This is a genomic window from Brevibacillus sp. DP1.3A (genome assembly GCF_013284245.2).
Taxonomy (GTDB): Bacteria; Bacillota; Bacilli; order Brevibacillales; family Brevibacillaceae; genus Brevibacillus.
In genome coordinates this window covers 3,710,129-3,825,471 of record NZ_CP085876.1, presented here as the reverse complement: position 1 = coordinate 3,825,471, position 115,343 = coordinate 3,710,129, and the positions used below count along the sequence as shown (strand labels likewise).

Here is a 115,343-nt window from a genome sequence, read left to right as displayed (position 1 = left end):
TGCCAATCGCGGCGAAATCGCGGTCCGCATTATTCGCGCTTGTCAGGAACTAGGGATACGTACAGTCGCTGTCTTTTCTGAGGCGGACCGGGAAGCATTGCATGTAGAATTGGCGGATGAAGCGTATTGCATCGGACCTACGGCGTCCAAGGACAGTTATTTGAACATGGCACGGATTATGACAGTCGCTCTTTATACGAAGGCAGACGCTATCCATCCGGGCTATGGCTTCTTGGCGGAAAACGCTTCGTTCACCCAGCTTTGCCAAGATTGCTCGATTACCTTTATCGGTCCCGATCCTGAAGCGATCACAAAAATGGGTGACAAATCCGTAGCAAAAGCAACGATGAGTCAAGCGAATGTTCCCTTAGTTCCGGGCACAGACGGCTTGATTGATGACATCGATGAGGCATTGCAGGTGGCGGAGAAAATCGGCTATCCCGTCATCGTAAAAGCAACGGCTGGAGGCGGCGGCAGAGGCATGCGTGTCGCTTCTGACGCCGATGAGTTGTCTAAGGCGATTCGGCAAGCCCAGAAAGAAGCGGAGACGGCATTCGGAAACGCTGGCGTGTACTTGGAAAAATACGTGGAAGAGCCACGGCATGTGGAGATTCAAATCATGGGCGATAAGCACGGCAGCGCTGTGTACCTGGGAGAGCGGGATTGCTCCATCCAACGTCGTCATCAAAAGCTGGTAGAGGAGGCGCCATCTCCGGCGCTGCATCAAGCGCTACGCGAGCAAATGGGGCAAGCTGCGGTGGCGGCAGCCAAAGCGGTTTCGTACCACGGAGCGGGTACCGTTGAATTTTTGTTAGACAAGCATGGCCAATTTTACTTCATGGAAATGAATACACGGATTCAGGTAGAGCATCCCGTGACAGAGATGATTACAGGGATCGACTTGATTAAAGAACAAATATCTGTCGCAGCAGGAAATCCGTTATCCTTCTCACAAGAAGACGTGAAAATTAACGGATGGGCGATCGAATGCCGAATCAATGCGGAGAATCCTGCGAAAAACTTTATGCCATCACCTGGGAAGGTCATCAATTACTTGCCGCCTGGCGGTTACGGTGTGCGTGTGGACAGTGCAGTTTATCCTGGCTACGAAATCTCTCCTTTCTATGATTCGATGGTAGCCAAGCTGATCGTTTGGGGAACAGATCGAAACGAAGCATTGGCTCGTATGAAGCGGGCGCTAGGTGAGTTTGTCATCGAGGGCGTGCATACGACGGTTCCCTTCCATGAGAAGCTGATGGAGCACCCTGACTTTGTCGCAGGTAATTTCGCTACGAACTTCTTGGAGAAACATACGCTGGAATTGTAAAGAAAGAATAGATGGAACAAGCTGCGGGGTTATCGTGGCTTGTTTTTCTTTATAATAAAACGAGGAAAAACGCAAAAAGGAGCTATGTAAATGAGGGAGTATTCAACGATTGCACTAAACATGACCAGAAATTTTGATGTCCCACCTGAAAAAGTGTTTGATGCATGGCTGAATCAAGAGATGATGAAGAAATGGTTTTTTACATTGGAGCGAACCAATAAAGTGGCACAAAATAACCCCCAAGTTGGGGGAACATGGGAAATTGTTGATCACCGAGACGGGAAAGATTATCGCGCGATCGGAGAGTACATCGAAATGGATCGTCCAAACAAAATCGTCTTTACTTTTCAGATGCCGCAGTTTAGCGATTCTACCGATACCTTAATCGTGGAGCTAAAAGAAACGCAGCAAGGCAGTGAAATGACTTTTACGCAAAACATCGTCGTTCCGCATGAAGAAAATTGGACGCAGACGGATATTGAAAAAGCGTTGAGAGAATACCATGATGGCTCGGAACATGGTTGGAATCTCATGTTTAGGGGACTAAAAGAATTGGTGGAAACAGGAAAAATTAGTTATCAAGGCTAAACAAGGTCATGCTTTAGAAAGGGGGGATCAGAGATTTTCCAATATCTCTTCCCCCTTTTGCGCGTGCATTGGCTATTATTTCAACTCGTCAAGAAAGCTTCTTACAGCCTGATACACGCAGCAAAGCTTGCAAGCTTTGTGTTTGGTCTTTGGGTCACCATGCGTTCCGAAAAATAATCGACCACTCGAACGCCGACTTCTTCGAGAGATTTCCTTAGATCGTGTAAAGAAGGGGAGCGATGTGGGAGTTTTTCTGCAAAGGATAAGTCGGCCATCAATTCTACACTGATATCTTCCACAATGTCTGCGTTCACAAGCTCAGGATAATGAGCGGCAAATTGATAAGCGTTGACGCCTCCTAAAGAATGCCCGACGATCGTAACAGGAGCTCCATCCAACAAAAAGTACGAAGGTGTGCAGGCTTGCGAGGCTGAACTTTGGCTTGCATCCATGCTGCATGTGCGGCAGGATGGAAGTGGTTGGTTGGAAGGAAATGTAGCGAGAAGTGACTGTGCAGCATTCGACTGAACTATTGGACGGCATAAAAACTTATTTGGCAGAGCTGATATACATTTACTCGGAATGAGGAGGTAGCTATGGCATTACCCAAAAAAGGAACGCGGGGGATAACGGTAGGAGAGCAGCGATATCGTTGGGTGATTAGCCCAGCAGCGAAGGGGCTGCTTGCGTTGACGATCCAGCACAATGAAGGATTAGGTCAATTGATTCGCGTGTATGTAAAATCAGATGTAAATGACTTCTGGGCGGAGTTTCCACTTGTGCAGCATTTGGATATGAGAGTGATAAAGCCAGCTGAAGTCGCGGCTATCATTGAAGAGGCGATCAAGCTGGGGTGGCAGCCTGACAAAAAGGGGGCGCCTTTGAGTTTTGATTTCATCGGTAGTACGCTCGTCAAAAAAGGGGATACCTAGCAATACCGGGGAGGGGTTGATCATCATGTGTCGATATGGGATGTATGGTCCGTATAAACAAATATACGCCTGTTTCGCTTGCCAAAAAGTGTTCAAGCAAACCTCCAAGTATGAGTTGACGGAGGAAGAATGGACCAAGATCAAGCATAGCTGTCCGCAATGTGGTGAGGGAATGAAGGATATGGGGCATGATTTCAAGGCCCCGAAACAAACGGATGTGAAGCAATGGAAAAAGGTTGAAATTCTCTATCAGCATGGGTTTACCTATCATTCCTGTGGTTGTGGTGGCCCAGGCTACCGACCAGCCCAATTAAATGAAGTGAACGAATTTCTCGAAAAGAACAAGCGGTTCAAAACAGAGGGAGAGAAATTGCTAAATAGACTCACAGTAAGAAAGTAAAAACGAGCAGGGGGCGGGGGATAGTGGCAACATTCTTTTTGATCATGATTTACTTGTCGTTTATCAGCTTGGGCCTTCCTGATTCGTTACTGGGGGCAGCTTGGCCGGTCATGCAAGCAGAATATGGCGCGGCATTTGGTATGGCAGGTGTGATTAACATTGTGATTGCGTCTGGAACGATCGTATCTAGCTTGATGAGTGGTGCATTAATAAAACGATTGGGGACAGGACAGATCACGCTGATTAGCTGTTTGATGACGGCGGCGGCCTTGCTCGGATTTTCTTTTGCCCCTTCGATTATATGGTTGATGGTATTGGCATTGCCGCTGGGACTAGGAGCTGGCTCTGTGGATGCTGCTCTGAATCATTATGTTGCCACGCATTATCAAGCCCATCATATGAGCTGGCTGCATTGCTTCTGGGGTGTGGGTGCTACGCTTGGCCCCATTATTATGTCTGGCTTCATGCGCGATCATGATTTATGGCGGAATGGATACTTGACCATTTCTCTCATTCAATTTGCGTTAGTCGTACTTCTAGCGCTTACACTTCCTTTATGGAAACGAATGGAGAACGTGCAAAGTCATGCTGTCAAAGAGTCACAGGTTCAGCCGTCTCGTGGGCAGAGCGAACAACCGTTACGGACAAAAGGCGTCAAGCTGACTTTGCTAACCTTTCTCTTCTATTGTGGGGCTGAAGCCTCGGTGGGATTATGGGGGAGCAGCTTTTTGGTAAATGGGAAGGAGCTACCTGCGGCTGTAGCGGCGGTGTGGGTAGCCATGTATTACGGTGGCATTACTGTGGGGCGATTTATCACGGGCTTTGTTACCTTCAAAGTGAGCAACCGCGTCCTGATTCGCAGTGGGCTTCTCGTATCATTCGCTGGGGCAACGCTGTTGATGTTGCCATTACCGACCTTCAGTTCGCTAATCGGTTTTCTGTTGCTCGGGTTAGGCTTCGCTCCGATTTATCCCTGTATGCTGCATGATACCCCTGAACGCTTTGGGAAAGAGCAGACACAAAAGCTGATGGGCTATCAGATGGCGGTTGCGTACACGGGTGCCACACTTTTGCCTCCGTTGCTGGGGTGGCTTGCTGCACAGACGACCGTTTCTATTTTACCGTTTTTTACAGCCTTCTACATTGCGTTCATGCTATATGGTTCTGAGAGAGTCAATCGAATCATGAAGCAACGGGCTGCCCAATCAGAAACGTTCTAGCATGTGGCAATCGCTATTTTGATGATATCATGTTTTGCAAAGCTTTTCCGTATAAAGACTGGGGCACCTGGTCGCCGCTAATGTAATAAAAGATGCTCATGCCATTCTCTAGAGCAAGAATCGTCCATGCCATTTCATCAGCGGATAGAGTAAGGCCACTTTCTTTTGGCATCAAGGTCTGTATCGCCTTGGAAAGATGCTGTACCGACTCTATGATCATGTTCGACCATCGCTTTCGAACAGACTCTTCGCGCATGGCGTAAAGCAAAAATTCCAGGTTTAGCATGTTCCACGTACGATTTTGTTGCTGAACGGACATAAAATAGGCGTCCATGGCTTCTATAAAATGCGATAATGATGGCTGGTGATCAATTACGAGATGGATATTAGACACATGTAATTGCATCTGACCTTCCAAAATAGCGAGAAAGAGATCTTCTTTGGACTGGAAATGAGCATAAACTGCTCCTTTGGTAAATCCAGCATGGTCTGCGATTTTATCAACGGAAGCCCCGTGGAAGCCTAACTGAGCAAAGGTCTCAATGGCTGCGTCAATGAGCAATTGCCGTGTTTCCTGTTTACGCTCTGCTTGGGTTAATCTGCGTCTGTTCATTCGCCCGCCTCCTTCTCTTGACAATCATACCATATAGAATTAACATTCCATGTAGTATTTAAATCCTTATTGGTATGTAAGATACAAATGGCAGTTTTGTAGGATTTAACCGTCTACTATGTCATGCTATTTTGGAGTACGATAGATATAGATCATCTAGTAAGAGGGGACAGTGTACGAATGCAGAGGGAAGAAAGCGTTGCAACGCGGAATCGGCCTATGTCCAATATTTTGGCGCAAACGGTTAAGACGGGGATTATCAAATCGAATCTGATTACGATGTTTGCCGGATTAACATTGGCTTTATATACGTATCACTTCAGTCTATTAGATAAGCTGCCAGAAATCTTATTTGCTACAATCGGCTCTATTTTAATCATGGGCGCAGCGGGTGCTTTTAATAACGTGTATGATCGCGATATCGATTCTGTCATGGAGAGGACGAAGAACAGACCTACGGTGACAGGAGACATATCAACGAAGACAGTTTTATGGTTAGCATCCCTAATGACGATTATTGGCTTGGTGGCTCTCGTCTTGGCATCACCGTTGGCTGCTATTATGGGTTTTCTCGGACTGTTTTTTTATGTCGTGCCTTATACGATGTGGACCAAAAGAAGAACGGTTTACAATACGGAGGTAGGAAGTATTTCTGGCGCAATGCCGCCACTTATCGGTTGGGCTGCGATTCATCCAGATATCACGCATCCTGCGATCCTTGGTCTCTTTATCATCATGGTCATTTGGCAAATGCCTCACTTCTATGCGATTGCGATTCGCAAGCATGATGAGTACAAGGCGGCTGGGGTTCCTATGTTGCCCGTGGTCAAAGGTGCAAGACGTACCTACATTCAAACAAATGTTTATTTGGTTATATTAATTGCTAGCAGTTTTCTATTTTGGTCATTAAGTGCTGGTCTTACGTTTATGGCCCTGCTCCTGAATATTTTATGGCTGGTTCTGAGTGTTTTTGGATACCGGAAAATGGATTCACAGAAATGGTCGAAAACGATGTTTATTTATTCGCTGATTCATATGACGGTGCTGTTCTCGACGGTGATTATTTACTCACTCATGGGCATTATCTTCAAACTGTATCAGTGATCATCCAAGCTGCCTTCACTTTGAGGGCGGCTTCTTTTTTTGTCAGGGAACCTTGCAGCATAGCGAGTTTTTCTCATGTTCAACAAAAAATGGGCGCGTGATTATGGAACAAATACCCAACTTCGCTTCATAAGTTTAGAGTAGCTCCATGATGTGGCGGAGGTGAAAATGAATGGATGATTTCAAAAAAGAGCTAAAAAAACTAAAGGCATCTGAAATAAAATCGGATAAAGTACAGCGTTGGGACAAAGAAAAAATGAATGAAGCTACGCTCGTTCGCGGACGGTGTGGCGGATGTGGAAGATGCGGTGGCTGCAGTAGATGCAGTAGATGCAGTTGTAGTCGTTGTAGTCGTTGCAGTTGCTCTTGCTCCTGTTCTTGCGTCTGTAGCTGTTCATGCAGTTGCTCTTGCAGTTGCAGTTGCTCTTGCAGTTGCTCTTGCTTCTTTCCATGCTTTGTCATATTTGATAACGATTAATGATCGTACCCCGCATTATGCTCCTGCCAACAGTATTGTTTTGGCAGGAGCTTTGTTTTTTGCGAACAGGAATGTGAGACAAATAGTCCTACATAAAATGAGAGTGACATGTCTCGTCACAAATAGACGGATTTCGCAAAGGGAGGGGGCGGAGAATGGATAGGTTGAATCCTTCGATGCGTATAAAAGTGAAACGGGATACAGTTTATATACCCGATGCAGATGGTAGTGTATATTTTCGCAATAACATTGGGACCTTCCGCATGAAGGGCGACATGATCGAACGATGGGTAGACCAATTAATGCCCATGTTTAATGGTGAGCATACACTGGAACAATTGACCGATGATTTGCCTGATGAATACCAACAGCAAATATATGAGGTAGCAGGCACTCTTTTGCAAAATGGATTTCTCCAGGACGTGAGTCAGGATAAACCACATGATTTATCCCGAGAAACGATGTCCACGTATGCAGCGCAGATTGAATTTTTGGACCAGTTTGGCGGTTCGGGAGGGTATCGGTTTCAAAAATATCGAGCAGAAAACGTTTTGGTAATCGGAGCTGGCCCATTTCTCCTTTCTGTCATCCATGCATTGTTAGAATCGGGATGCGTTCAATTCCATTATGCAATGACGGGTGAGACTCCGACTGATCGTGAGCGGCTAGAGACGATCATCGAGAATTCGCGCAGGAAAGACCCGCATGTAAAGCTGGAAAAGCTAGAACCAGCGTCGTGGGGCAAGGTAGAGTGGTCGGAGGCAATCGAGCCATTCACTGCGGTTTTGTACACATCAGCACATACAAACAAGGATGAAACAAGTGTTATTCATTCTGTGTGTAGAGAGCAAGAGAAGGTGTTTATTCCAGCGCTTTTCGTACTCCAAAAAGGAATGGTTGGGCCGCTGGTTCATCCGCAATCGGAGGCTTGCTTTGAATCGGCTTGGCGTCGGTTGCATCGACAAGCTTTGAGTGAGGACCCCGATCATCATGCGTTTTCTATGACTGCAGCAGCCATGTTGGCCAACATTGCTGTTTTTGAATGGTTTAAATACGTTACAGGGGCCATAGAAACAGAGGTCGCCAACAAGGTTTATTTGCTAAATCTAGAGACATTAGAAGGAAGCTGGCAGTCATTTATGCGGCATCCGATGCTGAGTGAAGAGATGAGCATGGAGGTATTAGATGACCGTGATCTCCAATCGCGGCTATCAAAAGAGGCAGAACAAAAGGAAAGTCTATTGTCGCTGTTTCCATCATGGACCTCATCTGGTACCGGAATTTTTGACAGTTGGGATGAGGGTGAGCTAACGCAATTGCCGCTCACTCAGTGTATCGTTACGGCAGTCGATCCCGTCGCAGATGGTCCCTCAGAGCTTTTGCCATCCGTCGTATGCGCGGGTTATAACCATGACGAGGCGAGAAGAGAAGCTGGATTACTTGGGGCAGAGATGTATGTCGGAAGAATGGTGAACCATCTCGCTACCCAAAACAGGGCTTTACAAGTGGGGATAGATGGAAACATCGGAATTGGAGCAGGAGAAACGGCAGCAGAAGGGTTAAGTCGGGCGTTACTACATTGTTTAACACTCACGTATGTGTCAGAAATGAAAGGACGACAACCAACAGCTAGACCTGTTCACGCTGGAACGATTGCGGATGAGCAGTCTCAGTATTATATGCGGTCATTCGCTACATTGGGTGAAGAACCGAAGATTGCCAAGGGCCATGATGTGTGCGGTTTTCCGGTTATTTGGGTGGGAACGCGCTCCGGTTGGTTTGGGAGTGTTGGCTTACAGGAGCTAGACGCGTTGCAAAAAGCGTTAATGCATGCCTTACATCGTATCCAGAATCAATCAACACCATTATCTAAGTATGTACTTACAGCGCAATCTGTAGCAATGACGGGTGAAATAATGGAATTGGCATTCATCCCTAGCAAAGAAGAATCAGAACATGAAGTCTGGCAGCACGCTATCGAAGTTTTAGCACTTCATCACAAAAAACCTCTGATCATAAATGCGGCGATAGAGTCTTTCTTGGAGGAAGACCTTGGCGGGGTATTCGCTTTGCTGCTCTCTCGGGAGGTGCTTCAATGAGTGCTGACATTCTTGTAATCGGAGATGGCGTATTAGCAGAGCTGATTTCAGAACGTCTCATGACGGATTACCGCGTGTGGCGGAGTGAGAAAATGGAATCGGCGACAAGGGTAGCAGACTTGGCACTTCTGTTACACGATACCTATCATCCTACCTTGTATCTGCAAGCAGAAAAACATTTCCAACAAGCGAATATTCCATGGCTGCGCGGTTTTGTTTCATTCGGAGAAGCGATTGTAGGCCCGCTGGTACGACCAGGTCAAACAGGGTGCTCTCAGTGCGCAGATATGCGTCGTTTGATGGCGGGACGCGATCGGCAAGAGATGTGGAAGGTACAAAAAATGCTGAGCGAAAAAGGCGAAATACATCGGGATCCGTGGTCATCCCGCTCTGGCTTACTACAGGTGGCTCACCACGTAATCGCGGAAGTGTTACGTTTCGTAGAGGGCAGGCAAGCCCACTTATCGGAGCATATCCAATTCATTGATTTACAAACATTGACAAGTACCCGCCATTTCTTTTTACCAAATCCATTATGTTCAGTATGTAGTCGGTTGCCTGAGGATTCAGAGGATCGGGCAAGAATACGCTTGAAGCCCAACATAAAGCAAAGTCCTGATAGTTACCGCACAAAATCCATTGCTGAGTTGCAACAAGCACTTACCTCCGAGTATTTGGATTCCCGAACCGGATTTTTGAACGGGAAAGTCCGTGATCTCGTCTCTGTTTTTGCAGATGTAAGTGTCAATTTGCCTTTATTTTCGCATAATGAGGGTACAGCAGGCAGATCCGTTTCGTACGCGGATAGCGAGTTAACGGCGATTTTGGAGGGAATGGAAAGATATTGCGGGCTGATGCCGCGTGGCAAGAGGACGATGGTGCGTGACTGCTATGCAAACCTTGCGCCGCATGCCCTTGATCCGACAACGGCGGGGACCCATTCAGAAGAGCAGTATGCCCTACCAGATTTTCCTTTTCAGCCGTTTGATCCCAAGCGAGAGATGAACTGGGTATGGGGTTATTCCTTTAAAGAAGAGCGACCCATTCTTGTACCTGAGCTCATGGCCTACTACAGTATGGGATTCGGGGAGGGAGTTGTATTTGAGACCTCCAATGGCTGTGCGTTAGGCGGCAGTTTGGAGGAGGCGATTTTTTACGGAATCCTCGAAGTGGTTGAGCGAGATGCTTTCTTGTTGACCTGGTATGCCCAACTGCCATTACCACGTCTCGATCCCGCTACGGTCAATGACCAGGAATTGCTTCTTCTAATTGATCGGATGCAGACCGTTACCAATTACGATTTGTACTTGTTCGATGCGACAATGGAAAATGGAATTCCCGCTGTATGGACGATTGCGAAAAACCGCGGAGAAGAAGGCTTGCACCTCGTTTGTGCAGCAGGAGCGCATCCAGACCCCATCCGCGCTGTAAAAAGCTCCATTTACGAAACGGCTGCCATGCTCATGACTTTGACAGACAAGTACGAAGCGAACCGAGACAAATATTTACGCATGCTCCATGATTCGTCCCTAGTGAAAAAGATGGACGACCATGCGATGCTTTACAGCTTGCCGGAAGCAGCGGAGCGCTTATCCTTTCTTATGGATAATTCACGTTCGATGGTCTCTTTCGCTGAACAATTTCCTAGAAGAAACCAGCATCGTGATCTCACAGACGATTTGCGGGAGTTGCTCGGTGTGTTCCAAAAGTTAGATCTCGATGTCATTGTAGTAGATCAAACGACACCAGAGGTAGGGCGCCACGGCTTATCTTGCGTACGCGTATTGATTCCTGGCATGCTCCCGATGACTTTTGGCCAGCATCTCACGCGAGTAACGGGATTGAAAAGAGTATTGGAGGTCCCTGTGAAGCTGGGTTACACGAAACAACCACTGCGTGTAGACGAGTTGAATCCTTTTCCGCATCCGTTTCCATAACATGCATCTGGGAGTGAGCCGGATGAGTCTCGAAAATTTCTTGTACCGCCTTCATTTTGATACGGAAAACGCCAGGCCAAGTGATCTCGAAGTGGATTGGGGGGATGCGCCACTGACATACAAGCTGTACAGGGGGCTACCTGTTATTCCACTGCCAGAAGACGTCCCTCTATCGCTCGCAGATCTTACGGTTTCACAAGAGATGTCTCTTCCTCAATTGGGCGCTTGGTTATGGTATAGCTATGGCCTCATCCAAATCAGCCAATCGTTGTTAACCACAACTCCGGCAGATGTAGGATCTGAGTCGTTTGTGTCGCTTGTAACCAATCGAAGACCAGTTCCGTCTGGAGGGGCGCTCTATCCGAGTGAGCTGTACGTGTATATAAAGCTGTCTAGTATTCCTTCAGGTCTATACCACTACGATGTGGCCCATCACAGACTTGTACAATTGCGCGAAGGGAATTTTGATCACTTCCTAAGCCGAGCACTTGGCGGCAGTTGCCCGGTACATGCTTGCTTTGGAGTTGCGTTCGTATCCACCTATTTTTGGAAGAACTTTTTTAAGTATGATGAGTTTTCCTATCGATTGCAGGGCCTCGATGCTGGAGTACTGCTTGGACAATTGCAGGAAATGGCAAACCAGTTCGGTGTAACGACTGCGGTACACTACCAGTTTCTAGATAGAGCGATGAATACACTTCTAGGATTGTCTGCCGATCAAGAGAGTGTATACGCGGTAGTTCCCTTAGCGCTTCAAATAGATGGGGAGAGGCAGTCGCACTCAACCGCACATTGGGCAGAGCGAGGTGAGGAGACGGCAAGCGAGTTAATCCGAGAACTGCCTGAACAAAAGCATGTGCATATGATGCGCTCAAAAAGAATGAGAAAATATCCTGCGCTCCTGCAAATGAATCAAGCTGCCATGCAGGAATCTACCCATTCGATTACGCGTTATTCAGATCAGTTGGAAAGCAAGTGGCTTCGTCGTTCCGATGAGCGAATTCTTCTCCCGCGTTTGCAGAAACCAAACTATGATCTGGCGCAGTATTGCCGGGAGCGTTTTTCGCCGGAAATGGACTTTATCAGGAGAAAAACAGACCAGGATCAGGTAGCGCGTATCGTGGAAATGACGATGAGTGCTCTATCGTATGGCAATGATTTGGGGAAAAATCAAGAAGTAGCGTGGAGTAGGCTTTCTCTCTTTGTAAGCATTCATCAGGTAGAAGGGATACGAGATGGGGCATACGCTTACGAACCACTGGAGCACGCTCTTTATCCGATTGTCTATGGAGATTTACGAGCACGCCTTCAAGACGGAATGACCCTGGACAACGTGAATTTGTATCAAGTGCCGCTCTGCTTTCATGTGGCGGGTAAACGCGATCATTTGATCAATCAGCTAGGGCTTAGAGGGTATCGCATCCAGCATTTGGAGGCGGGAATCGTCGTGCATCACTTGCTATTAGCAGCGTTCACGTGTGGAATGGGCGGTCATCCGTTACTCGGATTTGACGTGGAAAATTGCGACGATCTATACAACCTAGAGACAGAAGAGAAAACCTGCTTGATCCAAATTCCGGTCGGGCATTATCGCCCCCGCGCCAGATTTCAGGGCGGGCTTCATGGATAAAAACGTGGAAGACCCGAGTCGCGTTGACCCGGGTCTTGTTTTATGCCCTTATAATGGCTTTGATACCTTGAATGAAACGGTTCATTTCCTCGTGGGTATTGTACGGTGCCAGCCCCGCTCGTATCCAGCCGCCACTTTCACTGATTCCCAAACAATTGGCGAGTGTTGTCGCATAGAAGTCCCCGTCCGCAACGAATATGCTATGCTCCTCGCACAATCGCTCACATATTTCTTGGGGAGTAAACCCTTCGATCCTAAAAGCGATCGTTGGTGTTTTCGGAACATCTTCACACGCTTGATAGATGGTGACACCATTCATTGCGCCTAGTTCTTTTCGCAGCTTTTCAGCCAACTGATTTTCATAGGCTTCGATCACCTCATAACCAGAGCAGATTTTTTCAGCGAAGCTATCACCGAAACCAAGCGAAGCTACAAATTCGATAGCGGGTCTGATTCCAGCGATTCCTTCATGATTTTGTGTTCCGGTCTCCAGTTTATCTGGATAAGAAGCGGGGGCAGGAACCAGTTTGTAAACATCGAGTGCTTCAAAAATTTCTTTGCAAATGACAGCGATTCCCACATGAGGGCCAAAAAACTTGTAAGCAGAACAGAGCAGGATATCGGCTCCAATTTCGTCACGATGGATGGGGAAGTGCGGGACTGCATGCACGGCGTCGACAGCAACAATAACTCCTTTTGCACGTGCTTTTTGGGATATGGCAGCGAGATCATGGATCGTTCCGACAGCATTGGAAGCAAGCCCGACTGCCACAAGTCTGGTCCTGGAAGTAAGTAGGGTATCGAGCTCATCTAGTTGTAACGTAAGTGTTTCTTTGTTCACCTTTAACCACCGAACGGTCATTCCGCGATCAGCGGCAACAGTCAGCCACGGATCTACATTGGCGCGGTGATCCATTTCGGAGACGATGATCTCATCCCCTTCTCTCCAATGTCGACCTAATGCACGTGCAATCGCAAAGGTCAGGGTGGTCATATTCGCCCCGAAGGCTACCTCCAGCGGCTTCACGTGGAAAAGGTCTGCTACGGCTTGCTTCGCATCTGCAAGGATGGCTTCTGTCTCCTTGCTTGTTGGAAAAGAGCCGTGTAAATTCGCTCCACCGTTCGCCATATAGCGATAGATCGCGTCCATGGAGGATTTTACGACTTGTGAGCCGCCTGGGCCATCGAGATAAACAACTGGTTTGCCCTTGTAAGTTCGTTGTAGCGCGGGGAATTGCTCCCGGACTTTTTCAATGGGGAAATGTCCTGATGCAACTTCTAATCGCCAATCATTGGAGCGCATAAAACTTCCTGGAGGGTATTCAAAGACGCATTCTGACTGCAGAGTGAAACCGAGCTTACGGCAAATGGCATTGGAAGCAGGATTATCCACGGAGGGATAGGCATGAATAAATTTGTGTTTTCGTTCTTGGTTGATGCTTGTGATGAGTGAGGCTAAAGCCACAGAAGCGATTCCTTTCCCTTGAAAGGGAGGCAGGACGCTCCAGCCTACTTCGTATACGTTTTCTCCTTGCCAGATGCGGTCCCAATAGCCGATGCTTCCGACGGGGGTGTGATCTGGCAGCAGTACGATGCTGAACATCTTGCTCGTTAGCTGTCCGTCCTTATTGACGTATCGTTCGTGCCGAGCAAGGAGCTGCTCTTCCGTCTCGGGGCCTCCAAGATGCTCCATCATGGCAGGCGCATTCAAAAGACGCAGCAAGGGAAGATCGTGATCCGCCCAGGGCTCAATGCGGACAAGCTCAGTGTTTAGCGTTGTGGACATGTTCTCACTCCTTACCAACTGGATTTCCGTGGTGTCCGTCATCATTCGTTATCTCTCATTATTCGGAAAAGATTCCAATTAATCAATCTTCAATTCGTTCTAAGAAAAAAGGGATGGAAAATCATGCTATAATGGTAGTGCCCGAGTGATTCTTCCTATCGGAGTAATGAAAGAGTAGCCGAGGTGTAGGAATAGACCCTTTCTGAAAAAACATTTGGAGTGTAAATCCAACGTAAATATCGTCACTGACAATGAAGGAAAAGGAAGGGGTACCTGTTCATGAATGAAAAAAGCATTCATACACAACGGCTCATATTGATTCCATTTACACATAGAATAGCGGCGAATATTTTGCAAGAAAATTACGAAGAGTTATTGGATATGGGGCTTACATTAGGAAAAGGCTGGCCTGATGAGGATGCGATGGAAACGATACCCAAAATCATCAAAGCACTCGAACTCACAGGGGAACCGACAGGATTTGAATCGAGGATGATCATTACAAAAGATGGCATGAAGATCATCGGGGATGCAGGGTTCAAGGGAGTACCGAATGCGGAGGGAGAAGTGGACATCGGCTATGGAATTATGGAAGCCGAACGAAAAAAAGGTTACGCGTACGAGGCAGCAGAAGGCCTAGCGAATTGGGCGTTGTTGCAGCCAGATGTGAAAAAGATTACAGCGAAGTGCTTGCTAGATAATATAGATTCCGCGAAAATATTAGTCAAAATGGGCTTTGCAGAAATGAAGAGGGACGACACATTGATTTACTGGTCTAAGCAGTAGGGAATAGCACGACAGAACAGAACCAGAGTGAAACACGAAAAAAAGGACGCACACATGGCAGTCCTTTTTTTCGTGGAGAACATTAGTTGCTGGAATTTTCTATGGGAATGTTGTAGATATGTTTCGTCCCATCTTTATACGTTAGCTCGAGTACACCTGATTGAAGGGATGGACCTTTTGCTTTTACTTTTTTCTTCGTGGTAAACTCTCCTGACTTCGAGTCGATTCGCAACGTAATGAGCGTATTAAAGACCTGAAGCGTTACGCGCTTGATTTCCTTATTAGAGACTTTTCCTGTCGCATTGATTTCGTAATACGATTTAGGAAGCTCACTCGCTTCAGCCTGGAGCTCAATCTCATCTGGATGGAGAGCTAGCCCTGCAAGAAATTGCGTCTGCATCTTTACGAGTTCCTCTTTGCGTTCCTTATCTTCCGGTCCAACGAGGATGCGCACAGAAGAATTCACTTGAAAATAGTCTGGCGTAAGATCATCCGGCAGTTCATCTGTTCGGAAATATTCATCTTGCTCGATCGTTCTCCCGGGCTTTAAGGTTCTCTCCTTGATGTCCGGGGTACAGGCAGGTTCGTCTTCAGGGTAGGGAAGCTCCCAAGAGTCTCCAGAGGCATACGCTTCTAGTCGTGTTGTCACACCATAGCAATGAGCAGTCGTGTACGTGATCGGTTTCCGCGAAATATTGGTGACAACCGTATTTACGTGGTACATTGGTGAGTCGTATTTTGGATTGTCGATTTCAGTAACGGTCGTTTGAAACCGAAGTCCTTCTTTCTTGAATGGTTTCTCAATGAATAGTGTGCCAGTTACTTTTGGTGCGGCAGCGTTTACATCAACGGCACCAGCGGTCATAAACAGTAACAGACATACAAAGGAATAGACAAACTTGCGAAACATGCCGTTTTCACCTCCTAAAGATATCAACTTTGAGTTATGTGATGTGGTTGGTACCACCTCAATATTCCACATATTCCCTTGAATTGCAATATTATTTAAAAAATAGTCTGCATGAAAATTTTCAATGGAAGGGTAACCCAAGACCTCCTTGTTTCGTATTGAAATAAAGGAAAAGATTATCGCTTTTCATTGAACTATGCAACGCGTGTCTCTATACTGGAGAGATAAGCATTGGTAGATAATTGTGAGGGATAGCATGCAGAACTGGATGACCCAAATTATTGAACAATATAGTTACTTCGGTATCTTACTGATGATGGCACTGGAAAACATCTTTCCACCCATACCTTCTGAGGTGATCTTGACCTTCGGTGGATTTATGACGACTCAATCATCCTTAACGGTTTTTGGCGTAATCTTGTCAGCTACAATCGGTTCGGTGATCGGGGCCATCATGCTCTATGGAATCGGTTATTACCTAGACGTCAAAAAAATAGAGAAGATCGTAGAGAGATGGGGGCATCTTCTACGCATTAAAACGGCAGATATCCATAAAGCGAATGAATGGTTCGACCGATACGGGTACTGGACGATCTTTTTTTGCCGCATGATCCCATTAATCAGAAGCCTGATTTCCATTCCAGCTGGTATGACCAAAATGAATTTCCCGTTGTTTTTGCTGTTTACAACACTCGGTACGCTTATTTGGAACATCGTCCTAGTGATGGCTGGTCACTTATTGGGGGAATCGTGGGAAGACATTCTGTACTATTTCGATCTCTATTCCAGTGTCGTTTATGCTGTACTCGCATTTGCGGGGATAGCGTTTCTCATTTTTTTCCTCCGCAAACGAAAAGCGGATGCCTAAAACCTCCAAACCATCTTTCCTTCAAGGGAAGGTGGTTTTTCCATTTGGAAGCAACAGGTAAACATATTATAAAAAGTTGTAATTTTCTTGCAAATACAAGTTGTCGAAATTGCAGTAAGGTGTAGGGAGGGGGAGTAGGTGACATAGGCACCGCCCTTATTCTTGAAGCTGGGGGAGATGCATCTTGATCGATTTGTTACTCGTAAACGGTGTAGTCATTACTATGGACAAAGACCGTCGGGTATTGCAGGACGGGGCTGTCGCTATTGATAAAGGGAGAATTTTGGAGGTAGGCGACTCTCAACTTCTAAAAGACAAGTATCCCGCGCAAAAGGTAGTCGACTGTGCGCATCATTGTATCATGCCAGGCTTCATTGACGCACATGGTCATGGCGGACATTCGTTGTTCAAAACGATTGCGACGGACAATATCAACGACTGGATGCCAATCATGACCAACACATACAAGCACTACGTGACAGATGACTTCTGGTACTACGAGGGAAAGCTGTCAGCACTGGAGCGGCTTAAAGCTGGGATTACAACAGGTGTTAGCGTCCTGGGCTCGATGCCGCGCTCAGATGATCCGATCTTTGCCTTGAATCACGCCAAAGCGTACAACGAGGTTGGCGTTCGCGAAATCGTAGCGACAGGTCCATGTAATCCACCGTGGCCGCATCCCTTCAGCCGCTGGGTCGATGGACAAAAAGTAACGAAGGAAGTCACCTATGAGCAGGTGCTCGCTGGAGCAGAAGCCGTGATCGAAGCCCTGAATCACGCGAATAACGATAAAACCAGAGCTTACATAACTCCATTTGTCATCGTGACCTCTGTCAATCCGTCCTATCCGACACCTGCTGACCAATTGTTTGGCTTAACCGATTTTGACCGGTACCAAGCTCGGAAAATCAGGGAGATTGCGAAAAAGTACGACACGCGCATCCATTCCGATGCTTTTGGCGGTATGATTCACCTCGCGATTCAAGACAAAGAGTACGCGCTGCTTGGTCCAGACATACACTTGCAGCATTGTCGGGGAATCTCTTTTGACGAGGCGAAAATTTTGGCCGAAACAGGAACGAATGTGAGTGCTTCTCCTGGTTTTGGTCAAATCAATGCACGCACCCCTATTACGGAATTACTGGAGATGGGAGCGACTGTTGCGATCACGACAGATGGCACCTCGCCGATGACTCCTTTTGACATGTTCCAGGCCATGCGCAGAATGCAGCTGCTGCAACAAGCGGCGCTGCGGGATTATTATTACCTCCCGCCGGGCAAGCTGCTGGAAATGGTTACGATTGATGCGGCACGCTGTGTCGGCTGGGATGACGAGCTGGGGTCGCTTGAGGCTGGTAAAAAAGCGGACGTCATTACTGTAAATATGCATCAGGCCCACTTGAATCCAGAGAACATGCATGTCCATCGTGTTGTCTATCAGGCAGTCGGTGGAGATGTGAACCATGTCATCGTTGACGGTGAGCTGATCATGGACGAGCGCCGTGTTTTGACAGTGGATGAAAAGCAAATCCTCAAAGAAGCGAATGAAGAGGCGAATCGCACAATCGAGCGGGCAGGTCTAGAAATCTACATGCAGCCAAGCAAGTATTTCTGGGGGCATGCGCGAGCTTATTTGGATGAGAGAAGATTCGATCCGACGAGGTTGTAGGTAAGTAGTTAAAGAAGACGACGAAGTGTAATGTTGCACATAAAGCTTTGATACCGCATTGAATAGGAGAAGGTGCCCGCCGCCTTCCCTTTTTTATTGGATTATAGTTGACAAAAACGATAGGATTAATCATTATTTATTCATAATCCCCATCGACTAAGTTGGAATAAAAAGAGGTGCAGTCATGTATCTGACTATTGATAATGTTACGAAACATTTCGTGAATGAGAAGAAACAAAAAGTAAAGGTGCTGGATGATATCAATCTTGAAGTGGAAAAGGGCAGCTTCGTTTCCATTGTCGGCCCCTCTGGCTGTGGAAAGTCGACGCTGCTCTACTTAATAGCTGGATTGGATCAACCGGATAGCGGTGACATACACGTTGCTGGCAACAAAGTGAATAAGCCCGGTCCCGACAGAGTCGTGGTTTTTCAAGAAGCGGGATTATTTCCATGGCTGACGGTTTTGGAAAATGTTACATACGGGCTCAAGTTGAAAAAAATGTCTGCTGCGAAAGCCAACGAGAAGGCGCTGGAAGTGCTCAAAATGGTCCATTTAAGCAAGTATGTTCATTCCTATCCCCATCAGCTCTCAGGCGGGATGAAGCAACGTGTAGCCATAGCTCGGGCGCTTGTCATGGAACCTGACATTTTGCTGATGGATGAACCATTCTCGGCGTTGGATGAACAGACGCGGATGGTTCTTCATAAGGAGTTGCTTGAGATTTGGCGAACGACCAAGGTCACGATTTTTTTCGTCACCCATAATATCCGGGAGGCCGTTCAGCTTGCGGAGAGGATTGTCGTTTTTGCCACACGCCCCGGAAAAATCAAGGAGATCATTGGGGTTCCTGCCATGCGCGATGGAGTCATGCCGGACAGTGTGACATTAAACACGGAGCAGAAGGTGCTTTCGATCCTGCAAGAAGAGATAGAAAAGGTGCTGAAGGAGGAAATGGGCAATGACTACAGCTTTAAGACGGGTCATCTTCATCGCTATGATAGCGGCGATATGGGAAGTCACATCTAGATTATCTGGGTTGCCATCGTTCATGTTTCCCAGCTTGACCCAGGTTTTCGAAACACTCGTAAATGGATTGATAAGCGGGCAAATTACCGCCGCGATTGGAAAAAGTTTGGGACGAATTCTGTTGGGCTTTTTCATTGCCATTATTCTCGGACTGATATTGGGTTACTTCATTTGGAGGTACAAACTCGTAGAAGATACGCTTGGCTTTGTGGTGACAGCGCTTCAGTCTATCCCGAGCATTGTCTGGTTCCCGCTTGCGATTATCTGGTTTGGCTTAAATGACTTCTCCATTTTGTTCATCGTGACGATCGGGGCGACCTGGACGATGACGGTCAACGCGACCAGCGGTTTCAAAAATGTCCCACCGCTATACCAGCGGGTAGCCAAGACGTATGGTTCGACTGGCTTTCACTTTGTACGAACAGTCATTCTACCTGCATCCGTACCGCAGATTATCTCCGGACTTCGAATCGCATGGGCATTTTCCTGGCGGGCACTCATGGCTGGTGAATTGCTCGGGGGTGGCGGTGGTCTCGGTCAATTGCTCGAGATGGGACGTTCACTTGGACAAATGGATTTGGTGATATCTGTCATGATCATTATTGCGATCATCGGTACCATCGTTGATAATGTTGTCTTTTCACGCATCGAACGCAACGTTCAGATGAAGTGGGGAGTCCATTCATAAAAGAAAAATGGCTAAGGAGTGTGTCGTCACATGCTTAAAAAAGTGTTTAGTACCGTTGTCGCATCCCTATTATTGATGGGGTTTGTGAGCGGGTGCTCTACTGGCGGAGCAGAATCCTCTGAGAAGGAAGTAAGGATTGGATATTTCCCAAACTTGACCCATAGCGCAACGATCATCGCGCTGGAAAAAGGCTATTTTAAGGAAGCATTCGGTGCTGATATGAAGATTCAAACAAAAACGGTCGCCAATGGCGGATTGTTTATGGAAGCAATGGCAACGAAGGCGATTGACGTAGGGACGGTGGGGCCAGGGCCTCTTTTGAACTTTTATGTCAAGCATCCCGGGTATCGTTTGATTTCAGGTGCGGTCAATGGCGGAGCTGTGCTCGTCATGAATGGTTCAACCAATATTAGTGAGCTAAAAGATTTAAAAGGCAAAAAAATCGCGATTCCGGTAATCGGCAGCACACAGGATGTCATGCTCAGAAAAGCACTAAATGAGGTTGGCCTCAAACCGACGACGAATGGTGGAGATGTGGAACTGTATGCGGCGGCGCCAGCAGATACGGCAGCATTATTCGTGCAAAAATCCGTTGATGGTGCAGCAACTCAGGAGCCGTGGGGATATGTACTTGAGAATCAGGCAGAAGGAAAATTGCTTCTGGACTGGGATCAATTCGCTTGGGGGAAAGAATCAACCAATACTGTGGTAGCAGCCAGCGATGAATTTTTGAAACGAGAAGGATTGGCAACCGCCTACCTGCAAGCACATAAAAAGGCCGTCAAATTCATTCAGGAAAATCCCGAAGAAAGCCAAGATCTGATCATCAAGCATTTGAAAAATCTGACTGGCAAAGAGTTGAGCAAAAAAGAAGTGCAGGCAGCCTTTTCCCGTCTGGAAGTAACAACGGAGGTCAATGAAAAAGTCATTCAGGAAATGGCAGATATTAGCCAGGAAGCCGGTTATATTTCCAGTAATAAAATCGATGGCTTAATCGATTTGAAATATTTAGAAGCCGCGAAATAAAATCGGGTGAGAAGGAGGGAGGTTCAGCAGGAGGAACGAGGGGTGGAAAGGAATTAGATGGGAAAGGAGGTCATGCCGCGATGAGACCACATGAACAAGGAAGTAATCAACCGAACGACACTTCATTGGAGACACAGGTTCATACTGATTTCCAAAAAGAAATGAGTTACGGCGATTACTTACAGCTCGATCAAATCTTGTCGAGTCAACACTGTCAATCTACCCATCATGATGAAATGCTGTTTATTATCATTCATCAGGTGAGTGAGCTATGGATGAAACAAATTTTGCACGAACTGTCAGCAGCAAATGAGTGCATCTGCAACCACGATCTGGAGCCTGCTTTCAAAATGTTCGCGCGAGTCTCACGTATCCAGCAGCAATTGATTAAATCGTGGGATGTCCTTTCTACATTGACGCCAGCTGACTACCTCCAGTTCCGTGACAAGCTGGGTCATTCGTCCGGTTTTCAATCCTATCAAAACAGATTCATCGAATTTACGCTAGGATATAAGAACCAGCATGTCCTAGCGGTGTATGCGCATCAACCAGAGCTGCACGCCCAAATGAGTGCGGCCTTGCAGCAGCCCAGCATTTACGATGCGGCGATCAGGGAGATGGCTGCTCGTGGCTTGCCGATTGATCCGGAATGTTTGAATCGCGACTGGTCACAGCCTTATCAACCAAATCAAAGTGTAGAGCAAGCCTGGCTGACCGTATATCGAAATGTGAACCAGTATTGGGATCTGTACGAGTTGGCAGAAAAGCTGGTGGATATCGCCAGCCAGCAACAACAATGGCGTTTTAACCATATGACGACAGTCGAACGCATTATAGGACAAAAGCCGGGAACAGGAGGGTCATCAGGCGTCATGTACTTACGCAGAGCACTCGATCACCGTTTTTTCCCGGAGCTTTGGAGCTTGCGGACGCTGTTATAAAAAAACTCTTCAAAAAAGCGAGAAAAGCGTCTTGGGGACCCAGGGCGCTTTTTCGTATGTAGTACTCAATTCACATCTTTTCACATATCTTTCCTAATATTGGGTACAAATACCCTTCTTTTCCTAACAAACATATGTTTTCATTTTTTATAGTATACCTTATTTTTCAAGTACAACCAGAAATGGAGTGGGCATTTGGATGGAAACAATGAAGCCACCTATGGAAGTGTTATATGCTAAACAGCTGAATGCGCTGCGATCCCATGATACAGGGACAAAACCTCCCAATTGGCTGATGTCGCCGAGAGCTGTGCGCGATTTTATTTTAGGAACGGATGAACCCCTCTCTTATGAGGGCGAAAGTATACCGATTACGAAGAAGTTCTATGGAGACGATGTGCTTATTGAGCGTGCAATCGTCACATTGGCAGGCAATCGTGGCTTGATGCTCGTCGGTGAACCTGGAACGGCAAAGACGATGCTGTCTGAGCTGCTGTCTGCGGCCATTTCCGGTACGAGCACAAATACGATCCAAGGCACCGCAGGAACGACAGAGGATATGATCAAATACTCTTGGAACTACGCGATGCTGCTGGACAAAGGTCCTTCTCTGCAAGCGCTGGTTCCTTCGCCGCTATACACCGGTATGAGCAAGGGGATTATTACGCGATTCGAAGAAATTACCCGTTGTCCGTTTGAGGTTCAAGATGTGCTGATTAGTATTTTGAGCGACAAGGTGATGAACATTCCCGAGCTGGCAGACGGCATCGTGTTTGCGAAGCCCGGTTTTAATATCATTGCAACAGCGAACTTGCGGGACAAGGGCGTTAATGAAATGAGCAGCGCGCTCAAACGACGTTTTAACTTCGAGACAATCGCGCCGATTAATCATGTGAAAATGGAAGCACAAATTATCGAATCCCAAGCAAAAGTGATTCTGGAGCAAAGTGGCGTAAACATCGAAATCGATCGGGATGTGGTTGAGATATTGGCGACGACCTTCATGGAGTTACGTATGGGCGAGACTAAAGAAGGATTCAAAATCGATTCTCCTCAATCCGTGATGAGTACAGCCGAAGCCGTATCCGTCTATGTCCAAAGTGCAATGACGTCCCATTACTATGATGGCAGGCCAATTTCCATGGATCGACTGGTACAGAACATGCTGGGAGCGGTCGTCAAGGAAAACCAAAAGGACGCAAATATCCTGAAAACCTACTTTACCAAAGTGGTCAAAGAACGGGCAAAGGAAGAGGGTCTATGGGGAACTTATTACAACGAGAAGAAATGGATCAAGTAAACGGTCAAGACCGCTTCATAAAGTCATTCGTCGAAGAAGAGGTCTACAACCTCAGCAAACAGGTCGTCTATTTCCCGGTTCGTCATCATAGTCCTGCCTGCGCATTTCATTTGAAAAAAACGATCGAAGAGTATCAACCGGAAATCATTCTGATTGAAGGCCCGGACCATAGCAATCATATCATTCCGATCTTGACGGATGAACGGACGAAGCCTCCTGTGAGCATTTATTACGCGTACGCCTCAGGAGAGCAAAAATACGTCTGTTACTTTCCGTTTCTTCTGTATTCGCCGGAATATGTTGCCTTGGTCGAAGCAAAACGTCGGCAGATACCTGCTGCTTTCATTGATCTAAGCTACGGAAGTCGCCTCGAAAGCTTGGAAGACGGTCATGATTTGAAAAAGAAGAATGAAAAGCTGTCCTATCACGATGAGCGCATGCTGGCAGGCTCGCAGTTTATTCAACGATTGTGCCAGACGATGAAATGCCGGAACTTCGATGAGCTGTGGGAAAAGGTTTTTGAGATTGATGGTATCCGCAAAAAGACGCAGGATTTCGTCAAGGATGTCTTTGCTTATTGCTACCTGTCTCGAAAATGCTATGATGACGCTGCTTTGGAAGCGGAAGGCGATTTGATTCGTGAGGCGCACATGCGTCAAAAAATTGCAGAGGCCAAGCAAAAGCATGCGAGAATTCTCGTGGTTACCGGGGGCTTTCATACATACGGACTCATCGAGGAACGTAAGACTTCCTATAAGATACAAAAGGTGCAGGAAGAAAAAATATATCCGATGGTGTACACGTACCAGGAAGCAGATCAGTTGAATGGATACGCAAGCGGGATGCCGTACGTTCACTACTACGAGAGTGTGTGGAAGGCTCTGGAGAAGAAGGAGCGTGCTCCTTTCTCGAAAAGCGCCTTGATGTACCTCCCGCAACTGCTCAAAAGGCTGCGTGACAAGGGAGAAACGACGTCGACTGCGGATGCGATCGAAGCGTACAGCCTCATGAGCGGCTTGGCAGTCATGCGGGAAAAGGCCGAGGGCGGTGCCTATGAGTTGATCGATTCCGTTCTCTCTGCTTTTACAAAAGGCGAACGCTCGATTGCAACATCACAGCCGATCGAGATATTGCGAGAGTTGTTGACAGGAGACGGAATCGGTGAGGTTGCCCCAAATTCACTGGATGTGCCCATCGTTCGCGATTGCAAAGACAGATGTAAATCGCTAAAGCTTGCGATCACGACAACAGGGCGCAATCAGAAGGTGTTAGAGCTGTATGCCAAGAAGTCGCATCGCGAAGCCAGCCAGTTCTTTCATTGCATGCAGTTCTTGGGTACAGAATTTTGCGCTAAAGAAGCCGGACCAGACTGGATGAATAACCGAAATGTCAATCTTGTCCGAGAAACATGGCGCTACAGCTATTCCTCGTTCGTAGAAGCCCGTCTGATCGAGAGCTCGGTCTACGGTGGGACGGTGAAGGAGGCAGCTGCGCATAAGCTAGCCGATATGGTAAAAGAATTGCCGCAGCACCAGAGCCATGAGCTGGCAAAATGGCTTTTGATGGCGGTCGTTATGGGTTTGGAAGAGTTGTCGGAACGACTCTTTGAATCTGTACAAGAGTCCGTTAAGCAGGATGGACATTTTCTCTCTCTTTGCAAAACATTGAAGACACTCACGATTCTTTTGGAGCAAAAACGGTTGTTCGGTCTTGTCGAGACAGAACGGCTGGAGAGCTTGGTGGAAGAAGTATATTACCAGGCTGTGACCAAAATCGTCGAGCAGGGAAACCCGAACCCCAACGAACTGGATGAGTTGGCTGATCAGCTCAAATTCCTCTACATGCTGAGTGAGAAGAGACAGGCGGATGATTCCCGAGAGATTTTCAGTGATCAACTTCTGGAATTGCTGCGTAACGACAAGCTCCCCGCGAAACTGGAGGGGGTAGTGGTCGCGATCTTGTGCAATCTCGAAGTGATCGAACGCGCAGAAATCTCCAGACGTGCGCGTGCCTATATGTTCGGGTCGCCTGAGCAAATGCTGCATACCGCTGCGTATTTACATGGCGTTTTTATCGTGGCTCGTGACTACCTCTTTCATCAAGAAGAAATCTTGCGTGATCTGCATCAGATGATTACATCCTTGGCGTACGACGACTTTTTGCAAGTGGTGCCTGAACTGCGATTGGCGTTTACATATTTTAGCCCAATGGAAATTAGTATGCTCTCGGAAAAAGTGGCAGCTCTCTTCCAAACGACGGTGGAACAAGTCACGAATCCAGTCATCGATGAGCGTACCTTGCGTGATGCCCGCATGCTCGATCAAGCGATCAAGGAGGAGTTTGCCAAATGGAACCTGATTTGAGCCGCGAAGCCTTGAACCGCTGGCGGTTGTTATTGGGCTCTCATGCCGAGGAATCATTGGAAGGCAGCGGGGTCTATCAATCATCCGAGTTTTCCTATCAGGAACTAGACTCGATTCTTGAATTTTTATACAACCGTGAATACGGAGAAGAGCAAGGCTATCGAAAAGAAGGTGGCAGGGGAGATTCGGCATTGACGGTTCCCTCCTGGCTGAATAAAATCCGCAAGCTGTTTCCCAAAAAAACGGTAGAAATCCTCGAGCGGCAAGCTCTGGACCGTTATAACATGACAGAGCTGTTGACAGATAAAAAAGTGTTGGAAAGCATGGAGCCCAACATGACCCTCTTGAAAAACATCCTCCAATTTAAAGGCAGGATGAAAGGAGAGGTCGTGAAAAGTGCAAAGGAAATTGTACGCAAGGTCGTAGACGATCTGCGGCGTCAGCTTGAAAATGAGGTGCAGACCAGCATTGTCGGCAAACGCAATCGCCACAAACGCGGCTATACGAAGTCGATGAAAAATCTGGATGTCCATAAAACGATTCGTAAAAATTTGAAAAACTATGATCGCAAAAATAGTCGTTTTATCATCGATGAGCTGTATTTCCACAGCAATATCCAGCATCACAACAAATGGAACATCGTCATTGTCGTGGACGAGAGCGGCAGTATGATGGACTCTGTGATTTACAGCTCCGTTATGGCAAGTATTTTTTACAAGCTCGCTGCCTTGAAGACGCATTTGGTTATTTTTGATACGAAGGTCGTTGATTTGAGCAGTAGACTGGATGATCCGGTCGATGTGCTGATGAGTGTGCAACTTGGTGGGGGGACTCATATTGCCCAGGCGCTCAAATACGGAAGAACACTGCTCGAAAATCCATCGAAGACGATATTTATCCTCGTCAGCGATTTGGAGGAAGGCTATCCGATCAAGGAAATGTATCGCCAAAGCAAGGAAATTATAGACGCGGGCTGCAAGTTTTTAGTGCTTACAGCTTTGGATTTCAATGGCAACTCTACGTACAACCAGCATGCTGCAAGGGTATTAAGCGATATGGGAGCAAATGTCGCCGCGATCACGCCCGATGAGCTCGCGCAATGGATTGGTAAGGTTATCAAATAGAGAGAAGGAGGAGTAAGGAATGGTTTTACGAAAGACAGATCTGAATCCAGTTACGAAGAAATTTGTGGAGGAGTTTATCAGTGCAAGTGATCGAAACAAGCATTTGTACGATCAAGTCGCTGATTACGTTGCAGGTGACACAGACGAATGCCCGGCAATCGCAGAGGACCCGCGGTTTTACAGCTATACGGTTCGATCCGAATTTGACAAGCTGAAAAAACGCGGCGAGGAGTTGGCCTTCTATCGAGCAGCTGTGCTGATCTACAAGGCTAGCAACCGTTTTTACGATAAGAAAAATGTGATGGATGAGTGCTTCCTAGATCAGATCGAACTTCAGGGGATGAAGGACATCGGTGATGCTGATATCCGAGCAAAAGATCAGAAAGCATTGGAGGCCATGAGAAAAACGATCGAGCATTTCGGACATGCGTTGTTTGCCGAATTTTTGTTAAAAGCCGCGGAGGATTATCGCGTAAGTATCAGCCGTGATTACTCCTCGACATTTGATCGGGCCGAATTTTTGCTATTCATTTCGTATGCGTACACGATTTCTCCGAGCTTATTGGAAGAAGCAAAAGAAAAGCTGATGCCGAGCTACTATTACCTGACTACAGGTGATACACGCGAATATATAAAAGAGCTGCATACCATTACAAAAGAAGTCGTGACCATGCAGTTTTCGAGCAACAATTTACTGACCAACGAGTCGTTGTACCCGTCATACGTCAAAGAGAAAAAGGCTGCGCTGCGGGAAAAGTATTATCCAGAAGAGCAAGTCAAGGAAGGCTCCCTTTTGAACCAGAAACATTTGAAGCGTTCTATGGAGCTGGTCATCAGCTTGCTGTATTTCCGCATTCACGTCAAAGGCGGGATCAGTGCATTCCTGAAGAAGGAAGAGGAGATAGATCGGGAGCTGCACGATACCTTGCAAATCATTTTTGACATGTTCCCGCTTGATATCTTGTCCGAAGATAAGAGACTCGCTGACCTCGTACACATGGATGAGCCTTACGCTCTACTGCTGGGCCTGCGTGAGCATTTGCTATCCCCACCGACCAATTGGGAACAAGTGAAGCAGCTGGTACTGGAAGACGTAACCAAATCGAGACGAGCGCTTGAGCTTGCTTCGATCCCGATGGTCAAGGGATTCTTACACAAAACGCTGGCGGCAGAAGGCGTGGATCTCTCTGATTTCCAGCCATCTTTGGAAGGGATTATTCAAGACGCGCTACGACGTGCGAAGGGCTCTACAAAGCTGGCGAACTACTTGGATGATAAAGCTGTCCTAGAGGATGTGCTCGAGCATGTGCATCTGGAGGACGTACAACTCGTAAGACAGCAGATGATCCTGCTGAGCTTCTTGCCTGTGGACCATCCGTTTATTGCACGACTGATTCCCTTCATGTGCCAATACAAAGACAAGTCCAATCGCAGAGTAGGTCATATGTGCTTCACTCATGCGTTCCAGGATCGATTGACCGCCTTCATCGATCATTACCGGAATGACAAAGCTGTAGATATTCAGACTCTTTTTAATCAGATTTTGTCAATCAAGGAGACACACTATTATTACACAGACGTCAATGAAGAGGTGTATCGTTCGTTGATCGTAGCGAATCCGGAAATGAGTCTGGCTCAATTTGACAAGCTGGAAACGGAGCTTCGCGTGTTTGTGACTCAAACCCTATTGGCGGCAAAGGAGACGCTGTCAGAGGAATTGCGCAACCAAGCGATTCTGCTCGGGGTGGCTGACAGCTCGAAGAAAGTGAGCGGCCTTGCTGGTGCAGCGTTTCTTCAGGCCAAAGACAAGGAACTATATTTGCACGTCTATCAAACGGAGAAAAAAGCAAAGGTCAAGGAAATGGCGCTGGATGCCATTCGCTCCCTGGACAATAACAAGGAGATTTTCCAGGAGCTACTGACAAATGAAAAAAGCAGCAAATTTAAAACGCTGCTACAAACATTTATCGACGCCGAGGAGCAAGGGCCAGATGCGAGTTTGACCCATCTGGGCAACCTGACCGACAAGCGCAAACTCACACGGATAAAATGGATGCCACTGGAGCGCATGCCAGTCCTTCGCGACCAAGACGGCAACGAGCTGGGGCAGGAAGTAATGGAGTATATGCTCACCGCTTCGATCGATTTCCCGACAGCGCCAAACCAGTTGGTACTTGACTTGAAACCGTCTCTGCAAGCGGCATCTGTTGCTGACTTTACTACAGAAGTTTTGCGCTCATGGCTCGATAATGGGGCAGTCGCAAAAGAAAAATGGGTCATGCCGCTCTGCGTCGCTTTCGGAGATCGACGTATAGTCGATACAATTGGTCAGTGGGTTAAGGAGTGGACAGATCACTCTCGCGGAGCTTTGGCTGCGGATGGCGTGCGTGCCCTGTCGTTCTCGAATGATTTGACTGCGCTGCGCCTAATCGACCAGATCAAGCGTACGATCAAAAACAGGCAAGTCAAATCAGCAGCAGAAGAGGCGCTTTCCATGGCGGCTGCGAATCAGAACATTTCCGCGATGGAGCTGGAAGACCGACTGGTCACCACGCTTGGCTTTGATGCGTCGGGCAAACAAGTGTTTGACTACGGCGACCGCACCTTCACGGTCAAAGTCAGCAATGAGCTGGAGTTGGAAGTCACGAACGACAGTACAGGAAAAGCGGTAAAAAATCTGCCTGCACCGTCCGCGAAAGACGATCAGGAGAAGGCAGAACAAGCGCGATTGACTTTTGCTCAATTGAAAAAAGACCTGAAAAATATGGTGAAAGTACAATCTCTTCGTCTGGAGGAGTCGCTGTCCAAATCGCGTTATTGGTCAACGGCAGCATGGAAACGTCTCTTTGTGGAGAACGTGTTGATGCAAAAATTCGCAATCGGGCTCATCTGGGGTGTATACGAGGACGGAAAGCTCGTAGATACGTTCCGCTATATGGACGATGGGACATTTAACACCGTGGACGAGGATGAGTATGAGTTGGCAGATGAGCAGCTCATTGGTTTGATTCACCCACTGGAGCTGGACGAAGAGTCGTTGAACGGCTGGCGTACCCAGCTAGAAGATTACGAAATTACCCAACCATTCGAGCAGTTGAATCGAGAAGCGTTCCTCCCAACGGAAGAAGAATTAAAAGCCAATGAATTGCTCCGACTGCCTGTTGAATCGTATTCACCTACCGCTTTTGCGAAAATGATGGAGAAATTCGGCTGGGTCAAAGGAACACCGCTTGATGCTGGTTATTATTATGAGTTTTACAAACTGTATGACGGAATGGTGGCTGAGCTGAAAATCAGCGGGGCGAGCATTTCGTATTGGGAGGGCATGGAGGATGTGAAGCTGGAAGCGTTGGCTTTCTATCCGAATAAAGATGCCGAATACAAGCATTTTTACTTCAAACCAGTGGATCGGCTGAAGCTCACCGATATTCCAACACGCATTTTCAGCGAAACCGTCTACGATGTCATGCGTGCAGCAGGAAAATAACGATGGCGGATTTTACATCGGAATTTCATCGGTTTATCGCGCTGTGCAACGAAGAGTATCTGATCAAATACGCGAATAAAGGAATTTACAATCGTTCGATCAAGGAAATGGAAAAAGGAATGACCGTTTCCTACGAGTTCGGGGATGATTACGTCGAGTGTGCGCTGTCAGATGACAGCGTATGCCGACTTCATGCAGATATTAATCGTTTTTCCTGCTCATGTCCCTCTGACAAGATATGCAAGCATGTCATCATCGCCATCGTCAACTATGCTCAAAACCATTTGCAAGCAGGAGCAGAGAACGAGGAAGAGCTGGAGACCTACAAGCCTGACTTTAGCTGGCTGTTGCAATTGCAGCCGTCTCACATCAGTAAGGCCTTTACCCCAGCGCAGATAGAGGAAGTGCTGTTTCGCCTCGACTATTTCGAGGAGATGGAGGTCGTTGAAACATCCTTTTTAACGATAACTTTGCGCACCCAAGATATATCCGTATCTTTTGACAGTGAATCGGAGATCGGGAAGAGTATGTGCACCTGCAAGGCGAAGGGCAATTGCTTGCACAAGCTAGAGGTCATTTTGCGCTATCGGGCCATGCATGAGCTACAGGATCGTGAGCAGTTACAAGCATCCGTAACCGATGTCAGCTACGAAACCGATGTCGTAGCTGAAGCCAAATCGCTGATCGCAGAGATTCTTGGCATCGGCTTGGCGAAGCTATCCCAGACGATTTGTACACGGCTGGAGCTGCTTGCTATTGCTGCACATAACGGCAATCTCCCCCGCGTGGAAAAGGACATTCGAGGCATTCATGGGGAGCTGAACTTATTTTTTCAGCGTCATGTCAAGTTTTCAACGGAAGCGCTGCTCGACCGACTTTCCCGGGTGTATCTTAGTTTGCTTGCTCTAGAGAAGACCGATCACACCGAAGCGAAAAAGCAGCTGCTCGGTAGCTTTAAGAGTAAGTACCATATGGTTCCACAGTTAAGTCTGTATGCTTTGGGAGCAAATCCGTGGGAGACGCGGTCGGGGTACAAGGGGATTACGTATTACTTTTATTCGCTTTCTGATCAACACATCTATACGTATACAGAAGCGCGCCCCGTGTATTATGAAGGCATATCCTTTTCCTTTAAGGACAGCTATAAAGGCAAGGTACCTTGGGGCGGGTTGATCTCCATGGAGGAGCTCTCCCATTCACAGGTCATCCTGACACAGGCGAAGACGAATCGGGAGCAGCGCTTGTCTTCCAGTGAAGAGACGCGGCTAACCATCGTTCCCAGAGACAATATCGAAGAGCTGGATCTCGGCAAGGTGTTCGTTCGCGACTGGTCAAGTGACTGGAAGGACGCGGCAGGCGATATGTTTGAAACTGCGTTGGACTCGGTTTTTCTATTGAAAGCGAACAAGTTCAACCAAGTCGATTTCGATCAGAAGACGCAGCAGTTGATTCTGACCATCGAAGACGAGAAATGTCATTCTCTCCAATTGAGCATTTCCTATCAGGGGGAATTCGCCCGCAATATACGTCATCTCGAACAAAACAAACGGCTGCTAGAGCTGCGCGATGTGTATTTGCTTGTGCAAAAAATAGGAGATGGACTTTATCCGATCAGCATCATGCAGGGTAAATCGCTGACGAGCTTTAAGTTAGATCTATAACGGTGAGGGAGTGGACGTAAAATCATGGAGGAGTTATATTCCTTTACCGAAAAGCTGATCGAGTGGCAGGAACGCTTGTTACTCAAAGGAATCCATAAACTTGACAAGCAAGATTTACAGGAGCTGAAAAAACTGCAAGAGCTTGCGACCGAATACGATATGAGCTTCCTCGGTTCATTGATAGAAGACCTACATGTGGAGGGCAATCGCTATTTGCAGGAAGTAAAAGCGGATGCGGAGTTGTTAACGCAGCAGTATTTGTATGTGGTGCAGTACCTCAATATGATGAAAAAGCCTTTGACTCGATCATCGTAATTCGGGTGTAGGATAAGGAAGAGAGATTCTTGAAGAGTCTCTCTTTTTTCTATGGTCTAAACGTATAATTTGACGGTGAGAATTATTATCAATAAAATGGTAGAAAAAGAGAGGGATGGGCAACCAGAAGGAAATGGAGGATAGATGGGATGAGGATAGAAGACTTCGCTCTATACTGGAATTATGCCACAATCAAAATCATAGATGTTCGAAAGCAGTATCAAAATGGAGGCGAAAAACTGGCATCGTATCGGTTACCGACGAGCGGGTTTCTCTATAGCACGAAGGGGAGCGCCCAAATTTATTTGGATGGTATGAATGTTGACGTCAAACCGTTTACGGTCTTGCATGCGGGCAAAGGTACTCGCTTGGACATTCACTTGACCGCCGAGGAGTTCACTTATTATCTCATTTTGTATAAGGCTGTCGTGTCTTTTCCTTGGCCATGGCGAAATGATCGTGTCATTCTACGGGAAGAAGCGAGCGCTTTTCATCGAATCTATGAGCTAAAGCCAGATCATCCATTGGAGATGTTTGACCTCGTGCATCAGATTTACGAGGAATGGCAGTGCTCCAGCCAATTGCAAAAGTTCCACGTTAAGGCGCTTTTTCACCTGTTTGTTCATCAGATCTTGCGACAATTGCAAGAGCAAGCAGGCCATACAGATAAGCCCGATGTGGTCGAGCTTGTCATTTCCCATATACATACTCACTACCAAGAGCCACTTACGCTTGATTCACTTGCGCAGCATTTTGGGTACAGTGCCAAGAATTTATCCAGGATCTTCAAAAAACAGACGGGTAACAGCTTAATTGACTTCGTGATCCAAGTGAGAATTCAAAAGGCCAAGGAGCTATTGCTTCATACAGAAGCACCGATCCAAGAAATTGCTGAAAAAATAGGCTATACGGACAGGCTATACTTCACGCGTATCTTTAAAAAGCTAACGGGAACTTCACCCGGACAATTCAGACAACGAGGTGCACGGGAGATAGATAAGGAAAATCGTCCATACAGATCGCGTGGATTGTCCATTGTTATGACGGGTGCTCGACGGTATAGTAATGACGATTATGAGAATCATTATCGTTATGATGGAGAGGAAGATTCATCCATGTACAGTCGTAAAGTGCCTATGGTGGCTACCTTGTTATTTTGCTTTGCGCTCGTATTGAGTGCATGCACCACGAGCTCAACTACAACCAGCACTACGGGAGTCAGACAAGCCGTTCAACAAACGGATGCAGTTGAAAACAACAACCTGACTCGAAAAGTTTCGACCATAAAAGGGGAAATCGAGATCCCAGCAGAACCGAAACGAATCATCGTGGATCTGTATTTGGGAAGCTTCATTGCCTTGAATGTAAAGCCAATTGGAACGCCAGAGCTGAATCTAAAAAATCCGTACTTCGCTGAGGCTTTGGCAGGTGTAGAGAATATCGGGGAATACGAAAACATATCGCTGGAAAAAATGCTCGAGCTCCAGCCAGACTTAATTGTAACGGGAAATGAAGCAGCCTATGAGCAGTATAAAAAAATCGCGCCTACAGTAGTTGTTCCCTTTGGAGAACTGAAAAACGTCCATGAAGAGATTACCTTTGTAGGAAACCTGCTGGGGAAAGAAAAAGAGGCAGCAGCTTGGTTGGCTGAATACGATCAGCGTATTGCCAGCGCCCGAGAAAGGGTTGCAAAGGTAGTCCCATCAGACGCTACGTTCTCGATCATGCAGGATTGGGGTAAAAACACAGGCGTGTTTGGGGATAATTTCGGAAGAGGCGGACAAGCCGTTTATTCAGCGCTTGGATACAAACCACCCGCAGCGGTAGCCAAAGAGGTTATGGAGCAACAGTCCGTTGAAGTGTCGAGTGAGGTGCTGCCTACTTTTGCCGGCGATTACATCATCCTGACATCCGATGAACGAAGCATGGCCGATTTGCAGGCAGACCCTATTTGGGGAACACTTGATGCAGTAAAAAATAATCGCGTGTACATTTGGAAGAAAGATAAATCTTGGTATTTCGATCCGATTGCAACCTTATCGCAAACAGAGGAGCTAGCAGATTGGCTTGTGACCACGCAGAAGAAATAGGGTAGAGCTAGAACCCGGATAGTCGATTGTATCAACTTGTGTTATCCTTTTTTTTGGAAAAGGGTTGATGCCTGTGAACGTGTGGGACGGGAAGAAAGTCAGACTACGCGCCGGCGTTCATTTGTCAGATAATCTTTGAAGCACTCTCTCGCTGCCAAAGGGGGGAGTTTTTTGTTTATATACAAAGTTGTAAAGAAACTGAAAATAAAGGTAAACAAAGTGAAAATATAATAACTGAATATTATCTAAAATAAAACATGTTTGAATGCTAAAACATTTGCAACAAGAATTGGGGGAACACAGATGAAAAAGAAGAGCTTTTATCACACGTTGATTGCCATGACAATCGCGGTATCTGCGGCTTTGGCTGGGTGTTCATCGGGGCAAGATGCGTCCACTAGCGCGGGACAAGCAGGGGGTACAGCGGAAGCAAGCAAAACAGGAGGAACCCTCGTCATCGCTCGTTTGTCCGATGCGAACAACCTCGATCCGCATTTCCTGTCCCAAATCCCTTCAGCAGCAATCGTTCATCACAAAGTATACGAAGGGCTTGTCCGCATGGATAAAGAAAGCAAATACGTCCCATCCCTGGCAAGTGAGTGGAAGCAGCTCGATGACTTGACGTGGGAGTTCAAGCTGCGTCAAGGCGTGACGTTCCATGATGGCGCACCTTTCAATGCGGAAGCGGTAAAGGCGACGATCGCTCGCGTTCAGGACCCTGCCGTTGGCTCCAGCCGGATTAATATGTTTGAAGCAATTAAAGAAGTGAAAGTAGTAGATGAGTACACGGTACAGTTTCTTCTGAATTACCCGTACGCACCGCTCTTGTCTGTTTTGGCGAGTGCAGAGGGAAGCATCATCAGCCCGAAAGCCATTGAACAATATGGAAAAGATTTGAGCAAGCATCCAACCGGTACAGGCCCGTACAAATTCGAAAAATGGACGCCAGGTCAAGAAGTGGTTCTCGTGAGAAACGATAGCTACTATGGCGGTAAACCAAATTTGGATAAAGTCGTTTTCAAAACCGTACCGGAAGACACAACTCGCCTTGCCATGGTTGAGACAGGAGAAGTTCAAGTGGCAGAAAACCTGCCTGTGACTGACATCGATCGCGTACAAAATTCTCCATCAATGCAATTGGGTCGATACCCTGGGTTCTCTGTCGATCACATCGGATTGAATACAAAGAAAAAGCCTTTTGATGATGTGCGTGTCCGCCAAGCCATTGCCCACGCAATCGACAAGAAGACCATTATTGAAGGTGTTTACAACAGCGTGGGAACGCCAGCTCACTCCTCGATTACACCAGCGATGGTTGGGTACAGCCCGAATGTAAAAGACATTCCGTATGACGTCGAGAAAGCGAAGCAATTGCTCGCCGAGGCTGGATATCCAAACGGCTTCAAAGCAAAAATCGCGTTGAATGATAACAAAGCACGGATTAGCGTAGCCGAGGTTTTGCAGCAACAGCTGAAGCCAATCGGTATTGACCTGCAACTGGATGTTATGGAATTCGGTGCGTATATTGAGGCAGCATCCAAAGGGGAGACTGACCTGTTCATGAGCGGATGGGGAAATGCTACGGGAGATGCCGACTACAACCAATCGAACCTGTATCACTCGAAAGCTCATGGCGCACCTGGTAATCATTCCTTCTACAACAATCCAGAAGTAGACAAGCTGATTGACGAAGGACGCAAAGAAACAGACGCAGAAAAACGGAAGCAACTCTATGAAAAAGCACAACAAATCGAAATGAACGAAGCACCGCTTATTCCGTTCCGATTCTCCGAGAACTTGGCGGCCATTCAAAAGAATGTACAGGGTGTATGGATTAGCCCGGCAGGCCATATCGAGATTAACGAAGTAACGATTCAATAATACGAGGCGCCGCTGACATGCTTGTGTCAGTGGCGTTTTTTGGTTGAAAAGTAGAACGCCATCCCCTAAGATAGATTATATTTTGTTGACCAGCGTGTAGCGGAGGTGGAATGGCGTGAAGCAAGGAAAAACGAATGCGATGCGGATATTGGATAAAGAAAAAATCGCATACACCATGCTGACATATGCAACGGATGATGGAAAAATCGACGGAATCGCTGTCGCCCAAAAGATCGGTCGCGAAGAGAACGTTGTCTATAAAACCTTGATTTCGCAAGGGACGAGCAAATCGTATTATGTATTTGTCATTCCCGTTGAAGCCGAGCTTGATCTCAAAAAAGCGGCCAAAGCAGTCGGCGAGAAGAAGATCGAGATGATTCCCGTGAAGGAGATCACCAACGTATCTGGCTATATTCGTGGTGGATGTTCGCCAGTGGGGATGAAGAAATTGTTTCCAACGGTCATCGATCAACGAGCACAATCGTTAGAGACGATCATCGTCAGTGGCGGAAACATTGGCGTCCAGATCGAAATGGAAGTAGAGGGCTTGTTACAAGCAACGAAAGGCTCCTTGGCAGATGTATCTACAATCTAAAGCAAAAAGGCCACGGCATTAGCTGTGGCCTTTTGTTGTTTAGGGAAAAAGTCCCTTCCAGACTTGAATAGGGGTGTCGCATGAGCAGCAGTTCAATTCACCAGCAAGATAAGGAAGGTGGGCAAGCAGCGTTTTATCCTCAATCACAAGCGCACGTTGGTATAATCCCTGAAGTCCGCTGTCGTTTGTCATGTCCGGTCTTTTGGAGATGATTAAAAATCGTTCCGTTGTACCGTGAGAAACGGGATCGTCTTCGTAAGCGAACAAAATCTCCTCTTCCTCATCTGGCCATAAGTAGATAGACTGATCGCACGTCGGACACACCGTTACATATTCGTCTCCCGCTGAAAAGGTGAGAAGCATGTTGGCAACGTCTTTGTCCCCACGTAATGCAGCGTCCGCAGCTAATATGTAGCGCTTGTCTGCATCATGCTCTCCCATCCGTGCTAGGTGAAGGATTGATTCTGTCTGCTCTGTCAGTGATAGAATGGCACGACGGTATTCACGATAGATCTCTCTGATGGTCTCTTGATCCAATAATGGTGTCTGATCACGTAAAAACTCCGAGGGCACATCCATTTGAGTCGCATTTTCGCTACTGGCTTCGAAAATGCCGCAGGTTATGAAGATGTCCAACAGAATATCGGGGCTCTCTGTTTTTAGAGCGATCTCTACTAAATAGGGAACTGCAGCATATGTACATGGATAAATTGTATTTTGATGATACAGAAGCTCCCAATACAACTCTTCTTTTTCCTCGGAAAAATAGTCGTGCTGAATATGTTGGATGAGCGCAGGGATACGATCAGAAAAACCATAAGGACCTTGTAGCTTATCCCATATAGAACTTGCGAAATCTAGCATAAGAACATCACCTCTCTTGCTGAAATGAGCTACTATTCCCATTATCATAGTAAAATTTGCCTCAATTCGCTATAATTTGAGAATGATTATCATATGCATTTTTCGCATTGGATGGGGTGAACAGCGTTGAGTTCGACAGATATTCAAGAAAACTTTCATCTTTTTTTTGACAGAATGAATCTGGAACCGCAAAATGTGGATCAGAAAACCAGTCTGACCCTTCATCCAGAGATGGGGGAGGGGTATGTTCGTCGGTTTCTTCCTCGGTATGATATGGAAGTTGTTGTATCCGACTATACATTTTACCGATCACAGAGCATCTCTCTATCTACGAAAAGTCCTATGGTAGAGCTTAATTTTTGTTTAAAAGGGGAAAGAGGCATATGCGTGCAAGGCAAAGAGCACCAGTTGCTGCCAGGACTTTGCTCACTTCAATTCATGTCAGAAGTGGAAGCGAGGTTTGAATATGTTGGAAATGAGCCGTTCTGCATGCTTGGCATCGGTATTCCTGTGTCGACCTTTCATCATTTTATGGAGGAGTCGAATGGAGGGCGTTCCATTGAATTCGGGCAAGTTCTTGGAAAACAATCGTTCCGTATCTTTCAGGAAAAGCTGTCTCCTGCCGCTTCCGTTGCACTCCAGCGTGTGATGCAGTACGTCGCCAAACCGGGAACGAAAAAGATCGAGATGGAAACAGGCGTTTTGGGACTGCTTTCGATGGCGTTTCAATCCTTTCTGCTTGATAGCAAAACGGAATCTGTTCCCTTATCGAAAAGAGACAAAGAAAAGATCGTGCAAGCAAGGGAGATCATGTTGGAATACATGGCAGACCCGCCTTCATTACTGGAGTTGTCCCGGATGATTGGTTTAAATGACTACAAGCTGAAGATAGGTTTTAAAGCAATGTTTGGTACGACCGTTTTTGGCTACTTGCGAGAAAAGAGGTTGGAAAAAGCCTTATTTTTACTTCAACAAGGGGAAATGAACGTGACGGAAACCTCGAGTGCCATCGGATATACGAATACAAGCTACTTTGCGGAAGCATTCCGGGAGAAATATGGTGTCAACCCAAGCGTATTCGTGAGACGTTCCTCTAACAGGTAGGCTCAGTATCCCGATAACCAGCAAACTATTCCGTCTACAGGTAGTATGGCTAACCGGCCAGTAGTATCATTTGGGGCGTTGATAACGAATCTCATTTGCATATTGGTTTATGTAAGAGAGCCTCAAAAAGGAGAGAAGACGGAGTATGCAGCGACAAGGTACAATTTTTATGGCCCTTGCTATCATTTTAGTCCTGATGATAACAGGATGCGGTGGAGGATCGAGCCAACAAACAAGTGCACCAACTACGAACAAACAAGCGGGACACCAAGACTCAACGCCTGTAAAGAGCGAAAGTACTTTTCCGCGTACGATCTCGCATCTATCAGGTGAAACGATCATTCAGGAAAAACCAGTGAAAATCGCGACGCCGTACATTGCTTTTGTTGACTACTTGGCCGTTTTGGATGAGTATCCGATTGCTGCCCAAGGTGTATCGACCATTTCGGCGAATTTTCCCAGTCTCAGTAAACGAGTGGCGGATAAAAATATCATCGATCTAGGGATGGAGGTTGATCTGGAGAAGCTGCTGGCTGTTCAGCCTGATGTCATCATTGCCGCAGATGACATGCGCGACCAATACGAAAAATTATCGCAAATTGCACCAACTGTCATCTTGCCACAGGCTGGGGATTGGCGTGAAACCTTGCAACAAATGGCTACCATTATTGGAAAAGAGGAGAAGGCTACGAATGTGCTGGCTGAGTTTGATCGAAAATCGGGGGCATACAAAGAGCAGCTCGCTTTTCGCAGTCAGGAGTCAGTCATGTTCGTCATGTACAGAGGGAAAGAGCAGTTCATTACTTGGAATGATGGACGTTTCGATCCATTTTATGATGGACTTGGCTTGAGACGAACAGAAGGGGCCAATGAAAATGGACAGCTTTCACTGGAGAGCCTCGCGCAATTAAATCCAGACCATCTGTTCGTCATCAATAATTGGCAAGCGCCGATCCAAGGTGGAGTGAAAGAGGCCTTGAAAGGAAGCAACGTCTGGAATAGCTTGAATGCCGTCAAAAACAGCCGGGTCTATGAATTGGCAGACCCTTCGTTACCAGGACCGATGGCTCTAGCGAAAATAGACGGGATTGAAGAGATCATGAAAGCGATGGGGAAGCAAAAATAACGGGTACGTTCGCCTTCATGCATACTTAATCATTATCGGAACGAATCGGTAAGCAACTAAAGGAGATTCATACGTAATGAAATCAGACCGAATAAAATTCCCGGCGGGATTTTGGGCGGGATTACAACGACTAGGGATTGCTCCCCATGACCTAGTTCGCAAAGCGCGCCTGCCGATCACCGTTCTTACCGAACCAGCCGTAGTCACCACTGCCCAATATTTCAAAATCTGGCAAGCTTACTCCGATCTAGTTGGTGACATTGCAACCGGAATCATCAAGCTTTCAACCACCTTTGAAACGGCACAATACCCACCGACTGTTTTAGCGACCTACCATGCTCGTGACTATCGCGACGCGCTTAATCGAATGGCCCGGTACAAACAACTGTGCCCTCCGGAAAGGTTGCGCATAACAGAGGAGGGCGAGCACTGTACAATCGAATTGGAGTGGATGCACAGCGAGCAGCCCGGACCACCAGTCCTGGTTGGAACCACGCTAGCCTTTCTCCTAGAACTTGGGCGACGGGGCACGGGCAAGCGTTTAACTGCACAGTCCGTGGAATTTTCTCACGCGATGGGGGATGTAACTGCCCTTGTGGCTTACTTCGGTTGCCCTATTCGGATTGGTGCCACCGTTAACCGATTAACACTCTATCGACGCGATCTGGACCGCCTCTTTCTTTCGTATAACAAAGAATTGCTGGAGATTTTGACACCTGTCTTGGACCGATCATTGGATGAAGAGAGCAGTCATTCAATTGCTGAGATGGTCAAGTGGATTTTGAAGCGAAGTCTAACTGGAGGCCGCCTTGATATTCGAGCTGTTGCGAGCGAACTGGGCATGAGCGATCGTACCTTGCAGCGCCGTCTTACGGATGAATGCACAACGTTCAAGCAACTGCTGACACAGGCTCGGCATGAACAGGCACGAGAATACTTGGCCGACCCCAAGCTAGATATAAAAGAAGTGGCTTTCTTAATTGGATATGAAGATCAGAACTCGTTTTACCGGGCCTTTCGCCTTTGGGAAGGCGATACACCCTCCAATTGGCGTTCCGAATATTTTCGGGTCAATCCCGCCGTCAAAGAATTTCCAAGCTGACCGATTTCAAGCAGGTCTACCATTTTCCAGGTTTCACTATTCGGCGGGTTCAGCAAGAAATTTGGCGTTGTACGCTAGTTACCGAACGATCCAGAAAAAGTACGATAATCTCTATCCGGAGCACAAGGATGTTCCAAGATGAACTTCTAGTCAGCTTACCGTGAATGACTACAAAGGAGACAAGTGTTATGGATATGGGATTAAGGAGCAAAACTGCTTTAGTAACTGGATCAACGAAAGGGATTGGGAAAGCAATTGCCATTGAGCTCGCCAGAGAAGGCGTCAATGTCCTCGTAAATGGACGGAATGATGAAGAGGTAGAACGAATCGTAAATGAATTGAAGTCGGAATTCCCGGCTACTTCTCCTCAGAATGCTACGGCCGATATTGTGGATAGGCAGCAAAGAGAAGCTTTATTTGAGAAATATCCCCACGTGGATATTCTCGTTAACAATGTGGGTATTTATGAAATCATGTCCTATGAAGACGTTGACGATGAAGTATGGGAAAAATACTTCCGAACAAATGTCCTTGCCGCGAATGCATTATCTAAATTTTACTTACCTACCATGTTGAAGAACAATGATGGACGAATCATCTTTATAGCAAGTGAAGAAGCGATTATGCCTTCAGGGCAAATGCCTCAGTATTGCATGACGAAATCTATGCTATTATCACTGTCAAAAAGTCTATCTAAGCTAACGATAGGAACAGAAGTCACATCCAATACAATCATGCCAGGTCCAACGCTTTCCGAAAATGTATATCAAATCATTGATAGTCTGTTTCCTGATGATATGGCATTTTCGGAAAAAGAGAATCAATTTATGGCTGCAAACCTGCCCCAATCCGAATTACAGCGGTTTATCAAGCCTTTTGAAATAGGTAGGCTGGTAGCGTTCGTATCCAGCCCTTATGCAACCGCATTTAAAGGTTCACCAATTCGTATGGACGGGGGCATGGTGCCAACTATTTTTTAACATGAATTCCATATTTGCGATCAGAATTGCCAATATTTTTATACATATGATACGAAGCACATTTACCTGTCAAAAATCTCTTGAGATCCATTGAGTTTTACAAACAGTTGGATTTGGAACTCGCCCATCAGACTCCTACAATTGCTTTCTTTTGGATTGAAAAAGGGCGCAGCTGGTTAGGATTATGGGAGACAGACCGGGTAGATACTCCTTACCACGTTTCGTTACGTCATATTGCCTTTCAAATTGATCGCAAAGATATGGATGAAGCGAAGAAGTGGTTGGAACAGAAGGGGATAGAGGTAACAACGAGCTTCGGTTTCCCACCAGAAAAACAGCCGCTTGTATTACCGAATAACCCCCAAGCTCACGCTGCTATTTACTTCGAAGATCCTGATGGCAACTTACTGGAATTCATCGCACCCTTACGAATTGATTTTGAGGAAGCCTTCAAAATGATGACGCTAGAGGATTGGAATAAAAGGGAAGGATAGGAAAGACTTTTCAAACGGGGAGACACTTGTGAAAAGCTACTGGCTGCGACTGTAAGGAAGATACTCAAAAGTCCTGATGCATCTGTTCATCAGGACTTTTTCTTTGCTTACTCTGTTTGGAACGAACCGAAAATCTCCAGGTAGTGTGCATTGTACATGATGCCGAGGACATTCCCAAAAGGATCAAGGACAGAAGCCGTTATGAATCCGTCACCACGCTGGATCAGGGGTTCGTACTCTCTTGCTCCCATAGATAAAAGCTTACCGAGTACGAATTCGATATCGTCGACGTGCCAGTACATCACAGCGCCACCCGGACCAGGTACCGCCGCAGCAGGTGCGAAACGGCGATCAATGAGGCCAAGTTCGTGCTTGTAGTCTCCAATGCGAAACTCGACATAGGCGAGCTGTCCATCCGGTCCAGACCGCTCGAAGTACGGCGCAATGCTCAGTAGTTCCGTGTACCACTTTTTTGCCGCCTGCACATCATCCGCCCAATAACTAATCGTAGCAAAGCCCCGCAAGGTTTGGGTGTGACTCATCATCGAAATTCCTCCTTCAAATGGATGGTACTTCCGATTATAAGGGCCGACTACTGACAACTGTCTGTCAGTAGTTTGAATTACTTTTCCTTAACTGTACTTACTCAGTACATCAAAAAACTCTTTCAGAAAATGATAAAAAAGCTTTTCAGAAGGGGGCAGCTCACGGTTGTTAGGAATGATAATGCCCACTGTTCGCGTCACCAATGGCTCACTTATCGGGATTTTCACGGTCTCACGGGGAACGTTATCTGTTAACGTTAGCTCCGGCAATAATGTGACGCCCAAGCCAGCCGCCACCAAACCTTTAATGGCATCGATATCTTCCCCTTCAAAAGCAACTTTAGGAGAAAAGCCCATTTGTGAGCAAGCATTGACTGCGATATTGCGGAGGATGAAACCGGGTGGAAACAACACAAATGTATCTTCCTGCAACTGACTGAGACGCAAGCTTGGCTGCTTGGACAGCGGGTGCTTTGCGGGCAACAACGCGACGATATTTTCAGCGAAGAAGATGTGGCTGCGCACATTTTTTTCCTGAGTGGGAACGGGTCCAAGAAAAGCCAAGTCGATTTCACCGTTGATGACCGAATCGATCAGTCCCTGATAAGAGCCTTGCTTTAATTGAAAGCCGATGTCCGGATACCTGGCGCGAAAACCAGAGATGACCGTCGGAAGGGGATTGGCAGCGAGGCTGCTCGTAAAGCCTACCCGAATCGTGCCGCGTGACGGGTCGAGGAACTCCTCAATCTTCTCCTTTGCCTTCTCGATTTCGTTCATCGCCATTTCGACGTGTTGCAAAAAGATTTTTCCAACTGCCGTTAGCTTGATATTGCGACCTTCACGAAGGAACAGCGACACACCGAGTTCTTCCTCCAGATTGGCGATTTGCCGACTGAGGGCAGATTGGGCGACGTGCAAATGATGTGAGGCTTCGGTGAAGTGCTCTCGTTTGGCAACCTCGATGAAGTATTGAATCTGTCGTAGCTCCATGAATACCCCCACCTTACCTATTGATCTCGATTTGAGATAGATTTTGCATAAATTATATATTGTTTGTATCGTTTCACTCAATCTAAAATTAACATACCAGAGAGAGCAAGGAGAGTGGAGATACATGACGACACAAGGAATGCCTGCTAAGCAAGGTCTGTACGATCCGATTTTCGAACATGACGCTTGCGGAATTGGTTTTATTGCCAATTTGAAATCGAAATCGACGCATGATATGGTCCGAAAGGGTCTGAAAATTCTGTGCAAACTGGAACACCGCGGCGGTCAAGGCAGTGATCCAGAAACGGGAGACGGTGCAGGGATTTTAACGCAAATTCCCCACGCCTTTTTCAAAAAGACCTGTAAAGAGCTGAATATCACGCTGCCGGCGCCAGGCAAATACGGTGTAGGTATGCTGTTTCTTCCGATGGATGAAACGAAACGGCAAAAGTATGAAGATCAGCTGGAGGCGATTGTCGAAGCAGAGGGACAAAAGCTGCTCGGCTGGAGAACAGTACCTGTCGATGCGACGAAAATCGGCAAAACGGCTGTAGCGAGTCAGCCTTATGTCCGCCAAGTATTCATCGGAGCCAGCTCGAATATACAGGACCAACTGGCTTTTGAACGGAAGCTATACGTTATTCGCAAGCAGGTGGAACAGGCAACAGGTGCTGATTTTTACGCCGCTTCCATGTCTTCGCGTACGATTGTCTATAAAGGATTGCTCACACCAGGACAGCTAGATGCTTTTTACCTTGATTTGCAAGATAATTCTTACACTTCTGTTTTCTCGGTCGTTCACTCGCGTTTCAGCACGAACACATTCCCTACATGGGAGAGGGCACACCCGAACCGTTATTTGATTCACAACGGGGAAATCAACACCTTGCAAGGAAACATTAACTGGATGATGGCTCGTGAAAAAATGTTCCAGTCCGATGCGTTTGGTGCTGATTTGGCAAAAGTGGTGCCAGTCATTGATATGGCGGGCAGTGATTCAGCGATTTTGGATAATTGTGTAGAGTTTTTCTCGCTGGCAGGCCGTTCCTTGCCGCATGTTGCGATGATGATGATTCCTGAACCGTGGGATCAGGATGAGCGAATCGACGAAAATAAGAAAGCTTTTTACGAGTATCATAGCTGCCTCATGGAGCCGTGGGACGGTCCAACAGCTATTTCTTTCACGGATGGCAGACATATCGGCGCGATTCTCGACCGAAACGGATTGCGACCAGCGAGATACTATGTGACATCAGATGATACGATTATTTTCTCATCAGAGGTTGGAGTTCTCGAAGTACCAGATGAAACGATTGTCCAGAAAGGACGGCTTAGCCCTGGACGAATGCTGCTTGTCGATCTCGAGGAAGGCAGAATCGTATCAGACGAGGAAATCAAGCAAAAAATCGCAAGCGAACAGCCATATCGGGAGTGGGTGAAAAACAACCTGCAGGCTATCGAGGATTTGCCGGTAGCAGGACGCACGGAGGAGTTGCATGGAGATAGCCTGCTTGCGCACCAAAAAGCATTTGGCTATACACAGGAGGAAGTCGACAAGGTACTTGCCCCGATGGTGGCTGAGCAGAAAGACCCCATTGGTTCGATGGGCGTAGACACACCCCTCGCGGTATTGTCTGATCGCGCACAGCTTTTGTACCACTATTTCAAACAGTCCTTCGCCCAAGTCACGAATCCGCCGATTGATGCACTACGGGAGGCCTGCGTAACATCGACCCATACTGTGCTTGGCGCGGAAGGAAACCTCTTGGCACCGGATGCGAGCAATTGCCGCAGAATTCGTTTGACCAATCCTTTGATCTCCAATCAAGACCTGGCGAGGCTTCGTGCGAACCCATACCAAGAGTTCAAGGCGAAAACCTTGTCGATGCTCTTCCCGGCACAAGGGGGAGAACAGGGGCTAGAGCTGGCACTTGATCAATTATTCGTTGCGGCGGATGAAGCGATTGCTGCTGGTTACTCCTTGTTGATTTTATCAGATCGCGGAATGAATCAAGAGTTGGCTGCGATCCCCGCCTTGCTGGCTGGAAGTGGACTTCACCACCATCTCGTCCGCACAGGGACACGTACCAAAGCGAGCATCATCATCGAATCCGGGGAACCGCGTGATGTACATCAGTTCGCCATGCTGATTGGTTACGGTGCCGACGCGATCAACCCATACGTCGCCATCTCAACTGTAAACAATCTGGTTGTATCGGCTAAGCTGAAGGATCTCACTAGCGACGAAGCAGTCGAAGTGTATCTGCAAACAGCTGTAGAAGGTGTCGTAAAAGTCATGTCCAAGATGGGCATCTCGACCATTCAGAGCTACCGCGGCGCACAAATTTTTGAAGCGGTGGGCATCCATTCTGCCGTCATTGATCGCTATTTTAGCCGTACGCCTTCTCAGATTTCGGGGATTGGATTGGATGTAATTGCGCAAGAGACTTTGCTTCGCCATGCAAAAGCATTTTTGCCAGAGCATTCCGAGGAAGCATTGGAGGCAGGCAGCGATTTTCAGTTCCGCCGTGACGGTGAGTTCCACCTGTTCAATCCGAAGACGGTTCATGCCCTGCAAAAAGCTTGTCGGGAAGGCAGCTATGAGCAGTACAAAATCTATGCGGAGCAAGCGACAGCACAGCAATTCGTAGCCCTGCGACATTTGCTCGATTTCAAGTCCAATCGACAGCCGATCCCGCTGAACGAGGTAGAATCTGTTGACTCTATTGTTCATCGTTTTAAAACGGGGGCAATGTCATACGGCTCTCTCAGCAAGGAAGCGCATGAGACCTTAGCAATTGCCATGAACCGTTTGGGTGCGAAAAGCAACAGCGGGGAAGGTGGCGAAGATTCGGCACGTTACATTATGGATGAAAACGGAGATTTGCGCCGCAGTTCGATTAAGCAGGTCGCATCAGGACGCTTTGGCGTATCCAGTCATTACTTGGTCAACGCCTCTGAGATCCAAATTAAGATGGCACAAGGAGCAAAGCCGGGCGAAGGCGGTCAATTGCCAGGAAGCAAAGTCTACCCATGGATTGCCGAAGTGCGCGGATCGACACCAGGAGTTGGACTCATATCGCCGCCGCCTCATCACGATATTTATTCAATCGAGGATTTGGCACAGCTGATTTTTGACTTAAAAAATGCGAATCCACGTGCACGAATCAGCGTGAAGCTCGTATCTAAAGCTGGAGTCGGAACGATTGCGGCTGGTGTCGCGAAAGGTCTTGCAGATGTCATTGTCGTCAGTGGACACGATGGCGGCACAGGCGCTTCCCCAAAATCAAGCATCAAGCACGCAGGACTGCCATGGGAGCTCGGACTTGCTGAGACGCATCAGACGCTGTTGTTGAACCAGTTGCGTGACCGTGTGGTTCTGGAAACGGACGGCAAACTGATGACCGGACGCGATGTCGTCATTGCAGCTCTACTCGGTGCGGAGGAATTCGGCTTCGCAACAGCACCACTTGTTTCCATAGGGTGTGTCATGGCTCGCGTATGCCACCTCGATACATGCCCAGTGGGTGTGGCGACACAAAATCCCGAGCTGCGGAAACGGTTTAAAGGCGATCCGCAGCACGCCGTGAATTTCATGCGTCTCGTTGCCCGTGAAGTTCGTGAGATCATGGCGGAGTTGGGTTATCACTCTATCGAGTCGATGGTCGGTCAGAGCCATGTGCTGAAGATGAGCGACAAGGCAAAAGGACACTGGAAAGCCAAGCATGTTGATTTGTCCGCGCTCTTGTTCCAACCGGATGTCTCCGAGGAAGTGGGCCGCTATCATCAACGCAACCAAGATCACAAGCTGGAAGAAACGCTGGACCGTCAAAAACTGCTCAAGCTGTGCAAGCCAGCATTGAATAAACAGCAGCAGGTAGAGGCAAAGCTCGCCATCACCAATACGAATCGCGTGGTTGGTACGATCCTGGGCAGCGAGGTAACCAAACGCTTTGGCGAGCACGGTCTGCCGGAGGATACAATCCGCCTGCATTTTACTGGCTCGGCAGGTCAAAGCTTCGGGGCATTTGTTCCACGAGGGATCACGCTTCATCTCGAGGGAGATGCGAACGACTACGTAGGAAAAGGGTTGTCAGGCGGCAAAATTGCGGTCGCACCATCGAAAAACAGCAAATTCGCTCCCGAGCACAACATGATTATCGGAAACGTTGCGTTCTACGGAGCGACCTCTGGGGAGGCGTATATCAACGGGATGGCTGGTGAGCGATTTTGCGTTCGCAACAGTGGAGTGACGGCAGTCGTGGAAGGAGTAGGCGACCATGGTTGCGAGTATATGACTGGAGGACGTGTCGTCGTTCTTGGCCCCGTCGGCAAAAACTTTGCAGCAGGCATGTCAGGCGGTACTGCCTACGTTCTGGCGGAGGATAAAGAGAAGTTTGCTGCGATGTGCAATCAAGAGATGGTACTCCTGGAGACTCTGCAAGATCAACGGGAAATCGCTCGAGTCAAACGCTTGCTGGAAAACCACGTCAGCCACACAGGCAGCCGTCATGCACAAGCTTTGCTCGATGAGTGGGAACGTACCGTCCAACAGTTTGTCAAAGTCATTCCAAAAGATTACAAGCAAATCGTCTCCACGATGGAGGAGTTGGAGAAATCCGGTATGAAGCGTCAAGAGGCGATTTTGGCCGCTTTTGAAATGAGCCAGAAGAAAGGCGATGCCAAAGCACCGAAAAAGAAAGCGCCCGAGCAACCCTTTGTCTCTGTGGGCAAATAAGGAGGATAGCCGATGACTTATGTTGTGAGTCGTCGGCTTTTTCTTTTGGTAACCAATCCCTTGTCCATGACGTCATAGGTGTAGGTGTAAGATTTTGCTAATAAGCCAGCGAAAGAAGGGATCATGGATGAAACGATGCACCATCATGGCTGTATCCATCGCTGCTCTACTATTTTCGCCAGTCATCGCCTCCGCTAAGGAAGGCGTGATCAACAGCAAGGGAGAATGGAGCGTGGCACCTACGTTCGAGGAAGTGAAGGACACGGGAGGACTCTACGCTGCAACACTGGGAGACAGTCCAGCCAACCAATCCTGGGGTTTCATTGATCAAAGAGGAAAGTGGGTAATTAAGCCTCCATTCTCGTACGTGGGTTCCTTCGCTGCAAACGGACTTGCGCCTGCTGCACAAAACCTGAAATACGGTTATATCAATAAAAAGGGAGAGTGGGTCATCAAACCACAGTTTGACTATGCCGCCGATTTTTCCGCGAATGGACTCGCTGAGGCTCGCATAAAAGGAAACACGGAATACGGAAAGGTCGGTTATATCAACAACAAGGGAAAATGGGTCATCAAACCGCAGTTTCATCCCATCGAGCAGGAGAAAACTATGGTAGCGGACCGTTCCTTTTCAGCGAATGGGCTAGCTTGGGCATATAGGGATGGAAAAGTCGGCTTTATCAATGCGAAAGGCCAATGGGCGATCAAATCGCAATTTACCTATGCGAGTTCGTTCGGTGCAGACGGCTTGGCAGTTGCGGATCAGAATGGAAAATTGGGCTTTATTGACGGAAAAGGAGGCTGGGTGATCAAGCCACAATTTGATCAAGCTAGCAAATTCGTCAATGGGATAGCCAAGGTAATGATCAATGGTAAGGTGGCGTACATCAACGAAAAAGGGAAGACATTGCTCAAGACAGCTTATACCGATGCAGGCGACTTCCATCAAGGTCTGGCATGGATTGTGTCAAACGGAAAGGTTGGTTATATCGACACCAAGGGAAAACTAGTGATTAACCCTAGCTTTGAACCCGATTACGGAATGGATACGAGCACAGGCGACTTTCAGTCAAATGGCTTGGCACCGGCCTTGTTGAACGGAAAATGGGGCTTTATCAACAAAAAAGGAGCATGGGTCATTAAACCTCAGTTTGCTTGGGTGAGGAGCATTTCTCCCGCTGGCTTTGCTGTAGTCGGTGTCCAGTAGCGTTTTCCTTCAATTCGATTGGAAAAATGTCAGAATTTGATATGATAAGAAAAGATTCTATTAATGATCGTACTGGCAGGTGATGTGATGTTTTTCCAGAATCAAGATTCGCAATCAAGTTATCGCCAAACCCCTGAAAATTCTTCTCTATCCCCAAGCGCTAAAAACTCAACGCCACATGTCTTGCAGCTCGCCAAAAAAATCGGAAACAAAGCCATGACCCATTTACTCCAAAAGCAAAGTAATAACCAACCAGTCATACAAGGCAAATTCAAGGGTATTGAACCAACCGATTACAAAGCAGATGGGTATAAAAACAATCAAAATAATGAAGGTCAGTTTACTGCTGTGCAAGCAGATAAAGGCCTGCCTACCTTTTTTGGCGTGTTGAAAGATACATATGGTGAGGACAACGTAAATAAAAGTTTCTTTTCCAAGACAGAAGTATTAGGAGATACATGTGATCGTCCTCATTCCGTTACGGCTATCGTAAAAAAAGGCACATCGAGAAAGGATCGTAAAGGTGATCCTGTTGTAAGTGCGATCGGCAATTTGGGTACAGAAGAGCGAATGATACGGGATGGAAAAAATGATGCAGCCAAAACCGCATACGATGGGGGGCACTTGGTCGGTTATCAGATTATCAGAGGAATCGAAGCGAACCAAGCGTGGAATATAGCCCCGCAAGATGTGAAAAATAACGAGCATTCTTATAATAATACGATTGAAAAAATGCTACGTGGAGCGGGGAAAGGTACGGAGTATACCTACTCTGTTGAGGTGAAATACGATCAATGGAACTTTAGTGTGGACCAAGAGCAATTGGTAAAGCTAGGTGCTTTGAAACAGGTTGATTCAACGAAGCCATGGGAAATTCAGCTACCAGTCCGGATTCCCTTTAAATGGGATGCAAAGGCGGATATGACCAAGAAAGATGAAAAGAAATGGAAATTTGCCAGTCCAACAGAGGGTGAATCTTCTTTCGAACAGTTTTCTCAAACAATGGATGAAGGTAATTTGGATTTTACGAGAAAAAGCCACACCGCAAGATTCAATCTCGCATTTTCCGATCAGGACGGCAATGAGGAGCTCTATGACATTGATTCCAATAATTTCGATTCAAAGAGTGTGAAAGGGATACGCTACTCCATGCATCAATCATTACCTACAGACTTTTTGAAAAATCAAAAACCGGTAGAATGGATGGGAGACGAAGCGAATGCAGTTGCTCATTTTGGTGAGGTTAATAAGGGGCAAGCTTCGTCCACGAATATTTTTGAAATCATGCCAGCCAAACTGAAACGAAACAAAATTCTTATCGATGAGATTGAAGAAATGGGTGATGTAGAAAAGCCTGAAAAAATGAGGTTTATTCCAGAAGGGATTTCTCAGTTAGATGGACGTGATGAGAAAAAATGTGTATTTATTTATCAATTAGATAAAAACAAAATTCGAAACGAATACATGACTCTTAAGAAAATAGAGGCGGATTACTACCCGTTTTTTAATGTACAACAAGAAGAAGAGGAAAAGTTTGAGAAAGAAAAGGAGGAGTTCGATAACATAGCAAATGAGTTCGCTACATGTATCGAAGATTTAGACAATAAGAAAAAGGATGAGATTGAAAGTATTCAGCAAACGATGGCCCAGTATCGCAAAATACTAGAGGCACAGACCCTAACTCTAACACGGATAAAAAACCATCGAATAGGTAGGAATTTATACAAGGAAACAGTGAAAGAGATCTATCCACTATATAAAGAGAAAATATTGTGTAGCTTACAAGTATTACGAGCAATAACTGGTTATGATTCTGACATCGAATATGATAATGGTGATAAAAAATCAGATAGTAAAAACAAACCGAATATGAATGGTAAAAGAACGCTGGAGGCTAGGGAAGATAAGCGCAAAAAAAGAAAAGATGATAAGGAACAACAACAAGAATATAAAAAGATAATCGAAAAAGCGACAGGGAAGTATTTGCGAAAATCAGTAGAAGATTATTTAAATAAGAAGTAAAGAGGAGTAAAGCAATGAGTATGTGCGGTGAGAAATGGGAAGAGGTGCAGGTTTTTGCCCCTGCACCCCGATTTGTCAAACCTAGTAGAAGCTTGCTTTATTCTGCTCGGTCTCTATCGGCATCATTTTTCGCAACATCCCACGTGTCATTGCCGTCAGCCGCCACATTTTCTCCCATTTCGTTGCCAAGTGCACCCCCGGCAACCGCACCTGCAATGGTACCCAGAGGCCCTAAAATAGAACCTACGGCAGCACCTACTGCCGCACCGCCAACTGTTCCTACAGCTTCAGTAGCTCCACCGCCTGACATGTTCGCTTCGTTGTTGTCAGCGTTGTCAACGGCATCGTTGTGATTGCGTTCGTTGTTAGTAGCCAAGATTGTCACTCCCTCGATTAGTGTTGGGAAGTTCTGCTATAGTATTCGTGCAGCCCCAAGGAATAGGTTTCCCTAAATACATCATTTAATTCCAAAAATAACCTTGTAGCTGGAGGTACCAAGAAAATGATTCAATCCATCGTCAATATCACTTTAGTCGTCAAAGATTATGATGAAGCCATTGAGTTTTATACCAAGAAGCTCCATTTTACCTTAGTGGAAGATACGTATCAGCCAGAACAGGATAAGCGGTGGGTTGTCGTAGCTCCACCTGGTTCTGTTGGCACGACGATCTTGCTTGCAAAAGCATCCAAACCTGAACAAGAGCTATTTATCGGGAATCAGACTGGTGGGAGAGTTTTTCTCTTTTTAAACACAGATGATTTTTGGAGAGATTATCATGAGATGGTCGCAAGAGGAATCCAATTTGTGAGAGAGCCAAAAGAACAGCCGTATGGAATGGTGGCGGTCTTTCAGGATTTATATGGCAACCTGTGGGATTTGCTAGAGCTGAATGAGGATCATCCGATTGCCAAACGAATGAAGTAGCGACTTACCCAGCCAAAAAAACAGGTCTTACCTCCAGCGATGTGGATGGAAAGACCTGTTTTTCATTTCATGTTATACGATATAGGACAGTCCCATGATCAAAATGATTGCCACAACAGAAAGAATGGTCTCCATTACTGTCCATGTTTTCAATGTATCTTGCACAGACATATTGAAGTATTCTTTGATCAGCCAAAATCCGGAATCATTTACGTGAGACAGGATGAGGGAGCCAGAACCTGTTGCCAGTACCAAAAGCTCTGGGCTTGTTCCAGGGATTTGCAGCGCGATCGGACCTACGATACCTGCTGCCGTCATCATGGAGACGGTTGCAGAACCAGTTGCCACACGGATCAAGGCCGCGATCAGCCAGCCTAGGAAAATAGGGGAGATCGCAGATGCAGTAGCGAGCTCAGCAATATAGTCACCCACACCGCTGTTCAGCAGTACTTTGTTAAATGCGCCACCTGCACCGATGACGAGCAAGATTGTCGCGGTTGGGGCCAAGCAATCATTTGTGAATTTGAGAATATCGTCTTTGGTAAAACCACGATTGAACCCGAGCGTCCAGAAGGAAACAATCACGGCAATCAACAGAGACGTAATCGGGCTTCCGATAAAATCAGCCCATTGGCGAATGGTATTTTCTTTTGGTAGAGTCACATCTGCAACCGTAGCAGACAACATCAACAGCACAGGGAGCAGGACGGTGAAGACGGTGATCCCAAAGCTAGGCAAATCACGCTCGGATTTTGGCTCCGCCAACTGGGAAGCGAGCTCTGGAGAGATGCTGGTCTTGACTCGTTTGCTAATCCAACTGCCGTAGAGCGGTCCTGCAATGATCGCGGAAGGTAGCGCGACAATGATCGAGAGCAAAATCGTTTTACCGACGTCCGCCTGGAACAGATCGACAGCTGCCATAGCAGCAGGGTGCGGCGGCACGATTCCGTGAACGATAGACAGGCCAGCTACGAGCGGAATTCCGATTTTGACAAGGGAGACACCTGTTTGTCTGGAAATCGTAAACACGAGTGGAATCAAGAGAACAAAACCAACCTGGAAAAATACCGGAATCCCTACGATAAATGCCACGAACATCATGGCCCAGTGTACGTTCTTCTCACCGAAGCGATTGATGAGAGTACGGGCAATGCGTTCGGCACCGCCAGATTCTGCCATCATTTTGCCAAGCATAGTTCCCAAGGCAAGCACGATCGCGATAAAGCCGAGAGTGCCACCCATTCCATCCTTGATTGAATCCACAACTTTTACAAGCGGCATGCCGGATGCGATTCCCACAAATCCAGCGGCCAATAACAACGCAATAAATGGGTTCAGTTTGAAGCGAGTAATGAGAACGAGCAGGAAGACGATGGACAGCAGTGTAATGACGAGTGGCATGACGAACCCTCCCTAGTTGTTGTCTCTAGTTGTTCAACCGCTTTTGGAATTCGGCTATCAGCTTGTACTCTTCCAGCAGGTTGTAATAAACACGCTCGTATATATAGAAAAGCTCCAAATAGACACTGGATCGTTCCAAATCAGGCTCATGGCGATGCGAAATATGAATCATCTTTTTCACATCTTGCAAATGATCCATTGCCCCCAATGCATGCATCGCCAAGAGAGCGGCACCAAAGCTCGAGCTTTCATGACTCTCCGGAATCAGCACTTCATAGCCGAACATGTCGGACATAATCTGGCGCCATTCACGCGAACGGGCGAATCCACCCGATGCACGGATTTCCTTGGCTCCACCTGCCAGGTCGCGCAGGGCGATACCGATGCTGTAGACGCTAAACAAGATTCCTTCGAGAACAGCTCGGATAAAATGCTCGCGCTTGTGATGGAGGCCGATACCGAAGAAGGAGCCTCTTGCTTGGGCGTTCCAGTACGGAGCTCGTTCGCCGGATAGGAAGGGGAGAAAGAGCAACCCGTCTGCACCAGCTCGAACATGCTCAGCAGCTTGGATCATGACTTCATAGGGATCAACGCCGAGCTGTTTGGCTTTTTCCACTTCGGGCCAACTGAATTCGTCACGGAACCAGCGAAGCATGATCCCACCGTTGTTCGATGGTCCGCCAATGACCCAATGGTTTTCCGTCAGCACGTAGCAGAAAGTCCGTCCTTTTGGATCGGTGATCGGTTCTGGAACTACGGTTCTTACAGCGCCACTCGTGCCAATCGTGATGGCTACTTGTCCATGATCAATGGCTCCGATGCCGAGGTTTGCCAAAACCCCATCGCTAGCACCGACAACGAAAGGCGTATCTGGATCGATCCCGATCTCTTCCGCATAACGAATCTTCATTCCTCGCAGGATATGAGTAGTTGGTACAGGCTCACTGAGATGTTGCTTGGAAATGCCTGCGACTTGCAGCGCCTCCTCATCCCAGTCGAGCTTTCTCAGATTGAACAGCCCCGTAGCGGAAGCAATGGAGTAATCGACGATATACTCACCAAAAAGCCGATAAATGACATACTCCTTGATCGAAATAAACTTGGCTGCCCGCCGAAACGTATCAGGCAAATTCTCCCGTAGCCACATGATTTTGGGCAGGGGAGACATGGGATGGATGGGCGTGCCCGTCGCTAAGTAAATCTGATGACCGACACCGTCCGCTTTTAGTCGATCTGCTTGTGCCACGCTCCGATTGTCAGCCCAGATAATGCTGTTCGTCAGAGGATTGCCACTCGGGTCGACAGCGATCAGACTGTGCATGGCAGTAGAGAAGCCAATACCACCGATCTCGCTTTTGGCAATGCCTGCATGCTCCAGTGCTTGCTTCAATGCCTGGATGACAGCAGCAAAAATCGTCTCCGGCTCTTGCTCAGCCCAAGACGGCTGGGGAACGAGTAGCTGATAATCGATATTTCCCGTACCACGGATGGCGCCGGAAGGAGTGAAAACAATTGCTTTGGTACTGGTTGTCCCGATATCAAGCCCGATAAAGTAGGTTTGCGTCATAGAAGTCACCCCTAATTGAATACGCTTTCAACGTGTTGTCATGGAGATAACGCGATTATATCGAAATTTTTTTCATTTGTTAAGCATTAAGAAAAAAATTATTTCATAATTGAACACTTCACACGTTGCTTGTATGATTTGCATTTTTCTCCTGCAAGTTGCAAGAGGAGGCAAGCAAAAGAAAAAACGCCTGATTTACAGGCGTTTGAGTGAGATGGCTTCGCGGATGTGCTGGATATTGGCGATCGTATCATCCTGCCGCCGTAAGGATACGGCTACATAGAGCAGATCAATTAAGCTGAGCTGAGCAAGCCTGGAGGACAGGGCTTCTGTACGAAATACCGTTTCGCGTGAAGTCGTATATAAGCACATGTCTGCCAGACGCACGAGAGGAGATTTCCCATAGCTTGTGATGCCGATTGTTTTTGCTCCGGCTTCCTTGGCAACCTGTAGGGCTGCCAAAATATCTTTATTGGAGCCAGAGTGGGAGATGCCTACGACGACAGCACCTTTGGTGAGCAGAGAGGCGGACATCACTTGATAGTGTGCATCAGAATGATAGAGACAAGGGATGCCTGTCCGCATAAATTTGTGGTACGCATCCTGCGCGATGACGGCTGAGCCTCCGGAGCCATAAAACTCGATCCGGCTTGCGTTTTCCAAACAGGAGACGATTTTCATTAACTCATCTTTACTGATAATCTGCTGTGTGTCCCGAATCGTCTCGATATTCGCTGTGAAAATTTTTTCAGCAATCGCACTGACGTCATCGTCGTCGAGATTGATTTCTTGGTGAATCGTTTGCTTCGGATTCGTGACTTCACTCGCCAAGGCGATTTTGAATGCTTGGTAGCCGCGAAAGCCAAGTCTGCGACACAGACGAAATACGGTAGCATCTGCACACTGGCATTGGTCGGCTAGCTCCGTGATAGAGAAGTGAATAATTTCACTGGCATGCTCCAAAATATAGTCGGCGATCTGTTGTTCTTTCCCGCTTAATTGCGTATAGATGGCGCGTAATTGCGTGAGCACCCGAGGAGCATGCGGGGTGGAAGCGTTCATCAATAGGTACCTCCTAACGTTCCATTGTGAATCTGTACTGATAGTATAAGGAAAACAAGACTCCTTTTCATAGGTTCGAAAAAATTTTCTTCATTTTTGATGAAAGATGAAAATTTTTGTCTTATAATACGTGGTAATGGATATGATCCAAAAAGGAGTGACGTACACGATATGAAACTGGCGATCCTCGGATTAGGAAAAATGGGGTACAATCTCACGCTTAATTTGCTCTCACATCAGCATGAGGTCGTAGCCTATGATGTAGATTCTACGCGTGCAGAAGAGTTGAGTCATGAAGGTGCGATTCCAGCATTTTCGGTGGAAGACGCTGTGGCGAAGCTGCCGACACCTCGTGTAATATGGCTGATGGTACCTGCAGGCGAGATTGTGGATCAATTGGTTGATCAACTCTCTACCTTGCTAGCTGCCGGAGATATCGTCATTGACGGTGGCAACTCTCATTACAAGCAATCGTTAGATCGCTATGCTCGCTTAAAGGAAAAGGGCATTCACTTCATGGATGCAGGTACGAGCGGAGGTATGGAGGGAGCGCGCCACGGAGCATGTATGATGATTGGTGGAGATCGGGAAGCATTCACTCATATTGAGCCGATGATTCGGGACATTAACGTCGAAAACGGATATTTATACGCAGGGGAAGCGGGCAGCGGCCACTTCTTAAAAATGATTCATAACGGAATCGAGTACGGCATGATGCAGGCGATCGGGGAAGGCTTTGAGGTACTTGCGAAAAGCCAGTATAACTACGATTTTGCTGAGGTCGCACGCGTGTGGGCAAATGGTTCCGTCATTCGAGGCTGGCTGATGGACTTAACAGAGCGAGCTTTTCGAAAAGACGCCAAGCTCGATGAAATCCGTGGGGTCATGCATTCTTCCGGGGAAGGAAAATGGACGCTGGAAACCGCGCTGGATCTACAGGCAGCTACACCTGTGATTGCGATGTCCTTGCTGATGCGTTACCGTTCGTTGGACGAGGATACTTTCCACGGAAAAGTGGTCGCAGCCTTGCGCAATGAATTTGGCGGACATGCCGTAGAAAAGAAATAAGAAATGGGATGACCGTAAAGGTGCTTCGGTGGTTGGAGCTCCGGGGTCATCCTTTTTTGTTTTGCATATGGAAGAAGAAGGAATTTTCAATCGTATAGCAAAGTATGCAGGTATCGCCCAAAAGTTTGCCTGGTCGAAAAGTGCTTTTTTATTCAGTAGCTTCTAAAACGATGGGAGGATGGAAAGATGAGCGTTGAAGAGGTTGTTTTGTACAAGAATGAGAAAGGAATCGTGACCCTTACGCTAAACAGACCAGAGGCATTGAATGCATTGAACCGAGATGTCCTTAATCAGCTTTCGACCATCTTAGACAGGATCAAAACTGATCCCAGTGTGAAAGCGGTCATCCTTACAGGGGCGGGAGAAAAAGCTTTTTCGGCCGGTGCCGACATCTCGTATCTGCATCAGGCGACACCGCTGGAAGTAAGGGATTTTGCTCAGTTGGCCGTTTCAGTGACCAGTCAAATCGAATCGTTGGGGAAAGTAGTCGTTGCTGCAATGAACGGCTATGCGTTAGGCGGGGGCCTTGAGATCGCAGAATCGTGCACGCTGCGTATTGCGGTTCATCATGCCAAAATGGGACATCCCGAAGTACGAATTGGAGCAGTGGCGGGCTTTGGTGGAACAACCAGACTCCCTAGGCTAATAGGAAAAGGCCGCGCCGCGGAGTTGCTTCTTACAGGATCAGCGATAGATGCGGATGAAGCATACCGAATGGGACTGGTAAATCGGGTCGTTTCGCATGAGCGGCTACTGGCAGAAACAGAGGAGGTTCTCCAAGAAATTTTGTCTCAGTCTCCGCTGGCAGTGAAACTAACATGGGATGCGATTCATCGAGGGAGTAACCTGACAGTAGAGGAGTCCGCACTTCTAGGCGCAGACTACTTCGGACTCGTGGCATCCACCGAAGACTTCCGGGAAGGAACCAAAGCTTTCTTAGACGAGACTCCACCGCGTTTTACAGGGAGATAATCACAAGAGCTTCAATACCTCACACAATTCAACCAACCGCCTAACACCGTACATCTGATGGCGATTGCGATCGTGAATGCTCCTGATCGCATCTGCCGTCACTTTTTTTGCTTGCTCAATACTTTGATTTTCTACTGCTTGTACAATTTCTTTCATATTCGTTAAAAAATACACCGTATTGCGCAATGTGCGGATAAGCAAAATCTTCCGTATATCCATGGGAGTGAATTGGCGGTAGCCATTCTCAGGATCGCGTGGCAGTACAAGCAAGCCTTCTTTTTCCCAATGGCGAATCGCAGACGTTGTGACTCCTGTGTAAGCAGCGACTTCACCAATCGTCATGCGGTTTCGCCACTTTTTGTTTGGAGGCAAGGGGAGATCGAGATTTTCCAAAAGTTCGAGTGTTTGGTCTGCTGCGACCTTCTCTTGTTGGAGGTTGGCCTGTTCTTTATTCACGAGCCAAAATGCAGCATCCATATCCGCTTTTTGAAGCGATCGAAGGACTTCACAGGTGACAGCGACCCCAAAGCCGGGAAACATGGCGCGCAGGCAACGAAAATAGGCAAGATGAATTTCTGTATACAGTCGATAACCATTGTCTGCACGATCTGGAGCAGGAACGACTCCCCATGATTCATAATGGCGCAAAGCACTCGTGCTAATATGTAGCTCGCGAGCGATCTCAATCGGCTTGTAATAAGGCATCTGACGCACCTCCCGCTGGTTTGTTATCGCGGATTTCACTATACCAAGAACAGCATCTCGTAGCAAATGTTCCTGTAATTTTTGGTAGGTCGTAATACTTTTACCCTGTTCGGCATGGGATGAAAAAGCGAAGATTGTCAGTAGATATTGATTCTTCTTTTTCAGAGGTGAGACAACGTATGGCCATTGTTCAGCTACAATCAGAGAACCCGGACTTTTCGTACATGATCAAGAAAAATCCGAATTCCGGACTGAGTTTACGATCCATTCGAAAAGGCATCGCATACGGGTGGTTTTCTAATACGGATACATATAACGTTTACTTTAAAGATGCAGAAAATGAGGTTTCCTACAAACAATCCGAACAGGAGCATTTTGAATATTTGAATGTCTCCCGGTACAATACACCCTTGTTTCCGTTAAATGCGATCAATGAATTTTTTTCCGCTCCGATGAAGCAACACGACGAGCGGGATGTTGAAGGGTACGAGCATGTTTTTTTCATTAATATGATTCACATCGAACGACTGCTGTATCTGACATTTTTTGAGAAGCACCTCAAGGATTTCACCTTTGAACTCAAGCACCACGCCGATAAAAGCTACGCTTTGACCATCACAACGAGAACGAGTCTGCATCAGCTTCTCCACGTCGTGAGCGTGCTCTGTCTATTCTTGAGTATGCTTGGAAAAGAGTACATCGATATATCCGATAACATCCTGGATAAATACATCAAAAGCATCCATGTTATCGACGCACCTTTTTACATACGAAGCCTGTTCGCTCGCAACTTCCTGACAACCAGAGAGCGCTATCGCAAGTACAAGGCTGAGATCGAGAAGACAAGCCGCTACCCCATTCAATTGGAGTATGGCAGCACCGGTTTGCAGAGAAGGAACTACATCGCGAGTAAGCTTCCTTTTACGAAATCCATTGTGGATATCGGATGCGGAGAAGGCTTTTATGCGATCCCGTTCGCTACCAAGCTGCCGCAGTATTACTATGCGATCGATATCGATGAACAATCACTGGAATTAGTCAGACGCAGGGCAGGGGAAAAAGAAATCTCGAATCTGATTTTGTTCCGCTCGCTTGATCAGTTTTTACAGGATTATAACGGTGAGCAGGTAGATGTCATTTTAACTGAAGTCATTGAGCATATGAGCAAAGAAGAAGCGAGAGCGTTCATTAAGCAAATCTGTAGTCGATTGGATTTTGACCATTTTATCATTACGACACCGAACGCGGATTTTAATCAGTTCTATGAGCTGGAAGGCTATCGCCACGACGATCATAAATGGGAAATGGGACAAGAAGAGTTCCAGGCATGGATGACCGAGATTATGGAAAAAGCCGGGGTGCAGGGGCAATTTGTATCCATAGGTGACGGCGTGAATGACATACACACCACACAAGGCGTCATTGTCCAGAGAAAGGGGGCGTAACGACGATGCTGATACAGACGCAGGTTCACACGATTTTTATGCTCGTCGGTCCCACCGAATGTGGGAAAACGACTTTTGCCAAGGAAGTACTCATGCCGAGGCTTTCTGTTGCAGATGAACAAAAAAACGTAAAAGCAAATGTCCAATACATTTCCTCGGATAGCATTCGCCAGGAACTGTTGGGCTATGATTACGACAAGTATGATCAGGTGATGCTGGAGGCTAGTGAGCAGGCATTTCAGCTCCTGTTTGAAAAGCTGCGCTTGGTGACTTCGTTTCCGATCAACGCCGAATTCGTGGTTGTAGATACAACAGGGCTAGCAGAAGACTTCCGCTCGAAAGTCCGCGAAATTGCAGCAGAGAACAATTACCGCTTGGAAGTGATCCTCTTTGATTATCGCAATCGGGATGATTACTACGCATCCGAGCGATCAAAAAAATGGATTACCAACCATATTCTCCGGTTGAAGCAAGAAGTGCTCCGAGCATTAGCCAAGGAAGGGTACCACGACATTCACCGAATACGGCACAAAGATTTTTATGTACTAGCTGATGGGGTGGCTAATCCTCGTTATGAGGTCTTGATCGAAAATAAGGATGCATATCTGGCTACGATCCTTCCCAAAGACCAAACATACATCATCATCGGAGACATTCACGAATGCGTCCATGAATTGAAAGGTCTCCTGCAAAACTACGGATTCAAGCTCGAGGACAATCGTCTCATCTCGACTGAAAAGGTACAGCATACCAAAATCATTGTCGCAGGGGACTGGATCGACAAAGGAGCGCAAACCAAGGAGATCATCGAGTTTCTATACGAAAATCAACAGCATTTCTTGTTTGTTCTCGGTAACCACGAAAATTTTGTCTACAAGTACTTGCGCAAGGAACTAAAAGGGGTAGAACCACAGTTACTGGATACTTATTTTGATTCCACACACGTCTTGGAAAAAGACGCTGATTTAACAGCGATGTTCAATCACCTGTATACGCTGGCTCAGCCGTTTTATCGATCTAACGCACTGACTGGCCCGTCCTATTATGTAACACATGCTCCCTGCAAAAAGAAGTACATTGGAAAGCTTGATGCGAATTCGATGCGGCGCCAACGCAATTTTCGGATAGACCGAACAGCTTCTTTGGAAGAGCAACTCGCATTTTTGACGGTTGAAGCAGTCAGTAACCATCCGTACCATATTTTTGGACATATCGCGGCACAAAAAACGTTTCGCCTGAAGAACAAGCTCCATCTCGATACCGGATGTGTGCACGGAAATGCTTTGACCTCCGTCGTGATCGCACACAAGCCGTTTTTCAAGTCGTTTCAGTCTGAGCATCGGGTGATGACAGAGGAACTACCGATCTTGTTCCATGCAGAAAAACAAGTATCCATGGGAGATTTGGAAGAGGAAGAACTCCGTCGACTCCGTTACTGCTCGCAAAATAAGGTCAATTTTATTTCCGGAACGATGCCTCCGGCGGATAAGGATGAGGCGACTCAGGAGTTGGAGTCGTTGAAGGCGGGGCTGGACTATTTCGCAAATCGAGGTATTCATCAAGTCGTGTTGCAGCCGAAATACATGGGTTCGAGATGCAATCTCTATCTCCATCATGATCGCGACAAATGCTTTGCGATTAGCAGAAACGGTTATGCCATCAATCAGGTTGATTTGACACCGATTTATGACAAGCTCCATGCAAGGTTCCGCGAATACATGGAGCAGAATGAAATGGCGATGCTCATCTTGGACGGCGAATTGTTGCCGTGGAGTGCAATAGGGAAGGGCTTGATCGAAAAGCAGTTCAAACCAATCGAATCCGCGCTTCGCAGTGAATTTGCATTTTTGCAGGAAAGCGGTTTTGAAGAGGCGCTTCACCAACTCGTTCACAACTATGACGAGAGCGGATTCGAAAAAGACCAGTTCCACCTATCCAAGAGTGCGCTCACGGAAAAATTCGGTTCACTCTTGTATCAAAACTACAAGTATGTGCGAGAAATCAAAGAGAGTTACGTTCCTGTCGACAAGCATTTGGAGGCCTATCACATTTACCAAAAACAGATGGAACTCTATGCAGGAGAAGGGGAGCTTGACTACAAGCCTTTTTCCATTCTAAAGGCCGTCTATTTGAATGGAGACGAGCAATTGCCGAATTGGAAAACATCCGATATGTATCGCATCGTAAATGACGATCATATTCTCGCCATCGATTTGTCTGAGCCGAATGCGTATGAACAAGCGACACGTTACTTTTCCACGATTACACTGGAAAACAAAATGGAAGGCATCGTGATCAAGCCAGAGTTGATCGATCAGAAGGTCGTGCCTGCCATGAAGGTTCGCAATCCGGAGTACTTGGCAATTATTTATGGCTACGATTACCGTTTCCCTCACAAGTATCGCAAGCTTTTCAATCAGAAAAATATTACGAAAAAGCTCAAGACTTCGATGCAGGAACACAGGCTGGGTGAGCGGATGCTTGGTTTCAAATTCGACGACATTTCTCCAGAAAATACGGAGTATCAAAAAGCAGTCGCAACGATGCTCTTTGAAGTGGCGAAGGAAAAAGAGATCGATCCGCGGTTGTAAATGAAAAACGAGAAGCTGCTGACTGAGCAAGCTTCTCGTTTTGATTTGTAGAGTTATTTATTGGACGATGGAGCAGCATCCCATGCTTCGATATTATCGACGCCTTCAATACTGTCCTTGTAGAACACAGGATCTTTTCCTGCTTTTTTCTGTTCCAAATAATCATGTAGCGCAGCATACGCGACTTTTGATAACATGGCGATCGCAATCAGGTTGACAATGACCATGAAGCCCATGAACAAATCGGCCAAATCCCATACGAGCTGTACCTTTGCCACTGATCCGAACAACACCATGGCAAGTACACTTAAACGATACAGCATGAGCCATGCTTTGCTTGTCTTTAAAAACTCGATGTTGGTCTCGCCGTAATAGTAGTTCCCGATCAAAGTACTGAAGGCGAACAGGAAAACCATAATGGCAAGGAAGCCAGAAGCCCAAGAACCGATATGAATGCTCAGTGCTGCTTGGGACAGCTCAATGCCACTCAATCCTTGTTGCGTGTACGCGCCGGACAGCAAAATGATGAAAGCTGTGCTTGTACAAATCACGAGGGTATCGAATAGAACACCGAATGCTTGAATCAGACCTTGCTTCACTGGATGGCTCGTTGTTGCCGTTGCCGCAGCATTCGGTGCACTACCCATACCAGCTTCGTTAGAGAACAAACCACGCTTGATGCCGTGCATCAGGGCTGCACCCAGGGTTCCACCAGCGAATTGCTCGAATCCAAACGCGTTTTTCACAATCAACGCGATCATTGCAGGCATCTCAGTGATGTTCATCATCACAATAAACAGGGCCATTCCTATGTACAACACAGCCAAGACAATCACGATGTACTCAGACATTTTTGCGATGCGTTTCACACCACCGAAAATAATCAATGCAAATGCGATAGTCATGATAATTCCGATTGTCAATCGGTCGGTACCGAACGAATTTTCAAAGGCAATCGTGATGGTGTTGGATTGCACGGCGTTAAATACGAGACCAAACGAAAGCGTGATGAGGACAGCAAACAGCGCGCCCATCCAACGTTTGTTCAGCCCTTTTTCCATGTAATAAGCCGGACCGCCACGAAAACCGTTCTTATCCTTGATTTTATAAATCTGAGCGAGCGTACTCTCAACAAAACTGGATGCCGAACCGATAATCGCAATGACCCACATCCAGAATACGGCACCAGGACCACCTAATGCGATCGCAATAGCAATTCCCGTAATGTTCCCTGTACCGACACGCGCGGCCATACTAATAGCGAAAGCTTGGAAAGGGGAGATGCCGCCATCGTCTTTCGCTCTCCCTTCTTTAATGGAACGGATCATTTCCGGCAACATACGTACTTGCAAAAATTTACCCCGGAAGGTAAAGAACAAGCCTAACGCGATTAGCATGACAATGATAATATAGGACCACAAAAAATCGTTTACGGAAGTTGTTACATCGAGTAGGAATTGTTGCATCGTGTCACCTCGAATTTTCTTATGAATTTTCCTTAGTATTCTCTAAAAAATCGTTACATCCCATTCCTGAGCCATATGTTTTAACAAAGAAACGCCCGCTACACTGTTTCCACAACCGTCAATGGAAGGTCCAAAAATACCGATTCCACAACCATCTTGAAACGGTGAATGTGGTTTGCGGTTAGGAGGAACCAGTGTCATGATACCGCCTGAGACACCACTTTTTGCTGGCAAGCCAACATTCGCGGCGAATTTGCCCGATGCATCGTACATGCCACAGGTGAGCATCAGTGCTTTGGCTAAACGGACGACATCTTTCGGGAGAACTTGTTCGTTGCGCATCGGATGGTAGCCATCGAGTGCCAAAAGGAGACCGATCAAGGCAATTTGCTCGGTGGTTACTTCAATCGAGCATTGGGTGAGATAGACCTCCAAAGCGTCTTCCACTTCGCACGCTAAATAGCCGGTATCCTTTAAATAGTGGGCGAGTGCCCGGTTTCTGTGAGAGTTTTCCCATTCGGAAAGAAACACTTCCTCGTTCACCGTGGGTGTAACACCTGTAATTTTACTGAAAAATGCATACAAGTAGCGCAGTTTATGATCCGGTGTTTGACCAGGGAGGAGTGAAGATGTCGTAATCGCTCCCGCATTGATCATCGGATTAAAAGGCTTACCTGGTTTGTTCATTTCCAGACGGATAATGGAGTTGAATGCATCTCCAGTCGGTTCTACATCTACCCGATCCAACACGTAAGGGATGCCATGGTAGCAGCAAGCAGCAATAAAACTGATTACTTTGGAAATACTTTGCATCGTGAAAGGAACTTCCCAGTCACCCGCCGTGTGCATTTTTCCTGTAGGCTCGATGATACAAATACCTAACTGATTCGGATCCGTTCTGTCCAAAGCAGGGATATAACTGGCACATTTTCCTTCAGATGCCTTGGAACGATATTGTTCCACCCATTGCTGTAATTCATCCACGAGTAAAACCTGTTGAATCAACGCCTTTCCCCCCAAAAATCGAATACACTGCTCTTACGCGAAGAGGAAGAGAAAGCGCTTCCATGCCTCGCGAAATACATATAATGAACACTTTACAACCACCCTACAAAATAAAACAAAAACTCACAGATTGATTCATGTGAGTGTTACATTTTTTTTTGAGACTTGTCCTACATGCCTATCCTCGGTAAAAATAGATAGGGGCATCAAGAAACAACATGGGATGTGAAAGGCGTGCGTGTACAAACACAAGTAAAACGAGATTGGTATATATTGGCGCTCATGCTGATTACGGTCCCGTTGGCAGGAGAGTTGAAATTTTATCCCGTCAATGAGACATTTCGCATTAGCTTTGGAGCTCCTACCTTTTTCTTCTTTTTATTACTGTTTCAAAGAATTCCATCTGTTCTCGCTGGCTTTTTGACGGGGATTACGGTCGTATGCTTCCGGATTGTGATTGACCTTATCGCCGGGAATCATACAGCATGGGAGGCTTCTCTCCAAGCGCATTATTCTAGCTTTTTCTTTTATTTCGCTTATTCTGTTCTGTTTTTTCTAACCGGAATGCGCCGTTTTCACAACAGGACGATTTTGGTTGGATGGATGGGAATGGTTATCGAGGTATTGGCTGACCTCATTGAGTTTCTCTCGCAACATGTCCTGCTAGATTCCGTCCTCACATGGGGAGCGGTGCAAGAGATGCTCGTTATCGCTCTGTCCCACAGCTTTATCGTGATTAGTTTTCTCAACATGATGAAGCTGTACGAAACACAGTCGAGAGAGCAACAGACAAGAAAACAGAATGAACACATCCTTATGCTGATTTCCACCTTGTATGAGGAATCAATTCATCTGAAAAAAACACTGCAAAATGCCGAGAGTATTAGTATGAAGTCTTTCGAGCTATACCAAGGCTTGCAGGAGCTTCATAAGGAACAGGTGGCCACGAATGTAGAGAGCTTTGCCAAGCAAGCATTGATTGTCGCAGGCGAGGTTCACGAAATTAAAAAGGACAACCAACGCATTTTTGCAGGGCTTCACAAGCTGATATCCGATGAAAGCATCACGGATTACATGGACATCCATCAGCTCGTGGACATTATCAAACGAAGCAATATGAAGTATGCAACTTTGTTGGAGAAGGACATACAAATCACAGCTTCCATTTCGGGCACACATCCGCTCTACCACGTTTTCATGATGCTTTCTCTGATCAATAATCTGGTGGCAAATGCAGTGGAAGCCATCCAGCAAACAGGAGCCATTTCCATTGAAATCGATCGGATAGGCGATCTTGTGGAAATCAGAATCAACGATGACGGACCGGGAGTACCTCCACGGCGAAAGGCTTTGCTGTTCAAGCCTGGCTTTACTACGAAATACGATCAAACCGGCAACCCCTCTACAGGGATCGGACTGTCTTATGTACAACAATTGGTGGAACAATGGCAAGGGGAAATCTCCTTACAGGATGGAGTAGATGGGAAGGGGACAACATTTCTCATGCGATTACCAATTGATCCGATAACGAAGAAAGAGTGAGAAGATGCTGTTTTATTTAGTTGATGACGATGATGCTGTACGTCTCATGTTGACGGAAATCATAGAAGACGAGAATCTGGGCGAAGTCGTGGGGGAAGCATCTGACGGCTCGATGGTAGACGGTCATACGTTAACTGCACGCAACGTAGATATTTTGCTGATCGATTTGTTCATGCCCAACCGGGATGGGATTGAGACGATTCGCCAAGTGAAGCCGACATTCACTGGAAAGATCGTCATGATTTCTCAGGCAGAAACGAAAGATTTGATTGCCCAAGCTTACGCCCTTGGAAGCGAATACTACATTATCAAGCCTGTAAACAAGATCGAAGTCGTAACGATCCTCCAAAAAGTGATCGAGAAAATTCGCCTAGAGCGTTCGATACGGGACATTCACAAATCGCTGAATGCAGTCATGCAGGTGGACCAGCAGCCTTCCGGACAACTTCGTCCGTCACAGGGCAAACCACTTCGCGAGGCGGGGCAGTTTCTGTTAACGGAGTTGGGTATCGCGGGAGACAATGGAAGCAATGACTTGCTAGATATTTTGGACTTCTTGCATGGATACGAACAGACGCATACGTTTAAAAATGGATTCCCAGCTCTGAAAGAGATCTTTGTGGCAGTAGCACAGGACAGGATCGGAGTAGCTGTGGACGATCCACAAGTCGCCAAGGTTGTCAAAGCTTCTGAGCAGAGAGTCCGTCGAGCGATCTATCAGTCGCTGAATCATTTGGCGTCACTTGGGCTTGCGGACCTCTCGAATTGGAAGTTCGAAAATTACGCTTCACAGTTTTTTGATTTTACGTATGTGTGGAAGAAGATGGCGGAGTTAAAGAGCAATGCTGCATCGCCTGGTTCAGATATTCGGATCAATATGAAAAAGTTCATTCAAGTGCTGTATGCAGAGGCGAAGCGCATTCAGTCGGAGGCGTGATTGTTCTGTGTCTGACGTGTAGAGGTAAGTCCTGATCATGTTGATTAGGGCTTTTTGTTTTGTATGGGAATGTATTTTTATTGACTAAACGTTCATTCAATAATAAACTGGGATCATATACCAAATCTACAATTCACGGAGGGATCACCGATGGATTTGTACTATGAGGTTTCAGGGGAAGGAAAACCACTCATTCTATTGCACAGTGGCGGTGCTGATTTGCGAGATTGGATGTATGTCGCGCCGATTCTGGCGAAGCATTATCAGGTCATCGCTTTCGACGGACGCGGATGCGGAAAATCGCCGTCTCCAACAGAGACAGCCAACTACGTCGCTGATTTGCTTTCCGTCATGGACCATTTCCAGCTGGACGAAGCCACGCTCGTAGGGCACTCAATAGGCGGACGAATTGCAACGGATTTTACGCTGACTTATCCGCAGCGAGTGAGTAAGCTCGTGCTGATTGCTCCTGATTTGACAGGGTATATACCGAGTCAGCCATTCACGGAATGGATGGAGAAAATCCAAGTAGCACCGGATGTTGACCGTATGGTAGAGCTTTCCTTATCCGCCTGCCCGTACCGCCACGTGATGGCAAGTCCACAGAAGGACCTTCTGGTAGAGATGGCGAAGCATAATTTAGCAAAAATATTCGAGTGGGCGACATGGGAGTCTGTATGGCCACAGCCGCCTGCCATTGAGCGGCTCGAAGAATTAGCCAATCAAACATGCTTGATAATCGGCAAGGAAGATGCCCTGGATGCGAAACGGATTGCTGAATATTTTAAAGAAGTATTACCAGAGAGAAGGTTTATTGAGATAACGGGTGCCGATCATAAACCAACGTTGACGCATCCTGAAAAAATCGCTCGCGCTATCACTGAATTTTTGGAGGATTGACTGAACCGTGCCCCGTACCCCAGCTGAAAATGAACGAATTCGCCAAGCTGCAAAAGACAAAATCCATGCAGCCGCGATGACGCTTTTCATAAAAAAAGGCTACCACGCGACCTCAATAGACGATGTAGCCAAACAGGCCCAGATATCGAAGGGACTGCTTTACAATTATTACAAAGGCAAAGAAGAGCTTCTCGCCGCGATGGTCCAGATACGGATCGAGGAAGTAAAAGAAGTGATGGAGGCTGCTACGAAGCTTGCAACGCCGCACGAACAGCTGCGCCATATTGTCGACGGTGCGCTTGATAACGTCTACCAGCGACCGGAAGTCTATCGTTTTTACTTGAATTTGCAAACGCAGCCCGAAGATGATCGGGTACTTGCTTCTTACAGAGAGCAGTTAAATGAGGAGTCACGTAGGCAGTTTGAAGTCCAGTGCCGGATCTTCAAACAGTTAGGCGCAAAGCAGCCCAGATTGAGATCGCTCTATTTTTCTTCGGCGCTCCAAGGCGCAATGCTGATGATGACGACTTATCCAGAAGGGTTTCCGGTTGAAGAGATGAAGGAGCAGATGATTCGGGAGTATTGTAGCCCTCCGGCAGAATCATAGAGTTACGTTCGTTCAAAAATGAAGAGGCTATCCCATTTGTAAATGATACTGGTGGGGTAGTCTCTTTTTCTGTAGCTTTGGTATAACATTCGCTTTTAAAAATCACGCACGCGGAAGAAGATTAGACAACTTTGTATGAGATAGTGAAGTGTATTCATTCAAGCCCAAAGCACATGCCATTCAAACCGTCACAAATATATCTAAACATTTGGAATTGACAGAAATAAACAAAACCAATATATTGGTTTTATGGATACAAACCTAATCAAACAAATCGAACGTCCTTCATTACGCGAACAGGTATACCAAGGCCTGAAGAAAGCGATCATCATGCTAGAGCTAAAGCCAGGACAACGAGTCAACGACAACGAACTGGCGGCTTTATTTGGCGTGAGTCGAACACCTGTGAGAGAAGCGCTCAAACGGTTGGAGGACGAAGGCCTTATTGAATCTGTTCCCGGCTCTCTAACACGGGTGACACCCTTACTTGAAAAGGAGGCGAAGCACGCTTTTCCTGTCGTTGCGGCCTTGCACGGGTTGGCAGCACGATTGGCGATGCCATTTGAGTCAGAAATTATCCGTAGTTTGGAGCAGTGGAATGAAAAGCTGCAGGTCGCACTCGAACAGCAAGATGTGATCATAGCGATTGAAGCAGATGATGGCTTTCACGAGGTGATCCTCGAGGCTGCGGGGAATCGTGAAATCTACCTGGCACTTGAGCGAGTTGTACCGAAAATTCGGCGTTTGGAATTTGCTCGGTTCGGTTCCTTAGAAGGGGTGGAATCAGTAGAACAGCACCGCAGAATCATCGAAGCGATTCGTGACAACAACAGTCAGCTTGCCTCTTCTTTGATGGAAGAAAACTGGATCAACCTTGGCAGATTGCTTACGGACCATTCCAATGATGAATAGGGGGTAATGGCATGAGTACGGTTGAACTGAAGGGGGAAGTACATGATTCGCGTGTTTTGCAATGGGCGCGATCCATTATTGAAGAGAGCCCGTCACACCGTCTGATTCAGCAAGAGATTGTGAATGCGGTAAACCGCAATGCGATTTGGCGAGGCGAGGAATGCTTGAATTTGCTCGCACCAGAAGCACCTACCACGCCTATCGTACGTCAACTGCTCGCTTCTGAGGTTGGTACTCGCGCTGCGGAAGGACATATCGGCAGCACGCAGAGATGGTTCGCTGGCACGAAATATATCGATGAAATCGAAGCGTTATGTGTTGAGCTATTGAAAAAAGTATTCCACGCCAATTTTGCTGACCATCGATTGGTAGCGAGCATGGTCGGGAACATGACAGTCTACGCGTCGTTAACGCAACCGGGCGATACGATTATGACGATCGCACAACCGTTTGGGGGACATTCCAGCAACCGGGTGGACGGGCCTGCTGGCATCCGCGGTTTGCAAATTGTCGATGTGCCAATGGACCCCGTTGAGCTTACCGTTGATCTGGACGAGTTCGCCAAAGTCGCACGGCAAGTTAGGCCAAAGCTCGTTACTTTAGGCGCGTCCATGACCTTATTTCCATTTCCACTGAAGGAGATGGCTGAGATCGTGAAAGAATGGGGCGGGCGCATTTATTTTGATGGCGCACATCAGTTGGGGTTGATCGGTGGCGGTCAATTTCAGGACCCCCTACGAGAAGGGGCATGTGTGATGACCGGCTCGGCTGGGAAAACGTTTAGCGGTCCACAAAGCGGTATCATCATCTGGAATGACCCGGACTTATCGGTACCGATTACAGATGCCATCTTCCCAGCACTTGCCGCGACACATCAAGTCAACCGGGTAGCGGCATTGGCTGCAGCGGCGGCAGAGTTTTTGGCGTTTGGCAAGGAATACATGGCACAAATTGTGACGAATGCACAAGCACTGGGAAAAGCATTCGATGAACGGGGAATTCGGGTGCTTTGCGCGCATAAAGGCTATACACGTACACATCAAGTCATTCTGGACGTAAAAGAGTTCGGCGGCGGTTACGAGGTAGGCAAGCGATTGGCAGAAGCGAATATCATCACGAACAAAAATTTGATTCCAGGTGACGGACCAGAGGATTGGGACTTCCCAAGCGGTCTGCGTATCGGGACGACAGAAGTCACTCGCTTTGGCATGAAGGAACAAGAGATGGACATGATTGCAGAGCTGATTGTAAGTGTGTTGTCAGGTAGGGAAAAGCCCGAGGTTGTCCAGTCTAAGGTGATCGAATTGCGCAGATCGTTTAGCAAGATGCAGTTCTGCTTCCCAGAATAGAGTAGGTAGGATAAACACCGTATGCCGGAGTTCAAAACTTGGCATACGGTGCTTTTTCGAGTCGTAAGTGGACTCTCATTCTTGACAATGTCATTTCATTTCGTAAATAATCGATGGATACCATCAAAGAATGGGAGTCTAAACGGATGAGTACAGACCATACAAACGCGGATGTTACCATTGATCATACGACGAAAGAGCTGGCTCTCGCATTTGGTCAGTTAAAGCGGATCGGACATGTTTTCAGTCCTTCGAAAGACCTCCGTCAGAGCGAATTGAATTTGCTTGTTCACTTGACCTACGTAAGTCCGCCAGGATCGAACGGCATCAGAGTTTCCGAGCTAGGCAAGCAGTTGAAAATAACGTCAGCAGCCGTGACGCATGTCATTCAATCACTCGAACAGCTTGGGTTTATCACCCGTACCGTGGGCCCCAAAGATCGACGCTCTATTCTCGTAGCCCCTACGAAAGAGGGATTTGATTTTGTGGCAGCGAGAGAACAAGAACTGTTTAATCGTTTTCAGCAATTGCATGAGCATCTTGGTACGGATGATGCGCAGGCACTCATGCGGATATTAACGAAATCAATCAGATTCCTGCATACTTACCAGGATAGCGATGAAGCACGACCATAGTTCGATGATGGACTATGGTTTTTTATTGTTTTGATAAGAACCTTGCTCCAGCTCTTTGAGGAGCGAGTTCGCAGAGGGGCTCCATTGTAGCTGTTGTTCCGCGCGCAATCCAGATATCCTCTGGTTGATGCTCGCCCCCCAAGCGGCTGGTCCTAATGCTTTGGTTGCATCCTCATAGCTCCATGATTCCACTTTTTCGACCCCAGCTATTTTGGCAATCGATGTCATGAGCTCTTTCGTCGTGATTATTTCCTTGGAAGTTGCATTGAATAATGAGCCTGGCTGTGCTCGTAAAAAAGCGCATTCGTAAAGTCTAGCCAAGTCATCAACAGCGATAGTAGACCATGCAGTTTGCCCGTCATCGATGTAGTTGGCTGAGTGAGATAGCTTCGTCCTTTGAATCGTTGCTTGGACGAGTCCACCACCTCGACCGTATACAAGTGTAGGACGTATGACGATCGTACGAATAGTGCGCTTAGCTGCTCCTAAAACTTCCTGCTCCTGGTTCGCTTTCCATTGGAGAAAAGGCAAAGGGTTGAGAGGGGAGTTCTCATCCACGACATTGTCGTACGTATCGTTATAGATCAGCGTTCCACTCGTATAAATGAATGGCTTCCCTGTGCCATCCAAACCATCCAGCATTGCTTGAACCGCTGCTACATCCAGTTTTTCCATATCAGGTGTGTGTGAGATGGCCATATGAATGACACCATCGAATTTTTTTACACTTTCTGTTAGCAGTGTGGTATCCGCAAGATCACCAACAATAGGGGTGAACCCTTGTGAGAGCAACAGCTCCGCTTTCTCTTCTGATCGAACAAGTCCAGCAACCTGATACCCCAGAGACTGAAAATGCTCGGCGACTACGGACCCGACATACCCTGTTATGCCTGTAAGGAAAACATTCATGACAAAACCTCCTTCATACACAATTAATTTACTAACTAAATTATTTAATAACCATTTTGTAAAGTCAACAGTATTTATAATTAACTGAATATTGACAAAACAAAAGCTGGGTGTTATTTTCACATTAGGAAAACGTTTACCCGTTACATAGAAAGTGAGTGAAGAACCATTACTGTAACCATTAAAGACATCGCACAACTCGCCAACGTTTCCATCGCGACTGTTTCGCGCGTACTGAACAATTCCAAGCCAGTCCGACCAGAGCTGCGAGAAAGAGTCTTGAAAATCGTGCAAGAGACGGGCTTTCAGCCGAACGCGATTGCCAGGAGCTTGGTCAGCAAGGAAACCCGCATCATCGGGGTGATGATTCCCGATATCTCCAACAATTTTTACTCCAATCTCATTTACGGAATTGACAGCGTCATTAGCGAGTACGACTACAGCATGTTCTTGGCGATATCCGATGAAGTGGTGGACAAAGAGCTGAAGTACTTGCGACTGTTCAAAGAAAAACAAATCGATGGTGTCATTATCGCGAGTATTCATTTCTTGGAGGGCAATATCCAGACGCTACAAGAGATTCAGGTTCCCCTTGTTGTTACCGGCCACGATTTGCCCGGCTATCAGATTCCGACTGTCAACGTCAACAATGTGCAAGCCTCCTATGATGCTACTGCCTATCTCATCTCGCAAGGTCATACAAAAATCGCGTGTATATCTGGTCCATTGTGGGACCCGCCGTGCGGTCTGGATCGCATGGGCGGTTACCGAAAAGCCATGCGGGCACATGATTTGCCCATCCATGAAGGATTCGTCGTGGAAGGAGAATTCACAGCCAAGAGCGGTTACGAAGCCATGCGCCGTATTTGTGAAGAAAAAATTCGTCCGACAGCCGTTTTTGTCGCAACAGACCTGATGGCGGTTGGCGTCCTCAATTACTTGTACGACCATGGCATTCGTGTACCAGAAGACATCTCCGTCATGGGCTTCGACAATTTGGAGCTTGCCTCACTTTCCCGCCCCATGCTCACCACCGTACACAATGACCCGTTCATGTACGGAAAAGCCGCAGCAGAGCAGTTACTCAGACAAATCCGCAATGAACCCGTAGAGAGAATGAGCACAGTTCCACACCATCTCGTGATACGCCAAACTGTAAGCGCTTTACTGGAGTGAGGTAACAAGTCTTACCATATAGAGGAAGCAAACGAGTTTATGCATTCAAAAGGGGTGAAGAGATATGAAGCTTGGCGTATTTACCGTTCTTTTTAGCGAGAAGTCGTTCGAAGAAATGCTGGATCATGTGAAGGCAGCGGGTTTGGAGGCTGTGGAAATCGGCACAGGCTGCTATCCGGGCAATTCGCACTGCAATCTCGATGAGCTGTTGGAAAGCCCGGAAAAAAGACGAGCGTACAAAAAAGCAGTAGAGGATCGGGGATTGATAATCAGCGCGCTCAGTTGTCACGGCAACCCGTTGACACCAGATAAAAGCTTTGCGCAGCAGTCCCACGATACGTTTGTGAAAACGGTACAGCTAGCCGAGATGCTGGAGGTGCCTGTGGTCAATTGCTTTTCTGGCACGGCAGGCGACCACGAAGGAGCGAAGTACCCGAGCTGGCCCGTTGCTCCTTGGCCCAATGAGTATCGAGACGTGCTCCATTGGCAATGGAACGAGAAGCTCATCCCGTACTGGCGCGAATGGACTGCGTATGCGACTGAGCATCATGTCAAGGTTGCATTGGAACTGCATGGCGGCTTTCTCGTTCACACACCAGGGACGCTACTAAAACTGCGGGAACAGGTAGGCGAGGGGATTGGGGCAAACTTCGATCCAAGTCACATGTGGTGGCAAGGGATTGATCCGGTAGCTGCGATCAAAATCTTGGGCAAAGAAAAAGCCATCTATCATTTCCATGCCAAAGACACGTATATTGACCAGGAAAAAGTGAACATGTACGGGCTGACAGATATGAATTCCTACGCCAATCTACATGAACGTGCTTGGTATTTCCGAACCGTAGGCTATGGGCATTCACAGCAGACGTGGGCGGATATGATGAGCGCACTGCGCATGAATGGATACGATCATGTCGTGAGCATCGAGCACGAGGATGCCATCATGTCGATTGAGGAAGGCTTTCAGCGAGCTGTTCGAAACCTGCAGCAAGTCATCTTGCGGGAACCAGTCCAGAATCTATGGTGGGTGTAGGAGGGGAGAAAATGACGAATCAACGCAAATGGAAAATCGGAATCATCGGTGCAGGGGGGATTACAGAAGCACACTTGGAGGCGATCAAGGAAGAGCCGCGAGCAGAGGTAGTTGCCATTGCAGATATTTCCGCAGAAATGGCTTCCTATCGTGCAAAACGGCATGACATACCGCAGGTTTTCACCGAATACGAGACGATGCTTCAAGAGTCTGATACAGACGCGATCATTGTTTGTGTCCCGAACTACTTGCATGCAGAAGCAACCAAAAGTGCGCTTGCAGCAGGTAAGCACTTGCTGTGCGAAAAGCCGATGGCGATGAATGCCCAGGAAGCAGAAGAAATGATCGAAGCCGCGAAGAAAGCAGACAAAATCCTCATGGTAGCACAAAACAACCGATTCCGTAGCGATTCCCTGCAAGTCAAAACATGGCTGAAGGAAGGAAAGCTGGGAAATATTTATCACGCCAAAACCGGTTGGGTCAGACGAAATGGGATTCCAGGATGGGGAAGCTGGTTTACGCAAAAAGAATGGGCAGGCGGGGGTCCGTTGATTGATATCGGCGTACATATGCTCGATTTGACCTTATGGCTCTTGGACCATCCAAAGCCAGTATCCGTCCTCGGGCAAACGTACGCGCAATTCGGGCCTCACAAACGCGGCTTGTCAGAGTGGGGCAGGATCGATGATAGCGGGAAGTTTGACGTGGAAGATATGGCAGTGGCGATGATCACCTTTGAAAATGGATTGTCGCTTACGCTCGATGCAAGCTGGGCTTCTCACATCGAAGAGGAAAACGTTTTCCTTCAACTATATGGACAAGAGGGTGGGGCATCCCTTCGTTTATTGGAGAACCAGTTCACGCTTTACCACGAATGGAACGGCGTAGCTGCCTCGACAGAATTAACACCAAAACCTCAAAAAGAACGCGTACTCTTATTCCGTAATTTCATCGACGCCATCGAAGGGAAGGCAGAGATTCTCTGCACACCGGAACAAGCCTTGTACATCAACAGATTGATCGAAGCCATCTACAAATCCGCACAAAAAGGTGAAGCAGTCCGTTTATAACATGAGCATAGGGGGTTACTTAGATGAAAGTTGCGAAAAGACTTACATCCGTTGGACTTACCTTATTAATGGCCTTTTCATTGGCAGCATGTTCTTCCGCACCTCAGCAAGCCTCTACAGATACAACCCCATCACAGCCTGCAACACCAACAGCACCCAAAACAGAGCCAGCACAGCAACCAGCAGAGAAAATCAAGCTCGTCTACGCACGGGGCAAAGACTCAACAGATTCCACTGTCAAGCTCGTGGAGGCATTCCAAAAAGCAAATCCAAACATCGAGATAGAGATTCGCGAAATGCCTGCGGATACAGGACAAAGCCATGACCAGTACGTCACGATGTTCAGTGCACAATCGTCCGAGATCGACGTGTTTGACCTCGATGTCATTTGGCCGGCTGAATTCGCACAAGCGGGTTATCTCCTGCCGCTCGACCGCCTGATGGAACAAGATGGAGTCGAAACCGGAAAATATATCAAAGGGGCCATGGATGCCGGGAACTTTGGCGGTCAGCAATGGACTATGCCCAAGTTTATCGACGCGGGACTCTTGTTCTACCGCAAAGATCTCGTATCCGAAGCTCCAAAGACGTGGGATGACTTGATTGCCCAAGCAAAAGCAACGAAGGGTAAGGGCGGCACGAAGTTCGGTTACTTGATGCAAGCTAAGCAATATGAAGGATTGGTTTGTAACTTTGTCGAGTTCAGTGCATCGTACGGTGGAAAAATTTTAGATGAACAAGGCAAAGTAGCGGTCAACAATCCAGCTACGATCAAAGGATTGAAAAAAATGATCGAGGTCGTCAAATCCGATTTTGTCCCAACCAATATCACCACATTCATGGAGCCGGAATCACATACGGCATTCCTCGAGGGGCAGGCACCTTTTATCCGCAACTGGCCGTATCAGTTCTCGTTAGCGCAGGATCAGGCTCAGTCCAAAATCGTCGATCAAGTCGCGATCGCTCCACTGCCAGCAGGCGATGCAGGCTCCGCAGCAGCACTCGGCGGTTGGATGGGTGGAATCAACAAGTTCTCGAAGCACCCGAAAGAAGCATGGGAATTCCTCAAATTCATGACAGGTCCAGAGGGGCAGAAAATATCCGCGGTAGAAGGTGGACTCGCACCAACCTACCTGCCAGCCTACGATGAAGCCGATGTTCAAAAAGCCAGTCCGCTGTTTGCTAACAAAGATTTCGTCGATGGCGTAAGTGCTGCTGTCTCTCGTCCAACGACTCCGATCTATCCAAAAATTTCAGAAGTGATCCAGATCGAAGTGTCCAAAGCGCTCGCAGGGCAGCAAACAGCCGAGCAAGCGGTGCAAAACATGGAAACGCAGATGAACGACTTGATGAAAAAATAAGCTGGAAAAACGTGGGGCTTCCAAGGGAGTCAAATCGGCTTCCTTGGAAATTGCACTACGATCTGGCAAGCACAAGCAAGCTTCTAGCGGGAAGGAAGGTGGTGAACGGATGAATCGATCAACCAAAATGTCTCTCTCAGAAAAACAGATGGGGTATTTGCTGATTTTTCCTGCACTGCTCATCATACTTGTTATCGCGATTTGGCCTGTCATGCGATCCTTTTGGATCAGTCTACACGATATCCGGTTGAACGACCCGACGAAATCAGAGATTCACTCTACATACGGACTAGATATGGAGCGCTATGTCAGCACGTTACCCAATCTGCTCCGGTATGTGAAGAGGGAGGCAGAGTCTGCCGAAGGGTCATCAAAGGAAAAATTGAATGCGCTCCAAGCGCAAATCGAACAAATGAACACTTCCCTCAACCAAACAGGCGAGATCGCGAGCAGATACCAAATGATCGACCAGCTATTGCTGGACTTTAAACCAGTCCCCACAGAACTCAAATATGTGAGCCTCTCGAACGAACAAACAGACGCAATCAAAACCAGCTTGGCAGAAGTCAGAGCAGTCCTTTTTCAAATGAGTGAACAAAAGCTGCTTTCCAAGCCAGAGGGTGCACTTGGCGTGATCCAAGGCATTGAAGCTTCGATTATCGAGCCCAACTTTGTTGGTTTTGCCTACTACAAGAAGTTTTTAACGGACGCTCGGATGTGGGAGTCTCTGTACAATACGGCGTTTTTTACCGTTATCTCCGTTGCCATTGAATTGGTGCTCGGTATATTGATTGCATTGTTGATCAATCGACCTTTTCGTGGAAGGAGTCTTGTTCGAGCAACCGTGTTAATACCGTGGGCGATTCCGACTGTGATCTCCGCGATGATGTGGAAGTTTTTGTACGACGGACAAAATGGCATCGTGGCCTATCTTTTTGAGCAGGCAGGGTTGATCTCAGATATGGGGATGCTCCTGACGACAAAGGCTGGAGCCATGTTTTCCGTCATTTTGGCAGATGTGTGGAAGACGACGCCATTCATGGCTTTGCTCATATTCGCAGGCCTGCAAACGATTCCGCAAAGCTTGTATGAAGCAGCTTCTGTGGATGGTGCCACCCGCACCCAGCAATTTTTTCGTATTACGCTTCCGATGCTGAAATCAACCATTCTGGTGGCGTTATTGTTCCGTACATTAGATGCATTCCGCGTATTTGATTTGATTTACACGCTGACAGGTGGGGCACCCGGGAACTCGACCGAGACCATTTCCATGTACGCGTATAAAACGATGTTTGCTCAAATGAGCTTTGGGGAAGGCTCCGCGCTCGCAGTCATTGTCTTTTTGTGTGTGGCATTGATCTCTATCGGCTATGTCAAAATATTGGGAGCTGATCTGCTGAGCGATGGCAGTGGCAAATAAGGAGGTGATTGGATGCGCAAACATACAGGTCCCTTGTTTTACGTGGGTCTACTGCTATTCGTTTTTCTTGTGATGTTCCCGTTTTTATGGATTCTCCTCGCAGCATTGAAGCCACCAGCGGAGCTGTTTGGAGAGCGAGCCTTTCATTTTATCATCCAAAATCCTTCGTTTGACAACTTTATCCGCGTCTTCACGGAAAGACCATTTGCCCGGTACTTGTGGAATTCAACTGTCGTGGCGATGTTAACCACGCTCTACTCCATTACGATCGCTTCTTTTGCTGCATATGCGATTGCCTGGCTGTCCTTTCGGGGAAAAACGATTATTTTGGGTGTCGTACTGGCTGTGTCCATGTTTCCGCAGATTGCTACCATTTCACCTATTTTTATGTTCATGCAATCGATGGGCTTAACGAACAGCTACATAGGTCTGATCATTCCTTATACAACTTTTGCGCTGCCGCTTGCGATCTGGAATCTGACCATCTTTTTCCGCAAAATACCGAGTGATTTGGGCGAAGCAGCCAAAGTAGACGGCGCGAGCATTTGGCAGACGATGACCAAAGTGTTTTTCCCACTCGCCATGCCTGGGGTTTTTACGACGGCCATTCTCATTTTTATAGCAGCGTGGAACGAATTTTTGTTCGCCTTGACGTTGAATACACAGGAAGCGATGAAGACTGTACCTGTGGGAATCGTTATGTTTCAGGGAATGTTTACAATCCCATGGGGAGAAATATCTGCTGCCTCCATCATCGTGACGATCCCACTCGTAGTGATGGTATTGATTTTCCAGAAGCGGATTATCTCAGGATTGACTTCTGGGGCAGTAAAAGAATAAAAGGGGATTCATTCTGGCGTTTGTCTCGCAAATGTGATTATGATACGGTGGAAGCAGCAATCAGAAAGAGAGTTGACGGACGCATGAATAATCTTACAAAATTTCAGATGAACAGGCCTGCCCATGAAGTGTTCGAAGCTTTCGTGGACCCGGCAAAAATCGGCAACTTCTGGTTCTCTTCCAGCTCGGCAAGGTGGGAAGAAGGGAAGAATATTACGTTATTCTACGATATTTACAACGCAGAAGTAGGGATTACCGTTCACGAAATCGAAGTGAATAAACGAATCCTTTTTCAGTGGGCTGGAGAAGAAAATACCGTAACGATTACGTTAAAAGAGTTGGATGAAGCCACGACGATCATTGAAGTGAACGAAGAGGGCTTTCAAGAAAATGATCCTGCGCTCCTTCAAAAAATGATCGACAATAAAGAAGGCTGGGTTTACGTCTTAAGCTGTTTGAAGGGGTATCTGGAGCATGGGATCAACACATTAAGAGAAGGGCTTGTGAGATAGCCCCCGGATGTTTGCGAGATCATACTCTGAAATAACGAGAAAGCCCGAACTTAAGTGTATCGGGCTTTTACTATTGCATTATTTAATTCCGAGGCTCCGTTTTTTTCGCACGAGCGTGGATATGTTCACTTGCAGCTTATCCGCACACTGCTGCATGGTGTCTGTCTCTATTAAAAGTCGTTGGATATACGCACGTTCAAACCGTTCGACTGCCTCTTTTAACGGCAACAGCTCATCCATTTTGGCGAGGTGGAGCGGCAGGGCTGTCTGCTGAGTATTGCGAATGGACGCCGGCAACTGATCAAATGTAATTCGCCCGTTTTCACACATATGGAAAGAACGTTCCACCACATTTTTCAGTTCACGTGTATTTCCTGGCCAGTTATAATCCATCAGCGCCTCCAACGCATCTGTTTCGATGCGCATTTCTTGCTGGTACTTCCATTCGAGCTTTTTCAAATAGTAGAAAATAAGAGCCGGAATATCCTCGCGGCGCTCACGCAAGGGGGGAATGGTGAGGGCAAGTACGTTTAGCCGGTAGAACAGATCCTGCCGAAACCGTTTTTGTTCGACCATCGCTTCCAAGTCGCTATTGGTGGCAGCGATGATTCGCATGTTAACCTGACGCGATGTTTTTCCCCCGAGTCTGCGAATCCGTCCATCCTGTAACACATTCAAGAGCTTCACCTGTAAAGGAAAAGGGAGGTCTCCAATCTCATCGAGAAAAATGGTTCCTCGATCCGCTAGCTCAAACAATCCCTCCTTCGATTGACTTGCCCCCGTAAAGGCGCCTTTCTCATATCCAAACAATTCGGACTCGAGTAAATGCTCGGGAATAGCCCCACAGTTAATCTTAATGAAGTCCCCTGTACGTCCGCTTTGGGCGTGAATGTAGTTCGCTATGACATCCTTACCGACACCAGACTCGCCTAGCAAAAGGACGGGGGAGTCGTTGGTCGCAAAGCGTTTGGCGAGTGAAGCTATTCGATGCATGAGTCCACTACGATAAATAATCTGCTCGTCAAAGTCACCATCGGTTTGTATATGCTCCAAAGCCCTTTGATACGCCGAACTGATTTGACGTGTTTCCTCCAGCTCCTTCTGAAGCTGATTCAGCTCCGTGACGTCACGCACATTTCCCACCACGAACAATAATTCCTTGTTTGGATCGAGCAGCGGGGTAGCCGTATTGATCGCTTGCCGACCGTTCGCATAATCGATCACGACACTATGCGTTTGTTTTGTCAAAATCGTACGTACAGCTGAAGAATCAGGAACCAGATGCATTTCTTTTTGCTCCATAAAGCTAAAATTGTTCAAGATGTCGGCGGGAACTCCCGTGATGTTCAAGTACGCCTCGTTGTAAAGCAGGACGTAGCCGTTACGGTCACAGATCGCCAATCCATCGTGGGACGTACTGAAGATGGTCGTCAGCAATTTAGCAAGCTCATGATTGTCACTGGTCTGGAAATACTTGGTTTGATACATCGGGGTCCTCCTCAGTAGGCTTGTAAACGGAATAATCAGAATTAATCATCTATGTGCAGTGATGCATATGCAAAAATGATCAATTTCGAATCGTTTTGTTGTGAAATCGCTTTCAATTGTTTGGCATGGTATTTGCTCTTCTATAAGAACGAAAGCAGAAGCAGGACGATCAGAATCATATTATCGAAAGACACCGCGGTGTTTTTCATTGAAAAAGAGAGGGATGTTTCCATGTCTTCATTATATCAGGTATTGAGTCCAGCGGGTGAGCTGGTAGGCGATCTCAAGGGGCAATTGGACGAGGCGACGATGATCAAGATGTATGAAAATATGGTGCTGGTTCGCCAGTTTGACCGCAAGTCTATTAACCTGCAACGACAAGGAAGAATGGGCACGTATGCTCCCTTTGAAGGGCAGGAAGCTTCGCAAGTAGGCAGCGCGATGGCATTAACACCTGGAGATTGGCTTTTCCCAACCTACCGAGACCATGCGGCAGCGATCGTCCATGGTCAATCCATGGCACGGGTGTTCCTCTATTGGATGGGCCACATGGAAGGAAGTATCAGCCCGAAACATTTGAACATCATGCCGTCATGTGTACCGATTGCTACTCAAATGGTTCATGCGGTAGGGACTGCTTGGGCGAGCAAGCTACAAAACGAAAAGCATGTCAGTATCGCCTACTTTGGTGACGGGGCAAGCTCAGAAGGTGATTTTCATGAGGCATTGAATTTTGCAGGCGTGTTTCAAACACCGACCATCTTCTTCTGTCAAAACAACGGCTTCGCGATCAGCGTTCCGTTTTCACAGCAGTCTGCATCGAAAACGATTGCACAACGGTCGGCTGCTTATGACATCCCTGGGGTTCGAATAGACGGCAATGATATCTTCGCTGTTTGGCTGACCATGAAAGAAGCTATGCAACGTGGGTTAGAAGGTAAGGGACCGACATTAATCGAAGCGGTCACATTCCGCTATGGTGCACACACAACCGCAGATGATCCGAAGAAATACCGGGATCAAGAGAGCTTGTCCGAGGAATGGCGTCAAGAACGCGATCCACTCCAAAGGTTACGTGTGTATCTGGAGAATCAAGGGTTGTGGAATGAAACGAAGGAAACAGAGCTGATTGCACGGGTGAATGAACAGATCGACGCAGCTCTTGTCGAAGCAGAGAGCTATCCGAAGTCCAAACCGGAAGACATGTTCAAGCACGTCTACGCTGAACCATCGTGGATGGCAACGGAACAGGAGAGCGAGCTCGTCAAGCCATCGAAGCAGGAGGGAATCCCAGCATGAAACGTAAACTGACGATGATTCAAGCAATCACGGAGGCCATGGATCAAAAATTGGCAGATGATTCACGCATAATGCTACTCGGCGAGGATATCGGCGTGAATGGTGGCGTGTTCCGGGCGACCGAAGATTTGATTCACAAATACGGTCCAGACCGTGTAGTGGACACGCCGCTAGCTGAGGCGGGAATCATCGGGGCGGCAATTGGTCTTGCCATGAACGGGAAAATTCCTGTGGTCGAGATTCAATTCCTTGCCTTTATTTATCCGGGCTTTGAACAAATTGTTTCGCATGCTGCGCGCATGCGCTATCGGACACGCGGACAGTACCGTGTACCGATGGTCATACGCACGCCGTACGGGGCAGGGATTCGCGGTCCGGAGCTTCATTCGGAGAGTGTCGAAACGTTTTTTGCCCATGTCCCGGGCTTAAAGGTTGTGGCACCAAGCACACCTTATGATGCGAAAGGCTTGCTGATTGCAGCAATGGAAGATCCTGACCCAGTCATTTTTTTGGAGCCGACCAAGCTCTATCGCGCATTTAAACAAGAGGTTCCGGAAGAAATGTATCGTGTGCCCATCGGAAAAGCGAAGGTCGTGCAGGAAGGCTCAGATGTATCCATTTTTGCTTGGGGAGCGATGCTTCGTGTCGCAGAGGATGCTGCGAAACAGATCGAGCGTGAAAACGGCTTGAGCTGTGAAGTCATTGATCTGCGCACGCTCTATCCATTGGATCGGGATACAATCATAGCCTCGGTCAAAAAGACGGGACGTGCAGTTGTCGTACACGAAGCGCATAAGACTGCTGGGTTGGGTGCAGAGATCATCTCCATAATCAATGATGAAGCATTGATCTACATGAAGGCTCCCGTGAAACGGATTACCGGATATGACGTGCCCGTCCCGCAATTTAGCATCGAGGATGACTACTTGCCAACGGCTGAACGTGTGAAGGACGGAATTATGGAAACGGCTACGTTTTAAGAGAAGGAGCGAGTCATATGGTTGAGTTCAAGCTTCCTGATGTGGGAGAAGGTATGCATGAAGGAGAAATCGTAAAAGTACTGGTTCGCAGAGGTGAATCCGTTCAACAGGATCAGCCACTCTTGGAGGTGCAGACAGACAAGGTGAATGCCGAGTTGTCTGCGCCAGTGACTGGCATCATTCGTGAAATTTTGATAGCGGAAGGGGAAACGGTAGAGGTCGGAACTACCCTTCTCGTGATAGATGCAGGTACGGATGCAAAGAAGGAAGAGACAAAGCTTCCAGAAAAGGTCGTAAACCCGGATAAGACAGTCAATTTTGCACCAGCTCGTGCTGATCACCGCCGCTCGTTGGCCACACCATACATTCGGCAGCTTGCGCGGGAAATGAAGCTGGATATCGAGTTGATCACGGGTACAGGAGCAGCAGGGCGTGTGACGGAAGAAGATTTGCGCCAATTCTCCAATCGACTGCAAAAATCAGCACCAGCTAAGTTTCCGACGACGGCTCCTGGCAATGAGCGTCTGTTGGAGGCAAGTACAGTGGGGGTTGAGACTGAACCGGTTGTTCAACCGAAAACAGGAAGCGCTACTCGTGTAGCCACTTCGTCGCTGGGAGATATCGAACGACTACCGCTAAAAGGCATCCGGAAAAAGATTGCCGAGCATATGGTGAAATCAGTCACAATCATCCCGCATGTTACTTCTGTCGATGAGCTGGAGATGGATCAGCTACGTGCTTTGCGCGAAAAGTTAAAGCCACATGCGGATAAGCGAAACATCAAGCTGACCTTCCTGCCGTTCTTTATCAAGGCGCTGGTCATTGCACTGAAGGAATTCCCGACGCTGAACGCATCGATTGACGATCGTACAAATGAAATTTTGCTCAAGCGTTTTTACCATATAGGTATTGCAACCGATACGCCTGAGGGCTTGATCGTACCAGTCATCAAGGATGCAGACCACAAATCGATTTTTCAACTCGCAGAAGAAATTGATCAACTGGCACGCTTGGCTCGAGAAGCCAAATTGACGATGGAGCACATAACAGGTGGTACCTTCACGATCAGCAATGTAGGACCAATCGGGGGGCTGCAAGCAACTCCTATCATTAATCACCCCGAAGTGGCGATTATCAGTTTGCACAAAATGGAGAAGCGCTGGGTCGTGTGTGAGGATGAAGGGGTTATTCGCTGGATGATGAACCTGTCACTTTCGTTTGATCATCGCCTGATCGATGGCGTGACGGCGGTACGTTTTACCAACCGGATCAAGGAGCTGCTGGAAGATCCGAATCTATTGTTTGCGGAGATGGTATAGATGGTAGTCGGCGAAGTAGCAGTCGAAACAGATGTGGTTGTCATCGGTGGTGGTCCAGGAGGTTATGCAGCCGCTATTCGTCTCGGACAGCTGGGGAAATCGGTCGTTCTGATTGAAAAAGAAGTACTGGGTGGGGTCTGCCTGAATCGCGGATGCATTCCGTCGAAAGCATTGATTCATACAGCAGGCGAATACCACAAGCTAAGTAGTCTGAATAAGCTTGGAATCCAACTGCCGACAGAGAAAGCGACCTTCCATATGCCGAGCTGGCAGACGTGGAAGTCTTCTGTCGTTGCTCAATTGAACAAAGGGGTCGATTATCTCTGTCAGGCCAATGGGGTTACAGTGGTGAAGGGGACAGCGACATTTCTCTCGAGTGATCGGATTGGCGTAGAGACGGGTGGCGATTTTGAAACGTACAAATTCAAACAAGCGATTATCGCGACAGGATCACGTCCATTCATTCCATCGTTTTTGAAAACAGATGGAGAATATATTCTGGATTCTACCGATATGCTGGCATTGGATGAAGTACCGGAAACACTGGCCATTATCGGTGGTGGCTATATTGGAATGGAGCTCGGGATGGCGTTCGCCAAGCTTGGATCGCAGGTGACCGTCATTGAGGCAGCCGAGCGCATTTTGCCGCAAACAGCTGCCCATCTCTCTCAGGAAGTGCTCAAGCAGGCAAAACAGCTCGGGATGACGATAAAGATCGCGACAAAAGTAGAAAAGACTGAGGTAGCGAACGGAAGAGTCACGCTCATATGCACTTCGGAAAAGAACGGTTCCCAAAGTATCACCGCACATAAAACGCTCGTCACTATAGGGCGCGTGCCTAACACAGGGGAACTCGGACTTGCGCAGGCGGGAGTAGAAATGGACGAGCGCGGCAATATTCCTGTGACCGCAACAGGTTGTACGAACAAGTCGCACATTTATGCCATCGGAGATGTAACACCTGGCCCTGCGTTAGCCCATCGTGCGACGAAGCAAGGGATTGTGGCAGCCGAGGTGATCGCAGGGCTGCCTAGCAGCGTAGACTCCCCGTATGTACCTTATGTGATTTTTACCGAGCCGCAAATAGCGGGTGTGGGGATGACACGCGAAGAGGCAGAGCTTCAAGGGTACAAAGTCAAGACAGCGACGTTCCCTTATCGAGCGAATGGCAGAGCACTCGCCATGGATGAAGGAGAAGGTTTTGCAGAGGTGATTGTGGATCAAGAAAGCCATTTATTGTTGGGAATGCACGTTGTAGGTGCTGATGCATCGAACCTGATCGGGGAGGGTGTGCTGGCACTTGAGCTTGCAGCACGTGTAGAAGATGTGGCGTTAACCATACATCCTCATCCCACTTTAAGCGAGGTATGGCTGGAGGCTGCCGAAGCGGTGTTAGGTCATGCCATTCATATCGTAAACAAATCAAAAGTAGCTGTGAGCAAATAGGTTTATCGTGAAACCTTAAAGACTAATGACGGATACTTATGACAATGATCAGCCTCTGAGCCTAACAAGATTAGCACTTGCATGAATGTGCTACGCTTGAATTAATCTCGTGCAAAGGATGTGTGGTCATTATGAAATTGAATCACGTCAATCTTACCGTGACAGATGTTCCAGCTGCTTCTGATTTCTTGGAGAAATATTTTGGCCTGAAAAAGCTAGATACGTCGGAAGATGCCCGTGGCGATAATTTTGGGGTCCTATTTGACGATAACGGCCTGGTGTTTACCTTAATGAAGGGTGCCGAAGTCCAATATCCCAAGACATTTCATATCGGCTTCATCCAGGAGAGCGAAGAGAAAGTAAATGAAATCAATCAACGCTTAAAAGAAGATGGTTACAAAGTAGCATCGCCAGTAAGATCGCATGGTTGGACGTTTTATGTGAAAGCTCCTGGTGGTTTTACGGTTGAGGTACTTGCGTAACGCGTATACACATAGTCGAAAGCCTTCTTTTTCGCATAAGAAAAGGGGGGCTTTCTTTTTTATTGTTTAAACATCCGGTAAGTCAGAAAGGGTGGGCGATAAAGTTGCAACGCCACCTTTGGATTCGATAGAATGACATTTTTTATACCTGAAGGCTTTCTTTCTTCCCATAATGGAATCCCAGGTGATAAGCACGGTCCAACAACTGCTCGATATGCGCAGGATTTTGCGCCAAGGTATCATAAAGGAACTCAACCCTCGAATCGTCGATCCCGACGTAACTAGAGATTCCGACATTGAGGTGATGCATCATCATTTGGTCATAACGTCTTTTTTGAAAATGATCTTCTGGAGCAGCTGCGAGACCGATCCACAGTGCATGCGTATGATGCAGTTTACGTGAACCATAGGCAAACCCGTTGTTCCAGACGCGATCGATATATCCTTTTAACATAGCTGGCATGCTGAACCACCAGATCGGAAAAATGAAGGCTAACGCGTCGTGCTTTTTCATGCGCTCCATTTCGATCTCGACCTCTGCGGAATATTTCTTATCACCATTGTTCCAATCTGGTTCATCTTCCTCCCATAAAACAGGGTGAAAACCACTGCGATGCAAATCCAAAACTTCAACCTCATGTCCTGCATCTTTTAGGCCCTGAACGAAGCGTTCAGCAACGGCAAAGGTCAAGGAATTGGTTCGTGGATGAGTAACAACTGTCAGTACTTTCATTTTCATACCCCCTCTATTTCTGTAGTAATTTGTACGCCAAAGCCTCCCGCGATCAGTAAGCGATTCGCCATGTTCCTTCCCTCCTGTTTTACAAGTAAGGTGCTGGTATATCCGAATCATGCACCATATAATGGAATGTGAAAAGTACGCACTTTTTTGTTCTTTCGATACCAAAAAGTAACATAGGAACAAAAAGGTTCCTGGAAAAATCGTAAGGAATGAGGGAGGTTAGCCAATCGATGAGGCCAAAACTCAAACATACATACCAGATTCCTTCTGAAGCAACGCTAGATGTTTTAGGGGGCAAGTGGAAAACCTTGATTTTATGTCAGTTATACTACGGCCCAAAAAGAACGAGCGAATTGAAAAAACAAATGCCGGAAATTAGCCAAAAAATCCTGACACAGCAGCTTCGCGAGCTAGAAGAGGACGGAATTGTCATCAGGACCGTGTACAGCCAAGTACCGCCAAAGGTCGAGTATGAATTGAGTGAATTGGGTGAATCGCTCAAACCAATCATGGATCTCATGTGTGAATGGGGCGAACGTTACCTTCGGGGGGAACTACCGGGGAAAGAGTCTTAAATACCGATCGGTCGAAGGAGGAACAATCACGTGCATTCATCCTTGTTTCCACTTGCAGACCCTGCAAAAACGCGGTTAGATACAGAGCTTTTCAATGAATTTGACAGAAAGATCAGAAAAGAAACGGTCGTCAGCTGTCTCATCATTCAAGACGGTTATCTCGTATACGAATATCATAAAAACAAGAAGCAAGCGCAAAAACTTCAAAAGATCAATTCTTGCACCAAAAGCTTTATCTCGGCGCTCATCGGGATTGCATTGGATCAAGAACTGATTGCTGGTTTAGATACACCTATCACTTCGTACTTTCCCTGTTTAGAGCAAAAGTCCATCGATCCCGTTAAACGTTCCATTACCTTGTTTCATTTGCTCACAATGACACCCGGCTTTGATTGGCCAGAGTTCGGCGAGTGGCAATCATTTCCCCGGATGCTCTATAGTCCGGATTGGGTGCGATTTGTGCTGGATCGGCCGCTGCTTGACCAACCGGGAGAGAAGATGAATTACAATTCTGGTTGTTCGCATTTATTGTCTGCCATCCTGCAAAAGGCAACAGGAATGAGCACCTATGATTTTGCCAAAAAGCATCTTTTTCAGCCTCTGAACATCGAAGATTCGTATTGGTATTCTGACGGACAGGGGATTTATAACGGGGGAGACGGATTACGCCTTACTTCGCGTGATATGGCAAAGCTAGGAATACTCTATCTGCAAGGCGGTCAATGGCAAGAAAAGCAGATTGTTTCAGCAGCATGGGTTCAAGAATCGATTCAGCCAAAATTTCGGACATACGAGAGGATTGGCTCTTACGGCTTGCATTGGTGGAGTGACAGAATCGATTTAAGCAAGGAGTGGACAGAGGATAACTGGTACTATTTTGCCCTTGGCTTTGGAGGGCAGAACATCATTGTCGTCCCATCTCGTGATCTAACCGTTGTTTTTAGCAGTGAGCTGTACGATCATTCATTGCGGCCGCTTGCATTATTCAGACAGTACATACTTGCAGCGGAATAGAATGAAAACCAGTTCAGGACACGAGGAGGTCCTTAGAACTGGTTTCTTTTTACATGAAACATTTTACTTGGATGCTTCGTCTGTATGGACAAGAGTTTTACTGGCATGGAATTGCAGGCGATACAGCATCCAAACTCCCATGATGAGAATGGCTAGCAGGAGGAAGATATTGCTGTACACAGATGCTGCCGGATTTGCCAGCGGATTGATCTTCATCGTTGCCGTTTGATTGTCTAGTGCTTTTCCAATCAGGCTCATAGCAACGGCACCTGAGATGAAGTTCAGCATCGAAAATAGTCCCATGCCGACACCTGTCTGTTCCTTCACGAGCGTTCTCGAAAGTGTATTGGACAAGGCAATTTGCATGAAGGTTTGACCTACATTGCTCAAAATGAGAATGACAGCAATGGTGATTGGCGAGATGCCGACGAAGGTCGAGAGCAGGCTGAAGCATACGAGCATTAAGAAAGCAGCTAGCGAGACAACAAAGAAGTTCCCGCGTTCATCTGCAAGCAAACCACCTTTGCGTCCTAAGAGTGCAGAGGCAATTGCGGCAGGGAAAAGTACAAAGCCGATGTTTCCGGCAGACAACTGATTGAGTGCGCTCAAAAATTGCGGGGTCATGAACATGACACTAAAGCTCAGGGCTGTCGATAGAAAAGCGATGAACAAGCCTACTGAAAAGCTTCGGTTGCGGAATAATGCAGGTTGAATAAAGGGATGTTCGGCAGTCCGAATTCGGACGATGAACATGGCCAACAGCACAATTCCCCCTACGAATAACAGTCCGCTACTCTCAGTAATCGACAGGAGAAACAAAGCAACCGTTGAAGCCAGTAGTCCTCCTCCGAGAAAGTCTATCGATCCAGGAGCTCCCTTTTCATCGTCCAAATATTTGCGAAAGAATGGGAGAGTAAAGAGCGGTAGCAAAGAAATAAGAAACAGCATGCGCCAGCTTCCAAAGCTAGCCATTAGGCCCGCCACCACCGGACCAAACGCATTTCCCAAGGCGAGTCCGACAGCAGACGTACCAAGTGCTCGTCCTCGTTGTTCAGGAGCGAAATAGCGAATCGGAATAATCATGGCGGTCGCTGGCAGAACCGATGCTCCAGAGGCTTGCAAGATACGTCCAAGAATGATCATCCAATATTCGCTGGCGAGCATCCCTGCAATGGAACCGACTGAGAAAATAAGGAGACCGTATGTCAGAAGGTCCTTGAGCCTATATTGGTCAGCGAGCTTGCCAAAAACAACCGAGCCGATGGCATAGACGGTCATGTATCCTGTCATAATCCAACTAACCTGCGAAGGCATCAGATTGAATTCCTGTGCAATTTCCGGTAAAGCTACATTAAACATCGTTCCATTCATGACCGAAAAAATCAAGGTGACGACAAGGACTCGAAGGAGCTTGTTGCTATTCTCCATGGCAAAATCGGAGTGATTCATGTGTATTCCTCCATTTCCAGGGTAGTTCTCAAAAGGCATTCAGACCGCTCGAATTTGCAAATAGCGTAAGATTCGCTACAATAATGAGAATACCGATGAAATTAGTGCACTTCCTCATAGTGAGCTTCCTCACTAATTAACTATAAAATAGTGAGTAACCTCTGTAGTAGAGGGTATTCGTTTTTTGCACAATTGTCAAGGAGGTCTACCATGTTTCCCAATCAAATGAGTCCACCAGCGATTGATATCATTCACATCCTGATTCGTGCCACCAATTCTATTCAGCGAGAATTCGAGACCAAATTGGCTGCGCTTGATATTCCATACCATATCTCTGGGCCAAGGCTACGTTTGCTTTCTATCGTTTCAGAAGCTGGAAAAATTCGCATGAACGAGCTCGCCGCAAAATTGGGTGTAAAGCCGCGCACCGTCACAGATTTTATTGATGCCTTGGAGCGTGACAAGCTGTTGGTGCGGATCCCTGATCCGACTGATCGCCGTGCCACCTTGATCCAGCTCACGGAATTAGCCCAATCCAGCATTGATCAAGTTTTGGCACTGCAAACGGATATTGCCGAAAATATACTCGAGGATTTGCCAATTGAGCAGCGGAAGCAATTCTACGCTCTGCTTTTACAGTTGATTGAAAACAAGGATTTGTCAATCCCGTCCAAGGATGCATTTAAGTAAAGCAACAAGCAGGATGAAAGTGGATAAGGAAGGTCTTGTGTACCCATAATACCTTACATCAAGAGGAAATCGACTACGGACATACAACAAAGAATTCGAGGTGTTTGGAATGAAAAAATGGAAACTGATATCACTTATGCTGATTACCGCAATGGGGTTAAGTGCATGTGGCGGTCCTGCTGCACCGGATGTACTGGAGCAAGTAGAGATTGTACCGAAACCTACGTTTACAGTAGGGAGTGAAGTCATCTTGAAAGCAAGTCACCAACCGGGGATGCAAGGGGCGAAAGCGAAAATTGTGGGGGCTTACGACACAACCGCCTATTCAGTGACCTATACGCCTACAACGGGTGAGCCCCCTGTGAAGGGTTATAAATGGATCATTCAAGAAGAAATCAAGAACCATATCAAGCAACCGTATAATCCGGGAACGGAAGTCGTCTTGAAGGCGGATCATGTGAAAGGGATGCTCGATGCATCAGCCAAGCTTGATACGGCAAATACAACGACTGTCTATATGATCGATTACACTCCCACGACAGGGGGAGGAGAAGTTAAGAACTATAAATGGGTGACGGAAAACGAGCTATCACCAGTCAAATGATCGATGCCATCTCTTATGAAAAAAGGCAGCAGTGGCTTTTTCAGTGCCAAAGCTGCCTTTCTACTTTTCCATTGATACGAGCTGTTTGATGTTACATGCGACGAGACTTCCACTCAGCGAGCATTTGGTTGAGAGATTCCCTGTATAGCTCAATTGCTTCCAGCGTCTCATGGAATCGCTGCATAACTAGCTCACTTTGCTTCAAACTATCAATTTGCATTCCTTTTTCTATGACATTCTTTAATGATAGGATTCGCTCTAACCCCTGTATAAGCTCTTCTTCGATTGCGTCTGGTGCCATGATGTAATAGCTCACACGGTCGCCTGTCACACTCTTTTTTTCCGCGAATCCAATTTTTAAAAGAATGCGCATATTGGTTGACACACTTCCTAGACTGACTTGCAATGTAGTGGCTATCTGTTCGGATGAAAGGGGTTCCTGAGAGACCATCAACAGTCCTATAATCCGGCCAGCAATTCTGGATAATCCTTGATTTTCGTGATGGAGAGCCATTTCTTCAATCAATTGCATCGTTTCCACCGTTAATTTGTCCAACTTCATGACTCCTTTTTCCTCGTTTTGCCCGATTTCCATGCTTTTGTCTATTATACTACCAATAGTCAGCGCTTTCTTCAGAAAATACCAAAAGAAAATGCGCCTGTTCTGCTGACAGGCGCTCATGTCATTCATGATTTTAGTGGCGTCGCAGTGCTATCATGGGTTTGTCGAAGGTGCTCCATTATCATCAAGGCAGAACCTAGCTGGACACCGCACAATTCGCGCAGCGGACGCATCGACCAGTTAAAAAAGGAGAGTAGCTCTTGTAAGCCTTGATCCAGCCATTTTTCTGAATCTGCTCGAATCTCTGAAAGGGTGATGTTGTCGGGCTGGGCGTCCAGCATACGGATCATCATGCTGCAGCAGCATAGAGAGCTCCATAAACTGCGTAGTTTCAAGTCAAACTTTTCAGCAACTGTTGCGAAGCGCGCTAAAGCTGCATCACTTTCCGCTAATTTTAAATGATGGGAGCGAGTTTTCTCCATACCGATCAGGAAATCCTCTACAGATCGCTGAAATCTGGTTGGTACCGTTATGAATGCCTGTGCGCTTTGGTACTGTTTGGATAAAAAAGCAATCTGTTCCCCTTCCAGTTTGGCTATGTCCAGCATAGCAACCTTGTAGCTATAAGTGGTTTCAGTTTTATCTCCCATTCTTGGATCCGTAAATAACGATAATTCCGAAACAAGGCAAAAGGTATGATAACGTGCCCCGGCATAATCGCGGGAGGAGCCTCCCATGAGGATTGCTTTCGCAGGGTCTTCTCCAGCAGGCAGGATACTTTCGTAGTAATCATACATAGTAGACAGCTCAGGCAGCTGATAAAAACCGTCTTGGATAGGGGGCATGAATGGCGCTTCCGGTTCGCCGATCATCAGCGGTAATTGATGATCATGCGTCAGTTTTATGATCTGTTGGCACAAAGCGTCGGGAAGAGGAGTCGATACATAATAAAACGTTCCAGTTTGATCGGAGCTGTGCAAGCTGTTGAGGAAATGCGGCTTGGCTTCATCAATCGCCCGCATAAATGCTACGGTTTCAGGAATGGGCTCGCTGAAGCTGAACGTTTTATACGCATATGGGAATGTCCATTCAACTTGTTCGAGCATACTAGGACGATAGTAGCTGCGGATGTAACGGTCTGGAGAAAAGGGGCCGCCGTACCATCCTTCATTCAATCGGCAGCCTTCTACATCGATTTCTTTGATGATATAAAAGGTATAATCCATTTGCTCTAATAGGGCAGTATCCTCACATAGCTTTTTGCTGAGATACTCTAGCGATAGAGCTCCAATCGGCTCATTTGGATGCGGACAACCGACGAACAACGCGCGGTGCTGGCCATTTCCAATTCGCAGCATGAGGATGGGGTGTCCTTCTGTTGAGTGACCGATGGTACTGAGGGTAACAAGATGTGGATAGGCGGCTGCTAATTCACGGGAAGAGGCGTCCAATTCATCAATGGTTAGAAAATGTGAGAAATTAGGCATTTCTTGCAGCAGTTTTTGTATGAAATCAGTCAAGCTCCTCACTCCTTTTGAGATGGATAAGAAAGGATGAAACAAAAGCGATTCCTGCACCTACTAGCTTATTTTAATTATTTTCAGTTATTTTAGTCAATACTGAAATTACTGAAATGACTGTCGTTTGAAAAAACTCCTTAGCCAACAGGGAAACCATGTTACAATATGAAAAGGGATTTGTTTCCACTATAAAAAATGTGATAGAAATGAAAACAGCCCCTAAATATATGTATGGAGTTGAAGGAAATGCCCCAGCTTAGGGATATCATTACTCCCGTACATGAGTGTCTTTCACCCGAACATACCTTGTCTGATGCTATTCAATTCGTACAGCGGACCAAATGGGATACGATTCCTGTTACTGATGAGCATCAAAAATTGCATGGAGTATTGACCAGAAGCAGCCTCAATCAAGCCATTCTGGATGGACAACCATTGACGAGCGCCATTCATTCCCTTATTAAAAAAGACGTCATTTGGACTCACATTGACAGTTCAGTAGGAGACATCCAAGAAATCATTCAAAAATCAGAAGTGGGGAACATCGTCATTTTGAATGATGACCACCAAGTAACCGGAATGCTTACCAAAACGGACATCATTTTCACATTGTTTCGAGCAACGAGTTCTTTGAAGGATCAACTGGAAGAAATTCTGGTTCGATCAGAGCTCGGCGCGATCATCACGGATGATTCCGAACGAATCACTTTCGCCAATCAGAAAATTTGCAATATGACAGGGCTGACCCAAGCAGAATTGCTTCAGCGTGAGGTAACTTCGCTTATTTCAGGTATTCAATTAGAGTCCATGGAGCCATCCGATCATTATCGGCTGCAACTGGGGAATAGTCACGCCGTTACCCGTATTTCTCGCTTTGGGAAAAAAGGGTGTATCCTTCTGTTTCAAGATGTATCGCAAGTGGAAAAAATGGCTCAGGAGCTACAGAGCGTAGTCAAATGGAAGAGTATTTTGCAGACGGTCATCGATAATGCTTATGAAGGTCTGATCATGATCAATGAATGGAAAGAAGTTAACTTCGTGAGTCCATCTTTACTTGAGCTTTTTGAGTTTGAAGAATCGCAAATTTTATATAAGCCAATCCAAGATGTTCTCCCTCAATTGGGACTCGACCGCGTCATGAAATCAGGTCTACCAGAATATAGCGAGATGATGCAGGTAAAAGGCATTCGATATACTGTGCATCGCGTCCCCATTATGCAAGAAAACGAAATCATTGGGGTTATCGGGAAAATCTCGTTCCGTGGCCTGCACGAAATGAAAGAAGTCGTACGTAAACTGGAAAAGAGTGAAAAAGAAGAGAAGCAAGCCCCACACGCGCAGCACGAGACCTCCCGATTCTCGTTTGAGCAGATTCTCACACAGGACCCTCAGATGGAGAAAATTATACGCAGCGCCATGAAGACGGCCAAAGGAAACTCGACTGTTCTGATCAGAGGCGAGAGTGGAACCGGAAAAGAGTTGTTCGCCCATGCGATTCACAGCATGAGCTGGCGTAGCAATGGCCCATTTGTAACAGTCAATTGTGCCGCGATCCCGGAGCATTTATTAGAATCAGAATTTTTTGGATATGAAGAAGGAGCCTTCTCGGGGGCAAGGCAAAAAGGGAAAAAAGGGAAGTTTGATTTGGCAAATGGGGGAACCCTGTTTCTAGATGAAGTGGGAGATATGTCGCTGCAGCTTCAGGCGAAAATGCTTCGTGTCCTCCAAGAAAAGGAATTTTACCGTGTAGGTGGAACAGAACGTATCCAGGTCGATGTGCGCATTATAGCAGCAACGCATCGTTCCCTGGAGGAAATGGTCCGAAATGGGGAATTCCGAAACGATTTGTTTTATCGATTAAACGTCATCTCTTTTGAAATTCCGCCACTGGCGAAAAGGAAAAAAGATATTTTGTTGTTTATTCCTTTCTTCATGGAAGAATTAAATCGCCTGAACGGGACAAGCATTATCGGAATTGACCCGCTGGCGGAAAAAGCCATGGTCGACTATGATTGGCCTGGCAACGTACGTGAACTTCGAAACGTAATGGAGCGCGCAATGCTGTTCAGTGAACACGGAAAAGTTGAGCTAGCGGATTTGCCCGAATACATGTTGGGTCATGGAAAAAATGAAATGACCGCATTCTCATTTGATTCAGAGAGCACCCTTATGGAAAAGGCAGAAAGAGCTGCTGTACAGCAAGCGTTGGAGCAATCGGGCGGCAACAAATCCAAGGCAGCTAAATTACTGGGAGTAAGCAGATCTGTGTTATATGATCGTCTGAAAAAATACCAATTAAGTGTACAAGAGTAAATGATGGATGACTTCTGGATGAAACGGAAGTCATTTTTTTATGGCTACGTGTCTGTATTTTTTACATCTGTCTGTAAAGGGTGTTTAGTCGCCATACATAACAACATCCATCCAAACGGTAAGGAAGAATAAGAAAAGACTCATGTGTGATTGGCATAACACTTGCTTTTTCTGAATTTTGTGTTTAATTATCATTCCTACGATGAAGGAGGGGAGTTTTGGGATGCGATGGATAGTTCTAGCACTCTTGTTTTTTGCCTACGTCATTAACTATGCGGATAAGGCGATCATTGGGTATGCAGCAGACCCTTTGATGAAGGAGCTTGGCTTAAATAGTGCCCAATGGGGGATGGTCGGAAGCAGTTTTTACTGGTTATTTGCCATCGCAGCTTTACTTGGAGGGACATGGTCAGATCGGATCGGGACTTCGAAAATAATCGTAATTCTATTGCTTGCCTGGACCGTTCTGCAGTTTGGCTCCTATGCCATCATGACCTTGCCGATGCTGATCTTGTATCGGTTATTGCTGGGGGCGTTTGAGGGACCATTTGGGCCGGTTGTGATGAGCCATGCTGCCAAATGGTTTCCTCCCGAAAAACGAGGGATAGCCTTTGCAGTCATCGTCTCTGGTGCCAGTGTCGGCGGAATTATTTCAGCGCCCATCCTTGTCGCGATGATAGAAAAGTATGGCTGGCGGTTGACCTTTGCACTCTTAGGTGTAGTGAGTCTGGTTTTGGCTTTCGTCTGGTTGTTTGTTGATCGAAAAAACAAGAATCACCCGAGTAATCAAATGGCTCTATCCAAGGTGAAAAAATTGAGATGGGCAGATATTTCTCCCGTTTTGCGCAATCCAGCATGTTTTCTCACCCTTGCATTGGCGTTCTCTGCTTTTTGGCTATCCACTTGGTTGCTTATTTGGCTTCCACTGTACTTGACAAAAGTGCTGCACTTAGAGCCGATGAACATGGCGTATGCCGTCGCCGGAAGCGGTGTTGCAGCTACAGTCATGGTATTGGTGCTATCATCCTTTTCCGATCATCTTTATAAGAAGTCCAAGAGCGATTTCAAATCGCGGGTTCTGGTTTCAGGGATCGTCACGCTTATTGGTGGACTATCTCTTGCCTTTATGCCGGTATTTGATTCTTTTATCTGGATATTTGTTGCTTTGTGTTTAGCAAAAACATCGAGTTACAGCATTGCCGCAGTTGGACCGCAAATACTGATTAAGCTCATGCCAGAACGAGCTGGTTTCATGACGAGTATCTATTCGTTTATTACCAATATAGCCTCCATCGTTGCTCCGGTCATAACAGGAATCTTAGTGCAAGCAGCGGGCAATAACTTTGTGCTCGGTTTTCATTACTCGCTTTACGTCATCGTGGGCCTCTTCGTTGTAACGGGGATTCTCTTTTTGGTGTTTGTCAGGCCGGATCAATCGTCCAAAGATATTCCGCTTCAAGTGGAGTCTGTGTAGGTGTCTGAAAACAAGATAATTGCGTTGAATTACCTGTTTGAAAATCAAACAATCCGACATTTTTCGTGTTGATTTTGTATAAGGAACTACTTTTTTTGTGTTGGCATGACATTTGCTTTTCTCTTTTTACAAAACAAAATCGACATGGAAGGAGAGACAGCGATGAGTCTGGTCAATGTTGAAAAACGGGGAAGAATCGCGATTGTCACCATCGACAATCCACCGATGAACGCATTAAGTGCTGGGGTCAAAGAAGAATTGCGAGTCATATTCGCTGAGCTCCATGCAAACGCCGACGTGCTGGCAATCATTTTGACAGGAGCTGGGCAAAAAGCATTTGTAGCGGGAGCCGACATCAAAGAGCTGCCAAAACGAATCGGAAATCCAAATTTGCTTCCTCAATTTATGGAGAATCACAACTTTTTTAACAGCATTGATTATTCTCCGAAACTGACGATTGCTGTTATAAATGGATACGCACTTGGAGGTGGCTGCGAGCTTGCCTTGACATGTGATCTACGCATTGCGGAACAGCACGCATTTATTGGGGTGCCAGAAGTGAAGCTTGGGCTGCTCCCCGGGGCAGGCGGTACACAGCGTTTACCGCGCCTGATTGGAGAGGCGAAAGCAAAAGAATTGTTGTTTACAGGTGAGCATATTACCGCAGATGAAGCCATGCGGATTGGCTTGGTCAATCGTGTCGTACCCACTGGCGAGGGACTGGGAGCAGCGCTGACTCTTGCGCAAAAAATTTGCCAAAACTCGCCTTCTGCTCTTCAGCATATTAAAAAAGCGGTGGATGAAGGAATGGAGCTCCCTTTTCAGCAGGCACTCAAGCTTGAGGCTGAATTATTCCAAGATTTGTTCTTGAAAGAAGACGTAAAAGAAGGCGTACAAGCGTTTTTAGAAAAAAGGAGCCCGCAATTTCAAGGGAACTAGACAATAAAGGAGAGAAGGGCAATGGATTTCAAAAACAGTGTGGTAGCAGTTACCGGCGGTGCTTCAGGTCTGGGAGAGGCTACTGTGAAAAATATCGTAGCGCATGGTGGAAAAGCACTCATGATGGATGTCAATGATGAGAAGGGAACCCAACTCTCCGAAGCACTAGGCGACCAGGTTCTTTATGTGAATACAAACGTCGTCGAAGAAGCGGATGTCAGGTCAGCATTAGACCAAGCGGTTGAAAAATTCGGTAAAATAACAGCGGCCGTTAACTGCGCAGGTATCGGCGGTTCGCAAAAAACGTATGGAAAAAACGGCCCGTTCGATCTCGCACTTTTTACAAAGATTATTCATGTCAACTTGATCGGAACCTTCAATGTCATTCGTTTAGCAGCAGAGAAAATGAGCGAGAACGAACCGAACGAGCTAGGGGAAAGAGGGGTTATCGTTAATACGGCATCTGCTGCTGCCTTTGAAGGGCAAATGGGTCAAGCTGCTTACAGTGCATCAAAGGGGGGAGTCGTTGGGATGACGCTTCCCATTGCAAGGGATCTATCCTCGCTTGGCATTCGTGTCGTTACGATCGCGCCAGGTCTTTTTGAGACGCCGATGCTAGGCAGGGCTCCCGAGCATGTTAAGCAAGCACTAAGCGCTATGGTCCCGTTTCCCCAGCGGTTGGGGCAGCCGAATGAATTTGCCCATCTCGTTCGAAGCATTATCGAAAACCCGATGTTAAACGGGGAAGTCATTCGTTTAGATGGTGCACTGCGTATGCAGCCAAAGTAATCGAAAATAAAACGAAGTCCGGAGGAGAATGCAGATGAACATTTTAGTCTTGTTGAAACAAACATTTGATACCGAAGAAAAAATCGTGATTCACAACGGTCAGATCAATGAAGAAGGCATCGAGTTTATCGTGAATCCTTATGACGAGTATGCTGTCGAGGAAGCAGTCAAGCTAAAGGAAGAAAACGGAGCAGAGGTCACCGTGATCACCGTTGGCCCAGAGCGTGCGGAGGGTGCTCTTCGAACCGCTCTTGCGATGGGAGCAGATAAAGCGATACTCGTCGATCCAGGTGAAAACGAAGCGGATGAATACACCATTGCTAGTTTGATTACGGCAGCGATTAAGGATCAATCATTCGATTTGATTCTCGGGGGCAATATGTCTGTAGATAGCGGGGGAGGACAGGTTGCGATTCGGGTTGCAGAGGCATTAGGTATCCCACACGTATCTACGATTACGAAGCTTACAATCGATGGCGACAAAGTAACAGTCGAAAGAGACGTAGAAGGCGATATGGAGATCATCGAAGTCGGTCTCCCACTCTTGGCGACAGCTCAGCAAGGGTTAAACGAGCCGCGCTACCCGTCTTTGCCAGGCATTATGAAAGCAAAGAAAAAGCCAATGGAGCGTTTGACTCTGGAAGATTTGGCTCTTGCAAACGATGAAAGGAAGGCCCGCACAACGATTGTCGAGCAGTATTTGCCTGCCAAGAAGCAAGCAGGTCGCCTATTGAGCGGAGAAATCAAGGAACAGGTAATCGAATTGGCACTACTGCTGCGTACAGAAGCGAAGGTCATCTAAAGTAAAAAGGAGAGGATTAACCGTGAGCAAAAAGGTTCTGGTACTTACCGAAGTAAAGGATGCAAAATTACGTAATGTATCTCTCGAGGCATTAACTGTCGCGAATCAGGTCGCGGCAGGGGGAGAAGTCATCGCGGCGTTGTTCTCGCCGAATGCGGAAGCGTATGTGCAGGATATCAGCAAATACGGAGCCAATACCTTGTATGTAACGAAAACCCAAGCGATATCTACTGGCACAACCGAGGCGTATAGCCAAGCATTTACGCAACTCATTCATGAAGTTCAGCCAGATGTTGTCTTGGTCGGCCATACTTCATTGGGAAAAGATATCTCACCAAGAGTAGCGGCCAAATGTGGAGCGGGACTCATTTCAGATTGTACGGCTGTAGAGACAAACGGAGAGCAAATCACGTTTGTTCGTCCGATCTATGCGGGGAAAGCGTTTCAAAAAAAGAACTTCCAAGAAGGAATGGTGTTCGCAACCCTGCGCCCCAATAATTTTGAAATCATAGCGACAGCTGTGCAAACCGTGATCGTAGATTTTCAGCCAGAAATCACTGATCTTCGTACCATCATCAAGGAAGTCGTGCGAAAAACAGCAAGTGGTATCGATCTCAGCGAAGCCAAGATCATCGTCGCTGGTGGACGCGGTGTGAAAAGCGCGGAAGGCTTTCAACCCCTGCAAGAATTGGCTCAGGCACTTGGCGGTGCAGTGGGAGCGTCCCGTGGAGCTTGCGACGCCGATTACTGCGATTACTCCTTGCAGATCGGACAAACAGGAAAAGTAGTGACACCCGATCTGTATATTGCGTGCGGCATCTCAGGGGCTATTCAACACTTGGCGGGAATGTCCAACTCAAAAATTATCGTGGCTATTAACAAAGACCCGGAAGCACCGATCTTTCAAATTGCCGACTACGGAATCGTTGGAGACCTGTTTGAAGTCGTTCCACTGCTGACAGAAGAATTGAAGAAAGTTCTCGTATCATAATCCCAGGAACTGTCTGGAAAATACACTCCGTGTGTCTGGTATCGTAGCAATTTCAAACAACTTCGCTCCATTCCATGACGATAAATCTAAGCAAGACAGTGATTTTCTTTTGGTATGATACTTGCTGGTTGATAGAAGTGTTTTCCAGATATCCTTTCCTCACCAAGATCGACATTCTGATGATGAAAATGCGTTAACGAATGATCGGAGGGCTTTCTTGATGGTTGATGTTACGGATCAAATTCAACAAGTATTCGAGTTACAAAAGAAACATCAGCATGTTGTCAAAAGAACCAGTGCCGCAGAACGTATACAAAAATTACAGAAACTAAAAACAATCATTCGTACGCAAACTCCTGCTATTTTACAAGCGCTTCAACAAGATTTGGAGAAGCCTTCTTTTGAAGCCGTCACAACAGAAGTGCTCGGTGTCATTCATGAGATTGATCGTTTTATCGCCAGCTTGGAACAATGGATGCAGCCTGTCGAAGTCGCTACACAAAGCGTGGGAGCAAGTGCGAGAATTATGTGGGAGCCAAAAGGACAGTGCCTGATTTTCTCGGCGTGGAATTTTCCATTTTACTTGCTGTTTCTTCCGTTAATTCCTGCGATTGGGGCAGGGAATGTATGTATCTTGAAGCCTTCTGAAATGGCGCCAGCAACCAGCCGACTTGCGACGAAAATCGTTCGCGAGGTGTTCGAGGAATCTGAGGTTGCCATCTTTGAAGGGGGAGTGGATGTTGCAGAAGCTTTGCTAGCACTTCCATTTCACCATATCTTCTTTACGGGGAGTACTTCGATTGGCAAGCATGTCATGCAGGCAGCTGCGAAACATCTGGCATCCGTTACATTGGAGCTGGGCGGCAAATGCCCGGTGGTTGTCGATGAGCATGTTGATTTGGAGAAAATGACTCCTCGCATCGCATTTGGCAAATTTGCGAATGCCGGACAAATTTGTCTTGCTCCAGACTATGTTTTTGTCAAAGAGCATCAACTCGAAGAATTTGTTCAGCATGTGGAAGCGTATGTCCAACGTAGCTATTTTGAAAATGGACAGCTTACCCAAACAGATATGGCCAAAATTATGAATGAACGTAATTTGCAGCGTTTGCAAGATTTGTTGGAGGATGCTGTCTCCAGAGGGGCGAAAGTACGATTTGGTGGTACGATTGAAGATGAAAGAATTCACCCGACACTCTTAACGGACGTCCCTCTGGAAGCGAAAATCATGCAAGAAGAAATATTTGGACCGATTATGCCAGTCCTGACGTATACCGATTTGGATGAAGTGATCGAGTATATTGATTCAAAGCCCAAGCCTTTAGCTTTGTACATCTTCAGTGATCATCAACGTATTGTGGACAATCTGCTTGCCAGAACAACTTCTGGAGGAGCAACCGTGAATGATGTCATGCGGCATATGGCGGAACCGAATCTGCCTTTTGGCGGAATCAATGAGAGCGGGATTGGACGATATACAGGAGTTTATGGATTCAAGGAGTTTTCGCACGAACGGGGTGTTCTCTTCCAAGCACCAGTGGGAAGCAATCCAATGGAGGAATTTGCACGTGCTCCCTATAAAGGAAAGCTAGAGACGTTGATGCAAAGATTGAAATAATCGGATCTGCATAATTACGTTCTTTTCGAGGGGTGAGTGGCTTGAATAAACCTTGGTTCGCATTTTATCCTCCAGAAGTTTCGCACGAAGTAGAGATTCCATCCATAACCATTTATGATGTGCTAGAACGAACGGCTCGTCTACATTCTTCCAATATCGCAATCTCTGACGGCGAGAGAGAAATCACTTATTCACAACTAAAGGAAGCGTGTGAACGGATTGCTTCTGCCCTTTATCGACGCGGTTATCGAAAGGGTGATCGCATCGGGATCATGGTTCCAAACAGCATGGAATATGGGCTATCCTTTTTTGCTATTCAGTGTTTAGGGGGAGTGGTTGTTCAGATCAACCCGAATTTTCAGCCTGCCGAGTTGGAACATCTGCTCAAAGATTCAGAAGCGACAGGGGTCATAGCCTTTCGAGAACAGAAAGAGAAGCTGAAGAAAACCGGATTAGCTGAGCAAGTGACATTCATCGCAGCAGATCGGGAAATTTTTGAGGAAGATAATCTGCATCATTGGATTCTTCATGAGAGTCTCGACTTGCCGGAAAAGGATGTACAACCTGAAGAGCTTGCTGTCCTAACGTATACAGGAGGAACCACCGGCAGATCAAAAGGCGTCATGATCACACACACAAATATGATAGCGAATCTCTATCAATCATACGAAACAAATAAGTCCGTTTTAAGTAAAGCTGGACACTGCCAGCTAGGAATTAGTCCACTCTACCACGGTATGGGGCTGTTCAGCTTCATACAATTTGTCAAAATGGGGGCGAAGTACGTCCCTGTCGCAAAGTTTGAGATGGATCGTATTCTGGAGTTGATCCGCAAGCATCGGCCTACCTATTTTACGGGTTCTCCAACGATGTATATTGCTATCTTAAATCACCCGGACTTACAGAAAGACGACCTTTCGTATTTTCAAATGTGTATAGGTGGTTCAGCTCCTTTGCCTATTGAAGTGATGAAAAATTTTGAACAAAAAACAGGTGTCCCGATTATCGAGGGTTATGGCCTTTCGGAAGCGACATGTGCAGTGATGCGCAATCCACTGATTGGTCAACGAAAAGTAGGGAGTATCGGTCTGCCGATTCCAAATACAGATGTAAAAATTGTAGACACAGCTACCGGAACAAAAGAGATGCCGGTAGGAGAATCAGGTGAACTGATTGTAAAAGGCCCACAAGTGATGAAAGGATACTGGAAGAATCAACAAGAGACAGAGCGTACGATACGCGACGGTTGGCTGTATACAGGTGATATCGGGACCATGGACAGTGAGGGGTATTTCTATATTGTAGGACGAAAGAAAGATATGATCATCACGGGTGGCTTTAATGTATACCCGGTAGAAGTAGAAGAGGTCATTTACCAGCATCCGGCAGTGTTGGAGGCGTGCGTCTACGGTGTTCCTGATCCATATCGTGGCGAGACGATCAAGGCCGTGATTGTTCTCGGCAGACAAGCAAACGTGACGGAAGAAGATATTCAGAGCTGGTGCAGAGAACGCCTGACCAGATATAAGGTTCCTCGCTTGATCGAATTTAGGGAAGCGCTTCCAAAAACGCATGTAGGTAAAATCCTGCGTAGCAAATTGGTAGAAGAAGAACGGAACAAACAAAATATCTGATCAATAGAAATGAGGCGTGCCTGCACATGAGAGCTGCCGTTTTAGAAGCGTTTAACGAGCCTTTGGTCGTACGAGAAATCGCAGATCCGACACTGACTTCGGATGGGGTCATCATCAGATTGGAAGCAACAGGCGTATGCCGGAGTGACTGGCATGGGTGGACAGGACATATGAGTATGATTCAATCCTTTCCGCATATTTTAGGGCACGAGATGAGTGGAGTGGTGGAAGAGGTCGGAAAAAACATACGCAATTTCAAAAAAGGTGATCGAGTGATTGTGCCATTTAATGTCGGCGATGGGGTATGTCCGCATTGCGTCGCAGGTCACCACAATGTATGCGATAACCTCAAATTGATAGGCTTCGACTTGAATGGCGGGTTTGCGCAGTATATTCATATCGGAGAGGCAGACCAAAACCTCATGCATTTACCTGAAAACATTGATTTTGTTGAAGCAAGTGCAATGGGATGTCGCTTCATGACTGCCTACCATGGAGTCATCACGCAAGGAAATGTGCGTCCTGGTGAATGGGTAGCCGTATATGGGGCTGGTGGTGTAGGGCTATCTGCTGTTCAAATTGCGGCTGCTGCAGGAGCGAATGTCATTGCGGTGGACATCGCGGATGATAAACTGGCCTTTGCGAAAGAGCTGGGGGCAGTGGCTATCGTAAATAGCAAGCAAGTGAACGCTCCAGAGGCTGTGCGGGAAATAACAAAGGGCGGTGCGAACGTCTCTATTGAAGCACTCGGTATCCAAGAAACGTTTTTGAACGCTCTCCTGAGTCTCACGAAGCGAGGAAGACATGTCCAGATTGGCATGAGTTCGAATCCGAATGGAGGTCTTACTTCCGTTCCTATTAACTTTTTACTCCGGCAAGAAGCGCAGATTATTGGATCGATCGGCATGCCCTTGCCTGAATTTTCAACGATGCTGCGCTTAGTAGAAAGCGGGCGCCTTTCACCCGGGAGATTGGTCACGAAAACAATCTCCTTGGAAGAGATCCATGCCTCTTTTGAAGAAATGAATACGTATGCCGGTGTAGGAGTTACGGTGATTAACAAGTTCTAGGATGAACTGCTGCGCTTTACGGGCCATCGCTCTTGCCGTAGCGATGGCCTTGGTGCTTTTGCCAGATGCATACAAATAGGAGCCCATGGACAAAATATCCAATGAATATTCAAAAAAATAAACCTTTGGGGGTTTCGAAATGGCAGATTCGAAAATTAATCAGTCATTACCGGCGACGCCTTTTACCAAAAAAGCACAGGAGGCCGCTTATGTCTCTCTCCCTTTTGAAGACAAGCAAGATTTCGAGGATGCAAATAGAGGTTTCCTCGCCCCCATAGAAGCAAAAGTCATAAAAAATGAGGCTGGAAAAGTTGTTTGGGACATCGAAAAGCTCGGATTCCTTGATCAGCCTGCACCCGATACAGTCAATCCTAGCTTGTGGAGAAATTCGCAGTTACATGCAATTACAGGGTTGTTCAAGGTAGTAGAGGGCGTTTATCAAATACGTGGACAATCCATCGTCACGACCTTTTTCATCGAAGGAAAAGAGGGAGTTATTGTTGTTGATACATTAGCTGGTGTAGAATCCATGCAAGCCGCGATGGAGTTATATTATCAGCATCGACCTAAAAAACCGGTTACCGCGATTATTATCAGCCAAAGTCACGGTGACCATTTTGCAGGTACCGAAGCAGCACTTCAGTATGCGAAAAATCCCGAAATCCCGATTATCGCACCACAGCATTTTACAAAAGAAGCATTGAGCGAAAATGTACTGCTTGGTACGATCATGGCCCGTCGCGCAGGGTATCAATTCGGGAAAAATCTACCGGTTAACGCTACAGGAACGGTTTCTGTAGGGATTGGCCCCGTGACCAATTCGGGTAAGTTCAGCTTTGCGCTGCCTACGGTTGAGATCGTAAGCGAGACGCAGACTATGGAAATTGACGGAATGACCTTCGAATTTTTACTAACCCCCAATACAGAAGCACCTGCCGAAATGCACTTCTACATCCGCGATTACAAAGCTTTGTTTGTCTCGGAAAATGCCAACAAATCTATGCATCAAATCTACACCGTAAGAGGAGCAAAAACGCGAGATGCTTTGCTATGGGCAAACGCCCTGGATAAGACGATTGACTTGTTTGAGGCAGAAGAAGTGGATGCCCTGTTGATGATCCATGCTTGGCCAGTATGGGGCAAAGAAAACGCCATTGCCCATTTGAAAATGCAACGTGATCTGTATAAATATATGCACGATCAAACGGTGCGTTTAGCCAATCATGGATATACGATGGATGAAATAGCAGAAACGATTAAGCTTCCGGACACACTGGATAAATACTGGGGAAATCGAGGGTACTATGGAACGCTAAAGCATAACGTAAAAGGAATCTACAACTTTTATCTCGGCTATTACAGTGCGCATCCTTCTGATTTGGATCCGCTGCCACAGGTGGAAGCCGCCGAGAAATATGTTCAGTACATGGGTGGCGCAAGTAACATTTTGCAGCAGGCAAAGGCTGATTTTGAAAAAGGAGAGTATCGCTGGGTCGCTCAAGTAGTAAAGCATGTGGTCATGGCTGATCCCACTCATACAGAAGCGAAAAACTTGCTTGCCAATGCATTTGAACAATTGGGGTACCAAGCGGAATCCGCGAACTGGCGAAATGTGTATTTGGTCGGAGCTACTGAACTGCGTAATGGGGTAAATAAGGACAACTCTCCAACTGATGTATCAGGGATCATTACCTACATGCCCATTTCGGATTTCTTAAACCTGTTAGCCGTGAAAATTAACGGTCCCAAAGCAGAGGGCAAAAAGCTCACGATGAATGTAACAATCACAGATTCAGACCAATCGTTTGCTATGTACCTGGAAAATTCGGTTCTGGTGAACAAAGCAAATAAGCATGACGCTCATCCAGACGTTTCGCTTGTAACGGATCGAATGACTTTCTTTGCATTGATGCTTGGTCGTCTATCACTTGAGCAAGCCATGGCAACGGGAAAAATAGAAGTAATCGGTGACACGACGCCAATTAAAGTGTTTCTAGCATTATTGGACGAATTTGATCCATTTCCCGCTATTGTGACACCTGAATAAAGGCTCAGCGAGTTGACCCTTGAGGAAATCAAGGGTTTTTATTTTGGTCTTCCAGTGTCGATGTGTATAGATTTCATACAACTGTTCTAGATGTATACAATTTGCTTGCGCATAAAATTTATATCGCATGCATTTCATTCAATTAAGAACGAAAGGTTTCTTTGGCACGGCATTTGCATTTCAGATAAATCAACACAGATGGATTCACAGTGCAACTGCAAAGCGAGGTGAGAGTATGTCCATTACGGAACCCCCAAAACGGATACAAGCAGGATTTGAACGACATCTCGGCATTCAAATTACGCATAGGGAAGAAGGGCATGTGGTAGTTGAGCTGCTAATTACATCTGAATTGTTGAACGCCGGTAATTTGTTGCACGGAGGTGTCATAGCGAGCTTACTCGACCACGTAATGGGTTTGACTATTCGAACTCAGACGGAGTACAGCCTGGTAACGGTCAATTTAAACATTCATTATTTGGCCTCTGCCAAAGAGGGTGATCTCGTTGTTGGAACAGCAAAAATTCGCCATATAGGCAAAAGCCTTGCCACCGGTGAAGGAGAGGTACGAAACCGTGCAGGCAAACCTCTGGCGATAGCGACTGCTACCTTTAAGCTTTTATCTACCAATTTGAATGAGGTGAAACAATGAGCTTGTTGCGTGGCTATAAAGTTCTCGATTTCTCAACTTTACTGCCGGGGCCTTTTGCAACGACGATGCTAGCAGATCTGGGAGCAGAAGTGCTTCGCGTGGAATCGTTCACCCGACCGGACAGTATCAGGCAAGGTAAACAAGTAGATGGGGGTGTACCGGCAGCCCATGGCTACTTGAATCGCTCGAAATCATCCATCGCGCTTGACCTCAAAAAACAAGAAGCCGTAGATATCGTAAAAGAGCTCGTGAAAGAATACGACATTGTCCTTGAACAGTTCCGTCCGGGGGTCATGGAACGACTCGGCCTTGGATTTGAGGCACTGCGAGCGATTAATCCGCGACTGATCTACTGTTCCATCACCGGATATGGTCAAACTGGCCCGTATCGTAATCGACCTGGGCATGACAACAACTACTTGTCTATTGCAGGAATCAATGATTACTCCCGGAGAAAAGGATCGCCTCCGTCTCCGCATGGTTTTCATATCGCAGATATTGCGGGTGGTTCACTCCACTCCGTGATTGGAATGCTGGCTGCTTTGTTGCATCGCGAGCGGACGGGTGAAGGTCAATACATTGACATCAGCATGACGGATGCTGCATTCGTATTAAATACCATCCATGGCGCTGGTTATCTTGCGTGCGGGGTAGAGCCTCAGGCGGAGGCCATGCGGTTAAACGGCGGTATTTTTTACGACTACTATGAAACAAAAGATGGACGGTATTTTTCAGTAGGCAGCCTTGAACCTCAATTCCGTAAGCTGTTGTGCGAGGCAATTGGGGGATCGGATCTGTTGCCATTGTCTTTCAGTGAATCACCAGATGATGTCCAAGCTTTTAAAGATTACGTTCGTAACGCGTTTCGAGCGAAAACCTTCGCGGAATGGACAGCCATTTTTCAGGAGATGGAAGCGTGTGTTGAACCAGTGCTCACATTTGCTGAAGCGTGCGAGCATCCGCAATTGAAGGCGCGCGAGATGATTGTGGATGTTCGGAAGCCGGACGGAACCACACAGCGACAATTTGGTTTTCCGATCAAATTTTCCGCAGCTCAACCAGAATATAAGCATATTGGAAGCAAACTCGGTGAGCATTCGATTCTCGTACTGAAATCGCTGGGTTATACCGACGAGCAAATTGCAACGCTTAAAGAAAACGAGGTATTTGCGTATTGAAAGTGTATGGATTTTATACAGTTCTATCATTATTTTTGTATTCAGCACATACACAATGAACGAAGAGGCTTTGACAGAGTCGATCATTGGCGAAAAAACGTGTTGGCACGACATTTGCTACACCTACTAGATGTGAAAAGGTCAGTGATCGTCCAAAGGAGGAAGAAGCATGAGTCGAAAAACAAAAGTCATCGGTGTAAATATGGTACCGTTTACAAAGCCTGGCTCGCATGAACCGTATGAGGTGATGGCATCGAAAGCAGTCAAAGGCGCATTGGAAGATGCAGGCATTCACTATTCGGACATCCAACAAGCGTATGCGAGCTATGTATATGGAGACAGTACATGTGGTCAACGAGCCTTGTATATGGTCGGGATGACAGGGATTCCGATCATTAACGTCAACAATAACTGCTCTTCCGGTTCTACTGCACTATTTTTGGCGAGGCAAGCAGTCGAATCGGGTATGGTAGATTGCGCACTGGCAGTTGGTTTTGAAGAAATGAAACCAGGCGCATTAGCAAGTGTCTGGACAGATCGGACTCCTCCGTTAGGCTGGACACAAAATCGCTTGAAAGAGCTGTGGGCAGACGTGCCGGATTCCGCTTCGAATGCGATCAAGATTTTTGGTTCAGCAGGAAAGGAATACCTTGAAAAGTATGGAGCGAACCCAGACATTTTTGCCAAAGTATCTGTGAAAACGAGAAGTCACGCGATTCAAAACCCGTATTCTCTTTTTCATAAGCCGCTGAGCGTGGAAGAGGTATTGAACGCCCCAGCCTTAATGCCTCATTTGACACGTCTGATGGCTTGCCCCCCAACCTGCGGTGCAGCGGCAGTGATTGTATGCAGTGAAGCCTTCGCGATCAAGCACGGGATTACGAATGCCGTAGAAATTGTGGGTCAGGCGCTCACAACAGATACCGATGTTACACATGAATCTATCCTCAATCTAGTTGGTGCTGATATGACCCGACGTGCAGCGGAACAAGTCTATGAAATGGCTGGGATCGGTCCGGATGAGGTAAACGTGGTAGAGCTACACGATTGCTTCACTCCCAATGAGGTCATTACTTACGAAGGCTTGGGCTTGTGTGAAGAAGGCGGGGCCGAGAAGTTCATCCACGATGGCAATAACACATACGGCGGAACCTACGTTGTCAATCCATCTGGCGGTTTAATGTCAAAAGGTCATCCGTTGGGAGCAACCGGTCTCGCACAATGCACAGAGCTAGTTTGGCAGTTGCGAGGTCAGGCAGACAAACGGCAGGTAGAAGGGGCCCGCGTCGCTCTCCAACATAACTTGGGCCTTGGCGGAGCATGTGTGGTTACGATGTATCGTATCGGCTAATCCATACAAATCGGAGGGATTATTCATGTCTCAAACCATTCCAGCATCGAAACCAGCGACGTTCGATTTATTCAAAAGAAATCGACCTTTTCTCACGCAAGAGCATGAAATGTTTCGCACTTCTCTTCGCAAGTTTTTGGAAAAGGAAGCCGTACCGAACATTGAGAAATGGGAGGAAGAGCAATTCACTCCACGCGAGTTTTATCAAAAAATGGGCGAACAAGGATTCCTCTGCCCGCAAGTTGCTCCTGAGTACGGCGGACTTGGACTCGATTTTGGCTTTAACATGGTTCTGGCAGAAGAATTGAGTCGGGTTGGAGTAGGCGGCTTGGCAAGTATGAGCAGTTCGATCATCGTTCCCTATTTGGAACGCTACGGTACCGAGGAGCAGAAGAAAAAGTACTTGCCCAAATGCGTATCTGGTGAGATTACGACAGCGATCGGCATGACGGAACCAGGCATCGGCTCCGACTTGGCGGGAATGCGGACAACAGCAGTGCGAGACGGAGACCACTACATCATTAATGGGCAAAAAACGTTCATCTCCAATGGATTCAATGCAGGACTATTCTTCATTTGCGTCAAGACAGACCCAACAGCCACTCCTGCTCACAAAGGGATCAGCATCATCTTAGTGGAGGAGGGTACACCTGGTTTTTCTCGCGGTCGCAAATTGAAGAAATTGGGTCAGCATTCAACTGATACAGCAGAGCTGATCTTTGAGGATGCACGTGTCCCTGTGTCCAATCTGCTTGGTGAGGAAGGCAAGGGCTTCTACTACCTGATGGATAAGCTGCAACAAGAGCGGATTATGATCGCAATTGGAGCGTTGGTTGTGGCTGAAGAGATGATCAAGACGACCATGACATATGTTAAAGAGAGACACGCCTTCGGTAAGCCAATCAGTTCCTTTCAAAATACGCAATTCGAGATGGCGGAGATGGCTACGGAAATTTCCATGGCGCAGACCTTTATCGACGATCTGACAAACCGACATATGAAGGGCGAAAATGTAACGACGCAAGTCTCCATGGCAAAGTGGTCGATCACCGAAATGGCACGGCGTATGTCAGTCCGATGCCTACAGCTTCATGGCGGATACGGCTTCATGGAAGAGTACGCCATTGCCCGGCGTTACCGTGATGTCGCTGTCATGCCGATCTACGGTGGTACGACAGAAATTATGAAAAACATCATCGCGAAAAATCTCGGGTTGTAGGCAAAACACTGTTAGACTTAACCACCTGAAAATCGTTTTAGGAGGAGAAGTTAGCATGAAGGAAGCGCAGATTCGACCCTGGCATGCGTTTTATCCAGACGGAGTTTCCCCCCTCGTGGAAATCCCGTCCATCTCCTTGTATGAATTTTTCAAGCGGACGGCAAGTCAATATCCCGATGAAAAAGCAGTAATAGACGGAGAAAAAACGTTTACCTACTCCCAATTGAAAGAGGTCGTGGATCGGCTGGCAGCAGCCCTCCAGTACCGGGGTTTTCAAAAGGGAGATCGACTAGCCATCGTGCTACCCAACAGCGTCGAGTATGTGATTTCCTTATTCGCTACACTCCGATTGGGCGGAATCGTGGTACAGGTAAATCCGATGTATACGACTCACGAACTGAAGCACATCATGGAAGATTCCGGTTCGATTTGGTTCGTGAGCGAGGGCGTGCAAGGAGCCAAACTGGAGCAAACCGGAATGGCTGAATCGATCACCTTCCTTCAAGTTGACACTCTGTCCGATGAGAGCGGAACCTTCTACCAATGGATTTCGGAAAACCACGCAGACGCTACAAATGTGGAGATTACGCCAAGTGAAGATGTAGCGCTCCTGCAATATACAGGTGGAACGACTGGCCGCTCCAAGGGTGTCATGCTCACTCACTCCAATCTGATCAGCAATGTTTTTCAAAACTTTCCTGTTATTTCAAAGCAATTGCAAATTCCCGGTGAAAGATTGTTAGGTATTGCACCATTGTTTCATATATTTGGCATCGTGACCTTGAACAGAATCATGATGTTAGCGGGCACGTATATCATCGTACGTCGTTTCAAAGTCGATCAAGCATTAGAAGTCATCCGTCAGTACCGCCCGACCATTTTTCCGGGCATGCCTACCCTCTATGTTGCGTTGCTCCAACATCCAGATTTGAAAAAAGATGACCTGTCCAGCTTCAAACTGTGCCAATCAGGAACAGCGCCATTGCCGATCGAGGTGGCGCAACAATTCAAGAGAAAGACCGGACTAAACATCATTGAAGGGTATGGACTGTCAGAGGGGCTGGTCACGCATGGCACACCGACTGTAGGCGCCATACGAGTAGGGACGATTGGCATTCCGCTCCCAGAGTGTGATGCAAAGATCGTGGATGTAGCAACAGGCAGGCACGAATTGCCCCCAGGCGAAACCGGGGAATTGATTGTCAAAGCTCCTAGCATCATGAAGGGATATTGGCGAAATCCACAGGAAACAGCGGCTGTATTGAAGGACGGGTGGCTCTTCACGGGTGACTTGGCAACAATGGGGGAAGATGGCTTCTTTTCGATTGTCGGACGAAAAAAAGAGATGATCATCGCAAGTGGTTACAACGTATATCCCTCGGAAATTGAAGAAGTGCTTTACCAGCATGAGGCAGTCAGCGAGGCTTGCGTTTTCGGCATACCAGACGAATACCGAGGAGAAACGGTAAAAGCAGTCATCGTACGGAAGTATCCAGGTGTCACGGAAGAGGAGATTCTCGAGTGGTGTAATCAAAGGCTGGCTCGTTATAAAGTACCGCGGGTCATCCAATTTCGAGAAGAGTTACCAAAATCGGCTGTCGGGAAGATTCTCCGCAGAGTTTTGGTGGACGAAGAAGTCAGAACGGGAGGAGACTCATGAACAAACAAA

At 47.0% G+C, this 115,343-nt stretch carries 96 protein-coding genes and 2 pseudogenes (2 of these 98 running past the window's edge); 78 read left to right on the top strand and 20 right to left on the bottom strand.

The features are described 5' to 3' along the window. On the top strand, nt 1-1,327 hold the 3' portion of the coding sequence (gene accC / locus HP399_RS17230; protein WP_173617760.1) for an acetyl-CoA carboxylase biotin carboxylase subunit. It extends 20 nt beyond the left edge of the window; 1,327 of the gene's 1,347 nt are visible here — the last part of the coding sequence; the start codon falls outside the window, past its left edge; its stop codon occupies nt 1,325-1,327. Between the two features lie 90 nt (nt 1,328-1,417). Then, nucleotides 1,418-1,915: an SRPBCC family protein gene (locus HP399_RS17225; RefSeq protein ID WP_173617759.1), complete on the top strand. Its 498-nt coding sequence runs from the start codon at nt 1,418-1,420 to the stop codon at nt 1,913-1,915. Between the two features lie 75 nt (nt 1,916-1,990). Here the strand turns inward: HP399_RS17225 and HP399_RS17220 are convergent. Beyond that, a pseudogene (locus HP399_RS17220) lies at nt 1,991-2,316 on the bottom strand (alpha/beta fold hydrolase); the annotation flags it as partial. Between the two features lie 195 nt (nt 2,317-2,511). Between HP399_RS17220 and HP399_RS17215 the strand changes: the two are divergent. The 3 genes from HP399_RS17215 to HP399_RS17205 are packed head-to-tail and all read left to right on the top strand — an operon-like array spanning nt 2,512 to nt 4,467. Next, a complete protein-coding gene (locus HP399_RS17215) occupies nt 2,512-2,847 on the top strand; it encodes a hypothetical protein (protein WP_173617758.1) in 336 nt (111 codons plus the stop codon). Nucleotides 2,848-2,872: 25 nt separating this feature from the next. Continuing rightward, nucleotides 2,873-3,247 carry a hypothetical protein gene (locus HP399_RS17210; RefSeq protein WP_173617757.1) on the top strand — a complete coding sequence of 125 codons (375 nt, stop codon included), beginning with the start codon at nt 2,873-2,875 and terminating at the stop codon, nt 3,245-3,247. Nucleotides 3,248-3,270: 23 nt separating this feature from the next. Further along, nucleotides 3,271-4,467 (top strand): MFS transporter, encoded by a 1,197-nt coding sequence (locus HP399_RS17205; protein ID WP_173617756.1) that lies wholly within the window; start codon nt 3,271-3,273, stop codon nt 4,465-4,467. 13 nt (nt 4,468-4,480) lie between these two features. On the opposite strand, the gene HP399_RS17200 is transcribed toward HP399_RS17205, so the two are convergent. Beyond that, nucleotides 4,481-5,080, bottom strand: a complete 600-nt coding sequence (locus tag HP399_RS17200; RefSeq protein ID WP_173617755.1) for a TetR/AcrR family transcriptional regulator — start codon at nt 5,078-5,080, stop codon at nt 4,481-4,483. 180 nt (nt 5,081-5,260) lie between these two features. Between HP399_RS17200 and cyoE the strand changes: the two genes are divergently transcribed. The 5 genes from cyoE (at nt 5,261) to HP399_RS17175 (ending at nt 12,328) form a co-directional block, all read left to right on the top strand. After that, nucleotides 5,261-6,184 carry a heme o synthase gene (gene cyoE / locus HP399_RS17195; RefSeq protein ID WP_173617754.1) on the top strand — a complete coding sequence of 308 codons (924 nt, stop codon included), beginning with the start codon at nt 5,261-5,263 and terminating at the stop codon, nt 6,182-6,184. 172 nt (nt 6,185-6,356) lie between these two features. Further along, nucleotides 6,357-6,662, top strand: a complete 306-nt coding sequence (locus HP399_RS31170) for a heterocycloanthracin/sonorensin family bacteriocin (protein ID WP_173617753.1) — start codon at nt 6,357-6,359, stop codon at nt 6,660-6,662. Between the two features lie 155 nt (nt 6,663-6,817). Then, nucleotides 6,818-8,761 (top strand): putative thiazole-containing bacteriocin maturation protein, encoded by a 1,944-nt coding sequence (locus HP399_RS17185; protein WP_173617752.1) that lies wholly within the window; start codon nt 6,818-6,820, stop codon nt 8,759-8,761. Further along, complete coding sequence (locus HP399_RS17180) at nt 8,758-10,698, top strand: TOMM precursor leader peptide-binding protein (protein ID WP_173617751.1); 1,941 nt, start codon at nt 8,758-8,760, stop codon at nt 10,696-10,698. Before HP399_RS17185 ends, HP399_RS17180 begins: the two co-directional genes overlap by 4 nt. A 22-nt stretch (nt 10,699-10,720) precedes the next feature. Then, on the top strand, nt 10,721-12,328 hold the full coding sequence (locus HP399_RS17175) for a SagB family peptide dehydrogenase (protein WP_173617750.1): 1,608 nt from the start codon (nt 10,721-10,723) through the stop codon (nt 12,326-12,328). Nucleotides 12,329-12,368: 40 nt separating this feature from the next. Here HP399_RS17175 and HP399_RS17170 read toward each other — a convergent pair whose 3' ends face one another. Next, complete coding sequence (locus HP399_RS17170) at nt 12,369-14,114, bottom strand: cysteine desulfurase-like protein (protein ID WP_173617749.1); 1,746 nt, start codon at nt 14,112-14,114, stop codon at nt 12,369-12,371. A gap of 279 nt (nt 14,115-14,393) precedes the next feature. Here HP399_RS17170 and HP399_RS17165 point away from each other — a divergent pair, with 279 nt between their 5' ends. After that, on the top strand, nt 14,394-14,900 hold the full coding sequence (locus HP399_RS17165) for a GNAT family N-acetyltransferase (protein WP_173617748.1): 507 nt from the start codon (nt 14,394-14,396) through the stop codon (nt 14,898-14,900). An 82-nt stretch (nt 14,901-14,982) separates the two neighbouring features. On the opposite strand, the gene HP399_RS17160 is transcribed toward HP399_RS17165, so the two are convergent. Continuing rightward, entirely contained in the window at nt 14,983-15,810 is an 828-nt protein-coding gene (locus HP399_RS17160; RefSeq protein WP_173617747.1) for a DUF1308 domain-containing protein, read from the bottom strand. Between the two features lie 256 nt (nt 15,811-16,066). On the opposite strand from HP399_RS17160, the gene HP399_RS17155 reads away from it, so the two are divergent. From HP399_RS17155 to ybaK, 15 genes are all read left to right on the top strand, one after another. Beyond that, nucleotides 16,067-16,678 carry a DedA family protein gene (locus tag HP399_RS17155; RefSeq protein ID WP_173617746.1) on the top strand — a complete coding sequence of 204 codons (612 nt, stop codon included), beginning with the start codon at nt 16,067-16,069 and terminating at the stop codon, nt 16,676-16,678. Nucleotides 16,679-16,862: 184 nt separating this feature from the next. Beyond that, entirely contained in the window at nt 16,863-18,347 is a 1,485-nt protein-coding gene (locus HP399_RS17150) for an amidohydrolase family protein (RefSeq protein WP_173617745.1), read from the top strand. A 184-nt stretch (nt 18,348-18,531) separates the two neighbouring features. After that, nucleotides 18,532-19,374, top strand: a complete 843-nt coding sequence (locus tag HP399_RS17145) for an ABC transporter ATP-binding protein (protein WP_173617744.1) — start codon at nt 18,532-18,534, stop codon at nt 19,372-19,374. Further along, nucleotides 19,307-20,062, top strand: a complete 756-nt coding sequence (locus HP399_RS17140) for an ABC transporter permease (RefSeq protein ID WP_173617743.1) — start codon at nt 19,307-19,309, stop codon at nt 20,060-20,062. Before HP399_RS17145 ends, HP399_RS17140 begins: the two co-directional genes overlap by 68 nt. Before the next feature lie 30 nt (nt 20,063-20,092). Next, complete coding sequence (locus HP399_RS17135; RefSeq protein WP_173617742.1) at nt 20,093-21,088, top strand: aliphatic sulfonate ABC transporter substrate-binding protein; 996 nt, start codon at nt 20,093-20,095, stop codon at nt 21,086-21,088. 80 nt (nt 21,089-21,168) lie between these two features. Continuing rightward, nucleotides 21,169-22,029, top strand: coding sequence for a tryptophan 2,3-dioxygenase (gene kynA / locus HP399_RS17130; protein ID WP_173617741.1), 861 nt, complete (start codon nt 21,169-21,171; stop codon nt 22,027-22,029). Between the two features lie 199 nt (nt 22,030-22,228). Next, nucleotides 22,229-23,329, top strand: coding sequence for an ATP-binding protein (locus tag HP399_RS17125; RefSeq protein ID WP_173617740.1), 1,101 nt, complete (start codon nt 22,229-22,231; stop codon nt 23,327-23,329). Then, complete coding sequence (locus HP399_RS17120) at nt 23,290-25,692, top strand: DUF5682 family protein (protein WP_173617739.1); 2,403 nt, start codon at nt 23,290-23,292, stop codon at nt 25,690-25,692. Before HP399_RS17125 ends, HP399_RS17120 begins: the two co-directional genes overlap by 40 nt. Beyond that, a complete protein-coding gene (locus HP399_RS17115; protein ID WP_173617738.1) occupies nt 25,677-26,816 on the top strand; it encodes a VWA domain-containing protein in 1,140 nt (379 codons plus the stop codon). The genes HP399_RS17120 and HP399_RS17115 overlap by 16 nt, the downstream gene beginning before the upstream one ends. Nucleotides 26,817-26,835: 19 nt before the next feature. After that, on the top strand, nt 26,836-30,303 hold the full coding sequence (locus HP399_RS17110; RefSeq protein WP_173617737.1) for a DUF4132 domain-containing protein: 3,468 nt from the start codon (nt 26,836-26,838) through the stop codon (nt 30,301-30,303). Nucleotides 30,304-30,305: 2 nt separating this feature from the next. Continuing rightward, nucleotides 30,306-31,964, top strand: coding sequence for a hypothetical protein (locus HP399_RS17105; protein WP_173617736.1), 1,659 nt, complete (start codon nt 30,306-30,308; stop codon nt 31,962-31,964). A 24-nt stretch (nt 31,965-31,988) separates the two neighbouring features. Further along, nucleotides 31,989-32,279, top strand: coding sequence for a hypothetical protein (locus HP399_RS17100; protein WP_173617735.1), 291 nt, complete (start codon nt 31,989-31,991; stop codon nt 32,277-32,279). 149 nt (nt 32,280-32,428) lie between these two features. Beyond that, nucleotides 32,429-34,369: an AraC family transcriptional regulator gene (locus HP399_RS17095; protein WP_173617734.1), complete on the top strand. Its 1,941-nt coding sequence runs from the start codon at nt 32,429-32,431 to the stop codon at nt 34,367-34,369. A 303-nt stretch (nt 34,370-34,672) separates the two neighbouring features. Further along, nucleotides 34,673-36,250 (top strand): glutathione ABC transporter substrate-binding protein, encoded by a 1,578-nt coding sequence (locus HP399_RS17090; protein ID WP_173617733.1) that lies wholly within the window; start codon nt 34,673-34,675, stop codon nt 36,248-36,250. Between the two features lie 115 nt (nt 36,251-36,365). After that, the gene (ybaK, locus tag HP399_RS17085; RefSeq protein ID WP_173617732.1) at nt 36,366-36,845 is read left to right on the top strand and encodes a Cys-tRNA(Pro) deacylase; all 480 of its coding nucleotides are present in this window, start codon (nt 36,366-36,368) and stop codon (nt 36,843-36,845) included. Nucleotides 36,846-36,884: 39 nt separating this feature from the next. On the opposite strand, the gene HP399_RS17080 is transcribed toward ybaK, so the two are convergent. Next, nucleotides 36,885-37,709, bottom strand: coding sequence for a hypothetical protein (locus tag HP399_RS17080; protein ID WP_173617731.1), 825 nt, complete (start codon nt 37,707-37,709; stop codon nt 36,885-36,887). A 387-nt stretch (nt 37,710-38,096) separates the two neighbouring features. Here HP399_RS17080 and HP399_RS17075 point away from each other — a divergent pair, with 387 nt between their 5' ends. The 5 genes and pseudogenes from HP399_RS17075 to HP399_RS17055 all read left to right on the top strand — a co-directional run. Then, complete coding sequence (locus HP399_RS17075; protein WP_370642518.1) at nt 38,097-38,813, top strand: helix-turn-helix transcriptional regulator; 717 nt, start codon at nt 38,097-38,099, stop codon at nt 38,811-38,813. A gap of 145 nt (nt 38,814-38,958) precedes the next feature. Next, entirely contained in the window at nt 38,959-39,939 is a 981-nt protein-coding gene (locus HP399_RS17070; RefSeq protein ID WP_173617730.1) for an ABC transporter substrate-binding protein, read from the top strand. Between the two features lie 76 nt (nt 39,940-40,015). Beyond that, nucleotides 40,016-41,041, top strand: a complete 1,026-nt coding sequence (locus HP399_RS17065; RefSeq protein ID WP_173617729.1) for an AraC family transcriptional regulator — start codon at nt 40,016-40,018, stop codon at nt 41,039-41,041. A gap of 188 nt (nt 41,042-41,229) precedes the next feature. Beyond that, on the top strand, nt 41,230-42,021 hold the full coding sequence (locus tag HP399_RS17060; RefSeq protein ID WP_173617728.1) for an SDR family NAD(P)-dependent oxidoreductase: 792 nt from the start codon (nt 41,230-41,232) through the stop codon (nt 42,019-42,021). 50 nt (nt 42,022-42,071) lie between these two features. Further along, nucleotides 42,072-42,515, top strand: a pseudogene (locus HP399_RS17055) (VOC family protein); the annotation flags it as partial. A gap of 107 nt (nt 42,516-42,622) precedes the next feature. On the opposite strand, the gene HP399_RS17050 reads toward HP399_RS17055, so the two are convergent. Further along, on the bottom strand, nt 42,623-43,057 hold the full coding sequence (locus HP399_RS17050; RefSeq protein ID WP_173617993.1) for a VOC family protein: 435 nt from the start codon (nt 43,055-43,057) through the stop codon (nt 42,623-42,625). A 90-nt stretch (nt 43,058-43,147) separates the two neighbouring features. Beyond that, nucleotides 43,148-44,050 carry a glutamate biosynthesis transcriptional regulator GltC gene (locus HP399_RS17045; protein WP_007718045.1) on the bottom strand — a complete coding sequence of 301 codons (903 nt, stop codon included), beginning with the start codon at nt 44,048-44,050 and terminating at the stop codon, nt 43,148-43,150. A gap of 124 nt (nt 44,051-44,174) precedes the next feature. Between HP399_RS17045 and gltB the strand changes: the two genes are divergently transcribed. The 3 genes from gltB to HP399_RS17030 all read left to right on the top strand — a co-directional run bounded on the left by gltB (nt 44,175) and on the right by HP399_RS17030 (nt 52,017). After that, complete coding sequence (gene gltB, locus HP399_RS17040) at nt 44,175-48,788, top strand: glutamate synthase large subunit (protein WP_173617726.1); 4,614 nt, start codon at nt 44,175-44,177, stop codon at nt 48,786-48,788. 127 nt (nt 48,789-48,915) lie between these two features. Next, nucleotides 48,916-49,995: a WG repeat-containing protein gene (locus HP399_RS17035; RefSeq protein ID WP_173617725.1), complete on the top strand. Its 1,080-nt coding sequence runs from the start codon at nt 48,916-48,918 to the stop codon at nt 49,993-49,995. Between the two features lie 63 nt (nt 49,996-50,058). Further along, the gene (locus tag HP399_RS17030) at nt 50,059-52,017 is read left to right on the top strand and encodes a hypothetical protein (RefSeq protein ID WP_228088276.1); all 1,959 of its coding nucleotides are present in this window, start codon (nt 50,059-50,061) and stop codon (nt 52,015-52,017) included. Between the two features lie 97 nt (nt 52,018-52,114). Here the strand turns inward: HP399_RS17030 and HP399_RS17025 are convergent, their stop codons facing one another. Then, nucleotides 52,115-52,327, bottom strand: a complete 213-nt coding sequence (locus HP399_RS17025) for a glycine zipper domain-containing protein (protein ID WP_370642742.1) — start codon at nt 52,325-52,327, stop codon at nt 52,115-52,117. 192 nt (nt 52,328-52,519) lie between these two features. Here HP399_RS17025 and HP399_RS17020 point away from each other — a divergent pair, with 192 nt between their 5' ends. Then, entirely contained in the window at nt 52,520-52,942 is a 423-nt protein-coding gene (locus tag HP399_RS17020) for a VOC family protein (RefSeq protein ID WP_173617723.1), read from the top strand. A gap of 72 nt (nt 52,943-53,014) precedes the next feature. Here the strand turns inward: HP399_RS17020 and HP399_RS17015 are convergent, their stop codons facing one another. The 3 genes from HP399_RS17015 to HP399_RS17005 all read right to left on the bottom strand — a co-directional run bounded on the left by HP399_RS17015 (nt 53,015) and on the right by HP399_RS17005 (nt 56,972). Continuing rightward, nucleotides 53,015-54,343: a GntP family permease gene (locus HP399_RS17015; protein ID WP_173617722.1), complete on the bottom strand. Its 1,329-nt coding sequence runs from the start codon at nt 54,341-54,343 to the stop codon at nt 53,015-53,017. 25 nt (nt 54,344-54,368) lie between these two features. Further along, on the bottom strand, nt 54,369-55,910 hold the full coding sequence (gntK, locus tag HP399_RS17010; protein WP_144615740.1) for a gluconokinase: 1,542 nt from the start codon (nt 55,908-55,910) through the stop codon (nt 54,369-54,371). A gap of 195 nt (nt 55,911-56,105) precedes the next feature. Next, nucleotides 56,106-56,972 carry a MurR/RpiR family transcriptional regulator gene (locus HP399_RS17005; protein WP_173617721.1) on the bottom strand — a complete coding sequence of 289 codons (867 nt, stop codon included), beginning with the start codon at nt 56,970-56,972 and terminating at the stop codon, nt 56,106-56,108. A 171-nt stretch (nt 56,973-57,143) separates the two neighbouring features. Here HP399_RS17005 and gnd point away from each other — a divergent pair, with 171 nt between their 5' ends. Together gnd and HP399_RS16995 are read left to right on the top strand one after the other, a co-directional pair. Further along, nucleotides 57,144-58,040 (top strand): phosphogluconate dehydrogenase (NAD(+)-dependent, decarboxylating), encoded by an 897-nt coding sequence (gnd, locus tag HP399_RS17000; protein WP_069845130.1) that lies wholly within the window; start codon nt 57,144-57,146, stop codon nt 58,038-58,040. A gap of 186 nt (nt 58,041-58,226) precedes the next feature. Continuing rightward, nucleotides 58,227-59,012, top strand: a complete 786-nt coding sequence (locus HP399_RS16995) for an enoyl-CoA hydratase/isomerase family protein (RefSeq protein ID WP_173617720.1) — start codon at nt 58,227-58,229, stop codon at nt 59,010-59,012. Here the strand turns inward: HP399_RS16995 and HP399_RS16990 are convergent, their stop codons facing one another. Beyond that, the gene (locus HP399_RS16990; protein ID WP_173617719.1) at nt 59,013-59,717 is read right to left on the bottom strand and encodes a MerR family transcriptional regulator; all 705 of its coding nucleotides are present in this window, start codon (nt 59,715-59,717) and stop codon (nt 59,013-59,015) included. A gap of 179 nt (nt 59,718-59,896) precedes the next feature. On the opposite strand from HP399_RS16990, the gene HP399_RS16985 reads away from it, so the two are divergent. Continuing rightward, on the top strand, nt 59,897-61,162 hold the full coding sequence (locus HP399_RS16985) for a class I SAM-dependent methyltransferase (RefSeq protein WP_173617718.1): 1,266 nt from the start codon (nt 59,897-59,899) through the stop codon (nt 61,160-61,162). Between the two features lie 5 nt (nt 61,163-61,167). After that, nucleotides 61,168-63,753: a metallophosphoesterase gene (locus HP399_RS16980; protein WP_173617717.1), complete on the top strand. Its 2,586-nt coding sequence runs from the start codon at nt 61,168-61,170 to the stop codon at nt 63,751-63,753. 53 nt (nt 63,754-63,806) lie between these two features. Here the strand turns inward: HP399_RS16980 and HP399_RS16975 are convergent, their stop codons facing one another. After that, the gene (locus tag HP399_RS16975; protein ID WP_173617716.1) at nt 63,807-65,219 is read right to left on the bottom strand and encodes an alanine/glycine:cation symporter family protein; all 1,413 of its coding nucleotides are present in this window, start codon (nt 65,217-65,219) and stop codon (nt 63,807-63,809) included. A gap of 42 nt (nt 65,220-65,261) precedes the next feature. After that, a complete protein-coding gene (locus HP399_RS16970; RefSeq protein WP_035291144.1) occupies nt 65,262-66,239 on the bottom strand; it encodes a glutaminase in 978 nt (325 codons plus the stop codon). Between the two features lie 267 nt (nt 66,240-66,506). Here HP399_RS16970 and HP399_RS16965 point away from each other — a divergent pair, with 267 nt between their 5' ends. From HP399_RS16965 to HP399_RS16935, 7 genes are all read left to right on the top strand, one after another. Further along, on the top strand, nt 66,507-67,766 hold the full coding sequence (locus HP399_RS16965) for an ATP-binding protein (RefSeq protein ID WP_173617991.1): 1,260 nt from the start codon (nt 66,507-66,509) through the stop codon (nt 67,764-67,766). A 4-nt stretch (nt 67,767-67,770) separates the two neighbouring features. After that, nucleotides 67,771-68,703 carry a response regulator gene (locus HP399_RS16960; RefSeq protein WP_017248377.1) on the top strand — a complete coding sequence of 311 codons (933 nt, stop codon included), beginning with the start codon at nt 67,771-67,773 and terminating at the stop codon, nt 68,701-68,703. Between the two features lie 150 nt (nt 68,704-68,853). After that, nucleotides 68,854-69,603, top strand: a complete 750-nt coding sequence (locus HP399_RS16955; protein ID WP_173617715.1) for an alpha/beta fold hydrolase — start codon at nt 68,854-68,856, stop codon at nt 69,601-69,603. 7 nt (nt 69,604-69,610) lie between these two features. Next, nucleotides 69,611-70,210: a TetR/AcrR family transcriptional regulator gene (locus HP399_RS16950; protein ID WP_173617714.1), complete on the top strand. Its 600-nt coding sequence runs from the start codon at nt 69,611-69,613 to the stop codon at nt 70,208-70,210. Between the two features lie 249 nt (nt 70,211-70,459). Further along, nucleotides 70,460-71,122, top strand: coding sequence for a GntR family transcriptional regulator (locus tag HP399_RS16945; RefSeq protein WP_173617713.1), 663 nt, complete (start codon nt 70,460-70,462; stop codon nt 71,120-71,122). 11 nt (nt 71,123-71,133) lie between these two features. Next, nucleotides 71,134-72,471 (top strand): serine hydroxymethyltransferase, encoded by a 1,338-nt coding sequence (gene glyA, locus HP399_RS16940; RefSeq protein ID WP_173617712.1) that lies wholly within the window; start codon nt 71,134-71,136, stop codon nt 72,469-72,471. Between the two features lie 146 nt (nt 72,472-72,617). Continuing rightward, on the top strand, nt 72,618-73,106 hold the full coding sequence (locus HP399_RS16935) for a MarR family winged helix-turn-helix transcriptional regulator (protein ID WP_173617711.1): 489 nt from the start codon (nt 72,618-72,620) through the stop codon (nt 73,104-73,106). Between the two features lie 12 nt (nt 73,107-73,118). On the opposite strand, the gene HP399_RS16930 is transcribed toward HP399_RS16935, so the two are convergent. Continuing rightward, the gene (locus tag HP399_RS16930; protein ID WP_173617710.1) at nt 73,119-74,015 is read right to left on the bottom strand and encodes an NAD-dependent epimerase/dehydratase family protein; all 897 of its coding nucleotides are present in this window, start codon (nt 74,013-74,015) and stop codon (nt 73,119-73,121) included. Nucleotides 74,016-74,183: 168 nt separating this feature from the next. Between HP399_RS16930 and HP399_RS16925 the strand changes: the two genes are divergently transcribed. From HP399_RS16925 to HP399_RS16895, 7 genes are all read left to right on the top strand, one after another. Continuing rightward, nucleotides 74,184-75,191 (top strand): LacI family DNA-binding transcriptional regulator, encoded by a 1,008-nt coding sequence (locus tag HP399_RS16925; protein WP_026134050.1) that lies wholly within the window; start codon nt 74,184-74,186, stop codon nt 75,189-75,191. 64 nt (nt 75,192-75,255) lie between these two features. Further along, nucleotides 75,256-76,224: a sugar phosphate isomerase/epimerase family protein gene (locus tag HP399_RS16920; RefSeq protein WP_173617709.1), complete on the top strand. Its 969-nt coding sequence runs from the start codon at nt 75,256-75,258 to the stop codon at nt 76,222-76,224. 11 nt (nt 76,225-76,235) lie between these two features. Then, nucleotides 76,236-77,294 carry a Gfo/Idh/MocA family protein gene (locus HP399_RS16915; RefSeq protein WP_173617708.1) on the top strand — a complete coding sequence of 353 codons (1,059 nt, stop codon included), beginning with the start codon at nt 76,236-76,238 and terminating at the stop codon, nt 77,292-77,294. Nucleotides 77,295-77,317: 23 nt separating this feature from the next. Then, nucleotides 77,318-78,655, top strand: a complete 1,338-nt coding sequence (locus HP399_RS16910; protein WP_173617707.1) for an ABC transporter substrate-binding protein — start codon at nt 77,318-77,320, stop codon at nt 78,653-78,655. Between the two features lie 109 nt (nt 78,656-78,764). Then, complete coding sequence (locus tag HP399_RS16905; RefSeq protein WP_173617706.1) at nt 78,765-80,075, top strand: carbohydrate ABC transporter permease; 1,311 nt, start codon at nt 78,765-78,767, stop codon at nt 80,073-80,075. 12 nt (nt 80,076-80,087) lie between these two features. Further along, nucleotides 80,088-80,915 (top strand): carbohydrate ABC transporter permease, encoded by an 828-nt coding sequence (locus HP399_RS16900; protein WP_173617705.1) that lies wholly within the window; start codon nt 80,088-80,090, stop codon nt 80,913-80,915. Nucleotides 80,916-80,935: 20 nt separating this feature from the next. After that, a complete protein-coding gene (locus HP399_RS16895; RefSeq protein WP_173617704.1) occupies nt 80,936-81,427 on the top strand; it encodes an SRPBCC family protein in 492 nt (163 codons plus the stop codon). 78 nt (nt 81,428-81,505) lie between these two features. Here the strand turns inward: HP399_RS16895 and HP399_RS16890 are convergent, their stop codons facing one another. After that, on the bottom strand, nt 81,506-82,915 hold the full coding sequence (locus tag HP399_RS16890) for a sigma-54 interaction domain-containing protein (protein ID WP_173617703.1): 1,410 nt from the start codon (nt 82,913-82,915) through the stop codon (nt 81,506-81,508). Nucleotides 82,916-83,146: 231 nt separating this feature from the next. On the opposite strand from HP399_RS16890, the gene pdhA reads away from it, so the two are divergent. The 5 genes from pdhA (at nt 83,147) to HP399_RS16865 (ending at nt 88,441) form a co-directional block, all read left to right on the top strand. After that, nucleotides 83,147-84,214, top strand: coding sequence for a pyruvate dehydrogenase (acetyl-transferring) E1 component subunit alpha (gene pdhA, locus HP399_RS16885; protein ID WP_173617702.1), 1,068 nt, complete (start codon nt 83,147-83,149; stop codon nt 84,212-84,214). Further along, nucleotides 84,211-85,194 (top strand): alpha-ketoacid dehydrogenase subunit beta, encoded by a 984-nt coding sequence (locus HP399_RS16880; protein ID WP_173617701.1) that lies wholly within the window; start codon nt 84,211-84,213, stop codon nt 85,192-85,194. The genes pdhA and HP399_RS16880 overlap by 4 nt, the downstream gene beginning before the upstream one ends. 17 nt (nt 85,195-85,211) lie before the next feature. After that, the gene (locus HP399_RS16875; protein ID WP_173617700.1) at nt 85,212-86,513 is read left to right on the top strand and encodes a dihydrolipoamide acetyltransferase family protein; all 1,302 of its coding nucleotides are present in this window, start codon (nt 85,212-85,214) and stop codon (nt 86,511-86,513) included. Beyond that, a complete protein-coding gene (lpdA, locus tag HP399_RS16870; protein ID WP_173617699.1) occupies nt 86,514-87,959 on the top strand; it encodes a dihydrolipoyl dehydrogenase in 1,446 nt (481 codons plus the stop codon). Nucleotides 87,960-88,090: 131 nt separating this feature from the next. Beyond that, entirely contained in the window at nt 88,091-88,441 is a 351-nt protein-coding gene (locus HP399_RS16865) for a VOC family protein (RefSeq protein WP_173617698.1), read from the top strand. 142 nt (nt 88,442-88,583) lie between these two features. Here the strand turns inward: HP399_RS16865 and HP399_RS16860 are convergent, their stop codons facing one another. After that, the gene (locus tag HP399_RS16860; protein ID WP_173617697.1) at nt 88,584-89,174 is read right to left on the bottom strand and encodes an NAD(P)H oxidoreductase; all 591 of its coding nucleotides are present in this window, start codon (nt 89,172-89,174) and stop codon (nt 88,584-88,586) included. A gap of 239 nt (nt 89,175-89,413) precedes the next feature. Here HP399_RS16860 and HP399_RS16855 point away from each other — a divergent pair, with 239 nt between their 5' ends. After that, entirely contained in the window at nt 89,414-89,758 is a 345-nt protein-coding gene (locus tag HP399_RS16855) for a winged helix-turn-helix transcriptional regulator (RefSeq protein ID WP_173617696.1), read from the top strand. Between the two features lie 30 nt (nt 89,759-89,788). After that, entirely contained in the window at nt 89,789-90,772 is a 984-nt protein-coding gene (locus HP399_RS16850; protein WP_228088275.1) for a serine hydrolase domain-containing protein, read from the top strand. Between the two features lie 63 nt (nt 90,773-90,835). Here the strand turns inward: HP399_RS16850 and HP399_RS16845 are convergent, their stop codons facing one another. Next, a complete protein-coding gene (locus HP399_RS16845; RefSeq protein WP_173617695.1) occupies nt 90,836-92,221 on the bottom strand; it encodes an MFS transporter in 1,386 nt (461 codons plus the stop codon). Nucleotides 92,222-92,431: 210 nt separating this feature from the next. Here HP399_RS16845 and HP399_RS16840 point away from each other — a divergent pair, with 210 nt between their 5' ends. Next, nucleotides 92,432-92,911, top strand: a complete 480-nt coding sequence (locus tag HP399_RS16840; RefSeq protein WP_007721678.1) for a MarR family winged helix-turn-helix transcriptional regulator — start codon at nt 92,432-92,434, stop codon at nt 92,909-92,911. Nucleotides 92,912-93,020: 109 nt separating this feature from the next. Further along, nucleotides 93,021-93,515, top strand: a complete 495-nt coding sequence (locus HP399_RS16835) for a YdhK family protein (protein ID WP_173617694.1) — start codon at nt 93,021-93,023, stop codon at nt 93,513-93,515. Between the two features lie 91 nt (nt 93,516-93,606). Here the strand turns inward: HP399_RS16835 and HP399_RS16830 are convergent, their stop codons facing one another. Together HP399_RS16830 and HP399_RS16825 are read right to left on the bottom strand one after the other, a co-directional pair. Further along, a complete protein-coding gene (locus tag HP399_RS16830; RefSeq protein WP_173617693.1) occupies nt 93,607-94,077 on the bottom strand; it encodes a GbsR/MarR family transcriptional regulator in 471 nt (156 codons plus the stop codon). Between the two features lie 125 nt (nt 94,078-94,202). Then, the gene (locus HP399_RS16825; protein WP_173617692.1) at nt 94,203-95,597 is read right to left on the bottom strand and encodes a M14 family zinc carboxypeptidase; all 1,395 of its coding nucleotides are present in this window, start codon (nt 95,595-95,597) and stop codon (nt 94,203-94,205) included. Nucleotides 95,598-95,843: 246 nt separating this feature from the next. On the opposite strand from HP399_RS16825, the gene HP399_RS16820 reads away from it, so the two are divergent. From HP399_RS16820 to HP399_RS16745, 16 genes are all read left to right on the top strand, one after another. Continuing rightward, on the top strand, nt 95,844-97,910 hold the full coding sequence (locus HP399_RS16820; RefSeq protein ID WP_173617691.1) for a sigma-54-dependent Fis family transcriptional regulator: 2,067 nt from the start codon (nt 95,844-95,846) through the stop codon (nt 97,908-97,910). A gap of 223 nt (nt 97,911-98,133) precedes the next feature. Next, nucleotides 98,134-99,384 (top strand): MFS transporter, encoded by a 1,251-nt coding sequence (locus tag HP399_RS16815; RefSeq protein WP_173617690.1) that lies wholly within the window; start codon nt 98,134-98,136, stop codon nt 99,382-99,384. A 162-nt stretch (nt 99,385-99,546) separates the two neighbouring features. Further along, entirely contained in the window at nt 99,547-100,323 is a 777-nt protein-coding gene (locus tag HP399_RS16810) for an enoyl-CoA hydratase/isomerase family protein (protein ID WP_173617689.1), read from the top strand. Between the two features lie 21 nt (nt 100,324-100,344). Beyond that, nucleotides 100,345-101,112, top strand: coding sequence for a 3-hydroxyacyl-CoA dehydrogenase (locus HP399_RS16805; RefSeq protein ID WP_173617688.1), 768 nt, complete (start codon nt 100,345-100,347; stop codon nt 101,110-101,112). Nucleotides 101,113-101,146: 34 nt separating this feature from the next. Continuing rightward, nucleotides 101,147-101,914 (top strand): electron transfer flavoprotein subunit beta/FixA family protein, encoded by a 768-nt coding sequence (locus HP399_RS16800; protein ID WP_173617687.1) that lies wholly within the window; start codon nt 101,147-101,149, stop codon nt 101,912-101,914. A 22-nt stretch (nt 101,915-101,936) separates the two neighbouring features. Beyond that, the gene (locus tag HP399_RS16795) at nt 101,937-102,905 is read left to right on the top strand and encodes an electron transfer flavoprotein subunit alpha/FixB family protein (RefSeq protein ID WP_173617686.1); all 969 of its coding nucleotides are present in this window, start codon (nt 101,937-101,939) and stop codon (nt 102,903-102,905) included. Between the two features lie 220 nt (nt 102,906-103,125). Then, the gene (locus tag HP399_RS16790) at nt 103,126-104,523 is read left to right on the top strand and encodes an aldehyde dehydrogenase family protein (protein ID WP_173617685.1); all 1,398 of its coding nucleotides are present in this window, start codon (nt 103,126-103,128) and stop codon (nt 104,521-104,523) included. 32 nt (nt 104,524-104,555) lie between these two features. Next, the gene (locus tag HP399_RS16785) at nt 104,556-106,157 is read left to right on the top strand and encodes a long-chain-fatty-acid--CoA ligase (RefSeq protein ID WP_173617684.1); all 1,602 of its coding nucleotides are present in this window, start codon (nt 104,556-104,558) and stop codon (nt 106,155-106,157) included. Between the two features lie 26 nt (nt 106,158-106,183). Beyond that, the gene (locus HP399_RS16780; RefSeq protein WP_173617683.1) at nt 106,184-107,227 is read left to right on the top strand and encodes a zinc-dependent alcohol dehydrogenase family protein; all 1,044 of its coding nucleotides are present in this window, start codon (nt 106,184-106,186) and stop codon (nt 107,225-107,227) included. Between the two features lie 139 nt (nt 107,228-107,366). Further along, on the top strand, nt 107,367-109,274 hold the full coding sequence (locus HP399_RS16775) for an alkyl/aryl-sulfatase (RefSeq protein ID WP_173617682.1): 1,908 nt from the start codon (nt 107,367-107,369) through the stop codon (nt 109,272-109,274). Nucleotides 109,275-109,509: 235 nt separating this feature from the next. Continuing rightward, entirely contained in the window at nt 109,510-109,926 is a 417-nt protein-coding gene (locus tag HP399_RS16770; RefSeq protein WP_173617681.1) for a PaaI family thioesterase, read from the top strand. Beyond that, entirely contained in the window at nt 109,923-111,104 is a 1,182-nt protein-coding gene (locus tag HP399_RS16765) for a CaiB/BaiF CoA transferase family protein (protein ID WP_173617680.1), read from the top strand. The genes HP399_RS16770 and HP399_RS16765 overlap by 4 nt, the downstream gene beginning before the upstream one ends. A 169-nt stretch (nt 111,105-111,273) precedes the next feature. Further along, nucleotides 111,274-112,455 (top strand): lipid-transfer protein, encoded by a 1,182-nt coding sequence (locus HP399_RS16760; protein WP_173617679.1) that lies wholly within the window; start codon nt 111,274-111,276, stop codon nt 112,453-112,455. A 25-nt stretch (nt 112,456-112,480) separates the two neighbouring features. Next, complete coding sequence (locus HP399_RS16755; protein ID WP_173617678.1) at nt 112,481-113,674, top strand: acyl-CoA dehydrogenase family protein; 1,194 nt, start codon at nt 112,481-112,483, stop codon at nt 113,672-113,674. Nucleotides 113,675-113,729: 55 nt separating this feature from the next. Beyond that, on the top strand, nt 113,730-115,334 hold the full coding sequence (locus HP399_RS16750; protein ID WP_173617677.1) for a long-chain-fatty-acid--CoA ligase: 1,605 nt from the start codon (nt 113,730-113,732) through the stop codon (nt 115,332-115,334). After that, nucleotides 115,331-115,343 carry the start of an FAS1-like dehydratase domain-containing protein gene (locus HP399_RS16745; RefSeq protein ID WP_173617676.1) on the top strand. Its footprint extends 395 nt past the window's final position, so 13 of the gene's 408 nt are visible here — the first part of the coding sequence; its start codon is at nt 115,331-115,333; its stop codon lies off the right edge, out of view. Before HP399_RS16750 ends, HP399_RS16745 begins: the two co-directional genes overlap by 4 nt.

Coding starts and splice junctions, on each gene's coding strand:
- HP399_RS16755 (WP_173617678.1), top strand. CDS start 112,481: ATGTCTCAAACCATTCCAGCATCGAAACCAGCGACGTTCGATTTATTC.
- glyA (WP_173617712.1), top strand. CDS start 71,134: ATGAGTACGGTTGAACTGAAGGGGGAAGTACATGATTCGCGTGTTTTG.
- HP399_RS17065 (WP_173617729.1), top strand. CDS start 40,016: ATGAAATCAGACCGAATAAAATTCCCGGCGGGATTTTGGGCGGGATTA.
- HP399_RS17060 (WP_173617728.1), top strand. CDS start 41,230: ATGGATATGGGATTAAGGAGCAAAACTGCTTTAGTAACTGGATCAACG.
- HP399_RS17125 (WP_173617740.1), top strand. CDS start 22,229: ATGGAAACAATGAAGCCACCTATGGAAGTGTTATATGCTAAACAGCTG.
- HP399_RS16890 (WP_173617703.1), bottom strand. CDS start 82,915: ATGTATCAAACCAAGTATTTCCAGACCAGTGACAATCATGAGCTTGCT.
- HP399_RS17180 (WP_173617751.1), top strand. CDS start 8,758: ATGAGTGCTGACATTCTTGTAATCGGAGATGGCGTATTAGCAGAGCTG.
- HP399_RS16765 (WP_173617680.1), top strand. CDS start 109,923: ATGAGCTTGTTGCGTGGCTATAAAGTTCTCGATTTCTCAACTTTACTG.
- HP399_RS17165 (WP_173617748.1), top strand. CDS start 14,394: ATGAATGAAAAAAGCATTCATACACAACGGCTCATATTGATTCCATTT.
- HP399_RS17135 (WP_173617742.1), top strand. CDS start 20,093: ATGCTTAAAAAAGTGTTTAGTACCGTTGTCGCATCCCTATTATTGATG.
- HP399_RS16790 (WP_173617685.1), top strand. CDS start 103,126: ATGGTTGATGTTACGGATCAAATTCAACAAGTATTCGAGTTACAAAAG.
- HP399_RS17050 (WP_173617993.1), bottom strand. CDS start 43,057: ATGAGTCACACCCAAACCTTGCGGGGCTTTGCTACGATTAGTTATTGG.
- gltB (WP_173617726.1), top strand. CDS start 44,175: ATGACGACACAAGGAATGCCTGCTAAGCAAGGTCTGTACGATCCGATT.
- HP399_RS16915 (WP_173617708.1), top strand. CDS start 76,236: ATGACGAATCAACGCAAATGGAAAATCGGAATCATCGGTGCAGGGGGG.
- cyoE (WP_173617754.1), top strand. CDS start 5,261: ATGCAGAGGGAAGAAAGCGTTGCAACGCGGAATCGGCCTATGTCCAAT.
- HP399_RS16935 (WP_173617711.1), top strand. CDS start 72,618: ATGAGTACAGACCATACAAACGCGGATGTTACCATTGATCATACGACG.
- gnd (WP_069845130.1), top strand. CDS start 57,144: ATGAAACTGGCGATCCTCGGATTAGGAAAAATGGGGTACAATCTCACG.
- HP399_RS17030 (WP_228088276.1), top strand. CDS start 50,059: ATGATCGTACTGGCAGGTGATGTGATGTTTTTCCAGAATCAAGATTCG.
- HP399_RS17215 (WP_173617758.1), top strand. CDS start 2,512: ATGGCATTACCCAAAAAAGGAACGCGGGGGATAACGGTAGGAGAGCAG.
- HP399_RS17200 (WP_173617755.1), bottom strand. CDS start 5,080: ATGAACAGACGCAGATTAACCCAAGCAGAGCGTAAACAGGAAACACGG.
- HP399_RS16875 (WP_173617700.1), top strand. CDS start 85,212: ATGGTTGAGTTCAAGCTTCCTGATGTGGGAGAAGGTATGCATGAAGGA.
- HP399_RS17145 (WP_173617744.1), top strand. CDS start 18,532: ATGTATCTGACTATTGATAATGTTACGAAACATTTCGTGAATGAGAAG.
- HP399_RS17070 (WP_173617730.1), top strand. CDS start 38,959: ATGCAGCGACAAGGTACAATTTTTATGGCCCTTGCTATCATTTTAGTC.
- HP399_RS16775 (WP_173617682.1), top strand. CDS start 107,367: ATGGCAGATTCGAAAATTAATCAGTCATTACCGGCGACGCCTTTTACC.
- HP399_RS17110 (WP_173617737.1), top strand. CDS start 26,836: ATGGTTTTACGAAAGACAGATCTGAATCCAGTTACGAAGAAATTTGTG.
- HP399_RS16980 (WP_173617717.1), top strand. CDS start 61,168: ATGCTGATACAGACGCAGGTTCACACGATTTTTATGCTCGTCGGTCCC.
- HP399_RS17025 (WP_370642742.1), bottom strand. CDS start 52,327: ATGTCAGGCGGTGGAGCTACTGAAGCTGTAGGAACAGTTGGCGGTGCG.
- HP399_RS16955 (WP_173617715.1), top strand. CDS start 68,854: ATGGATTTGTACTATGAGGTTTCAGGGGAAGGAAAACCACTCATTCTA.
- HP399_RS17095 (WP_173617734.1), top strand. CDS start 32,429: ATGAGGATAGAAGACTTCGCTCTATACTGGAATTATGCCACAATCAAA.
- HP399_RS16815 (WP_173617690.1), top strand. CDS start 98,134: ATGCGATGGATAGTTCTAGCACTCTTGTTTTTTGCCTACGTCATTAAC.
- HP399_RS16995 (WP_173617720.1), top strand. CDS start 58,227: ATGAGCGTTGAAGAGGTTGTTTTGTACAAGAATGAGAAAGGAATCGTG.
- HP399_RS16900 (WP_173617705.1), top strand. CDS start 80,088: ATGCGCAAACATACAGGTCCCTTGTTTTACGTGGGTCTACTGCTATTC.
- HP399_RS17175 (WP_173617750.1), top strand. CDS start 10,721: ATGAGTCTCGAAAATTTCTTGTACCGCCTTCATTTTGATACGGAAAAC.
- HP399_RS17155 (WP_173617746.1), top strand. CDS start 16,067: ATGCAGAACTGGATGACCCAAATTATTGAACAATATAGTTACTTCGGT.
- HP399_RS17020 (WP_173617723.1), top strand. CDS start 52,520: ATGATTCAATCCATCGTCAATATCACTTTAGTCGTCAAAGATTATGAT.
- HP399_RS16930 (WP_173617710.1), bottom strand. CDS start 74,015: ATGAATGTTTTCCTTACAGGCATAACAGGGTATGTCGGGTCCGTAGTC.
- HP399_RS16780 (WP_173617683.1), top strand. CDS start 106,184: ATGAGAGCTGCCGTTTTAGAAGCGTTTAACGAGCCTTTGGTCGTACGA.
- HP399_RS16905 (WP_173617706.1), top strand. CDS start 78,765: ATGAATCGATCAACCAAAATGTCTCTCTCAGAAAAACAGATGGGGTAT.
- HP399_RS17120 (WP_173617739.1), top strand. CDS start 23,290: ATGGGGAACTTATTACAACGAGAAGAAATGGATCAAGTAAACGGTCAA.
- HP399_RS16840 (WP_007721678.1), top strand. CDS start 92,432: ATGTTTCCCAATCAAATGAGTCCACCAGCGATTGATATCATTCACATC.
- HP399_RS16990 (WP_173617719.1), bottom strand. CDS start 59,717: ATGCCTTATTACAAGCCGATTGAGATCGCTCGCGAGCTACATATTAGC.
- pdhA (WP_173617702.1), top strand. CDS start 83,147: ATGTCTTCATTATATCAGGTATTGAGTCCAGCGGGTGAGCTGGTAGGC.
- HP399_RS17100 (WP_173617735.1), top strand. CDS start 31,989: ATGGAGGAGTTATATTCCTTTACCGAAAAGCTGATCGAGTGGCAGGAA.
- HP399_RS17005 (WP_173617721.1), bottom strand. CDS start 56,972: ATGAACGCTTCCACCCCGCATGCTCCTCGGGTGCTCACGCAATTACGC.
- lpdA (WP_173617699.1), top strand. CDS start 86,514: ATGGTAGTCGGCGAAGTAGCAGTCGAAACAGATGTGGTTGTCATCGGT.
- HP399_RS17115 (WP_173617738.1), top strand. CDS start 25,677: ATGGAACCTGATTTGAGCCGCGAAGCCTTGAACCGCTGGCGGTTGTTA.
- HP399_RS16985 (WP_173617718.1), top strand. CDS start 59,897: ATGGCCATTGTTCAGCTACAATCAGAGAACCCGGACTTTTCGTACATG.
- HP399_RS17090 (WP_173617733.1), top strand. CDS start 34,673: ATGAAAAAGAAGAGCTTTTATCACACGTTGATTGCCATGACAATCGCG.
- HP399_RS16830 (WP_173617693.1), bottom strand. CDS start 94,077: ATGAAGTTGGACAAATTAACGGTGGAAACGATGCAATTGATTGAAGAA.
- HP399_RS16845 (WP_173617695.1), bottom strand. CDS start 92,221: ATGAATCACTCCGATTTTGCCATGGAGAATAGCAACAAGCTCCTTCGA.
- HP399_RS17015 (WP_173617722.1), bottom strand. CDS start 54,343: ATGCCACTCGTCATTACACTGCTGTCCATCGTCTTCCTGCTCGTTCTC.
- HP399_RS16965 (WP_173617991.1), top strand. CDS start 66,507: ATGCTGATTACGGTCCCGTTGGCAGGAGAGTTGAAATTTTATCCCGTC.
- HP399_RS16860 (WP_173617697.1), bottom strand. CDS start 89,174: ATGAAAGTACTGACAGTTGTTACTCATCCACGAACCAATTCCTTGACC.
- HP399_RS16810 (WP_173617689.1), top strand. CDS start 99,547: ATGAGTCTGGTCAATGTTGAAAAACGGGGAAGAATCGCGATTGTCACC.
- HP399_RS16800 (WP_173617687.1), top strand. CDS start 101,147: ATGAACATTTTAGTCTTGTTGAAACAAACATTTGATACCGAAGAAAAA.
- HP399_RS16760 (WP_173617679.1), top strand. CDS start 111,274: ATGAGTCGAAAAACAAAAGTCATCGGTGTAAATATGGTACCGTTTACA.
- HP399_RS16750 (WP_173617677.1), top strand. CDS start 113,730: ATGAAGGAAGCGCAGATTCGACCCTGGCATGCGTTTTATCCAGACGGA.
- HP399_RS31170 (WP_173617753.1), top strand. CDS start 6,357: ATGGATGATTTCAAAAAAGAGCTAAAAAAACTAAAGGCATCTGAAATA.
- HP399_RS17160 (WP_173617747.1), bottom strand. CDS start 15,810: ATGTTTCGCAAGTTTGTCTATTCCTTTGTATGTCTGTTACTGTTTATG.
- HP399_RS16855 (WP_173617696.1), top strand. CDS start 89,414: ATGAGGCCAAAACTCAAACATACATACCAGATTCCTTCTGAAGCAACG.
- HP399_RS16835 (WP_173617694.1), top strand. CDS start 93,021: ATGAAAAAATGGAAACTGATATCACTTATGCTGATTACCGCAATGGGG.
- HP399_RS17105 (WP_173617736.1), top strand. CDS start 30,306: ATGGCGGATTTTACATCGGAATTTCATCGGTTTATCGCGCTGTGCAAC.
- HP399_RS16960 (WP_017248377.1), top strand. CDS start 67,771: ATGCTGTTTTATTTAGTTGATGACGATGATGCTGTACGTCTCATGTTG.
- HP399_RS16770 (WP_173617681.1), top strand. CDS start 109,510: ATGTCCATTACGGAACCCCCAAAACGGATACAAGCAGGATTTGAACGA.
- HP399_RS16920 (WP_173617709.1), top strand. CDS start 75,256: ATGAAGCTTGGCGTATTTACCGTTCTTTTTAGCGAGAAGTCGTTCGAA.
- HP399_RS17170 (WP_173617749.1), bottom strand. CDS start 14,114: ATGTCCACAACGCTAAACACTGAGCTTGTCCGCATTGAGCCCTGGGCG.
- HP399_RS16865 (WP_173617698.1), top strand. CDS start 88,091: ATGAAATTGAATCACGTCAATCTTACCGTGACAGATGTTCCAGCTGCT.
- HP399_RS16880 (WP_173617701.1), top strand. CDS start 84,211: ATGAAACGTAAACTGACGATGATTCAAGCAATCACGGAGGCCATGGAT.
- HP399_RS17140 (WP_173617743.1), top strand. CDS start 19,307: ATGACTACAGCTTTAAGACGGGTCATCTTCATCGCTATGATAGCGGCG.
- HP399_RS17080 (WP_173617731.1), bottom strand. CDS start 37,709: ATGCTAGATTTCGCAAGTTCTATATGGGATAAGCTACAAGGTCCTTAT.
- HP399_RS17185 (WP_173617752.1), top strand. CDS start 6,818: ATGGATAGGTTGAATCCTTCGATGCGTATAAAAGTGAAACGGGATACA.
- kynA (WP_173617741.1), top strand. CDS start 21,169: ATGAGACCACATGAACAAGGAAGTAATCAACCGAACGACACTTCATTG.
- HP399_RS17210 (WP_173617757.1), top strand. CDS start 2,873: ATGTGTCGATATGGGATGTATGGTCCGTATAAACAAATATACGCCTGT.
- HP399_RS17225 (WP_173617759.1), top strand. CDS start 1,418: ATGAGGGAGTATTCAACGATTGCACTAAACATGACCAGAAATTTTGAT.
- HP399_RS16945 (WP_173617713.1), top strand. CDS start 70,460: ATGGATACAAACCTAATCAAACAAATCGAACGTCCTTCATTACGCGAA.
- HP399_RS17045 (WP_007718045.1), bottom strand. CDS start 44,050: ATGGAGCTACGACAGATTCAATACTTCATCGAGGTTGCCAAACGAGAG.
- HP399_RS16805 (WP_173617688.1), top strand. CDS start 100,345: ATGGATTTCAAAAACAGTGTGGTAGCAGTTACCGGCGGTGCTTCAGGT.
- HP399_RS16910 (WP_173617707.1), top strand. CDS start 77,318: ATGAAAGTTGCGAAAAGACTTACATCCGTTGGACTTACCTTATTAATG.
- HP399_RS16975 (WP_173617716.1), bottom strand. CDS start 65,219: ATGCAACAATTCCTACTCGATGTAACAACTTCCGTAAACGATTTTTTG.
- HP399_RS16820 (WP_173617691.1), top strand. CDS start 95,844: ATGCCCCAGCTTAGGGATATCATTACTCCCGTACATGAGTGTCTTTCA.
- HP399_RS17035 (WP_173617725.1), top strand. CDS start 48,916: ATGAAACGATGCACCATCATGGCTGTATCCATCGCTGCTCTACTATTT.
- gntK (WP_144615740.1), bottom strand. CDS start 55,910: ATGACGCAAACCTACTTTATCGGGCTTGATATCGGGACAACCAGTACC.